The 115,343-nt window shown below is 60.9% G+C and carries 98 protein-coding genes, 2 tRNA genes and 1 pseudogene (1 of these 101 cut by a window edge); 49 read left to right on the top strand and 52 right to left on the bottom strand.

Translation table 11 applies throughout. The features are described 5' to 3' along the window. The 3 genes from MF6394_RS06820 to MF6394_RS06810 form a co-directional block, all read right to left on the bottom strand. Positions 1-253, bottom strand: the beginning of a protein-coding gene (locus MF6394_RS06820; protein ID WP_032895423.1) for a GntR family transcriptional regulator. 494 nt of this gene lie to the left of the window's left edge; only the first 253 of its 747 coding nucleotides appear in the window; it begins with the start codon at positions 251-253; the stop codon falls past the left edge of the window. Positions 254-515: 262 nt separating this feature from the next. Beyond that, positions 516-1,019: a L,D-transpeptidase family protein gene (locus tag MF6394_RS06815; RefSeq protein WP_047711705.1), complete on the bottom strand. Its 504-nt coding sequence runs from the start codon at positions 1,017-1,019 to the stop codon at positions 516-518. 36 nt (positions 1,020-1,055) lie between these two features. Next, complete coding sequence (locus tag MF6394_RS06810; protein ID WP_047711704.1) at positions 1,056-1,604, bottom strand: NUDIX hydrolase; 549 nt, start codon at positions 1,602-1,604, stop codon at positions 1,056-1,058. A gap of 147 nt (positions 1,605-1,751) precedes the next feature. Between MF6394_RS06810 and MF6394_RS06805 the strand changes: the two genes are divergently transcribed. The 5 genes from MF6394_RS06805 to purT all read left to right on the top strand — a co-directional run bounded on the left by MF6394_RS06805 (position 1,752) and on the right by purT (position 4,993). Further along, a complete protein-coding gene (locus MF6394_RS06805) occupies positions 1,752-2,354 on the top strand; it encodes a CoA pyrophosphatase (protein WP_032895425.1) in 603 nt (200 codons plus the stop codon). Between the two features lie 35 nt (positions 2,355-2,389). Beyond that, the gene (locus MF6394_RS06800) at positions 2,390-2,914 is read left to right on the top strand and encodes a gamma carbonic anhydrase family protein (protein ID WP_044272404.1); all 525 of its coding nucleotides are present in this window, start codon (positions 2,390-2,392) and stop codon (positions 2,912-2,914) included. Beyond that, the gene (locus tag MF6394_RS06795) at positions 2,911-3,126 is read left to right on the top strand and encodes a DUF1289 domain-containing protein (protein WP_003193973.1); all 216 of its coding nucleotides are present in this window, start codon (positions 2,911-2,913) and stop codon (positions 3,124-3,126) included. Before MF6394_RS06800 ends, MF6394_RS06795 begins: the two co-directional genes overlap by 4 nt. A gap of 147 nt (positions 3,127-3,273) precedes the next feature. Then, positions 3,274-3,741: a preQ0 transporter gene (locus tag MF6394_RS06790; protein WP_003193971.1), complete on the top strand. Its 468-nt coding sequence runs from the start codon at positions 3,274-3,276 to the stop codon at positions 3,739-3,741. Positions 3,742-3,811: 70 nt separating this feature from the next. Next, positions 3,812-4,993, top strand: coding sequence for a formate-dependent phosphoribosylglycinamide formyltransferase (gene purT, locus MF6394_RS06785; RefSeq protein ID WP_017139720.1), 1,182 nt, complete (start codon positions 3,812-3,814; stop codon positions 4,991-4,993). A gap of 105 nt (positions 4,994-5,098) precedes the next feature. Here the strand turns inward: purT and MF6394_RS06780 are convergent, their stop codons facing one another. The 3 genes from MF6394_RS06780 to MF6394_RS06770 form a co-directional block, all read right to left on the bottom strand. Continuing rightward, the gene (locus MF6394_RS06780; protein WP_078466367.1) at positions 5,099-6,409 is read right to left on the bottom strand and encodes an MFS transporter; all 1,311 of its coding nucleotides are present in this window, start codon (positions 6,407-6,409) and stop codon (positions 5,099-5,101) included. A 345-nt stretch (positions 6,410-6,754) separates the two neighbouring features. Then, complete coding sequence (locus tag MF6394_RS06775; protein ID WP_078466366.1) at positions 6,755-7,993, bottom strand: transporter associated domain-containing protein; 1,239 nt, start codon at positions 7,991-7,993, stop codon at positions 6,755-6,757. A gap of 12 nt (positions 7,994-8,005) precedes the next feature. Then, positions 8,006-8,818 carry a cytochrome C assembly family protein gene (locus tag MF6394_RS06770; RefSeq protein ID WP_034115853.1) on the bottom strand — a complete coding sequence of 271 codons (813 nt, stop codon included), beginning with the start codon at positions 8,816-8,818 and terminating at the stop codon, positions 8,006-8,008. 232 nt (positions 8,819-9,050) lie between these two features. Between MF6394_RS06770 and ffh the strand changes: the two genes are divergently transcribed. The 6 genes from ffh to MF6394_RS06740 all read left to right on the top strand — a co-directional run bounded on the left by ffh (position 9,051) and on the right by MF6394_RS06740 (position 13,119). Further along, positions 9,051-10,427 (top strand): signal recognition particle protein, encoded by a 1,377-nt coding sequence (ffh, locus tag MF6394_RS06765; RefSeq protein WP_003193965.1) that lies wholly within the window; start codon positions 9,051-9,053, stop codon positions 10,425-10,427. Between the two features lie 251 nt (positions 10,428-10,678). After that, positions 10,679-10,930 (top strand): 30S ribosomal protein S16, encoded by a 252-nt coding sequence (rpsP, locus tag MF6394_RS06760; RefSeq protein WP_003175899.1) that lies wholly within the window; start codon positions 10,679-10,681, stop codon positions 10,928-10,930. A 5-nt stretch (positions 10,931-10,935) separates the two neighbouring features. Further along, a complete protein-coding gene (rimM, locus tag MF6394_RS06755) occupies positions 10,936-11,472 on the top strand; it encodes a ribosome maturation factor RimM (RefSeq protein WP_003175898.1) in 537 nt (178 codons plus the stop codon). Next, positions 11,454-12,227, top strand: a complete 774-nt coding sequence (trmD, locus tag MF6394_RS06750) for a tRNA (guanosine(37)-N1)-methyltransferase TrmD (RefSeq protein WP_153475158.1) — start codon at positions 11,454-11,456, stop codon at positions 12,225-12,227. Before rimM ends, trmD begins: the two co-directional genes overlap by 19 nt. A 45-nt stretch (positions 12,228-12,272) precedes the next feature. After that, entirely contained in the window at positions 12,273-12,623 is a 351-nt protein-coding gene (gene rplS, locus MF6394_RS06745; protein ID WP_003175895.1) for a 50S ribosomal protein L19, read from the top strand. A gap of 82 nt (positions 12,624-12,705) precedes the next feature. After that, positions 12,706-13,119: an acyl-CoA thioesterase gene (locus MF6394_RS06740; RefSeq protein ID WP_078466365.1), complete on the top strand. Its 414-nt coding sequence runs from the start codon at positions 12,706-12,708 to the stop codon at positions 13,117-13,119. Here MF6394_RS06740 and MF6394_RS06735 read toward each other — a convergent pair whose 3' ends face one another. After that, on the bottom strand, positions 13,120-14,928 hold the full coding sequence (locus MF6394_RS06735; RefSeq protein WP_047711701.1) for a cation:proton antiporter: 1,809 nt from the start codon (positions 14,926-14,928) through the stop codon (positions 13,120-13,122). 107 nt (positions 14,929-15,035) lie between these two features. Between MF6394_RS06735 and xerD the strand changes: the two genes are divergently transcribed. The 6 genes from xerD to MF6394_RS06705 all read left to right on the top strand — a co-directional run bounded on the left by xerD (position 15,036) and on the right by MF6394_RS06705 (position 25,428). Next, positions 15,036-15,932 carry a site-specific tyrosine recombinase XerD gene (xerD, locus tag MF6394_RS06730; RefSeq protein ID WP_047711700.1) on the top strand — a complete coding sequence of 299 codons (897 nt, stop codon included), beginning with the start codon at positions 15,036-15,038 and terminating at the stop codon, positions 15,930-15,932. 148 nt (positions 15,933-16,080) lie between these two features. Then, the gene (locus MF6394_RS06725; protein ID WP_003193960.1) at positions 16,081-16,812 is read left to right on the top strand and encodes a thioredoxin fold domain-containing protein; all 732 of its coding nucleotides are present in this window, start codon (positions 16,081-16,083) and stop codon (positions 16,810-16,812) included. Positions 16,813-16,940: 128 nt separating this feature from the next. Beyond that, positions 16,941-18,245 carry a homoserine dehydrogenase gene (locus tag MF6394_RS06720; protein ID WP_032895431.1) on the top strand — a complete coding sequence of 435 codons (1,305 nt, stop codon included), beginning with the start codon at positions 16,941-16,943 and terminating at the stop codon, positions 18,243-18,245. 67 nt (positions 18,246-18,312) lie between these two features. Continuing rightward, on the top strand, positions 18,313-19,722 hold the full coding sequence (thrC, locus tag MF6394_RS06715) for a threonine synthase (protein WP_003193958.1): 1,410 nt from the start codon (positions 18,313-18,315) through the stop codon (positions 19,720-19,722). 286 nt (positions 19,723-20,008) lie between these two features. Continuing rightward, the gene (locus MF6394_RS06710) at positions 20,009-23,581 is read left to right on the top strand and encodes an ATP-binding protein (RefSeq protein ID WP_078466399.1); all 3,573 of its coding nucleotides are present in this window, start codon (positions 20,009-20,011) and stop codon (positions 23,579-23,581) included. Positions 23,582-24,183: 602 nt separating this feature from the next. Then, positions 24,184-25,428 carry an EAL domain-containing response regulator gene (locus tag MF6394_RS06705; protein ID WP_078466364.1) on the top strand — a complete coding sequence of 415 codons (1,245 nt, stop codon included), beginning with the start codon at positions 24,184-24,186 and terminating at the stop codon, positions 25,426-25,428. On the opposite strand, the gene MF6394_RS06700 is transcribed toward MF6394_RS06705, so the two are convergent. Beyond that, entirely contained in the window at positions 25,397-26,059 is a 663-nt protein-coding gene (locus MF6394_RS06700; RefSeq protein ID WP_032895434.1) for a response regulator transcription factor, read from the bottom strand. The two genes, MF6394_RS06705 and MF6394_RS06700, sit on opposite strands and share 32 nt — an antisense overlap. 207 nt (positions 26,060-26,266) lie before the next feature. On the opposite strand from MF6394_RS06700, the gene MF6394_RS06695 reads away from it, so the two are divergent. Next, positions 26,267-26,551 (top strand): DUF3509 domain-containing protein, encoded by a 285-nt coding sequence (locus tag MF6394_RS06695; RefSeq protein ID WP_020301357.1) that lies wholly within the window; start codon positions 26,267-26,269, stop codon positions 26,549-26,551. Positions 26,552-26,721: 170 nt separating this feature from the next. Here MF6394_RS06695 and MF6394_RS06690 read toward each other — a convergent pair whose 3' ends face one another. Continuing rightward, on the bottom strand, positions 26,722-27,921 hold the full coding sequence (locus MF6394_RS06690; protein ID WP_047711698.1) for a CaiB/BaiF CoA transferase family protein: 1,200 nt from the start codon (positions 27,919-27,921) through the stop codon (positions 26,722-26,724). 137 nt (positions 27,922-28,058) lie between these two features. Between MF6394_RS06690 and MF6394_RS06685 the strand changes: the two genes are divergently transcribed. Further along, on the top strand, positions 28,059-28,601 hold the full coding sequence (locus tag MF6394_RS06685) for a YaeQ family protein (protein ID WP_003193952.1): 543 nt from the start codon (positions 28,059-28,061) through the stop codon (positions 28,599-28,601). 138 nt (positions 28,602-28,739) lie between these two features. Then, positions 28,740-30,449, top strand: a complete 1,710-nt coding sequence (gene recJ, locus MF6394_RS06680) for a single-stranded-DNA-specific exonuclease RecJ (protein WP_078466363.1) — start codon at positions 28,740-28,742, stop codon at positions 30,447-30,449. 139 nt (positions 30,450-30,588) lie between these two features. Here the strand turns inward: recJ and MF6394_RS06675 are convergent, their stop codons facing one another. The 4 genes from MF6394_RS06675 to MF6394_RS06660 form a co-directional block, all read right to left on the bottom strand. Continuing rightward, the gene (locus MF6394_RS06675; RefSeq protein WP_020301355.1) at positions 30,589-31,869 is read right to left on the bottom strand and encodes a virulence factor family protein; all 1,281 of its coding nucleotides are present in this window, start codon (positions 31,867-31,869) and stop codon (positions 30,589-30,591) included. After that, positions 31,869-34,511, bottom strand: coding sequence for a bifunctional lysylphosphatidylglycerol flippase/synthetase MprF (gene mprF, locus MF6394_RS06670; RefSeq protein ID WP_078466362.1), 2,643 nt, complete (start codon positions 34,509-34,511; stop codon positions 31,869-31,871). Before mprF ends, MF6394_RS06675 begins: the two co-directional genes overlap by 1 nt. A 280-nt stretch (positions 34,512-34,791) precedes the next feature. After that, a tRNA-Met gene (locus MF6394_RS06665) sits at positions 34,792-34,868 on the bottom strand. Positions 34,869-35,034: 166 nt separating this feature from the next. Then, positions 35,035-35,111, bottom strand: a tRNA-Met gene (locus tag MF6394_RS06660). 278 nt (positions 35,112-35,389) lie between these two features. Between MF6394_RS06660 and dinB the strand changes: the two genes are divergently transcribed. Beyond that, complete coding sequence (gene dinB / locus MF6394_RS06655; RefSeq protein WP_078466361.1) at positions 35,390-36,448, top strand: DNA polymerase IV; 1,059 nt, start codon at positions 35,390-35,392, stop codon at positions 36,446-36,448. A 519-nt stretch (positions 36,449-36,967) separates the two neighbouring features. On the opposite strand, the gene MF6394_RS06645 is transcribed toward dinB, so the two are convergent. The 4 genes from MF6394_RS06645 to MF6394_RS06630 form a co-directional block, all read right to left on the bottom strand. After that, the gene (locus MF6394_RS06645) at positions 36,968-37,921 is read right to left on the bottom strand and encodes a hypothetical protein (RefSeq protein ID WP_078466360.1); all 954 of its coding nucleotides are present in this window, start codon (positions 37,919-37,921) and stop codon (positions 36,968-36,970) included. A 20-nt stretch (positions 37,922-37,941) separates the two neighbouring features. Further along, the gene (locus MF6394_RS06640) at positions 37,942-39,657 is read right to left on the bottom strand and encodes a proline--tRNA ligase (RefSeq protein WP_078466359.1); all 1,716 of its coding nucleotides are present in this window, start codon (positions 39,655-39,657) and stop codon (positions 37,942-37,944) included. Between the two features lie 185 nt (positions 39,658-39,842). Then, a complete protein-coding gene (locus tag MF6394_RS06635) occupies positions 39,843-41,375 on the bottom strand; it encodes an AmpG family muropeptide MFS transporter (RefSeq protein ID WP_078466358.1) in 1,533 nt (510 codons plus the stop codon). 43 nt (positions 41,376-41,418) lie between these two features. Further along, positions 41,419-41,781, bottom strand: a complete 363-nt coding sequence (locus MF6394_RS06630) for an MGMT family protein (protein WP_047711696.1) — start codon at positions 41,779-41,781, stop codon at positions 41,419-41,421. Positions 41,782-41,926: 145 nt separating this feature from the next. Between MF6394_RS06630 and MF6394_RS06625 the strand changes: the two genes are divergently transcribed. The 5 genes from MF6394_RS06625 to groL all read left to right on the top strand — a co-directional run bounded on the left by MF6394_RS06625 (position 41,927) and on the right by groL (position 46,549). Next, the gene (locus MF6394_RS06625) at positions 41,927-42,934 is read left to right on the top strand and encodes a DUF481 domain-containing protein (RefSeq protein WP_044270899.1); all 1,008 of its coding nucleotides are present in this window, start codon (positions 41,927-41,929) and stop codon (positions 42,932-42,934) included. A 102-nt stretch (positions 42,935-43,036) separates the two neighbouring features. Continuing rightward, on the top strand, positions 43,037-43,768 hold the full coding sequence (locus tag MF6394_RS06620) for a HugZ family pyridoxamine 5'-phosphate oxidase (RefSeq protein WP_078466357.1): 732 nt from the start codon (positions 43,037-43,039) through the stop codon (positions 43,766-43,768). Between the two features lie 66 nt (positions 43,769-43,834). After that, a complete protein-coding gene (locus tag MF6394_RS06615) occupies positions 43,835-44,311 on the top strand; it encodes an FxsA family protein (RefSeq protein ID WP_047711694.1) in 477 nt (158 codons plus the stop codon). Between the two features lie 247 nt (positions 44,312-44,558). After that, positions 44,559-44,852 carry a co-chaperone GroES gene (locus tag MF6394_RS06610; RefSeq protein WP_003193940.1) on the top strand — a complete coding sequence of 98 codons (294 nt, stop codon included), beginning with the start codon at positions 44,559-44,561 and terminating at the stop codon, positions 44,850-44,852. 50 nt (positions 44,853-44,902) lie between these two features. Further along, complete coding sequence (gene groL / locus MF6394_RS06605; protein ID WP_044270906.1) at positions 44,903-46,549, top strand: chaperonin GroEL; 1,647 nt, start codon at positions 44,903-44,905, stop codon at positions 46,547-46,549. Between the two features lie 730 nt (positions 46,550-47,279). Here the strand turns inward: groL and MF6394_RS06590 are convergent. Both MF6394_RS06590 and MF6394_RS06585 read right to left on the bottom strand, forming a co-directional pair. Continuing rightward, positions 47,280-47,993: a phosphatase PAP2 family protein gene (locus MF6394_RS06590; RefSeq protein WP_034134540.1), complete on the bottom strand. Its 714-nt coding sequence runs from the start codon at positions 47,991-47,993 to the stop codon at positions 47,280-47,282. 48 nt (positions 47,994-48,041) lie between these two features. After that, positions 48,042-49,991, bottom strand: coding sequence for an LTA synthase family protein (locus tag MF6394_RS06585; RefSeq protein WP_078466355.1), 1,950 nt, complete (start codon positions 49,989-49,991; stop codon positions 48,042-48,044). A gap of 201 nt (positions 49,992-50,192) precedes the next feature. Between MF6394_RS06585 and colR the strand changes: the two genes are divergently transcribed. The 5 genes from colR to MF6394_RS06560 all read left to right on the top strand — a co-directional run bounded on the left by colR (position 50,193) and on the right by MF6394_RS06560 (position 53,963). After that, the gene (colR, locus tag MF6394_RS06580) at positions 50,193-50,876 is read left to right on the top strand and encodes a two-component system response regulator ColR (protein WP_003193936.1); all 684 of its coding nucleotides are present in this window, start codon (positions 50,193-50,195) and stop codon (positions 50,874-50,876) included. Further along, positions 50,866-52,146, top strand: a complete 1,281-nt coding sequence (locus MF6394_RS06575; RefSeq protein ID WP_069558523.1) for a sensor histidine kinase — start codon at positions 50,866-50,868, stop codon at positions 52,144-52,146. The genes colR and MF6394_RS06575 overlap by 11 nt, the downstream gene beginning before the upstream one ends. Positions 52,147-52,334: 188 nt before the next feature. After that, positions 52,335-53,015, top strand: coding sequence for a class I SAM-dependent methyltransferase (locus MF6394_RS06570; protein WP_003193934.1), 681 nt, complete (start codon positions 52,335-52,337; stop codon positions 53,013-53,015). Between the two features lie 4 nt (positions 53,016-53,019). Further along, on the top strand, positions 53,020-53,739 hold the full coding sequence (locus tag MF6394_RS06565; RefSeq protein WP_019817333.1) for a lipopolysaccharide kinase InaA family protein: 720 nt from the start codon (positions 53,020-53,022) through the stop codon (positions 53,737-53,739). Next, a complete protein-coding gene (locus MF6394_RS06560; protein WP_003193932.1) occupies positions 53,736-53,963 on the top strand; it encodes a hypothetical protein in 228 nt (75 codons plus the stop codon). Before MF6394_RS06565 ends, MF6394_RS06560 begins: the two co-directional genes overlap by 4 nt. A gap of 175 nt (positions 53,964-54,138) precedes the next feature. Here MF6394_RS06560 and MF6394_RS06555 read toward each other — a convergent pair whose 3' ends face one another. Genes MF6394_RS06555 through MF6394_RS06545 form a run of 3 tightly spaced genes read right to left on the bottom strand, consistent with a single transcriptional unit; the run spans position 54,139 to position 57,774 of the window. Further along, the gene (locus tag MF6394_RS06555; RefSeq protein WP_032902721.1) at positions 54,139-55,236 is read right to left on the bottom strand and encodes a DUF1513 domain-containing protein; all 1,098 of its coding nucleotides are present in this window, start codon (positions 55,234-55,236) and stop codon (positions 54,139-54,141) included. 2 nt (positions 55,237-55,238) lie between these two features. Then, positions 55,239-56,303 (bottom strand): imelysin family protein, encoded by a 1,065-nt coding sequence (locus tag MF6394_RS06550; protein WP_032895451.1) that lies wholly within the window; start codon positions 56,301-56,303, stop codon positions 55,239-55,241. 31 nt (positions 56,304-56,334) lie between these two features. Further along, the gene (locus MF6394_RS06545) at positions 56,335-57,774 is read right to left on the bottom strand and encodes a di-heme oxidoreductase family protein (protein WP_078466354.1); all 1,440 of its coding nucleotides are present in this window, start codon (positions 57,772-57,774) and stop codon (positions 56,335-56,337) included. 140 nt (positions 57,775-57,914) lie between these two features. Here MF6394_RS06545 and MF6394_RS06540 point away from each other — a divergent pair, with 140 nt between their 5' ends. After that, positions 57,915-58,478, top strand: coding sequence for an NAD(P)H nitroreductase (locus MF6394_RS06540; protein WP_003193928.1), 564 nt, complete (start codon positions 57,915-57,917; stop codon positions 58,476-58,478). 145 nt (positions 58,479-58,623) lie between these two features. Here the strand turns inward: MF6394_RS06540 and MF6394_RS06535 are convergent, their stop codons facing one another. The 7 genes from MF6394_RS06535 to gap all read right to left on the bottom strand — a co-directional run bounded on the left by MF6394_RS06535 (position 58,624) and on the right by gap (position 67,672). After that, the gene (locus MF6394_RS06535) at positions 58,624-60,762 is read right to left on the bottom strand and encodes a methyl-accepting chemotaxis protein (protein WP_032895453.1); all 2,139 of its coding nucleotides are present in this window, start codon (positions 60,760-60,762) and stop codon (positions 58,624-58,626) included. Between the two features lie 138 nt (positions 60,763-60,900). Continuing rightward, positions 60,901-61,302 (bottom strand): YbaN family protein, encoded by a 402-nt coding sequence (locus MF6394_RS06530; protein ID WP_044270915.1) that lies wholly within the window; start codon positions 61,300-61,302, stop codon positions 60,901-60,903. 156 nt (positions 61,303-61,458) lie between these two features. Next, a complete protein-coding gene (locus MF6394_RS06525) occupies positions 61,459-62,067 on the bottom strand; it encodes a biliverdin-producing heme oxygenase (RefSeq protein ID WP_047711689.1) in 609 nt (202 codons plus the stop codon). Positions 62,068-62,205: 138 nt separating this feature from the next. Further along, entirely contained in the window at positions 62,206-64,770 is a 2,565-nt protein-coding gene (locus MF6394_RS06520) for a TonB-dependent receptor (protein WP_078466353.1), read from the bottom strand. A 115-nt stretch (positions 64,771-64,885) separates the two neighbouring features. After that, positions 64,886-65,854 (bottom strand): FecR family protein, encoded by a 969-nt coding sequence (locus tag MF6394_RS06515; protein ID WP_078466352.1) that lies wholly within the window; start codon positions 65,852-65,854, stop codon positions 64,886-64,888. A 74-nt stretch (positions 65,855-65,928) separates the two neighbouring features. Next, positions 65,929-66,447, bottom strand: a complete 519-nt coding sequence (locus tag MF6394_RS06510) for an RNA polymerase sigma factor (RefSeq protein ID WP_003193922.1) — start codon at positions 66,445-66,447, stop codon at positions 65,929-65,931. A gap of 223 nt (positions 66,448-66,670) precedes the next feature. Next, positions 66,671-67,672: a type I glyceraldehyde-3-phosphate dehydrogenase gene (gene gap, locus MF6394_RS06500; RefSeq protein ID WP_003193921.1), complete on the bottom strand. Its 1,002-nt coding sequence runs from the start codon at positions 67,670-67,672 to the stop codon at positions 66,671-66,673. Positions 67,673-67,893: 221 nt separating this feature from the next. Here gap and edd point away from each other — a divergent pair, with 221 nt between their 5' ends. The 4 genes from edd (at position 67,894) to MF6394_RS06480 (ending at position 73,010) form a co-directional block, all read left to right on the top strand. Then, positions 67,894-69,720 (top strand): phosphogluconate dehydratase, encoded by a 1,827-nt coding sequence (gene edd, locus MF6394_RS06495; protein ID WP_014719752.1) that lies wholly within the window; start codon positions 67,894-67,896, stop codon positions 69,718-69,720. Next, positions 69,717-70,673, top strand: coding sequence for a glucokinase (locus tag MF6394_RS06490; protein ID WP_044270924.1), 957 nt, complete (start codon positions 69,717-69,719; stop codon positions 70,671-70,673). Before edd ends, MF6394_RS06490 begins: the two co-directional genes overlap by 4 nt. A 143-nt stretch (positions 70,674-70,816) precedes the next feature. Next, positions 70,817-71,551 carry a response regulator gene (locus MF6394_RS06485; protein WP_003193918.1) on the top strand — a complete coding sequence of 245 codons (735 nt, stop codon included), beginning with the start codon at positions 70,817-70,819 and terminating at the stop codon, positions 71,549-71,551. Further along, complete coding sequence (locus MF6394_RS06480; protein WP_044270926.1) at positions 71,541-73,010, top strand: ATP-binding protein; 1,470 nt, start codon at positions 71,541-71,543, stop codon at positions 73,008-73,010. Before MF6394_RS06485 ends, MF6394_RS06480 begins: the two co-directional genes overlap by 11 nt. Before the next feature lie 542 nt (positions 73,011-73,552). On the opposite strand, the gene MF6394_RS06475 is transcribed toward MF6394_RS06480, so the two are convergent. Beyond that, positions 73,553-74,482, bottom strand: coding sequence for an AraC family transcriptional regulator (locus tag MF6394_RS06475; RefSeq protein ID WP_003193916.1), 930 nt, complete (start codon positions 74,480-74,482; stop codon positions 73,553-73,555). A gap of 327 nt (positions 74,483-74,809) precedes the next feature. Between MF6394_RS06475 and MF6394_RS06470 the strand changes: the two genes are divergently transcribed. Both MF6394_RS06470 and MF6394_RS06465 read left to right on the top strand, forming a co-directional pair. Next, on the top strand, positions 74,810-75,151 hold the full coding sequence (locus MF6394_RS06470) for an antibiotic biosynthesis monooxygenase family protein (protein WP_044268011.1): 342 nt from the start codon (positions 74,810-74,812) through the stop codon (positions 75,149-75,151). A gap of 41 nt (positions 75,152-75,192) precedes the next feature. Then, positions 75,193-75,438, top strand: a complete 246-nt coding sequence (locus MF6394_RS06465; RefSeq protein WP_044268008.1) for a hypothetical protein — start codon at positions 75,193-75,195, stop codon at positions 75,436-75,438. Between the two features lie 99 nt (positions 75,439-75,537). Here the strand turns inward: MF6394_RS06465 and MF6394_RS06460 are convergent, their stop codons facing one another. Next, positions 75,538-76,158 (bottom strand): flavin reductase family protein, encoded by a 621-nt coding sequence (locus MF6394_RS06460; protein WP_044268006.1) that lies wholly within the window; start codon positions 76,156-76,158, stop codon positions 75,538-75,540. 177 nt (positions 76,159-76,335) lie between these two features. Between MF6394_RS06460 and MF6394_RS06455 the strand changes: the two genes are divergently transcribed. Then, complete coding sequence (locus tag MF6394_RS06455) at positions 76,336-77,091, top strand: COG4705 family protein (protein ID WP_032895467.1); 756 nt, start codon at positions 76,336-76,338, stop codon at positions 77,089-77,091. A gap of 99 nt (positions 77,092-77,190) precedes the next feature. Here MF6394_RS06455 and MF6394_RS06450 read toward each other — a convergent pair whose 3' ends face one another. From MF6394_RS06450 to MF6394_RS06435, 4 genes are all read right to left on the bottom strand, one after another. Next, complete coding sequence (locus MF6394_RS06450; protein WP_032895468.1) at positions 77,191-78,510, bottom strand: MFS transporter; 1,320 nt, start codon at positions 78,508-78,510, stop codon at positions 77,191-77,193. Positions 78,511-78,789: 279 nt separating this feature from the next. Continuing rightward, the gene (locus MF6394_RS06445; protein ID WP_069558990.1) at positions 78,790-80,115 is read right to left on the bottom strand and encodes a sigma-54-dependent transcriptional regulator; all 1,326 of its coding nucleotides are present in this window, start codon (positions 80,113-80,115) and stop codon (positions 78,790-78,792) included. Continuing rightward, positions 80,109-81,875 carry an ATP-binding protein gene (locus tag MF6394_RS06440; protein ID WP_047711683.1) on the bottom strand — a complete coding sequence of 589 codons (1,767 nt, stop codon included), beginning with the start codon at positions 81,873-81,875 and terminating at the stop codon, positions 80,109-80,111. Before MF6394_RS06440 ends, MF6394_RS06445 begins: the two co-directional genes overlap by 7 nt. Before the next feature lie 413 nt (positions 81,876-82,288). After that, positions 82,289-83,812 carry a fumarate hydratase gene (locus MF6394_RS06435; protein ID WP_003193907.1) on the bottom strand — a complete coding sequence of 508 codons (1,524 nt, stop codon included), beginning with the start codon at positions 83,810-83,812 and terminating at the stop codon, positions 82,289-82,291. 303 nt (positions 83,813-84,115) lie between these two features. Here MF6394_RS06435 and MF6394_RS06430 point away from each other — a divergent pair, with 303 nt between their 5' ends. After that, positions 84,116-85,057, top strand: a complete 942-nt coding sequence (locus tag MF6394_RS06430) for an iron-sulfur-binding ferredoxin reductase (RefSeq protein ID WP_069559012.1) — start codon at positions 84,116-84,118, stop codon at positions 85,055-85,057. Positions 85,058-85,629: 572 nt separating this feature from the next. On the opposite strand, the gene pyk is transcribed toward MF6394_RS06430, so the two are convergent. Then, positions 85,630-87,081 carry a pyruvate kinase gene (pyk, locus tag MF6394_RS06420; protein ID WP_003193904.1) on the bottom strand — a complete coding sequence of 484 codons (1,452 nt, stop codon included), beginning with the start codon at positions 87,079-87,081 and terminating at the stop codon, positions 85,630-85,632. Between the two features lie 173 nt (positions 87,082-87,254). On the opposite strand from pyk, the gene MF6394_RS06415 reads away from it, so the two are divergent. Beyond that, positions 87,255-87,629, top strand: coding sequence for a tetratricopeptide repeat protein (locus tag MF6394_RS06415; protein ID WP_003193903.1), 375 nt, complete (start codon positions 87,255-87,257; stop codon positions 87,627-87,629). 222 nt (positions 87,630-87,851) lie between these two features. After that, positions 87,852-88,211 (top strand): PilZ domain-containing protein, encoded by a 360-nt coding sequence (locus MF6394_RS06410; protein ID WP_044267885.1) that lies wholly within the window; start codon positions 87,852-87,854, stop codon positions 88,209-88,211. 52 nt (positions 88,212-88,263) lie between these two features. Here MF6394_RS06410 and MF6394_RS06405 read toward each other — a convergent pair whose 3' ends face one another. From MF6394_RS06405 to MF6394_RS06380, 6 genes are read right to left on the bottom strand one after another with little or no spacing between them, the layout of a single operon-like run. Next, entirely contained in the window at positions 88,264-89,595 is a 1,332-nt protein-coding gene (locus MF6394_RS06405) for a DUF58 domain-containing protein (RefSeq protein WP_044267882.1), read from the bottom strand. A gap of 7 nt (positions 89,596-89,602) precedes the next feature. Continuing rightward, positions 89,603-90,598 carry an AAA family ATPase gene (locus MF6394_RS06400; RefSeq protein ID WP_044267880.1) on the bottom strand — a complete coding sequence of 332 codons (996 nt, stop codon included), beginning with the start codon at positions 90,596-90,598 and terminating at the stop codon, positions 89,603-89,605. Continuing rightward, positions 90,595-91,752 carry a DUF4350 domain-containing protein gene (locus MF6394_RS06395; protein ID WP_078466349.1) on the bottom strand — a complete coding sequence of 386 codons (1,158 nt, stop codon included), beginning with the start codon at positions 91,750-91,752 and terminating at the stop codon, positions 90,595-90,597. Before MF6394_RS06395 ends, MF6394_RS06400 begins: the two co-directional genes overlap by 4 nt. Next, positions 91,749-93,278: a DUF4129 domain-containing protein gene (locus MF6394_RS06390; RefSeq protein ID WP_078466348.1), complete on the bottom strand. Its 1,530-nt coding sequence runs from the start codon at positions 93,276-93,278 to the stop codon at positions 91,749-91,751. The genes MF6394_RS06395 and MF6394_RS06390 overlap by 4 nt, the downstream gene beginning before the upstream one ends. Next, entirely contained in the window at positions 93,265-94,245 is a 981-nt protein-coding gene (locus tag MF6394_RS06385) for a stage II sporulation protein M (protein ID WP_078466347.1), read from the bottom strand. Before MF6394_RS06385 ends, MF6394_RS06390 begins: the two co-directional genes overlap by 14 nt. Continuing rightward, the gene (locus tag MF6394_RS06380) at positions 94,242-94,934 is read right to left on the bottom strand and encodes an RDD family protein (protein WP_078466346.1); all 693 of its coding nucleotides are present in this window, start codon (positions 94,932-94,934) and stop codon (positions 94,242-94,244) included. Before MF6394_RS06380 ends, MF6394_RS06385 begins: the two co-directional genes overlap by 4 nt. 166 nt (positions 94,935-95,100) lie before the next feature. On the opposite strand from MF6394_RS06380, the gene sbcB reads away from it, so the two are divergent. Further along, the gene (gene sbcB / locus MF6394_RS06375; RefSeq protein WP_032895484.1) at positions 95,101-96,528 is read left to right on the top strand and encodes an exodeoxyribonuclease I; all 1,428 of its coding nucleotides are present in this window, start codon (positions 95,101-95,103) and stop codon (positions 96,526-96,528) included. Between the two features lie 90 nt (positions 96,529-96,618). Here the strand turns inward: sbcB and mvaT are convergent, their stop codons facing one another. Continuing rightward, positions 96,619-96,993, bottom strand: a complete 375-nt coding sequence (gene mvaT / locus MF6394_RS06370) for a histone-like nucleoid-structuring protein MvaT (protein WP_019821235.1) — start codon at positions 96,991-96,993, stop codon at positions 96,619-96,621. Between the two features lie 351 nt (positions 96,994-97,344). On the opposite strand from mvaT, the gene purU reads away from it, so the two are divergent. Further along, entirely contained in the window at positions 97,345-98,193 is an 849-nt protein-coding gene (purU, locus tag MF6394_RS06365; RefSeq protein WP_003193893.1) for a formyltetrahydrofolate deformylase, read from the top strand. 123 nt (positions 98,194-98,316) lie between these two features. Here the strand turns inward: purU and MF6394_RS06360 are convergent, their stop codons facing one another. The 5 genes and pseudogenes from MF6394_RS06360 to MF6394_RS35140 form a co-directional block, all read right to left on the bottom strand. Further along, complete coding sequence (locus MF6394_RS06360) at positions 98,317-99,426, bottom strand: lysylphosphatidylglycerol synthase transmembrane domain-containing protein (RefSeq protein WP_078466345.1); 1,110 nt, start codon at positions 99,424-99,426, stop codon at positions 98,317-98,319. Continuing rightward, a complete protein-coding gene (locus MF6394_RS06355) occupies positions 99,414-100,166 on the bottom strand; it encodes a DUF2334 domain-containing protein (protein ID WP_069558297.1) in 753 nt (250 codons plus the stop codon). Before MF6394_RS06355 ends, MF6394_RS06360 begins: the two co-directional genes overlap by 13 nt. Further along, positions 100,159-101,280, bottom strand: coding sequence for a glycosyltransferase family 4 protein (locus MF6394_RS06350; RefSeq protein WP_044267860.1), 1,122 nt, complete (start codon positions 101,278-101,280; stop codon positions 100,159-100,161). The genes MF6394_RS06355 and MF6394_RS06350 overlap by 8 nt, the downstream gene beginning before the upstream one ends. Positions 101,281-101,487: 207 nt before the next feature. Next, complete coding sequence (locus tag MF6394_RS35145; RefSeq protein WP_370694806.1) at positions 101,488-102,252, bottom strand: methyl-accepting chemotaxis protein; 765 nt, start codon at positions 102,250-102,252, stop codon at positions 101,488-101,490. Between the two features lie 93 nt (positions 102,253-102,345). Beyond that, a pseudogene (locus MF6394_RS35140) lies at positions 102,346-103,377 on the bottom strand (HAMP domain-containing protein); the annotation flags it as partial. A 205-nt stretch (positions 103,378-103,582) separates the two neighbouring features. Here MF6394_RS35140 and MF6394_RS06340 point away from each other — a divergent pair. After that, complete coding sequence (locus MF6394_RS06340) at positions 103,583-105,061, top strand: helicase HerA-like domain-containing protein (protein ID WP_047711675.1); 1,479 nt, start codon at positions 103,583-103,585, stop codon at positions 105,059-105,061. A gap of 4 nt (positions 105,062-105,065) precedes the next feature. Here the strand turns inward: MF6394_RS06340 and MF6394_RS06335 are convergent, their stop codons facing one another. After that, positions 105,066-105,521, bottom strand: coding sequence for a DUF721 domain-containing protein (locus MF6394_RS06335; RefSeq protein ID WP_003193887.1), 456 nt, complete (start codon positions 105,519-105,521; stop codon positions 105,066-105,068). Between the two features lie 306 nt (positions 105,522-105,827). Here MF6394_RS06335 and secA point away from each other — a divergent pair, with 306 nt between their 5' ends. From secA to MF6394_RS06320, 3 genes are all read left to right on the top strand, one after another. Continuing rightward, positions 105,828-108,563, top strand: coding sequence for a preprotein translocase subunit SecA (gene secA, locus MF6394_RS06330; protein ID WP_003193886.1), 2,736 nt, complete (start codon positions 105,828-105,830; stop codon positions 108,561-108,563). 124 nt (positions 108,564-108,687) lie between these two features. Next, positions 108,688-109,905, top strand: a complete 1,218-nt coding sequence (argJ, locus tag MF6394_RS06325; RefSeq protein ID WP_032895495.1) for a bifunctional glutamate N-acetyltransferase/amino-acid acetyltransferase ArgJ — start codon at positions 108,688-108,690, stop codon at positions 109,903-109,905. 143 nt (positions 109,906-110,048) lie between these two features. Next, positions 110,049-110,993 carry a Nudix family hydrolase gene (locus tag MF6394_RS06320; RefSeq protein ID WP_047711674.1) on the top strand — a complete coding sequence of 315 codons (945 nt, stop codon included), beginning with the start codon at positions 110,049-110,051 and terminating at the stop codon, positions 110,991-110,993. Between the two features lie 126 nt (positions 110,994-111,119). Here the strand turns inward: MF6394_RS06320 and MF6394_RS06315 are convergent, their stop codons facing one another. From MF6394_RS06315 to MF6394_RS06305, 3 genes are read right to left on the bottom strand one after another with little or no spacing between them, the layout of a single operon-like run. Continuing rightward, positions 111,120-111,698, bottom strand: coding sequence for a cob(I)yrinic acid a,c-diamide adenosyltransferase (locus MF6394_RS06315; RefSeq protein WP_078466344.1), 579 nt, complete (start codon positions 111,696-111,698; stop codon positions 111,120-111,122). Between the two features lie 2 nt (positions 111,699-111,700). Further along, a complete protein-coding gene (locus tag MF6394_RS06310) occupies positions 111,701-113,737 on the bottom strand; it encodes a sensor histidine kinase (RefSeq protein WP_078466343.1) in 2,037 nt (678 codons plus the stop codon). Positions 113,738-113,783: 46 nt separating this feature from the next. Then, positions 113,784-114,701, bottom strand: coding sequence for a putative 2-dehydropantoate 2-reductase (locus MF6394_RS06305; protein WP_069558292.1), 918 nt, complete (start codon positions 114,699-114,701; stop codon positions 113,784-113,786). A 123-nt stretch (positions 114,702-114,824) separates the two neighbouring features. On the opposite strand from MF6394_RS06305, the gene MF6394_RS06300 reads away from it, so the two are divergent. Further along, the gene (locus MF6394_RS06300; RefSeq protein ID WP_003193880.1) at positions 114,825-115,310 is read left to right on the top strand and encodes a YajQ family cyclic di-GMP-binding protein; all 486 of its coding nucleotides are present in this window, start codon (positions 114,825-114,827) and stop codon (positions 115,308-115,310) included. The last annotated feature ends 33 nt before the right edge of the window (positions 115,311-115,343 follow it).

Here is a 115,343-nt window from a genome sequence, read left to right as displayed (position 1 = left end):
CCAGGCGCGGCGTGATAAAGGTGCCGGAGCCTTGGCTGCGACGGATCAGGCCTTGAGCCAGCAACACTTCCAGCGCTTTACGAGCGGTGACCCGCGAGATGCTCAACTGCTCGCTGAGGGCGCGTTCCGAAGGCAGGGCCTGTTCGGATTTCCACTGGCCGGCATGGATCGCTGCTTCAAGGCTGCGGGCCAGTTGCAGGTACAGCGGCGTGGATTGCTTGTCGTCGGGGCGCAGGGCCAGGATGGGGTTCATCTGTCAGGTTTCCGATGCGTTATTGGAGTGTTGTCGCCCGGTAATGGCCGAAAACTAATACCACTTAAATACCATGTCAATGCTACCAAAACGGTGCGAATCCCGGTTTCAGGGCACTTTAATGGGGCTTGATATCAAGTGGTATTAGAGAGGTCTTTGTGGCGCGCACAAGTGCAGGGTCCCGCGCGGTGAACTGGTATTCACCGGCAGGCGCTGCCTGGGGCAGGAATTATTTTCGAATTATTTTACGAACGGCGTGGGATTACGGCCGAATCTCGATGAGGGTGCCGTCTTTGACCAGGTTCCACACTTCGCGCATATCTACGTTGCGCATGCCGATGCAGCCGTCAGTCCAGTCCAGGGTGTGGAACCACTGTTCCGGGTAGTCTTCGGTGTCGGGGGTGCCGTGGATCATGATCATGCTGCCCGGCTTCACGCCTTCGCGGCGGGCGCGGGCGGCGTCGCTGATGTTGGGGTAGGAAATGTGCATGGCCAGGTTGAAGCGGTCGCTGGTCTTGCGCCAGTCGAGCCAGTAGAGGCCTTCGGGTGTGCGGCGGTCGCCTTCGATCAGCTTGTGGCCCTTGGGGTTCTTGCCCAGGGAAATGCGATAGGTCTTGAACGGCTTGCCGTCGTTGATCAGCTGCAGCTGGTGGGCGGACTTGAGGACCAGGACTTTCTCGACCGTTTTACCGTCAAGGGTTTGTACCGTGGAGGCCGGGGACAGCGTGGCGAACGATAGGCAGATCAGAGCAAGCAACCAACGCATTGAAACGGTATCCCTTTGGCGACATTGGCCGGCTTGTTATTGGGCGGGCTTGGACAGCGGTGGCACAGACTCGCTGCGCACCGGGTAGGCCTGTTGGCGACGGTCAGCGAAGAAGCATTCTAAGGTACGCCCGACCGTGCGGAAAGCCAGCTCGGACCAAGGGATGTCGGCTTCGTCGAACAGCTTCACTTCCAGGCTTTCCTGGCCTGCGGCGAAGTCCAGGTCGATCAGTTCAGCGCGGTAGAAGATATGCACCTGGCTGATGTGCGGCACATTGATCAAGGTATAGAGGCTCAGGTTGCGCACGCGAGCGCAGGCTTCTTCCAGGGTTTCACGCATGGCCGCCTGTTCGACGGTCTCGCCATTTTCCATAAAGCCTGCGGGCAGGGTCCAGTAACCCAGGCGTGGCTCGATGGCGCGGCGGCACAGCAGCACTTGGTCGCCCCATACCGGCACCGTACCGGCGACGATGTTGGGGTTCTGGTAATGAATGGTCGAGCAGTGGTCGCATACATAACGCAGGCGTGCGTCGCCTTCGGGAATGCGTTGGGTCACCGGTTTGCCGCACTGGCTGCAGAAATTCATGCTGGGGTTCCTGGACAATGGGCACATCTTGGCTCGGTGCCGGGCGTTCCTGCAAGTTGTCGTTTCGCGACAGCCCTGCGGTTTTGGGGTTGGGCGCTCGCACGCTTTGGTGCATGATGCAAGGTAGCCAACAGACCGAGATGACTCATGCTGGACGAGCTACTTCGCCGGGTAAGCAATCACACCCCCCATACCCTGGAAACCGACGGGCGTTTCCCCGAGGCGGCGGTGCTGGTGCCGATTACCCGCAGTGACGAACCCGAGCTGATCCTGACCCTGCGCGCCAGCGGCCTGTCGACCCACGGTGGCGAAGTGGCCTTTCCCGGCGGGCGCCGCGACCCCGAAGACCCAGACCTGATCTTTACCGCCTTGCGCGAAGCCGAAGAAGAAATCGGCCTGCCGCCGGGGCTGGTTGAAGTCATCGGCCCGTTGAGCCCGCTCATTTCCCTGCACGGCATCCGCGTAACCCCCTATGTGGGCGTGATCCCCGATTACGTCGAATACCTGGCCAACGACGCCGAGATTGCCGCGGTTTTCAGCGTGCCTTTGGACTTTTTCCGACAGGACCCACGCGAACATACCCACCGTATTGATTACCAGGGCCGCAGTTGGTATGTGCCCAGCTACCGGTTCGGCGAATACAAAATCTGGGGGCTGACGGCGATCATGATCGTCGAGCTGATCAACCTGCTCTATGACGATGCCAAGATCAGCCTGCACCAGCCGCCCAAGAGCTTCATCAATCTATAAGCCATCGCTTAAATGGCATGCCGTGAGGAAAAACCATGAAATACCGCCTGGGCGACGCCCGCGTCGAGACGCACCCCCACAGTTGGGTGGCACCCAATGCCACCTTGGTGGGCAAGGTCAAGCTGGAGGAGGGCGCCAACGTCTGGTTCAACGCGGTATTGCGTGGCGATAACGAACTGATCCTGATCGGCAAGAACAGCAACGTGCAGGACGGCAGCGTGATGCACACCGACATGGGCTACCCGCTGACCCTCGGCACCGGCGTGACCATCGGTCATAACGCCATGCTGCACGGCTGCACGGTCGATGACTACAGCCTGATCGGCATCAACGCGGTGATCCTCAATGGCGCCAAGATCGGCAAGCACTGCATCATCGGCGCCAACTCGCTGATCGGTGAGGGCAAGGAAATCCCTGACGGCTCGCTGGTCATGGGCTCGCCGGGCAAAGTGGTGCGTGAGCTGACCGAGGCGCAAAAGCGCATGCTCGAAGCCAGCGCCGCGCACTATGTGCATAACGCGCAGCGTTATGCCCGTGATCTGGCTGAGCAGCAGGAATGAGCACAATTGAACGACCGGTCGCCTCGCCCTGCGTGAGCATTTGCGCGCTGGATGATGACGATATCTGCACTGGCTGCCAGCGCAATGTGGATGAGATCACGCGCTGGAGCCGCATGGACAACGCCGAGCGCCGGGTGGTGCTGGGGTTGTGCCATGAACGGGCGGTGGCGAGTGGGATGATGTGGATGACCCCTGGGAAATCTGGCGCCTGACAGGCCGCCATCGCAGGCAAGCCAGCTCCCACCCTTGATGTGTGAATACCCTCAAATGTGGGAGCTGGCTTGCCTGCGATGAGGCCCTGCCAGACGACATCCTTGTAATTGTGTACCCTGTGCGGCATTACCCACAGGTCCATCCCCATGTTTTTCCTGATCGCCTACATCAGCAGCGTCGTGCTGATCAACTTCGCCTTCTCCACCGCCCCGCACCTGGACGTTATCTGGTCCGCTTGGGGTGGCCTGGTATTTATCCTGCGCGACATGGTGCAAACCCGCTTCGGCCATGGCGCAATCATCGCCATGCTGGCGGCGCTGGTGCTGTCCTATATCACCTCCGACCCGTCCATCGCCCTGGCCAGTGCCACGGCGTTTGCGGTGTCCGAGTGCATTGACTGGCTGGTATTCAGCATCACCAAGCGCCCGCTGCATGACCGCCTGTGGATAAGTTCGGCGCTGAGCATTCCCCTCGATACCTTTATCTTTTTCGGCCTGATCGGCGCACTGACGCCGGCGGTGGCGGGCACTGCACTGGTGTCCAAATTCGCCGGGGTCACCGTGGTCTGGCTGATCATGGCCTGGCGCATCCGCCGGCGGGCCGTCGCCAACTGAGGCCAATTTTTACAGTTCATGTAAAATGCCGGCCTTTCTCCCCCATGATCCGCTCCCCTGAGGACCTGAGATGACCCGAATCGGAACTCCATTGTCGCCAACCGCGACCCGCGTTTTGCTGTGTGGCTGCGGTGAGCTGGGCAAGGAAGTGGTAATCGAACTGCAACGCCTGGGCGTTGAAGTGATTGCCGTGGATCGCTACGCCAACGCGCCGGCCATGCAGGTGGCGCACCGTAGCCATGTGATCAACATGCTCGACGGCGCCGCGTTGCGTGCGGTGATCGAGGCGGAGAAGCCGCACTTCATCGTGCCAGAAATCGAAGCCATCGCCACCGCGACATTGGTTGAGCTGGAGGCCGAAGGTTTCACCGTGATTCCCACCGCCCGCGCCACGTCGCTGACCATGAACCGTGAAGGCATCCGTCGCCTGGCCGCCGAAGAGCTGGACCTGCCGACCTCGCCGTACCACTTCGCCGATACCTTCGAAGACTACAGCAAGGCCGTCCAGGACCTGGGCTTCCCGTGCGTGGTCAAGCCGGTGATGAGTTCGTCGGGCAAGGGCCAGAGCCTGTTGCGCAGCGCCGACGACGTGCAGAAAGCCTGGGACTACGCCCAAGAGGGCGGGCGTGCCGGCAAGGGCCGGGTGATCATCGAAGGTTTTATCGACTTCGACTACGAAATCACCCTGCTGACCGTGCGTCACATCGGCGGCACCACTTTCTGCGCGCCGGTGGGCCATCGTCAGGAGAAGGGCGATTATCAGGAATCCTGGCAGCCGCAGGCCATGAGCCCGATTGCCTTGGCGGAATCCGAGCGCGTTGCCAAGGCGGTAACCGAAGCCTTGGGTGGTCGTGGTCTGTTTGGTGTGGAATTGTTCATCAAGGGCGACCAGGTGTGGTTCAGCGAAGTGTCGCCGCGCCCCCATGACACTGGCCTGGTGACCCTGATTTCCCAAGACCTGTCGCAGTTCGCCTTGCACGCTCGCGCCATCCTGGGTCTGCCGATCCCGTTGATCCGTCAGTTCGGCCCTTCGGCGTCGGCGGTGATTCTGGTGGAAGGGCAGTCCACCCAGACCGCATTCGCCAACCTTGGCGCCGCGCTGAGCGAGCCGGATACAGCGTTGCGTCTGTTTGGCAAACCTGAAGTGAACGGCCAGCGCCGCATGGGCGTGGCGTTGGCGCGGGATGAGTCGATTGAAGCGGCTCGGGCTAAAGCGACCCGTGCTTCCAAGGCTGTTGTTGTAGAACTCTAAAGCGGTCCCTGTAGGAGCGAGCTTGCTCGCGAAGGTATTTCAGGCACATTGCGGTGTCGGATGTACCTTTTTCGCGAGCAAGCTCGCTCCTACAGTTTTTGGCTTTCAGGCGACCTTGTTCAAGTCGTTATCCCGCGTCTCTTTCAGGCACAGCACCGCAATCAAACTCAGCAACGCTGCCGCCGACACATACCCACCGACATAACTCAGCCCGCCCATCGCCACCAGCTTGGTCGCGAAGAACGGCGCCGCCGAGGCCCCCACGATCCCACCCAAGTTATAGGCGGCTGATGCGCCGGTATAACGCACACGCGTCGGGAACAATTCCGGCAGCAGGGCACCCATCGGTGCGAACGTCACGCCCATCAAAAACAGCTCCAGCGCCAGAAACAGCGCCACGGCCCAGGTCGAGCCATGGGTCAGCAGCGGCTCCATGGTAAAGCCCGACAGAATCGCCAGGACCGCACCGACGATCAACACCGGCTTGCGCCCGTAGCGATCACTGGCCAGGGCGGCCAATGGCGTTGCCAGCCCCATGAACAACACCGCGAAACACAGCAGGGCGAGGAAGGTTTCACGGCTGTAGCCCAAGGTGGAAACACCGTAGCTCAACGAAAACGCCGTGGTGATATAGAACAGCGCATAGCACACCACCATCGACGCGGCGCCCAGCAGTACCGGCAGCCAATGCTGGCTGAACAGTTCCACCAATGGCACTTTCACCGGTTTTTCCTTAGCCACGGCATTGGCGAATACCGGCGTCTCATGCAGCTTGAGGCGCGCATACAGGCCCACCATCACCAGCGCGGCGCTGAGGATGAACGGAATGCGCCAGCCCCAGCTGCGGAACTGCTCGTCATTCAGGCTCATGGCCAAAATCAGAAACAAACCGTTGGCTGCCAGGAAGCCAATCGACGGGCCCAGTTGCGGGAACATGCCGAACCAGGCGCGCTTGCCCTTGGGCGCGTTCTCGGTTGCCAGCAAGGCCGCACCGCCCCATTCCCCGCCCAGGCCCAAGCCTTGGCCGAAGCGCAAAACACACAAGAGGATCGGGGCCCAGGCGCCGATGCTGTCGTAGCCCGGCAGCAAGCCGATCAAGGTGGTACACACGCCCATCAGCAGCAGCGAAGCCACCAGGGTGGATTTACGGCCGATACGGTCACCGAAGTGGCCGAATAACGCCGACCCCAACGGGCGGGCGATAAAGGCGATGCCGAAGGTCAGGAACGACGCCAGCATCTGCGCGGTGCCGGAGGTCTGGGGGAAGAACACCGGGCCGATCACCAGGGCGGCGGCCGTGGCGTAGATGTAGAAGTCGTAGAACTCGATGGCGGTGCCGACGATGCTCGCGGTGGCGACGCGGGCGGTCGAGTTGGCTGGGGCGGCGCTCGCGGCCTCTTGGTAGGTGGTGCTCATGACGTTATCCCTGACGGTTATTGCGCGTTTGGACGCGGATTATTATTGGTCGAACACCCATGGATCAGGGTTGTGCGCGGGGCGGCTCGGGATGGGAGCAAACACCGGTCGGACATGGTAAGGCGGTGCCAGGACACGCTGGGTGCGGGTAGCACGCGGTCGGGCGGGGCTTGGGTAAGCCGCAGGGATTATAGGAAGGGGTTTGTGGGTTTGGGAACCCACAGCAGATCAAGTGTGGGAGCGGGCTTGCTCGCGAATGCGGTGTATCAGTGGCAGATGTTCTGACTGAACCACCGCATTCGCGAGCAAGCCCGCTCCCACATGGGAACGTGTGTGTCCAGATGCTTATGCAGCGACTGGCACGTGGCTGGTATGCCAGATCAACACCTTGCTCACCCGGTTGTCCTCGGTCTCGAGGATTTCCAGGCGATAGCGGCCGACTTTCAGGCACACCGCGCAATCGGGAATGGTCTCCAGCGCCTCGGTGACCAGGCCGTTGAGGGTCTTGGGGCCGTCGCTGGGCAGGTGCCAGCCCAGGCTTTTGTTCAGTTCACGGATCGAGGCGGCGCCGTCGATGATGTAGCGACCATCGGGCTGGGCTTCGATATGCGGGTTATCCACAGCCTGATCGCTTTCGAATTCGCCGACGATCTCTTCCAGAATATCTTCCAGGGTGACAATGCCCAGCACTTCACCGTACTCGTCCACTACCATGCCCAGGCGCCGCTGCTGTTTGTGGAAGTTCAGCAGTTGCAGCTGCAACGGCGTGCTTTCCGGCACGAAGTAAGGTTCGTGGCAGGCGGCGAGCAGGGCCTCTTTGGTCAGGCTGGCGTCGGGCAGCAGGTGTTGGACCTGCCGGGTATTGAGCACGGCCTGCACCTGGTTGATGTCGCTGTGGAACACCGGCAATCGGGTGCGTGGCGAGGTACGCAACTGTTCGATGATGTCTTCTATCGGCTCATCGAGGTTGATGCCGTCCACTTCGCTGCGCGGCACCAGGATGTCGTTGACCGTGATGTTGTCCAGGGCATGGATACCGGGCAGGCCAGGCGTGCGGTCGGCGTCGGTGTCGGGTTCTGTGTCGTCGTCATGGTCGGGCACGGGCTCGTCGCTGTTTTTGACCATGCCGGATTTGCGTGCAAACGGGCGCAATAACAGCAGGCTGATGCCATTGAGCAGCCAGGCCAGGGGGTAGAGGATTTTCAGCGGCACGCCCAGCAATGTATTGCCAAAGCCCAGCACTGCTTGCGGGTGACGGGTGGCCAGGGTGCGGGGCAGGTAGTCGGCCAGCACCAGCAGCCCTGCGCAGGAAATCAGCCAGCCCAGCCAGGGCCCGTTCTCTGCCCAGGCATAGATTGCCAGCAGGGTGCAAAGAATCACCACGGCGGCGCGGCACAGGCTGTTGCACAGGATCAGGCTATGGCGCGGGAAACTCAGGCGCGCAGCCGCCTTGTCGCCCTGGCGTGTGCCTGGGCGCAGGGCCAGCAGGTGTTGTTGTGCGGCTTCTATGGCAGTAAACAGCGCCGCCCACAGAATCAGCAGGGCAATTACGGCGAGCATCGGCCCTAAGGGCAAGTTGTCCATGATCACTGCCCGTCAGATATGCAGGATGTATTCGCGAACCAGCTTGCTGCCGAAATAGGCCAGCATCAACAGGCAGAAACCGGCCAGGGTCCAGCGGATGGCCTTGTGCCCGCGCCAGCCGAGGCGGTTGCGCCCCCACAACAGCACGCTGAACACCACCCACGCCAGGCACGCCAGCAAGGTTTTATGCACCAGGTGCTGGGCAAACAGGTTTTCGACGAACAGCCAGCCGGAGATCAGCGACAGCGACAGCAGGGTCCAGCCGGCCCACAGGAACCCGAACAGCAGGCTTTCCATGGTTTGCAGGGGCGGGAAGTTCTTGATCAGCCCCGACGGGTGCTTGTGCTTGAGCTGGTGATCCTGCAGCAGCAGGAGCAGGGCCTGGAACACCGCGATGGTGAACATGCCGTAGGCGAGGATCGACAGCAGGATGTGGGCGAGGATGCCCGGCTCCTCGTCGATCACCTGTACGGTGCCGGTGGGGGTGAACTGCGCCAGCAGCACCGTCAGCATTCCCAGGGGGAATAGCAGCACCAGCAGGTTCTCCACCGGAATCCGGTAGCAGGCCAGCAGCGTCAGCGCGATGACGGCCGCGGCGATCAGGCTGGCGGCGCTGAAAAAGTCCAGGCCCAGGCCAACCGGGGTCATCAGGTGGGTGAACAGGCTGGCGGCATGGGCCAGCAGGGCCAGCACGCCAAGGCCGACGAGCAGACGTTTGTCCGCTTTGGTGCCTTGGGCCAGACGAGTGCCCTGATAGAGGGTCGCAGCGGCATACAAAATGGCGGCGGCGAGGCTGGGTAGCAAACTGGGTGACAAGGGGAGCATAAATCCTGGTAGGCAAGCCCGAAAGGCGTTGAGTTTGGCACACACCTGCGTTGCACGAAAGACTCCCGCGCCAGACAGCGGGTGTGCATGGGCGCAGTCTTCGCTATAATCCGCGACCTGCCCACGCCGCAGGCTCGGCGAACGCTGTTTTTAATAGCGATTTCCCCCAGCCTGGGCCGCCATTACCTCGGTCTACCTGCATTTCGATGAATAGGGCCTGAAAGGATCGCGCATGTTTGAAAACTTGACTGACCGTCTCTCGCAGACGCTGCGCCACGTTACCGGCAAGGCCAAGCTGACCGAGGACAATATTAAAGACACCCTGCGTGAAGTGCGCATGGCGTTGCTGGAAGCCGACGTGGCTTTGCCGGTGGTGAAGGACTTCGTCAACTCGGTCAAGGAACGTGCGGTCGGCACCGAAGTGTCCCGCAGCCTGACTCCGGGCCAGGCCTTCGTGAAGATCGTCCAGGCCGAACTCGAAAGCCTGATGGGCGCGGCCAACGAAGACCTGAACCTCAGCGCCGTGCCGCCAGCCGTCGTGCTGATGGCGGGTTTGCAGGGTGCGGGTAAAACCACCACAGCCGGCAAACTGGCGCGCTTCCTTAAAGAGCGCAAGAAGAAATCCGTGATGGTGGTGTCGGCCGACGTATACCGTCCGGCGGCCATCAAACAGTTGGAAATGCTCGCGGGCGAAGTGGGCGTGACCTTCTTCCCGTCCGACCTGAGCCAGAAGCCGGTCGACATCGCCAACGCCGCTATTAAAGAAGCCAAGCTCAAGTTCATCGACGTGGTCATCGTCGATACCGCCGGTCGCCTGCACATCGACGAAGAGATGATGGGCGAGATCAAGGCGCTGCATGCCGCGATCAACCCGGTCGAGACCCTGTTCGTGGTCGACGCGATGACCGGCCAGGATGCGGCCAACACCGCCAAGGCCTTTGGTGACGCACTGCCGCTGACCGGGGTGATCCTCACCAAGGTCGACGGCGACGCCCGTGGCGGTGCCGCGCTGTCGGTACGTGCCATCACTGGCAAGCCGATCAAGTTCATCGGTATGGGCGAGAAGAGCGAAGCGCTCGAGCCGTTCCACCCTGAGCGTATCGCCTCGCGCATCCTCGGCATGGGTGACGTACTCAGCCTGATCGAGCAGGCCGAAGCCACGCTCGACAAGGACAAGGCCGACAAACTGGCCAAGAAGCTGAAGAAGGGCAAGGGCTTCGACCTCGAAGACTTCCGCGACCAGCTGCAACAGATGAAGAACATGGGCGGCCTCGGCGGCCTGATGGACAAGCTGCCCAACATCGGCGGTGTGAACCTGGCGCAAATGGGCAACGCCCAGGGCGCGGCAGAGAAGCAGTTCAAGCAGATGGAAGCCATCATCAACTCCATGACCCCGGCCGAGCGCCGCGACCCTGAGCTGATCAGCGGTTCGCGCAAGCGCCGGATCGCCATGGGTTCCGGCACCCAGGTGCAGGACATCGGTCGCTTGATCAAGCAGCACAAGCAGATGCAGAAGATGATGAAGAAATTCTCCGCCAAGGGCGGTATGGCCAAGATGATGCGCGGCATGGGCGGTATGTTGCCCGGCGGCGGCATGCCTAAAATGTAAAGTATTCGAGCGTAAGCCTTGCTTGCGCTCCGCCCCACAAGGATGTGGGATCTCCAGCAAACCCGCCGTTGGCGGGCGCTGACTCGCCGTTTTAACCGACGGCTCTATAGCAGATCTGAATGGCACGCTGATAGGCGCCAGAAAAAGACATTTGCAAAAGTCCGGATATTCCTTAGAATATGCGGCCTTTCGGGCACCTATGCCCGCTGTGCATTTAGATTTGCAGCACCGACTACAGGAACGATGTTCACATGCTAACAATCCGTCTTGCCCTTGGCGGCTCCAAAAAGCGCCCGTTTTACCACTTGACCGTAACCGACAGCCGCAACCCGCGTGACGGTTCGCACAAGGAACAGGTTGGTTTCTTCAACCCTGTTGCTCGTGGTCAAGAAGTTCGTCTGTCCGTGAACCAAGAGCGCGTAGCCTACTGGCTGAGCGTTGGCGCACAGCCATCCGAGCGCGTTGCAAAACTGTTGAAGGACTCGGCTAAGGCCGCAGCCTGAGCAATATGAACGCGACGCCAGCTGTTGCTGATGATTTGATCGTTATCGGCAAGATTTACTCTGTTCATGGCGTTCGCGGCGAAGTGAAGGTGTATTCCTTTACTGATCCGACTGAAAACCTGTTGCAGTACAAGACCTGGACGCTCAAGCGCGAAGGGAGTGTGAAACAGGTAGAGCTGGTCAGTGGACGCGGGAGCGACAAGTTCCTGGTCGCAAAGCTCAAGGGTCTTGATGACCGTGAAGAAGCTCGTCTTCTGGCCGGTTATGAGATCTGCGTGCCGCGCAACCTGTTCCCTGAATTGACCGACGGCGAGTACTACTGGTACCAGCTGGAAGGTCTGAAGGTTATTGATCAACTCGGGCAATTGCTGGGGAAAATCGATCATCTTCTGGAAACCGGCGCCAATGATGTAATGGTGGTCAAGCCTTGCGCTGGCAGCCTGGATGACCGTGAACGCCTGTTGCCCTATACCGAGCAATGCGTGTTGGCCGTCGACCTGGCAGCGGGCGAGATGAAGGTGGAATGGGACGCGGACTTCTAAGCGTGGCTAATTTGCGCATTGAAGTGATCAGTTTGTTTCCCGAGATGTTCTCCGCCATCAGCGAGTACGGCATCACCAGTCGGGCGGTGAAACAGGGGCTATTGCAGCTCACCTGTTGGAACCCGCGAGACTACACGACGGATCGACATCACACTGTGGACGATCGCCCATTTGGCGGTGGCCCGGGCATGGTGATGAAGATCAAGCCCCTGGAAGATGCGTTGGTTCAGGCCAAGGCAGCCGCCGGGGAGAAGGCGAAGGTAATTTACCTGTCCCCTCAAGGCCGTCAGCTGAAACAGGCGGCGGTACGCGAACTGGCGAATGAGGAAAGTTTGATCCTGATTGCCGGTCGCTATGAAGGCATTGACGAGCGTTTTATTGAAGCTCATGTCGATGAAGAGTGGTCGATTGGGGACTATGTCCTGTCTGGCGGCGAGCTGCCGGCGATGGTCCTGATAGATGCGGTTACACGACTGCTGCCCGGAGCTTTAGGGCATGCGGACTCCGCGGAGGAAGATTCCTTCACGGATGGTTTGCTGGATTGCCCGCACTACACCCGTCCGGAGGTGTATGTGGATCAGCGTGTTCCCGACGTATTGCTAAGTGGCAATCACGCACACATCCGGCGTTGGCGTTTACAGCAGTCCCTTGGTCGGACCTATGAACGACGCGCCGATCTTCTGGAAAGCCGCTCGCTTTCTGGAGAAGAGAAGAAGCTGCTCGAGGAATACATCCTCGCGCGGGACGATAGTTAACAACGTATCGATGGTAGGTCCATTGACTTACCTTAGGAGCACAGCATGACTAACAAAATCATCCTTGCACTCGAAGCAGAGCAGATGACCAAAGAGATCCCTACCTTTGCCCCGGGCGACACTATTGTCGTTCAGGTGAAAGTGAAGGAAGGCGACCGTTCGCGTCTGCAAGCGTTCGAAGGCGTGGTAATCGCCAAGCGTAACCGTGGTGTGAACAGTGCTTTCACTGTTCGTAAAATCTCCAACGGTGTTGGCGTAGAGCGTACTTTCCAGACCTACAGCCCGCAAATCGACAGCATGGCCGTCAAGCGTCGCGGTGACGTACGTAAAGCCAAGCTGTACTACCTGCGTGACCTGTCCGGTAAAGCAGCTCGCATCAAGGAAAAACTGGCTTAAGTCCAGCTTCCCGATGCAGAAAAAAGCAGCCTACGGGCTGCTTTTTTGTGCCTGAAATTTGCCTATCTACCGGTATTGACCCATGACCACCCGCCTCGAAAAAATCCAGCGCCGCACCGACCTGTCGGTCACCCACGTGACCAAGGCCGTGTTCCCGCCCACCACCAACCACCACAACACCCTGTTCGGCGGCACTGCCTTGGCATGGATGGACGAAGTGTCGTTCATCACCGCCACGCGTTTCTGCCGCTTGCCTTTGGTGACGGTCTCCACCGACCGTATCGACTTCAACCACGCGATCCCGGCCGGCTCTATCGTTGAGCTGATCGGCCGGGTGATCAAGGTCGGCAACACCAGCCTCAAGGTCGAAGTGGAAGTGTTCGTGGAGAGCATGAGCGCGGATGGCCGTGAAAAGGCGATCCAGGGCGTGTTCAGCTTCGTCGCGATTGACGCAGATAAACGCCCTGTCCCGGTATTGCCTGGGTTTGTTGACTGATTACTCGGCGGTGCTGGCCTGCGGTTGAATCACTGCCAGCAAGGTCCAGCCCGCTACAGGCTTCAAGTGGCTCTCGGGCGAGACCACGTGCACCCAGCCGCTGGTATCCCGAGCAAACAGCAAGGTAGCGCGCTCCCCGTGCAGCGCCTGGTATTGCTCCCAGCCAAAGCCGTCGGTGAGGCTGGTGCTGTACAGTTCGGCGCCTTGGCCCAGCAGGCTGGCCAATTTGGTGTAGCTCAAGGGTTGGCTGCCCAGCAAGTGGCCACGGTGTTCATGGCTGGCTTTGTGCTTGTCGGTGCGGCGGCTTTCCTGGCTGCTGGCCAGGGCGAACAGGCGATGGCCGAAATCATGGCGAAAACGCATGGTGGCCAAGGCATTCAGTTCGCCGGAAGGCGAGAGCGCAAGCAGATGACCCAGGCCGACCAGGTCCAGATGGGACTCGGCATGCTGGGAGGCCGGGTTGCCGAAGTAGGTGGGCAAGCCTTCCATACGACTGGCGCGGATGTTTTCCCAGCTTGAGTCGGTCAGCAGTACGCGGCTGCCCAACTGCTGCAACGCCTTGCCGAGCGCCCGCGCCGGGCCGTTCGCACCCACGATCAGGAAGCCGCTGGGCGCCGGCTCAGCGACTTTGAGCAGGCGGGCCAAGGGGCGTGCCGTGGCGCTTTGCAGCACGACGGTGCCGATGATCACCGCGAAGGTCAGCGGCACCAGCAACAACGCGCCTTCGTGGCCGGCCTCATCCAGGCGGATCGCAAAGATCGCTGACACCGCCGCCGCCACGATACCCCGTGGGGCGATCCAGGCCAACAGCGCGCGCTCGCGCCAGTTCAGCCCGGAGCCAAAGGTCGAAAGCGCCACGTTCAATGGGCGTGCAATGAATTGGATGATCAACAGCAGGATCAACACGAACGGGCCCAGGGCGATCATGGCGTTCAGGTCCAGGCGTGCCGCCAGCAGGATAAACAGCCCGGAAATCAGCAACACGCTGAGGTTTTCCTTGAAGTGCAGGATGTGCCGTACATCCACGCCTTTCATGTTCGCCATCCACATGCCCATCAGCGTGACCGCCAGCAGGCCGGACTCATGCATCACCTGGTTGGAGGCAATGAAGATGCCCAGCACGCCCGCCAGTGTCGCCAGGTTATGCAGGTATTCCGGCAACCACTGGCGGCGCATGATCTGCCCCAGTACCCAGCCACCGGCGATGCCGAACAGGCTGCCGCAAAGGATAACGCCGCCGAAGGTCAGCAGGCTGTGGCTCAAACCGTCGCCCGATGCACTGGCGATGATAAAGCTATACACCACTACCGCGAGCAGCGCGCCAATCGGGTCGATGACGATGCCTTCCCAGCGCAGGATGTTGGCGATGGAGGCTTTGGGGCGTACCACGCGCAGCATGGGCACGATCACGGTTGGGCCGGTGACCAGTGTCAGGGTGCCGAACAGCAGCGCCAGCATCCAGTCAAAACCCAGCAGCCAGTGGGTGGCCAGGGTGATCACTGCCCAGGTCGAGAGTGCGCCGACGGTGACCAGTCGGTGGACGACGCTGCCGATTTCCTTCCATTCCGACAGGTGCAGGGTCAGGCTGCCTTCAAACAGAATCAGCGCCACCGCCAACGACACCAACGGCATCAACAGTGGGCCGAACATTTCCTGCGGGTCGAGCCATCCGAGTATCGGCCCTGCCAGAATCCCGCTCAGCAGAAGAAACAGAATCGCCGGCAGTTTCAGGCGCCAGGCCAGCCACTGGCAGCCGAGTGCGGCCACGCCAATGCCGCCAAAAGCCAACAAAATCTGTTGTTCGTTCATTAAAGCTTCCTGTTCCTTGAATTAGCGGGCTATGAAAGACTAATGGCTCTTGCCACAGTTCACTAAATAATTCGCGTATTGCCTTGTGCTGCGTTGCTTGAGTGCCCATGCCTGCCATAGACCATCCCCTGATCGACCGCTTCCTCGACGCCCTCTGGTTAGAAAAAGGCCTGTCGGACAACACACGCCAGGCGTACCGCAGTGACCTGGCGCTGTTCAACGGCTGGCTGCAGGAGAAAAACCTAGAACTGATCAATGCCGGGCGCGAGCTGATCCTCGATCACCTGGCCTGGCGCCTGGAGCAGAACTACAAACCGCGCTCCACCGCGCGATTTCTCTCCGGTGTACGTGGCTTTTATCGCTACCTGCTGCGGGAAAAACTCATTGCCGTCGACCCGACCCTGCAAATCGACATGCCGCAACTCGGCAGGCCGTTGCCCAAGTCCTTGTCGGAAGCCGACGTCGAGGCCTTGCTCGCGGCCCCGGACCTGAGCGAGGCCATCGGCCAGCGCGACCGCGCCATGCTGGAGGTGCTGTATGCCTGCGGCCTGCGCGTGACCGAACTGATCAGCCTGACGCTGGAACAGGTCAACCTGCGCCAGGGCGTGTTGCGCGTGATGGGCAAGGGCAGCAAGGAGCGGCTGGTGCCCATGGGCGAGGAGGCGATTGTGTGGGTCGAGCGCTACATGCGCGATGCGCGCCACGAACTGCTCGGCGGGCGCCCCAGCGACGTGCTGTTTCCCAGCCAGCGCGGCGAGCAGATGACCCGCCAGACCTTCTGGCACCGCATCAAGCACCAGGCCAAAGTGGCCGGGATCGGCAAGGCGCTGTCGCCCCACACCCTGCGCCATGCGTTCGCCACCCACTTGCTCAACCACGGCGCGGATTTGCGCGTGGTGCAAATGCTGCTGGGGCACAGCGACTTATCCACAACCCAGATCTACACCCATGTGGCACGCGCACGTTTGCAGGACATGCACGCCAAGCATCACCCACGCGGATAAAACCGTCAGAAATGGCCCATTTTACCTGTCGCGGGCTGCCCTCCCGCCCAACTGTGGTAGGCTTTGCCGGTTCGCAAAGGGGACGGCATCCATTGTGGTCCAGATCAGTATTCTGCTCCCGTCCCTGCCTCTGCCTTCAGGAGTTCCCATGCGCTTGACCCAGATTATTGCCGCCGCAGCCATTGCGTTGGTTTCCACCTTTGCGCTCGCCGATGATGCGGCCGAGCAGACCATCCGCAAGAGCTTGGCGAACCTGGCGCTCGACACGCCTATCGAAAGCATCAGCGCCAGCCCCATGGCCGGCCTGTACGAAGTCAAACTCAAGGGCAGCCGCGTGCTGTACGCCAGTGCCGATGGCCAGTACATCGTCCAGGGCTACCTGTTCCAGCTCAAGGACGGCAAGCCGGTCAACCTGACCGAGAAGGCCGAGCGCCTGGGCGTGTCCAAGCTGATCAACGGCATCCCGGTGGCTGAAACCGTGGTTTACCCCGCCATTGGTGAAACCAAGACCCACATCACCGTGTTCACTGACACCACGTGCCCGTACTGCCACAAGCTGCACGCTGAAATCCCGGCGCTGAACAAGCTGGGTGTGGAAGTGCGCTATGTCGCCTTCCCGCGCCAGGGCCTGGGTTCGCCGGGTGACGAGCAGTTGCAGGCAGTGTGGTGCTCGGCCGACAAGAAAGCGGCCATGGACAAGATGGTCGATGGCAAGGAAATCAAGTCGGCCAAATGCGCCAACCCGGTTTCCAAGCAGTTCGCCCTGGGCCAGTCCATTGGTGTGAACGGTACACCGGCCATCGTTTTGGCCGACGGCCAGGTGATTCCGGGCTACCAGCCGGCGCCGCAAGTTGCCAAACTGGCACTGGGTGCCAAGTAAGCATTTATCGTTGAGCCTTTGACGATCATGGCCCGCCGAACCGTCGGCGGGTCATTAATTGAGAGCCGCAGTTGTGCGGCTGTTTTCACGGCCGACCTAGCGTCGGCCGTTTCATGGGGAGTTCTTCAGTGAAACCGGTCAAAGTAGGCATCTGTGGGTTAGGGACCGTCGGTGGCGGTACCTTCAACGTACTTCAGCGTAACGCTGAAGAAATTTCCCGCCGCGCAGGTCGCGGGATTGAAGTGGCGCAGATTGCCACGCGTTCGCCAAAGCCTCAGTTCGAAACGACCGGTATTGCGATTACCAACGATGTGTTCGCCGTGGCCACCAACCCTGAGATCGATATCGTCATCGAGCTGGTGGGCGGCTACACCGTGGCCCGCGAGCTGGTGCTCAAGGCCATCGAGAACGGTAAGCACGTGGTCACCGCCAACAAGGCGCTGATCGCCGTGCACGGCAACGAGATCTTCGCCAAGGCCCGCGAGAAGGGCGTGATCGTGGCGTTCGAAGCCGCGGTGGCCGGTGGTATCCCGGTGATCAAGGCGATCCGTGAAGGCCTGTCCGCCAACCGCATCAACTGGGTGGCCGGCATCATCAACGGCACCGGTAACTTCATCCTCACCGAAATGCGCGAGAAGGGCCGTACCTTCGAAGACGTGCTGGCCGAAGCCCAGGCCCTGGGTTACGCCGAAGCCGACCCGACCTTCGACGTGGAAGGCATCGACGCGGCCCACAAGCTGACCATCCTGGCGTCCATCGCCTTTGGTATCCCGCTGCAGTTTGACAAGGCCTACACCGAAGGCATCACCAAGTTGACCACCGCCGACGTCAACTACGCCGAAGCCCTGGGCTACCGCATCAAGCACCTGGGCGTGGCGCGCAGCACCGCGGCGGGCATCGAGTTGCGTGTGCACCCGACGCTGATCCCGGCCGACCGCCTGATCGCCAACGTCAACGGCGTGATGAACGCGGTGATGGTCAACGGCGACGCCGCCGGTTCCACCCTGTTCTACGGCGCCGGTGCCGGCATGGAGCCGACCGCGTCGTCGGTGATCGCCGACCTGGTGGACGTGGTTCGCGCCATGACCAGCGACCCGGAAAACCGCGTGCCGCACCTGGCCTTCCAGCCGGACTCGCTGTCGGCCCATCCGATCCTGCCGATCGAAGCCTGCGAAAGTGCCTACTACCTGCGCATCCAGGCCCAGGACCATCCAGGCGTGTTGGCCCAGGTGGCCAGCATCCTGTCGGAGCGCGGTATCAACATCGAGTCGATCATGCAGAAGGAAGTCGAGGAGCAAAACGGCCAGGTTCCGATGATCCTGCTGACCCACCGCGTGCTCGAACAGCACATCAACGATGCCATCCACGCCCTGGAAGCCTTGCAAGGCGTAGTGGGCCCGGTGGTGCGGATTCGCGTTGAACACTTGAACTAACCGATTTGTTCCAGGGGCCCCGTCCATTCGGCGGCCCCTGTTCGAGAATGTTTTAGAGGAGCCAGTCATGCGTTATATCAGCACCCGCGGCCAGGCACCGGCCCTGAATTTCGAAGACGTTCTGCTGGCAGGCCTTGCCACCGACGGCGGCCTGTATGTGCCGGAAAACCTGCCACGCTTCACCCAGGAAGAAATCGCTTCCTGGGCCGGCCTGCCGTATCACGAGCTGGCTTTCCGTGTGATGCGCCCGTTCGTGACCGGTAGCATTCCGGATGCGGACTTCAAGAAGATTCTGGAAGAAACCTACGGCGTGTTTTCCCACAACGCCATCGCGCCCCTGCGCCAATTGAACGGCAATGAGTGGGTGCTGGAGCTGTTCCACGGCCCGACCCTGGCGTTCAAGGACTTCGCCCTGCAACTGCTGGGTCGCCTGCTCGACTACGTGCTGGAAAAGCGCGGCGAGCGCGTGGTGATCATCGGCGCCACCTCCGGCGATACCGGTTCGGCGGCCATCGAAGGGTGCAAGCACTGCGAGAACGTCGACATCTTCATCCTGCACCCGCACAAGCGTGTGTCCGAAGTGCAGCGTCGCCAGATGACCACCATCTTCGGTGAGAACATCCACAACATCGCCATCGAAGGCAACTTCGATGACTGCCAGGAAATGGTCAAGAACAGCTTCGCTGACCAGAGCTTCCTCAAGGGCACGCGCCTGGTGGCGGTGAACTCGATCAACTGGGCGCGGATCATGGCCCAGATCGTCTACTACTTCCACGCCTCGCTGCAGTTGGGTGGCCCGGCGCGTTCGGTGTCGTTCTCGGTGCCGACCGGTAACTTCGGCGACATTTTTGCCGGTTACCTGGCGCGCAACATGGGCCTGCCGATCAACCAGTTGATCGTCGCCACCAACCGCAACGACATCCTGCATCGCTTCATGAGCGGCAACCAGTACGTGAAGGAAACCCTGCACGCCACGCTGTCGCCGTCCATGGACATCATGGTGTCGTCGAACTTCGAACGCCTGCTGTTCGACATGCACGGTCGCAACGGCGCAGCCTTGGCCGAGCTGATGAACAGCTTCAAGCAAGGTGGCGGCTTCAGCGTCGAACAAGAGCGCTGGACCGAAACCCGCAAGCTGTTCGATTCCCTGGCCGTGGACGACGCTCAGACCTGCGAAACCATCGCGCAAGTCTATGCCGAGACCGGCGAAGTGCTCGACCCGCACACGGCCATCGGCGTGAAAGCCGCCCGCGAATGCCGCCGCAGCCTGGATATTCCAATGGTGATCCTCGGTACCGCGCACCCGGTCAAGTTCCCGGAAGCGGTGGAGAAGGCCGGCATTGGCAAGGCGCTGGAACTGCCGGAGCATTTGACCGACCTGTTCGAGCGCGAAGAGCGCTGCACCGTGTTGGCCAACGACCTGAAGGCGGTGCAGGCGTTTGTCAGCCAGCATGGCAATCGGGGCAAGCCGCTCTGATCGACAGGGCTGCCTGACGGCCGAGGGGCGTCTTTGTGCTGCCCATCGATCCAAAATGTGGGAGCGGGCTTGCTCGCGAATGAGATGGATCAGTCACACATTCAGTGACTGACACAGCGCTTTCGCGAGCAAGCCCGCTCCCACATTCGAGACGGTTTCATCCACCCAAGACATGGTGGGGCAACAGTCAGCTTTTTTTGCAGTCGGCCAAGCCCGTCCTCGTGACGGGCTTTTTCATTCTGGCGAGCCATACTTGCCCATTCGCCCAATCAAGGAAACCCAACCGGTGCAGGTGTTGATCCAATGGACGTTGAAGCTGGTGTGCCTGTTGTGGCTCACCCAGGTACCCATGAGCCTGGCCGCTGTCAGCCTGCCGTTCAAACTGGTGCCGGCGTTTATCGCGCTTGAACCTATGCCCCTGGCACCGACCGAGCAGCAGTGGTTGGCGGCACATCGGACATTGAAGGTGGGCATCTCGATAGATGACTACCAGCCCATCGACATCACCCGCGACCGCAATCGCTACCAGGGCATCAGCGCCGATTACTTGAGCCTCGTCGGCGCGCGGCTGGGTGTGCCCATGCAAGTGCTCGGCTTCTCCGAGCGCGCCCAGGCGGTCGAAGCGCTGCGCAACGGCACCATCGATATTCTCACCAGTGCCAATGGTTACGAGCGTGACGTACCCGGCCTGCAGTTCACCCCGGACTACATGCCCGACCGTTCAGTGGTGGTGCTGCGCCGCGACGATACCCAAGGCGACGACCTGGCCGGCAAAAAGCTGGTGTTGCTCGACGGCTACGCCAACGTGCAGAAGGTTCACGCGGCGTATCCGGACAGCCACATCATGCTCGCGCCCAACCTCTACAGCGGCCTCGAAGCCTTGAAGCAGGGCGACGTCGATGCGTTTATCGGCAATGAAGTGATCGTGCGCGCCTATAAATCGCTGCGGCCTTACCTGGGGTTGCAGATCAAGGAGCAAAGCCGGCTGGCGCCCATCGGATTTGCCTTCGCCACCCGCCAGGCAGATCCGTTGTTGGGGGCCATGATGAATCGCGCGCTGGCAAGCCTCGACGAGTCGGTGCAGCGCGAAATCCTCGCGCGCTGGACCACCGGGCTCGGTGTCGGCATCAGTGGTGAGCGCATTGCGTTGTCGACATCGGAACGGGCCTGGGTGCGCGAGCATCCCCATGTCGTGGTAGTGGCCCAGCAAATGTCGCCTTATATCTTCAGGGACAAGGACGGCCGCTGGGTTGGCTTGAATGTCGACCTGTTGAACCGCATCTCGCGCATGACCGGTTTGCAGTTCATTTATGAAGAGGTGGGTTCTACCGCGCAAACCCTGGAATGGCTAGAAACCGGCCGGGCGCAGATGAACACCACCCTGGCGGTGAATCAGGAGCGCAATGCGCTGCTCAACTTCAGCCATGGTTTTGGCGGCTCCGGCTGGGTGTTTATCGAACGTGCCGATGCCGCGCCCCTGATGGGCTTGAACCAGTTGGACGGCAAGGTGCTGGCATTGCCGGCGCGCCACGTCATGGAGAGCCAGATTCGCCATGACCACCCGCGCATCAAGTTGCGCCTGGTAGACAATTACACCCAGGCCCGTGAGCTGGTACGACGGGGCGAGGCCGCCGCCACGATACAGACTGAAGTGGAAGTGCAGAGTTACGCGCAGGACGGCTTGCGTATGGGCCGCAGTGTCGACGGCCAGTGGTCGTCCAACTGCCTGTCGGTACGCAAGGACCAGCCTGAATTGCTGAACATTCTGAACAAAGCCCTGGAGGCGTTGCCGGTGGCTGAGTTGAGTGCCTTGCGCCTGCGCTGGATCGGTGCCGTGACGATTCCCCCGCCCGTCTGGCAGCGTGTACCGCCCTGGGCTTATTGGACGATGGCCACGGCGCTGCTGTTCGTGTTGGTGTCGTTGGTGTGGAACAGCCGGCTCAAGCGCCAGATCCGCCAACGGCTGGAGGCCGAGCAACGGCTCAATGACCAACTGGCGTTCAAGCGTGCATTGCTCGACGGTATGCCCAACCCGCTGTTCGTCCGCGACCTGGACGGGCGTCTGGTGACCTGCAATAAAAGTTATGAACAGCAATTGGCGACCCGGCTGGAGCTGATCCAGGGCCTGACGCTGATGGAAAGCAAGGTGGTGCCCGACGCCACGGCGGCGCGCCTGCACGAAGGGCACATGGAGCAATTGGCCACGCAGCAGCCGTTGTTTGTCGACCGGCAATTGGAGCTCAATGGCGGCACTTATCACGTCTATCAGTGGACCGTGCCCTTTTTCGACGCTCAGGGCCGCTTGCAGGGGTTGTTGGGCGGCTGGATCGATATCAACGAACGCAAAGACCTGGAGCGCCAGCTGATGGACGCCCGCCAGGCCGCCGATGAGGCGAACTACGCAAAAAGTGCATTTCTCTCCGCCTTGAGCCATGAGATTCGCACCCCCATGACCGCCATCATTGGCTTGCTCGAACTGGAGCAAGAGCGTTGCCTGGCAAGCGGCCAACCGGTTTCCGAGGCGCTGCAAGTGGCCCATCGTTCGGCGCGCGAGCTGATTGCGTTGATGGGCGACAGCCTGGACTTGGCCAAGATCGAGGCCGGCCACCTGCAACTGGCGCCACAGACCACTGAACTCAAGGGTTTTTTCGAGGGTATCCAGAGCCTGTTCGAAGCCACCGCGCAACAGAAGGGCCTGCATCTGACCCTGGCGTTTGATCCGGCTGCTCAGGGCTATTACTGGTTCGACCCGCTGCGGTTACGCCAGGTGATGCACAACCTGTTGGGCAATGCGCTCAAGTTCACCGAGCGGGGCGGGGTTCACCTCAGCGTGACCTGCCAGCGGGATGAACGCGATAGCGAATACCTGCACTTGTGCGTCAAGGACAGTGGCCCGGGCATCAGCGCCGAGCAACAGCCGCGGGTATTCAAGCCGTTTACCCAGGTAAGCGCCTTGACCGCCGCGCAGCATGGCGGCACCGGGCTGGGCCTGAGTATCTGCAAGCAACTGGTGGAATTGATGGGCGGGAGCATTCACCTCGACAGCGCGGTGGGCGAGGGGACGGTGGTGTGCATTGACCTGCGCCTGGACCGGGTCAGCACCGATGATGTGCCGGCAACGCCCACCGCGACGTTGTCACCGGCGGGGCGTAGCCTGTCGGTGCTGGTGGTGGATGATTTGGCGGCCAACCGCCTGGTGCTGGCGCAGCAGTTGCAGTTCCTCGGTCACCAGGTGGTCGCCCTGGAGTCGGCCGAGGCCGCGTTGCAACGCTGGCGTGAGCAGCGTTTTGACGTGCTGGTCACCGATTGCCAGATGCCCGGCATGTCCGGCTATGCCTTGAGCGCGGCGATCCGGCGCCTCGAAGCCGAGGAGCAACGGCCTCGTAGCGCGCTGGTGGGTTGCACCGCGAACGCCATGAAAGATGAACAACGCCGCTGCGAGGACGCCGGTATGGATGAACTGCTGGTCAAGCCCGTGACTTTGGAACACTGGACCCAAGTGCTGGCCCGCGTGGCGCCCCTGCGTTCGTTCGATATCCAGGCCCTGCGCACCATGACCCAGGCCGACGGCCCGGTGCTGCAGAGCATGTTGCAGGAACTGGCTAAGAGCCTGGACCACGAACACGAGGTATTGGCGGGCGCCCTGGCCGAGCGTGACATGGCACGCTTGAACGCATCGCTGCATCGGCTCAAGGGCATTTGCTCCTTGGTGGACGCACTGCCACTCGCCAAGGCCTGTGTCGCCCTCGAGCAGTGCGCCCGTGAGCAGCGCGGCGCCGAGCTTGAAGCACCCTGGTTGCGCTTGTCCGAGGTGCTCAAGGCGTTTCGTCGCGACCTGCAACCCTATCTGGATGCCTGACACCCTAATGCCGGTCAGCTAAGCGAGCGCACCGCTCAACGCAACGACGATCAAGTGTGGGAGCTGGCTTGCCTGCGATAGCCGTAGGTATCTACACAACTTTTTAGGCTGTAACAGCAGACGGTAACCACGATGCGAAGCGAGCCGCTCTTGATCTTGATCTGCTCTTGATCTTAGGCGCCCCGTCAAACCACGCTGGCCGGAATTCGACAGTGATTTGGGGGGTAAACCGGCAGGGATGCCGGTTTAGCCGCCCCGCGCCATGGATGGCGCGTGGCGGCGGCCCCCCAAATCACTGGCGGATTACGGGCACACCGAGCCTAAGCGAGGTGCCGAGTGGTGGGGCAAGAGCGTTTTGCTTACTTTTGCGCTGTTCAAAAGTGAGCCGCCGTCAGGGCGGAACCCTAAGTGGCCGTTACCTAAATAACGGATATGTACCCGGTCCAACGGTGTTGCTTGTCAGGCCGTCTTCGCAGGCAACCAGCTCCCACAGGGGATCTGCCCTTCCCACATTTAAGGACGCTTTTAGGACACGTCCTATGGGGCACACCGCAGCATATGGCTACTGTGCAAGACTTTCCCTGTACCGACACCACTTACCCATGCGATCCCAGAACGTCCTGATCCTCGAAGACAACCCGTTTCAACTGATGGCCCTGCACCAGATGCTCAATGCCAACGGCGTGTTCAATGTACGCGCCGCGGAAACGGTCGAAATCGCCCGCCAATCCCTGGACAGCAAAGGCCCGGTGGATATCGCCATCTGCGATCTGTACCTGGAGCAGGGCGATGGCCTGGCGTTGATCCGTGAATTGGCCGAGCGCCGCCTGGCCCAGGTGTTGATCCTGCTCAGCAACGCCGAGCCCGACGTGCTGGAAGGCGTGGCGAACATGGCCCGCCAATTAGGGCTCAAGGTCTTGGCGTGCTTGCCCAAGCCGGCCTCGGCCAAGCTGATCGGGCAAGTACTGAGCGATTGTCAGGAGCACTTGCGTCCAGGGCCTGCGGTGCTGTCCTGGGAGCGCGTCCGTCAACTGCTGAGCTTGAGCGAGCGGGAACAACTGCCGCCCTCGGCGGATGTCAGCCAGGTCACTATCGCGGCGTGTGGCAGGGTCTGGTACCAGCCCATCGTCAGTCAGGCCGGGGTGTTGCAAGGGGTGGAGGCGCTGGCGCGTTGGCAGTTGCAGGACGGTGAGCTATTGCTGCCTGACGAGTTCCTGCCGGTGCTGGAGTTTGCCGGCATGGAAGAGGCGTTTACCTGGCATGTGCTGGAGCAGGCGCTTGGCTTGGCGAACCAGGTGATGGGCGAAAGCGGCCAGGTGCTGCCGGTAGCGGTGAACATCCCCGGGCGCATGCTGGAGCGCGAGCACTTCCCCCAGGTGCTGCAAGGTTTGCTGCAACTTCATGGTGTGCCCGCCCATAGCCTGACCCTGGAGTTGGTGGAAACCTCCACATTGAAAACCGACAGCGCCCATGTCACCGGGTTGCTGCGCTTGCGCATGTTGGGTTGCCAGTTGTCCATCGGCGACTTCGGCATGGGCGGCACCAGCCTGCAGCATTTGCTGGAGCTACCTTTTACCGAACTGAAAATCCCCCCGGCGTTTGCCTGTGGGATGGCCAATGATGATCGCAAGGCCGCGGTGGTGGCGGGCGCCATGAGCATGGCGGCGCGCCTGGGCGTTGCCGTGGTGGTCACCGGCGTGGAAACCGCCGCCGACTATCACGCTGTGGGCGAACTGGGCGCGGCGTGGCTGCAAGGCTGCTTTATCGCGCGGCCGATGGAGGCCACGGCGCTCAAGCAATGGATCGCGTTCCAGGCTAGGCCAGCCCGTGTTCCTGCACGTAAATAAACAGGGCGGCATCATTGACCAGCCCGAGCTTGCGCATGGCGCTGACTTTTTGCGCGCTGACGGTCTGCTTGCTGCGGTGCAGGTGCGCGGCGATCTCGCCCACCGTCATGCCACCGGCCAACAGGCGAATCACCTCCAGCTCCCGGGGTGACAGGTGCTCCTGGGAATGCAGGCGATCAGCGCCGACTTCCCCGGCCAGGCTCAGCGCCTGGCGGATGGTCTGGGCCACGTAGGTGCGTTGCTGGCGCACCTGGCGGATCGCCTGGGGCAGCTCATCGGCCAGGCTGGCCTTGCTCAGCAAACCCATCACACCCAATGCCAGGATGGAATGAAACAAACCGGCATTGTTGAGCATGGTCACCACCACAATGGGCAGGTGCGGATAGTGCCGGCGCAGTTGCTCGATCAAGCGCAGCCCGTCGGCCTGAGGCTCGACGGGCATCATGAAGTCCGTCACCACCACATCGCAGGCACAGTGTTGCAACACTGCACTGAGAGCCTGAGGGGAATTGGCCTCGCCGACGATGCTGATCTGCGGGTCCCGTTCGAGCACGGCGCGCAGGCCGATCAGGAAAATCGGGTGATCGTCGGCAATCACGATACGCAAAGGCGGTTCAGACGCAGCTCTCAAGTCAGGCTCCCGGGATAATCCAGGGATTCTAGCCTGTGCGCCGTTGTTTTTTCTCTGTCATCTTTTCCGTGCATGCTCGTTTTCCTCAAGCAGTGGATTACACAAAAGGTAGAACTTTCTGCTTTGAGCACGGGTCACTTGAATGTCAGCCTCTTCGTGACATTTTTGTTTTTCGAACCTTTTTCGAATGATTGAGTGGTGATCGAGATGGAAAGTATCAACCTATTGCTCAGCCAAGCACTGAGCCCTTATCAGGTTACGCTGACCTCTGCCGGTATGCGCGACGACTGCCTGGTAACCGTGAAGAACCCCGGTGGCGCCATCGTGGTTGAACGTGAAGTCGATCGTGCGCAATTGAGCGACAAGCGCGCGCTGGTGGATGTGGTGGATTGCCTGCTTCGCGACCTGAAAATTGCCGAAGGCCGCCTGGAACCTTCAGTCATCGCCGCCTTGCGCAACGCCTCCCAGACCCGTGGCGGCGCCCTGGCGTGAAACATTATTTTTCTTCGGAACCTTCCTACAAGGTGTTCAGTCAGAGTTTGTAACAGCAAGAGCAGGCATTGTGCTCCGGTGTCTGTAGCTTGCTGTACTGGTCTTTGTAGGCCACGTTTAACCCCGAGTTGTCTCCCCACTGCTCGGGGTTTCTTTTTGCCTGCAATTTGTCAGATCGCCCCGTCCTCGCGCAGGCGGGTGATAGCTGCGGCGTCGTAGCCCAGGGCATTGAGCACCAGGCTGTTGTGTTCACCCAATTGCGGGCCAACCCATTCGCAACTGCCCGGAGTGTCCGAGAGCTTGGGCACGATGCCGGGCATCTTGAAGTCCTTGCCGCCTGGCAACTGCGCCTTGAGGAACATTTCCCGGGCCAGGAATTGCGGGTCGCCCAGCATGTCTTCGGCGCTGTAGATACGGCTGGCGGGCACCTCGGCTTTATTCAGTTGCTCAATCACCTGGTCGAGCGACAGCGAATTGACCCAGCGATCAATCACGCCGTACAGCTCGTCGCGGCGAGTGTCACGCCCGTCATTGCTGGCCAGTGCTGGGTCGTTCGCCAAGTCCTCACGGCCGATCACCTGCATGAAGCGCTTGAAGATCGCATCGCCATTGGCGCCGATCTGCACATGCTTGCCGTCTGCGGTGGTGTGGATCGAGGACGGGGTGATGCCGGGCATGATGTTGCCGGTGCGCTCACGGATAAACCCGAACACATCGAACTCGGGGATCATGCTTTCCATCATGGCGAAGATGGCTTCGTACAGCGCCACATCCACCACTTGGCCCAGACCGCCATTGACCTCGCGGTGACGCAGTGCCATCAGCGCGCCGATCACCGCCCACAACGCGGCGATCGAGTCGCCGATGGAAATGCCGGTGCGCACTGGCGGGCGGTCCTCGAAGCCGGTGATATAGCGCAAGCCGCCCATGGACTCGCCCACCGCGCCAAACCCCGGTTGGTCCTTCATCGGCCCGGTCTGGCCGAAGCCCGAGAGGCGCACCATCACCAGCTTGGGGTTGAGGGCGTGCAGGGTTTCCCAGCTCAGGCCGAGTTTCTCCAGCACGCCTGGGCGGAAGTTTTCGATCAGGATGTCGGCGTCGGCCAACAGTTGCTTGAGGATCGCCAGCCCCTCAGGGTGCTTGAGGTTGAGGGTCAGGGACTGCTTGTTGCGCGCCTGTACGAACCACCACAGCGAAGTGCCTTCATACAGCTTGCGCCATTTGCGCAGCGGGTCGCCGCCGTCCGGGGATTCGACCTTGATCACCTCGGCGCCGAATTCGGCGCAGATGCGTGAGGCAAACGGGCCGGCGATCAGAGTGCCCAGTTCGATGACTTTCAGGCCGGCAAGTGGTTTGGCATTGAGCGACATGGGGATCCTTACAAGCGCGGGACGATGATGTACTGCTTTTTAACATAGGCGAGCTGCGTGGATGCAGCGCAGTATTCGTTCAATGCCCTCGCCATCGGTTAGACTGGCCGCCTTTCCTTGTCTTTAGAAGCCCGTTCATGGCCCAGCCGTCCACGACCTACAAATTCGAACTCAACCTCACCGACCTCGACCGCTCGGTGTATGAGAGCGTCAAACAGACCATCGCCCGCCACCCTTCGGAAACCGAAGAGCGCATGACCGTGCGCCTGCTGGCCTACGCCCTCTGGTACAACGAGCAATTGGCGTTCGGGCGTGGCCTGTCGGATGTGGACGAACCGGCCCTTTGGGAAAAGAGCCTGGATGATCGGGTTTTGCACTGGATCGAAGTCGGCCAGCCGGATGCCGACCGCCTGACCTGGTGCTCGCGCCGCACCGAACGCACCAGCCTGCTGGCCTATGGCAGCCTGCGCGTGTGGGAAGGCAAAGTAGTGCCGGTGGCCAACAACCTGAAAAACGTGCACATCGCTGCCGTGCCCCAGGAAGTGTTGGAGACCCTGGCCAAGGATATGCCCCGCGTCATCAAGTGGGACGTGATGATCAGCGAAGGCACGATCTTTGTGACCGATGACCGTGGCCAGCATGAAGTGCAACTGCAATGGCTGGTCGGCGAGCGCGGTTGAGCAGGGCTCCCTGTAGGAGCGAGCTTGCTCGCGAAAAACTCCAGGGCACCGCGATCACCCAGGCACACGCGTCATCGTTAACCACCTTCGCGAGCAAGCTCGCTCCTACAATGATCAAAGAGAAGTTATCACCACCGTATGCGTATCGATCCCCGCCCACTGCCCGCCGTCCTGCCTTTTCTCGGTGAACTGCCGCCGTTGTTGACCCGCCTTTACGCCGCACGCGGGGTGCAATCGGAAGCCGAGCTGGACAAGAGCCTGGCGCGGTTGATTCCCTATCAGCAGCTCAAGGGCATCGACGCGGCGGTGGACTTGCTGGTGACGGCCCTGGAGCAGCGCCAGCGCATCCTGATCGTTGGTGACTTCGACGCCGATGGCGCCACGGCGAGCACCGTGGGCACCCTGGGCTTGCGTTTGCTCGGCGCGGCCCATGTCGACTACCTGGTGCCCAACCGCTTCGAATACGGCTATGGCCTGACCCCGGAAATCGTCGCGGTGGCCCTGCAGCGCGAGCCGCAGTTGCTGATCACCGTGGACAACGGCATCTCCAGCGTCGAAGGCGTGGCGGCGGCGAAGGCGGCGGGGTTGCAGGTGCTGGTCACCGACCACCACTTGCCCGGTGATGAACTGCCGGCCGCCGACGCCATCGTCAATCCGAACCAGCCGGGCTGCACGTTTCCCAGCAAGGCCCTGGCCGGGGTCGGCGTGATCTTTTACGTGCTGATGGCCCTGCGCGCGCGCTTGCGCAGCCTGGGTTGGTATGACAGCAAGCCCCAGCCGAACATCGGTGAACTGCTTGACCTCGTGGCCCTGGGCAGCGTCGCTGACGTGGTGCCGCTGGACGCCAACAACCGCATCCTCGTGCACCAGGGCCTGGAGCGTATTCGGGCCGGTCGGGCACGGCCGGGGATCAAGGCGATTCTGGAAGTGGCCAAGCGTGATCATGCGCGTATCACCTCCACCGACCTGGGTTTTATCCTCGGCCCGCGCCTGAATGCCGCCGGACGCCTGGACGATATGAGCCTGGGCATCGAATGCCTGCTCACCACCGACTTCGCCGCTGCACGGGAAATGGCCGCGCAACTGGACGGCATGAACCAGGACCGTAAATCCATCGAACAAGGCATGCAGCGCGAGGCCCTGGCCCAGCTCAAGGACTTGCCGGTGGAGTCGATGCCGTACGGCTTATGCCTGTTCGACCCGGAGTGGCACCAAGGGGTGATCGGCATCCTCGCGTCGCGTATGAAGGAACGGTACTTTCGCCCGACCATCGCCTTTGCCGATGCCGGCGATGGCCTGCTCAAGGGCTCTGGACGCTCGGTGCAAGGCTTTCATATCCGCGATGCGCTGGCGGTCGTCGCCAGCCAGCATCCCAACCTGATCACCAAATACGGCGGCCACGCCATGGCGGCGGGGCTGACCTTGCCTGAAGCCAACTTCCCGTTGTTCGCCGAAGCCTTTGATGCCGAAGTGCGTCGGCAACTGCGCGAAGAAGACCTCACCGGCCGCCTGCTTTCAGACGGTACCCTGGCGGTGGAAGAGTTTCACCTGGAACTGGCCCGCGCCCTGCGCCATGCCGGCCCGTGGGGGCAGCACTTTCCCGAGCCGTTGTTTCACGGGGTATTTCAGTTGGTGGAGCAGCGGGTGGTGGGTGAGCGGCATTTGAAAGTGGGGCTCAAGAGCGAATGCGGGTCGGTGAAGCTCGATGGCATTGCCTTTGGCGTGGACCGCGAAGTGTGGCCGAACCCGACCGTGCGGTGGGTGGAGTTGGCGTACAAGCTGGATGTGAATGAATTTCGTGGCAATGAGACGGTGCAGTTGATGATTGCCCACATCGAACCGCGCTGATTATTAGCAACATCACACATCAAAAATGTGGGAGCGGGCTTGCTCGCGAATGCGGAGTGTCAGTCAATACTGCTGTGACTGATCCACCGCTTTCGCGAGCAAGCCCGCTCCCACATTTTGTTTTGTGTATGGCTCGGGATTACTCGGCTTTGGCCTGATGCTTGACGATAATATCCACCAAGCGCTTGGCCAGCGCCGGGTAGTTCTCATCGAAGTGGTGCCCGCCCGGCAACTTCATGGCTTCGCCCACGGCGGTTTTGTCGGTGCAGCCGCTCTCGTCGACTTCTTCGGCGCCGTAGATGCACACGACTTTTTCAGGCGGCAGCTTGGCCATTTCCGGGCCGGTGGCGGCTTCTTTGCCGGCGTTGCCCAGCCAGCCTTCCACTTCGATTTCAAAGCTGCCGGTGCGGGCGAAGGCCAGCAGGATGATCGCGTCTACCCGTTGCTGTTCGTTCTCTGGCATACGGTTGTAGATCGCCGGCAATACGTCGGCGCCGAACGAGTAACCGGTCAACACGAAGCGCTTGGTGCCCCACTTTTGCCGGTAGTGTTGCATCAGCTCGGTGAGGTCCTTGGCGCTTTGCTCAGGCGTCTTGTGCTGCCAGTAGTAGCGCAGGGTGTCGATGCCCACCACCGGGTAGCCGATCTTCGCCATCTCGCCCGCCACGTCGCGATCCAGGTCGCGCCAGCCGCCGTCACCGGAGAGGAACAGGGTCACGGTGTCCTTGGCTTGGCCGGCGGGTACTTCCACCACCGGAATCGCCAGGCCGCCGTTGTCCGAACCGACCAGTTGCTTGCGCAGTTCGTTGTTCAGCACCTGTGGGTAATGAATGTCGTAGTCGCTGATGCTGGTCGTAGCGCGCGGTGTGTCACGTACGAAACTGGCGCTCTCATCGTCGGGGTTATCGTTCCACGCCACCAGCCAGTTGCCATGGGCGGCGGTTTTCGGCAGCGGGTCGTTGCAGCCTTCCTGTTTCAGGGCGAAGCCCACAGAGATGGCGTTGGCCTTGTCGTCGTTCTGGGTGGCCAGCCAGCGCCAGGCGAGTGCGGCGCCAGGGCCGATGCCGCTGACCAGGGTCGCCGGGCCTTTGAGCTGGGCCAGGGCGCCTTGCAGGGCTTTTTCCTGCAATGCGCAGTCATCTTTGGGCAGCACCACCTGAACCAGTTGCGCAGCACCGCCCTGGCTCAGGGCCATCAGTTGGCTGTCGGTCAAGGTTTCGTCGGCCATCACCGCCACGGCCACGCGGGCTTTTGCGTTGCTGGCCGGGGTCACGCGGGTCATTACCGAACCGTCGGCCTGGGGCAAATGCTCCAGGGTCGGCTGCGGGGCAGGGCGGTTCCAGTACCAGAAGCCACCCGCCGCGATCAGCGCAAGCAGCACCACTAAAGCCAATACATACCGCCAGGAGCGTCGAATCATCAGCGTTTCACCAATCCAGTCAAGCCGCCCGCGATCAGGGCGGCGGTATCGGCCAATGCCACCAGCGGATCCAGTCCTGCGGGCACGGCCATGTAACGGGGTTCCCAGTCTGGCTGGAACTTGTCTTTGAAGCGGCGCAAACCTTGGAAGTTATACAGTTGCTCGCCACGGCGGAACACCATCGAACCCAGGCGTTGGGTCAGCGGTGCGCCACGGCGCGGTTGCAAGCCCGACAACGGCACCATGCCGAGGCTGAAGCGTGCGTAGTCGTGGCTCTTATAATGTTGAATCAGGCCCACCATCATGAATTCCATGGTCAACTTGGGCGCGTCCGGGTGGGCACGCATCAGGTCGAGGCTGGCCAGGTCATGGTTGTAGGTTTCGAGCAAGTTGGCGAAGGCCACCGGGCGCCCTTCGAAGCGAATGATCGCGATACGAAAGTGCTTGAGGTAATCATCGCTGAAACGGCCCAGGGAGAAGCCCTTTTCCCGCACATTCTTACCTGTAAGCCAGGCATCGGAGATGACTTTTAATTCATCCATCGGCGCCTTGCCCGGTTCGCAGATCTCCAGGGACAGGCCGTCCCGGGTGCCACGGTTCCAGGTGTAGCGCAAATCCTTCATTTCTTTGCCCTTGGCTTCCAGGTCAAAGCGTTTCAGATCGACGCGGGCTTCTTCACCCAGCTTGATCGCGGTGAGGCCGATGTCCATGTAATACGGCAGGTTCTCGGCGCGTACCTGGTAGAACACCGGGCGGGCGTGGTGGATGTCGCACAGGTCGCGGAACTGCCAGATCATCTCGGCGCGCTGTTGGGTCGGGCCGATCGGGTCGTACAGGGCCACCAGGCTACGCCCGCGACGGGCATACATCAGGAAGGCTTCGTCGTTGGGGTGAAACAGCAGCGCCTTGTCGCCAGTGAGCGCCAGGCCGCCGTCGGGTTGGGACGAGGCCATCAGGATCTTGCTGGCGCGCTCCAGTTCTTCCGGGGTCGGCAGGTGAATGACCGGGCGTGCCGTGCGCAGCAGCCAGGTCAGCGACACGATCACCAGCAACACGGCGGCGCCGAGCAGCGAACGCAAGCCACGCGGGGCGTTGGCATCGAGGGTGAACTGCCACCAGAGTTGATGGCTGTAGGGCACGTCCTGATAGGCAAACAGCAGCAGCCAGATCGAGGCACCGAGCACACAGACACTGGCCACCAGGTACAGCGGCGAAAACGGCAACTCGGTCAGGCGACTGGCGCGGTAGAAGGAGCGGCGGAAGATGGCCAGCAGCACTGCGGTCATGGTCATCAGGCTGGCTTCTTCCCAGTCGAAGCCTTTAAGCAGCGAGAGCAGGGCGCCGACCAGCAGCAGCACCATGGTCAGCATCCAGGCGGCCGACAAGCGCCGACGCAGGCCCTGGGCGAGCAACAGGCACAACACGCCGATCAGGCTGGCACCGAAGTGCGACGCGTCAATCAGACGATGGGGGATCAGGAAACCGATGTTTTCCAGGCGTGAGTCGATCTCTGGCGTGGCGCCGGAAAACAGCAGGACCACGCCGGACAAAAAAACCAGGACGGCCAATACTGGCGCTGCCAGCCCTGATGCCACCCGCAGGCTTTGCTGGGTCTGAAACAGGCGCTGGGCCTCGTTGACCAGCAGGAATACACAGGCGATCAGCAGCGGCAGCACCACGTAGATCATGCGGTACAGCAACAAGGCAGCAGCCAGGGGCGCGGCACCGAGTTTGTCGGCAAAGGCCGCCAGCAGGATCGCTTCGAATACACCCACGCCACCCGGCACATGGCTGAGCACACCAGCGGCCAGGGCCAGCAGGTACACCAGCAGGAACGGGCCGAAGGGCGGCGCTTCCGGCAACAGCAGATACAGCACGGTAGCGGCTGCGGCGACGTCCAGTGCGGTGATGATCAGTTGCAGGAACGTCAGGCGTCGGCCTGGCAGGCGCAGGGTACGGCGCCCGGCCTTGACCAGCAGGTTGTCAGGGTAGGGCTGTTCCGGCAGTCGGCGGCGATAGATGCCGATGCACAGCAGCACCGACAACAGCAGCACGGCGCCGGCAATGCCACCGAGCAGGCTTTGCGATAAATGCAGGTAAGTGGAAGCGGCCGGCAAGTTGCTCAACGTGGCCAGCGCGGCCAGCGGCGGCAGGGCACAGCCCAGGGCCAGGCTGGCGAATACGGTCATGTGCGCCACTTCCGAGGCGCCGATGCCATGGCGTGCATATAAACGGTAGCGCACCGAACCGCCCGAGAGCATCGACAAACCAATGGCGTTGCCGATGGCAAAGGCGGTGAAACCACCCAGGGCCAGGGTTTTGGCGGGCAATTGCACGCCAGCATACCGCGCGCCGGAGAACTCATAACCGAGCAGGATAATGAAGCCGCCAACCGCTGCCGCAAAGGCACCCAACAAGGCGGGCTTGGGCACTTCCAGGATCGAATCGTGCAGGGCGTAGAGGTCCAGCTCCAGCAACAGGTGTCGGCAGGCGATCAGGGCGATTGCAAACAGCAGGAGCGTCACGGCCAGGCCGATGGGCTGGCGATACTTGCTCAACAGGTCCAGCCACCGCAAACGGGTGGGAGTGATCGGTTGTTCTGCTGTGACGGTGTCTTGTGGTTCAGACGAGTTGGCGCGCATCAATCACCTCGTGGATTGTGCGCGACAGGATGGAGGTATCCAGCCAAGTTACCAATCCCTATGGACAAAATAATTACAAATATTAACGCGGATCACCGGGCGCGGCGACTGCGGCCATTGGTCGTAGAGGGGTAGCGCTTGAGCAGTGAGCCTAGCGTGCAATGAGATGGACTCTGCAAACCGTCTACGGTTTCATGAAAGATGCCATGCCATTGTTTCAGAAGAACTTTTTCGCCAGATACAAAAAAGGCCACTCTTTCGAGTAGCCTTTTTTGATGTTTGGTTGCGGGAGCCGGATTTGAACCGACGACCTTCGGGTTATGAGCCCGACGAGCTACCAGACTGCTCCATCCCGCGTCTGTGGGCGGCATTCTACAGCCCAACGGCAGGGTGTCAACCGTTAATGAGCCAATCGCTGAAATAAGCGCTAATTATTCTGAAATCAAGGTGTTGGGCGCTTTGTGCAAGGGAAAACAAGCGCGCACAAAAAAGGCCACTCTTTCGAGTAGCCTTTTTTGATGTTTGGTTGCGGGAGCCGGATTTGAACCGACGACCTTCGGGTTATGAGCCCGACGAGCTACCAGACTGCTCCATCCCGCGTCTGTGTGTCGGCATTCTACAGAGGAACGCGAGTGTGTCAACCCGTAAACTGAAGAAAAGCGCTTGTGCTTCAATCGGTTAGCGCTTCAGAGGTCGGTTCGTGAGGGTTCCAGGCCAGGCAGGACAAGGCTTTCAGCTCTATTGGGATGCTAGATTCGATTGAGAAAATATATTCATCTACGAAATTTCCTACCGCTCAGGCGGAAGATTCAAACTACTGGTGCTATATACAGGGGTGAGTGCGATACTGGCCACCCGTTGGTTAACACCCCGTTTATATGACGCAGCGCAAAATCATCCACGTCGACTGTGATTGCTTCTACGCCGCCATCGAGATGCGCGACGACCCGAGCCTGGCGCAAAAGCCCTTGGCCGTCGGTGGCTCGGCAGATCGGCGCGGGGTGATCGCCACCTGCAACTACGAAGCGCGGGCGTATGGGGTACGTTCGGCGATGTCGTCACGTCATGCCTTGAAACTGTGCCCGGACTTGACCATCGTCAAGCCGCGCATGGACGCCTATAAAGAAGCATCGAAAGAAATCCAGCTGATTTTCCGTGACTACACCGACTTGATCGAGCCGTTGTCGCTGGATGAGGCCTACCTCGACGTGTCTGACAGTCCGCATTTTGGCGGCAGCGCCACGCGTATTGCCCAGGACATTCGGCGCCGGGTCTCCAACCAGTTGCATATCACCGTGTCTGCCGGCGTGGCGCCCAACAAGTTTTTGGCCAAGATCGCCAGCGACTGGAAAAAACCCAACGGCCTGTTCGTGATCACGCCGGACCAAGTCGAAGACTTTGTCTCGCAGTTGCGTGTCAGCAAGCTGCATGGCGTGGGCAAGGTCACCGCCGACAAGCTGGCGCGCCTGGGCATCGAAGACTGCCTGCAATTGCGCGACTGGAACAAACTGGCGCTGGTGCGCGAATTCGGTAGTTTCGGCGAACGCCTGTGGAGCTTGGCCCGTGGGATTGATGACCGCGTGGTGCAAAACGACAGCCGGCGGCAGTCCATCAGTGTGGAAAATACCTTCGACGTGGACCTGCCAGACCTTCCGAGTTGCCTGGCGAAACTGCCGCAACTGATGGAAACCCTGGCCGGGCGCATGGCGCGTATCGACAGCAGCTACCGGGCGGGTAAGCCGTTCGTCAAAGTGAAGTTTCATGACTTTACCCAGACGACGCTGGAACAGGCCGGGGCAGGGCGGGATCTGGAGAGTTATGAACAGTTGATGACCCAGGCGTTCAATCGCGGCGGCAAGCCGGTGCGGTTGCTGGGGATAGGCGTACGGTTGCTGGACCTGAGTGGCGGCAACGAACAGCTCGAGTTTTCCTGGTAAAAACCACGAAACAAATGTGGGAGCTGGCTTGCCTGCGATGGCGGAGTGTCAGTCACGAATGTTGTAACTGATACACCGCTATCGCAGCATAGGTATCTACACAATTTTGGGGGCTGTAGCAGCAGACGGTAACCACGATGCGAAGCGAGTCGCTCTTGATCTTGCTTTTGATCTTAGGCGCCCCGTTAAACCACGCTGGCCGGAATTCGACAGTGATTTGGGGGGTAAACCGGCAGGGATGCCGGTTTAGCCGCCCCGCGCCATGGATGGCGCGTGGCGGCGGCCCCCCAAATCACTGGCGGATTACGGGCACACCGAGCCTAAGCGAGGTGCCGAGTGGTGGGGCAAGAGCGTTTTGCTTACTTTTGCGCTTTTCAAAAGTGAGCCGCTGTCAGAGCGGAACCCTAAGTGGCCGTTACCTAAATAACGGATATGTACCCGGTCCAACTGTATTGCCTGTCAGGCCGTCTTCGCAGGCAAGCCAGCTCCCACCGTTTGATCTTCACAAGCATCGAGCGATCAGCGTGCGCCAGGGTCTGCCACCAACCGCCCCGCATCCTTGGTCAACGCCTGCACAAACTCCTGCTGCAACTCCGGGTCATTGCGCGTCAGTTCGATCAGGCTTTGTTCCAGCTCGCTGGCTTCTTCTTCCAGGCCCAACTCCGACAGGCGTTTGACCCGGTGCACCCACTGGTTCACCTCGTCATCTTCCAGATCGTCGTAGATCAGGGCATGGGCTTCGAGCAACTTGCTGCGCAGCGTGTTGCTGACCGCCAGGGTCGAGTCGGTATGCACGTCGTCCTGGCCATCTTGCACACTGATCTTCAAGGTGGTGACGCGGTTCAGGTCCTGCTCGGCAAACGGGCTGTCCAACAGGTTCAGGCGCAGTATGCCGTTGCGGTCGGTGGTCAGTTCGTGGGTCTGCTTGCCGGCGGTGACTTGTACCGGGCGCTCGCTCCAGGGCAGGCTCGAATACTCCAGGCGCTTGTCACGCTGGACTTCATCGATAGCCGCCAGGTTCTGTTGCGCACGGCCGTGGGATTGCACGTTCATGAACGGGTTGATGCCGTCCACGCCATAGCTCAACCAGTCATGGGTCACACTCGTGGGCAGGTTGCCGAGGGCGAAGATATTCACCACGTTGGCACCCACGCCCGCCACCAGCGCCACGGCACCCAAGGGCATCTCATAGAGTTTGCGCCAGGGCTGGTAGGGCGTGTAGCGGTCGTAACGACGGGTGACTTCGAATTCGGTGACCTCGAAGGTCTTCTGCTCATGAATGCGAACCCGGCGTTGCGGCAGCTCCAGCACTTTAGGCTCGCCTACGTCGATCTGCAGGCTGTGGCCGAGCAACTTACGCTCGACCCGCTCCTCGTGCTCACTGCGTTGCGACATCTGATTGGCGCAGCCGCTGACCAGCAGGGCGCCGCACAAGGCGGCGCCCCCCAGGGCTCTGGTGTTTCGCTTGAACATGACTTCTCTTGATCTGGTTTTCAGCGACGAATACGCGCCTGAAGGAAAGACAGCACGTCAGCCACCGGCAACGGTTGGGCTTCGGCTTCGGTCCGGCTCTTGTATTCCAGATTGCCATCAGCCAGGCCGCGGTCGCTGACCACGATCCGGTGCGGGATGCCAATCAGTTCCATGTCGGCGAACTTGATGCCCGGGCTGGTTTTCTTGTCCCGATCATCGAGCAGCACTTCAAAACCGGCAGCGGTGAGTTCCGCGTACAGTTTGTCGGTGGCTTCGCGTACTTGCTCGGTTTCATAGCGCAGCGGCACCAGGGCCACCTGGAACGGCGCCAGGGCGTCACTCCAGATAATGCCTTTCTCGTCGTTGTTCTGCTCGATGGCAGCGGCAACCACGCGGGACACGCCGATGCCGTAGCAGCCCATGTCCAGGGTGATCGGCTTGCCGTTCTCGCCGAGTACTTCGCACTTCATCGCCTTGCTGTACTTGTTGCCCAGCTGGAAGATGTGCCCGACTTCGATGCCGCGCTTGATCTCCAGGGTGCCCTTGCCATCCGGGCTCGGGTCGCCGGCCACGACGTTGCGCAGGTCGGCCACGGTCGGAACCGGCAGGTCACGCTCCCAGTTCACCCCGAAGTAGTGCTTGTCGTCGATGTTGGCGCCGATACCGAAGTCGCTCATCAGCTCCACCGAGCGGTCGATGATGATCGGCAGCGGCATGTTCAGCGGGCCCAGGGAGCCCGCACCGGCGCCAATGGCGTCGCGCAGTTCGGCATCGGTGGCCATGACCAGCGGGCTGGCTACGCCAGGCTGGTTGGCGGCCTTGATTTCGTTGAGCTCGTGGTCGCCACGGATCACCAGGGCGATCAGCTTGCCTTCTTCTTCGGCGCGCACGATCAGGGTCTTGATGGTCTTTTCAATCGGCAGATTGAATTTCTCCACCAGGGCCGCGATGGTCTTGGTGTCTGGCGTGTCGACCAGGCGCAGCTCCTCCGTGGGAGCAGGGCGCGAGGTTTCACGTGGTATGGCTTCGGCCTTCTCGATGTTCGCCGCGTAGTCGGAACCGTTGCTGAACACGATATCGTCTTCGCCGGACTCGGCCAGCACGTGGAATTCGTGAGAGCCGGCACCGCCGATGGAGCCGTTATCCGCTTCAACCGGACGGAACTTCAGGCCCAGGCGCGTGAACACGTTGCAGTAGGCCTGGTGCATGCGATCGTAGGTCGCTTGCAGGGAAGCCTGGTCGGCGTGGAACGAATAGGCGTCCTTCATGATGAATTCGCGGCCACGCATCAAGCCGAAGCGTGGGCGGATTTCATCACGGAACTTGGTCTGGATCTGATACAGGTTCAGCGGCAACTGCTTATAGCTGCTCAGCTCGTTGCGCATCAGGTCGGTGATGACTTCTTCGTGGGTCGGGCCGGCGCAGAAGTCGCGGCCATGACGGTCTTTAAAACGCAGCAACTCAGGGCCGTACTCTTCCCAGCGCCCGGATTCCTGCCACAACTCCGCCGGTTGGGTGCTCGGCATCAACACTTCCAGAGAGCCGGCAGCGTTCATTTCTTCACGAACGATGGCTTCGACCTTGCGCATCACCTTCAAGCCCATGGGCAACCAGGTGTAAAGGCCCGAGGCCAGTTTGCGGATCATACCGGCGCGCAGCATCAGCTGATGGCTGATCACAACCGCGTCGGAAGGCGTTTCTTTCTGTGTGGCGAGCAAATATTGACTGGTACGCATGGTAGGCCGTTGTCGGTTGCTTGGACTTGAAATGACTTGGGATTGTACGGGCGCTTAGTGCTGGAGTACAGGCATCAGAATGCAGAGGGGTCTGTGGGAGCGGGCTTGCTCGCGAATGCGGTGGGTCAGCCCAAGACTCGGAGGCTGACACGCCGCATTCGCGAGCAAGCCCGCTCCCACATGTGTCAGTCTTCCTGCGGGGGATTCAGCCGGGCGCGGCGGTTCTCCTGGAACCAATGCAGCGCAATCAGGAACAGCGTCGGCACACCCATCAGGCAGGTGATCATAAAGAAGTTGTGATACCCGAACTTCTCCACCATCACCCCCGAATACCCACCGATCAAACGTGGCAGCAACAGCATGATCGAGCTGAGCAACGCATATTGGGTGGCGGAGAACTTGAGGTTGGTGAGGCTCGACAGGTAAGCCACGAACGCTGAAGTGGCCATGCCCGAACTGAAGTTGTCCAGGGAGATGGTGACAATCAACATCTGCAGGTCGGGGCCCATGTCGGCGAGCATCACGAACAGCAGGTTGGTGCCGGCCGAGGCTACGCCGCCGATGAGCAGGATCGGCAATATCCCGAACCGCACGATCAACAGCCCGCCCATGCCGGCACCGAGCAGGGTCATGATCAGGCCGAAGATCTTGCTCACCCCGGCGATCTGGTCCTTGGTGAAACCCTGGTCGATATAAAACACATTGGCCATGACGCCCATCACGGTGTCGGACATGCGATAGGTCGCAATCAGCCCGAGCAGTAGCAGCGCCTGCCAGCGGTAGCGCAGGATAAAGTCGTTGACCGGCGTCAGCACCGGCGCCAGGCCCCGGCGGCCCATGGCCGAAAGGCACAGCGCAGTGAGGGTGATATAGAGGATGGCACGCAGGAAGGCACGGTCTTCCATCAGCAGTTCCCACAGGCTCACGCCCTGGAACAGTACGCTGGCAAAGTCGGTGTTATACAGCTGGGTAAACATCGCCGGCACCGAGACCAACAGCACGATCAGTACAAACACCGACACCAACTGGTGCGCGAAGCTGTAGCGCCCGGCCTGCAGTTGGGTGCGCAGTGGCACATCGGGCTCACGCATAAACAATGTGGTGAGCAGCGCCGGCACCATCAACACGCCGAACAGCACATAGGTGCCTGTCCAGGCCGAGTGTTTATAGTTGAAGCCGGTGGAGCCGAAGCCTTCGGCAAAGAACAGCGCACCGGCCGTGGCCAGCAGGGCGGCGATGCGATAACCAGACATGTAGCTTGCCGCCAGGGCGGCCTGACGGCTGTCGTCGGCGATTTCTAGGCGGTAGGCATCCACAGCGATGTCTTGGGTGGCCGACGCGAAGGCGACGACCACCGCAATGGCGATCAACCAGGACAGGTGTTTTTGCGGGTCGCAAAAACCCATGCCGATCAATCCGAGGATCACCAGCGATTGGGCCAGCACCAGCCACGAGCGACGGCGCCCCAGTTTCCCCAGCAACGGCAGGCGCCATTGGTCGAGCAGCGGCGACCAGACCCATTTGAAGGCGTAGGCCAGACCGATCAGGCTCGCATAGCCAATGGTCTCGCGGGCCACACCGGCTTCACGCAGCCACACTGAAAGCGTCGAAAACACCAACATGTAAGGCATGCCGGCGGCGAAACCGAGCAACAACAGCACTAACGTCGAAGGGCTGGCATAGGCGGCGAGCGCGGCGCGCCAGGTTTTACGGGGCATGGGCTGGAGTCTGCCTCAGATTTGCGGAAACAAAGCGCGCACTCTAACCGCTGTGCTCTACCGGACGCCAGCCATGACGCTGAATATCAACACGATTGTTCAGGATAGTGACGCCTTCGCTACGTAAACGCGCACGTTGTTCGTCACCCGAGGCACTGCCCACCGGCAGACTTATCCGACCACCGGCGCCCAGCACACGATGCCAGGGCAGTCGCGTGTCCTGCGGCAACTGACTCAGGGTGCGCCCGACCCAACGGGCAGCACGCCCCAAACCTGCCAGGTGTGCCAGTTCGCCGTAACTGACCACGCAGCCTTCGGGCACCTGCGACAGCGTCAGGTACAGGGCAGTGCGGCGTATCTCGGCGGGGCTTTGTGGCGTATCGGCAGGTGGAATCACTGTGGGCATATCCGTTGAGATCGTCGTTGTTTTGTCAGAAACGTCTGTAAACATGACGATGAGTATTGAACTCAATATAAATCCTTGAGTCAGTTCTAGCCATGTAACACTATAACGCCCCTTTTTTCGCCTACCCTGAGCCCCGTACTTGCTTATGTTGTCCAGAACCCTGTTGTGCCTTGCTGTTTTCAGTGCTTCCACGCCCTTGCTCGCCGATACCGTCTGGTTGAAAAACGGTGACCGGCTCACCGGCAAGATCAAAGTCTTCGACGGTGGCAAGTTGCTGATCCAAACCTCCTACGCAGGCTCCATCCCGGTGGACTGGAAGCAGGTCAAAACCCTGGAAAGCGACCAGGAACTGCTGGTCAAGCAGGACGCCTACACCGGTGAAAAGGCCAAGTCCTTGCAGGCAGCCGATGATGGCAAGGTGGTGCTGGCTAATGGCGAGGCGCCCAAGACGGTGGAACTGGCAAGTATCCAACAGATCATGAAGCCCAAGCCTGTTATCGAAGACCTGGTGTGGAAGGGCAACGTCGACCTGGCGCTGGACTACAAGCGCGCGGACAAAGACACCAACGACTACGACATCGACTTCAAGACCTCGGCCCGTCACGGCCAGTGGCGCCATACGGGCAAGGGCGAGTACAACCGCGAGTTCCAGGACGACGTCACCACCACCGACAACTGGGCCCTGGAATACGACCTGGACCGCTTTATCACCGAGCATTGGTTCTGGCAGGGGCGCCTGACCTACAAGCGCGACAAGGTCGAAGACCTGGCGCGCCAGCGCACCGTGGGTACCGGCCCGGGCTACCAGTTCTGGGACGATGAGTTGGGCGCGTTCTCCCTCGGCTCGCTGGTCAACCGCACCGATTACGAATATGCCGACGGCGGCAAGGACAACTTCTACTCCCTGGCCATGAAGTGGAACTACAACCGCTACCTGGTGGGCAAGACCGTGGAGTTCTTCACCAATGGCGAACTGGGCAAGCCCCTGGACGGCCCGGCCGATTACTCGCTGGATGCCGAGATGGGCCTGCGCTACAAAGTCACCGAATGGGCATCGCTCAACCTCAAGGCCGAGCGTGACGTCATCAGCGGCGACTCCGACAGCAGCTTGAGCAAGACCCGCTACACCGCAGGCTTTGGCGTGGCCTGGTAAACCGGCGTCGGCCCCTCTGGCAACCTGCGCAGATATTGATTACCTTGTGTTGAGATCCATTCCCATATGCCATGGGTCGCGGAACATCCGAGGAATCCTATATTGAGCACGCAGGTTGCCAAGAACGCCCGAGAGCTGTTGCTCAAGGAATACCGTGGGGCGCTCGCCACACAGTCCAAAGCCATGCCCGGTTTTCCCTTCGGCTCGGTGGTGCCCTACTGCCTGGACGAGCAGGGCCGCCCGCTGATCCTGATCAGCCGCATTGCCCAGCACACCCATAACCTGCAAAAAGACCCCAAGTGTTCGCTGCTGGTGGGTGAGCGCGAGGCCGATGATGTGCAAGCCGTCGGGCGCCTGACCTACCTGGCCGAAGCCGAGAAGCTGGAAGACGCCGCCGCCATCGAAGCAGCTGCCGAGCGCTACTACCGCTACTTCCCTGATTCGGCCAACTACCACAAGGCCCATGATTTCGATTTCTGGGTGCTCAAGCCGGTGCGCCACCGTTATATCGGTGGGTTTGGCGCGATCCATTGGGTCGACCAATTGACCTTGGCCAACCCGTTTGCGGGCAAGGCCGAGCGCAGCATGATCGAGCACATGAACAGCGATCACACCAAAGCCATTGCCCATTACGTCGAGCTGGGCGGTTTGCCAGCCACCGAGCCTGCGCAGTTGGTCGGTATCGACAGCGAAGGCATGCACCTGCGCATTGGCCAATCGTTGCATTGGCTAGGGTTTGCCGAGCCCTGCAATACGCCGACACAAGTACGCGAAGCCCTGGTTTCATTGGCGCACGCCGAGGTCTGGCCGAAAAAAACCGTGGCTACTGCTTGAATTCACGCAATGGCGACGTCATCTAAGGTGAACTGGCAAGGCATTCTTGCGTTGAGGAACCATTTGATGCGCCCTTTTTTATTGCTCTTTCTGCTGTTTCCGGTGTTGGAGCTGTTCGTATTCGTTAAAGTCAGCGGTGCGATCGGTTTCTTCCCGGCGCTGCTGCTGATCATCGCTGGCTCCATGCTTGGCGTGCTGGTGCTGCGTGTCGCCGGCCTGGCGACTGCGCTGCGTGCCCGTGAAAGCCTGAACCGCGGCGAACTGCCGGCCCAGACCATGCTTGAGGGCCTGATGATGGCCCTGGCCGGTGGCCTGCTGATCCTGCCAGGCTTTATCAGCGATGTGCTCGGCCTGGTGCTGTTGCTGCCGTTCACCCGCAAGCTGCTGGCCGGCAAGATGCGCCAGCGTGCCGAAGAGGCCGCGATGCGCCAGCGTGCGTTCGCCGACGACCTGCAACCCCGTGGCGGCCCGGCTCCGCGCCAACCCCTGGGGCGTGAAGGTGATGTGATCGAAGGCGAATTCGAACACCGCGACAACAAATAACCGCTTCACCGGCACGGCACCTTCGGGTGCCGTGTTGCATTTACCCTTGAGCCGACACAAAAAATTTCATCCCCGGCCCCTTGTAATAAGCCTGGGCGCCCTTATGTAACGGTCACCGCAAGGTTTCTGGTGGTGACACTAGACAGACTTCCGCGTCTCGCCCAGCGAGCCGCGACCGGCACCGCCGGAATTTAACCCGCCGGAATTGATACCGGCCGATGAAAAACACAATTAGGAGAGATCGACAATGAAGCTTCGTCCTCTGCACGACCGCGTCGTAATCCGTCGCAGCGAAGAAGAAAAGAAAACCGCTGGCGGGATCGTTCTGCCAGGTTCGGCTGCTGAAAAAGCCAACCACGGTGTGATCGTCGCTGCTGGTCCAGGCAAAACCCTGGAGAACGGTGATGTACGCGCACTGGCCGTGAAAGTGGGTGACAAGGTTGTTTTCGGCCCTTACTCCGGCAGCAACACTGTGAAAGTAGACGGCGAAGACCTGCTGGTAATGGCTGAGAACGAAATTCTCGCCGTTCTGGAAGACTGATTTCCTCGCTCATTTTCCCGTTACTACAAAGTATTTAAGGAATATCGATCATGGCTGCTAAAGAAGTTCTGTTTGGCGATTCCGCCCGTAAAAAAATGCTCAAAGGCGTTAACGTCCTGGCTGACGCGGTAAAAGCGACCCTGGGCCCGAAAGGCCGTAACGTGATCATCGAGAAGAGCTTCGGCGCTCCGACCATCACCAAGGACGGCGTTTCCGTCGCCAAAGAAATCGAACTGAAAGACCGTTTCGAGAACATGGGCGCGCAGCTGGTCAAAGACGTTGCCTCCCGTGCCAACGATGACGCAGGCGACGGCACCACCACTGCTACCGTACTGGCTCAGGCGATCGTCAACGAGGGCTACAAGGCCGTTGCTGCCGGCATGAACCCTATGGACCTCAAGCGTGGCATCGACAAGGCGACCATCGCCATCGTTGCCGAGCTGAAAAACCTGTCCAAGCCGTGCGCCGACACCAAGGCCATCGCTCAGGTAGGCACCATCTCCGCCAACTCCGACAGCTCCATCGGCGACATCATTGCCGAAGCCATGGAAAAAGTCGGTAAAGAAGGCGTGATCACCGTTGAAGAAGGCTCGGGCCTGGAAAACGAACTGTCGGTTGTAGAAGGCATGCAGTTCGACCGTGGCTACCTGTCTCCTTACTTCGTCAACAAGCCAGAGACCATGGTTGCCGAACTGGACAACCCGCTGATCCTGCTGGTCGACAAGAAGATCTCCAACATCCGCGAAATGCTGCCAGTACTGGAAGCCGTTGCCAAAGCCGGCCGCCCATTGCTGATCGTTTCCGAAGACGTTGAAGGCGAAGCCCTGGCGACTCTGGTTGTGAACAACATGCGTGGCATCGTCAAGGTTGCAGCCGTCAAGGCTCCAGGCTTCGGCGACCGTCGCAAGGCCATGCTGCAGGACATCGCCGTATTGACCGGCGGTACCGTTATCTCCGAAGAGATCGGCCTGAGCCTGGAAAGCGCCACCCTGGAAAACCTGGGTAGCGCCAAGCGCGTGACCATCTCCAAGGAAAACACCATCATCGTTGACGGTGCTGGCGTTGAAGGCGACATCGAGTCCCGTATCGCGCAGATCCGTGCACAGGTTGCCGAAACTTCCTCGGATTACGACCGTGAAAAACTGCAAGAGCGCCTGGCCAAGCTGTCCGGCGGCGTTGCAGTGATCAAGGTTGGCGCTGGTTCTGAAGTTGAAATGAAAGAGAAGAAGGCCCGCGTTGAAGACGCCCTGCACGCAACCCGTGCAGCCGTTGAAGAAGGCGTGGTACCTGGCGGTGGCGTTGCGCTGATCCGTGCTCTGGAAGCGCTGACTAACCTGACCGGCGAAAACGCCGACCAGAACGTCGGTATCGCTGTGCTGCGTCGTGCTGTTGAAGCACCGCTGCGCCAGATCGCTGCCAACTCCGGCGACGAGCCAAGCGTTGTGGTCAATGAAGTCAAGAACGGCAAAGGTAACTACGGTTACAACGCTGCGACTGGCGTCTACGGCGACATGATCGAAATGGGCATTCTGGACCCTACCAAGGTGACTCGTTCCGCGCTGCAGGCAGCAGCCTCCATCGGTGGCCTGATCCTGACCACTGAAGCTGCAATCGCTGACGAGCCGAAGGCCGAAGGCGCAGCTGGCGGCGGTATGCCAGACATGGGCGGCATGGGTGGCATGGGCGGCATGATGTAAGCCAGCCTTACCCGGCGCTATAAAAAGCCCCGCCTGCAGTGATGCAGGCGGGGCTTTTTTATGCACGGTTGCATGCTGGACCTGTGGCGAGAGAGCTTGCTCCCGTGACTGGCGCAGATCTCCCAGACACCCCCGCGATCCAACTGTGGGAGCTGGCTTGCCTGCGATGACGCCCTGCCAGCCGACGGCAATCTCCCTGACACCCCGCGATCCCAATGTGGGAGCGGGCTTGCTCGCGAAGGCGGCCTGACAGTCAACACAGTTGGACCGGGTACATATCCGTTATTTAGGTAACGGCCACTTAGGGTTCCGCCTGACGGCGTCTTACTTTTGAAAAGCGCAAAAGTAAGCAAAACGCTCTTGCCCCACCACTCGGCACCTCGCCTAGGCTCGGTGTGCCCGTAATCCGCCAGTGATTTGGGGGGCCGCCGCCACGCGCCATCCATGGCGCGGGGCGGCTAAACCGGCATCCCTGCCGGTTTACCCCCCAAATCCCTGTCGAATTCCGGCCAGCGTGGTTTGACGGGGCGCCTGAGATCAAGATCAAAAGCAGATCAAGAGCAAGAGCGGCTCGCTTCGCATCGTGGTTACCGTTGGCTTTCGCAGGCAGCCCTAATGGCTTTTTTGTAGGAGCGAGCTTGCTCGCGAAAAACTCAAAGGCGCCGCGTTCATTCAGCAAGCACGCGTTATCGTCGAAGTTTTTCGCGAGCAAGCTCGCGCCTACAGAAAGCTATGACCGTTGCCGCGCAGGCCGGTACAGCAACAAGCAGTACAGCCCCAGGCAAATCAACCAGCAAAAAATCGCTGTCCACACGTTGTGGGAAAAAAAGTGCGCCCCTTGCAGCATACGGCTGACGGAGAACACGCTGCCCAGGCTGACAGCAAAGATGAACGCGTAGCGCGCCAGTCGTGGCCGTCGATCCCGCAGGGCGAAGAACCAGGCGAACAAGGCAAACCCGGTGGCGGCATGCCCGCCGGGCCAGCAGCGGCCGGGTTTATCGGTAGGCGGGCGCGGGCTGAGCAGTTCGCTGTAGGTTTCCTGGCCGCCGAACTCCTTGAGACTCCAGGGGCATTGCACGGCGGTGATGGTTTTCAATGGCGACACGAACGCCGTCGCCATGCCCAGCGATAGCACCAGGCACACCAGTTCACGGCGGTACGGTTTGAGCCGCTGCAGGATGAAACTGCCGACCAGGCCGAGAATCGCCAGTACCGAAAACAGGATCACCAGTTGCTTGGCACGGTCATGCAGGATGTCTTCAAGAAAGAAGCTATAGCGGCCAATGAAGCCGCCCGCCTCTGCGCTGTAGAAATGCCTGGCCAGGTCCATGTCCAGGGACGTCAGTTCCAGCAACAGCAAGGCCACTGCAGCGCTGGCAGGCAGGCCCAGGCACAGCCAAAAATTAAGCGGTTTGGAAACCGGTAAAGAAGAAGGGGATTTCATCACGAACCTTGGTGAAAAGCCCCGTGCTACCTGCACGGGGCTTTTTGATTAGCGTTTGCTTAAGACTGGAGCCTCTTCCTTGGGCGCTTTCCAGCTCAGCAGTTGCTGTTTGTAGTCGTAACTGGCGGCCTGGTAGTAGGTGATCGCCCGTTGAATCAAGGGGTCATCGCTACCAACGCGCAGCTCCTGGCTCTCGCCCAGGGCCTGGTCGTGGCGACGCAAGCCTTGGCGCGGGCTGAGGATTGCCAGGTCCTTGCCATCAAACAGACCCAGGTGCTGGTAATTGCCCACCACCACCCGTGGAGGCAGTGGGTTGTCTTGCAGCAGGTTGCGGCCAAAGAATGTCGATTCGTAGCTCAGGTTGAGCAGGCCCAACAAGGTTGGCGCCAGGTCGATCTGGCTGGCCAGTTGGGCGGATTCTCTTGCGTCGATCAGCTTGGGCGCGTAGATAAACAGCGGGATCTGGTAGTTGGTGATAGGCAGGTCTTCCTTGCCCGCGCTGCCGGCGGTGTGGTCGGCGACGAACACGAAGATCGTATTATCGAACCAGGGCTTCTGGCGTGCAGCTTCGAGGAACTGGCCGATGGCGTAGTCAGTGTATTTCACCGCGCCGTCGCGGCCCTTGCCGGACTTGATGTCGATACGCCCGTCCGGGTAGGTGTAGGGGCGATGGTTGGAGGTGGTCATCAGTTGCAGCAAGAACGGCTGTTGCTTGGCGTAGTCGGCGTCAGCCAGTTTCAAGGTCTGTTTGAACAGGTCTTCGTCGGCCATGCCCCAGGCGTTTTTGAATGAGATTTCTGCTTCGGGCACGCTGCTCTGGTCCACCACCCGATAACCGTTGCCGCTGAAGAACGCGTTCATGTTGTCGAAGTAACCGCGCCCGCCGTAGACAAACACGCTGTCATAACCGATGGCCGAGAGCTGTTGACCCAGGCTGGCGAACCCGCTTTCGCGGCCGATGCGCTTGACGATCGAACGGCCCGGCGTCGGCGGGATTGCCAGGGTAATGGCTTCCAGGCCTCGGTCGGTGCGCGTACCGGTGGCGTAGAAGTTATTGAAGTACAGGCTCTGTTGGCGCAACGCATCCAGATTGGGCGTGAGGTTGCGCGCATCGCCATTACTGCCCATGTACTTGGCGCTGAAGCTCTCGATGGTCACCAGTACGATGTTGGGTTTGCGCAGTGTGCCGGGGTTGGTGATGGCACGGCGAATATCCAGCGGGTCCTGGTCGATAAAGCGGGCGTTGGGTTCACTCAGTTCGGCGCGCAACTGCTTGGCGACGACGTCGGTCGGCAGGCTTTTGTAAAACTGGGTGTAGTCCAGTTCGTTGTTACGGAACGCGGCAAAGAACTGATAGGGGCCATTGCTGGCCAATTCGTTGTTGTACGCATTGCCGCCTTGGGTGCGCGGGCTGTCCTGGCTGACCAGTTGCAGGCTGAGGCCGGCGAGCACCAACAGGCCCAGGGCGTTGATCACACGGCCACGCAGTGGAGGCAATGGCGCCGCCATGGCGGCATTGAAGGGTTTGCGCAGAGCCACGCTCAGAATCAGTGCCAGCATTGCCAGCAGGCTCAGCAGCTTGCCGATCGGGTAAGACTCCAGCAGGTTGTTCAGTACCTCATCGGAGTACACCAGGTAATCGACGGCGATAAAGTTGAAGCGCACGCCAAACTCATCCCAGAACAACCATTCGGCCACCGAGGTGAACAGCATGGCGAACAGGCTGACGGTCAGTACCGCTTGCAGGAACCAGCGATGGCCACGGCGGCGCCACAGGGCTGGCGGGCAGAGCAGCAGATACAGGCCAAGCGGCAAGGCTGCATAGGCCAGGAAGCCCAAGTCGTAGAGCAAACCCACGCCAAACAACGGCAACAGGTTGCCACCGACTTCATCCAGGTGAGTGATGAGCAGCACACTGCGGGTAAGCAGGAAAACCAGTAACCAGGTACCGGTAATCAACAGCAGGTAGCGCATTGGTGCAGTTTTGATAAACCCCATGTCTATGTTCCTTAGATCAATGGGGGGCGATCTTCTTCCTGAGGCTGTAGTCAGTTTGTGAAGCTATAGTGAAAAACTTGTTCGGTTCTACAAACAGTTGAAAACCTTTATCGGCGGGGCTCTGCGCTCTATCCCTGAGCCTCGCTTGGCCTTAAGCTGCGCGAGCCAACACGGCCGTTACCGCGTACGGAGACACTGCCCATGCGAATTCTATTGGTTGAAGACAACCGCGATATCCTCGCCAACCTGGCCGACTACCTGGGGCTCAAAGGCTACACAGTGGACTGTGCGCAGGACGGTTTGTCGGGCCTGCACCTGGCAGCCACCGAGCATTACGACCTGATCGTGCTCGACATCATGCTGCCCGGCATCGATGGCTACACCTTGTGCAAACGCCTGCGTGAAGACGCGCGCCGTGATACGCCGGTGATCATGCTCACCGCGCGCGACCAACTGGATGACCGGCTGCAGGGCTTCAAGTCCGGCGCCGATGATTACCTGCTCAAGCCGTTCGCCTTGTCGGAACTGGCCGCGCGTATCGAAGCGGTGTTGCGCCGTGCCCAAGGCGGCGGGCGTCGTGCCCTGCAAGTGGGTGACCTGAACTACGACCTCGATACGCTGGAAGTCACCCGCGAAGGGCGCCTGCTCAAGCTCAACCCGGTGGGCCTGAAACTGCTCGCCGTGCTGATGCAAAAAAGCCCGCACGTGCTGCGCCGGGAAGTTCTCGAAGAAGCCCTGTGGGGCGACGACTGCCCGGACAGCGACAGCCTGCGCAGCCATGTTCACCAATTGCGCCAAGTGATCGACAAACCCTTCGCCAAGCCATTGCTTCAAACGGTGCACGGTGTGGGTTATCGCCTGGCCGAGGGTCGTGATGGAGTTTAAGCAAAGCCTTGCCCAACGCATCATCATCGCCTTCGCCTTGATGAGTGCGTTGGTGGCGGGGGCCTTCGCCATCGGCATCATCGCGACGGTACACCTGGTGGAGGAGAAGTTGATCTCGGCGGGCTTGGGCGGTGACCTGCAGCGCCTGTTGCTGATGGACAGCGTCGAAGACTGGAGCCACCGGCCGGAGCCGGACCAGCTGTTTTATTTCAGCGGCGGGCGTGGCGATTTTGAACTACCCAAGGACCTGCGCCATCTGGACCCGGGGTTCCATGAGGTGTTTCGCGAGGCGCTGTCGTACCACGCCATGGTTGAAGTGGTCGATGGTCGGCGTTATGTGTTGTTGCAAGACCAGAGCGATTTCGAAGAGCGTGAGCGCGTGCTGTTTGCGGTGGTGTTGGTGGGGTTCGTACTCAGCCTGGCGCTGGCTGCGTTCCTCGGCTGGGTGCTGGCCCGCAAGGTGATGGCGCCGGTGGTACGCCTGGCCCGCCAGGTCCGTCATCGTGACCAACTGTTGGGCCTGGCACCGCCCCTGGCGCCGGATTACGCCGCCGATGAAGTGGGCGAACTGGCGGTGGCGTTCGACGCCACCTTGGGTCGTTTACGCCAGGCGCTGTCACGTGAGCAATTGTTTACCAGCGATGTGAGCCATGAGTTGCGCACGCCCTTGATGGTTCTGGCCAGCTCCTGCGAACTGTTGCGCGAAAACCCGGCCATCGATCAGCGCGGTCGCAATCAGGTAGAACGAATTGCCCGTGCCTGTGAAGAAATGCGCGAACTGGTGCAAACCTTCCTGATGCTGGCCCGCGCCAAACACGACGACGCCGCCAGTTCGCCCCAAGGCAACCTCACCCAGGTGGCCGAAGACCTGCTCGGTATCTGGCGCGAGCCCATCGAGAAAAAAGGCCTGGCGTTGATCTACCTGCCGGGCAACCCCCTGGACACCCGCTACAACACCACCTTCTTGCATGCGGTGATGGGCAACTTGCTGCGCAATGCCCTGCATTACACCGAACACGGGTTTATCCGCCTGACGCTGGAGCCCAGTGGCTTCGTGGTGGAGGACTCCGGTGTCGGCATCCCCGAAGAGAAGCGCGAAGCGATGTTCGAGCCGTTCGTGCGCGGTAGCGAGAAACGTGGCGAGGGCCTTGGCCTTGGCCTGTCGCTGGTGCAACGGATCTGCGAAAGCCAGGGCTGGAGCGTAAGCCTGAGCACCATGGAGCCCAATGGCTGCCGTTTTCATGTGGAGCTCAACCCAGTCAAAACCTGACCCTTCAGTCTGTCGTTTTGCTGATGCAGACTGCCTGCTTTTCGGCGAAGATGGCCCGGTGCTACTGAATGTTTCTGTAAAGTCTTGAAATGTATGCAGTTGGACAGGACAAGATTTTCACAACGAGTTGACCTGTTGATCACAGTTCGCTGCTTAAGGTCGTAGGCATCAGTTACTGGAGACGTAAGATGCCTTCCCCGATCAAGCTGGAATTTTCTGACAAGTACGACGATCAACACGCGCAGAAATATTTGCTCAAGCATCAGGACAATCTGGCTCGCCGGTTGTCCCACAAACGCGACGAGCAGTTGGCGCGCGGCGCATTGGCCATGGCCGGTGAGCCGGGCCTGGTGTTGGACCTGCCGTGTGGCGCTGGACGCTTCTGGCCGTTACTGGCCGAAAAACCCAACCGTGTGATTATCGGAGCTGACAATTCGGCGTCGATGTTGAAGATCGCCACCGCTGCCCAACCGGCAGAGGTGGTGAAACGGGTACGCCCTTTGCAGACGTCTGCCTTTGATATCGATTTGCCAGATAATTCCGTCGACAGTATTTTCTGCATGCGCTTGATGCACCACATTGGTGAGCCGGAGCACAGGCTGACAATACTGCGCGAGTTTCAACGTGTTACCCGCGACAGCGTGATTATTTCGCTGTGGGTAGACGGCAATTTCAAGGCCTGGAAGCGCAAGCGCAGCGAAGTGCGTCGTCGCAAAAAAGGTGAGCAGGAAGGTTACCAAAACCGGTTTGTGTTACCGGCTGCTACTGTCGAGGCAGAATTCGAGCAGGCCGGTTTCCGTGTTCAGGAATCCCTGGACTTCATACCGCTCTACGCCATGTGGCGAGTGTATGTATTGCGCAAGAGGTAACAGGATGGCAGTTGAGTGCGTAGTAGGCAGTCATGTAGCTCCCGAAGAACGATTTGATTTTTTCTGGCGTCAGCAAGGTGAATGGGTGGAAGAACCCAACCGGCGCCGTGGTGGTGAAAGTGGCGTGCAACGGGTGATCAGCCCTAACGGCCGCTTGCTCTATTGCAAGCGCCAGACCGGCCACATTTACCGCAGCTGGCTGCACCCCTTTGGGCGTCCGACCGTGCTGCGTGAGCGTGATGCCCTCAAAGGCCTGCGTTTGCTGGATGTGCGTGTGCCGGAACTGGTGTTTTGCGAAGCACGTCGCGACCCGGAGCACCAATGGAAAGCCCTGTTGGTGACCGCATCCCTGGACGGTTTCGACGAGATTGAAAACTGGTACGCCGCCGGTGGCCGCGAACAGTATGGCGAGGCGGTCCACGAGCGCCTGCTGCAAGAGTTGGCCGGCACCTTGGCCCGTATGCACAAAGGCCGCTGGCAACACGGTTGCCTGTATATCAAGCACATTTTCGTGCGGGTGACCGGTGAGCCTGATGCGGCGACAGTGGAAGTGGCCCTGCTGGACTTTGAGAAATGCCGCCAGCGCCTGACCGCTTATCGGGCCGCGTCCCACGACATGCTGCAATTGCGCCGCCATTCGTCGTGGAATGATACCGACTGGAAAAAACTCAGCTACTTTTACGAGACGGCGTTTGGCAGCGCTATCAAGGGTTTAACCAGATGAAGCTAGAAATAGCACGAGGTTTGTTTCTGGTCGGGGCATTGGGTGTTGCAGCCCTGGCCCTGGCGGTATGGGAACAACCTCGTACACAAGTGTTGAGTGCGGTAGACGGTGGCGGGCAATGCCTGCTGCCACGCATTGCCAAGACGAGTGTGGCGGCCAAGCCCGACCATGAATTGCTGTTATTCATGTTCGGCATGTCTCAAGCGATGAGGCCGCAAAGTTGAAACGATTGACCCCAAAAGGGCCTTGCGATGCAAGGCCCTTTTTTGTGTCTGACACCTCAACTGTTGTAGGAGCGAGCTTGCTCGCGAAAAGCCCACAGACGATACGTTCATTCAGGATGGTCGCGTTATCGTTGGCGATCTTCGCGAGCAAGCTCGCTCCTACAGAAGGGTAATTTCAGACCAGGTGCAGGTGGTTATCCCAGAACCCCGCCGGCAATTCCAGTGGTGTTGCCAGTAACTTTTCCTGGCGGCAATCATAGAAGCGGCAACGCCCCTGGCCGGATGTCACCACAAACCCATCCGCCACCGCGCCCACCCCCGCACAGTCCGGCAAGGGCCCATCCAGGCGCAGTTCGGCGGTGTCCATGTCCCAGATAAAAAAGCGGTTGCCCCGCGGTGCCGTCAACGCCACCAGGCGCAGTTCGCTGTGCACCGCCACGCTGGCGGTGTAATGCCCCATCGCCTGCAACTGCTCATCGGCCACTGGGAACGCCACGAACGGCTGCCCCGGGCGCTTGATCGCCAGCAACTCGGAACGCTCCTGGGACGGGCCCATGAACTGCTGCCCGGTGAGGATGGTGCCATCGCTGGCAATGCCCATGTGCCGCACGCTGTTCATCTGCTGGGCCAGGGTTTCCTTGCTGATCAGGCTGCCGTCGCGGCGCATCAGCACCAGGCTCGGCTCCATGGCATTAAGGTTCATCTCTACCCGGCTTTCGGCTTCGGTGCGAATGCCGCCGTTGGCCACGATCAGCGTCTCGCCGTCGGGCATCCACGAGACTTGATGCGGGCCGATGCCGTGAGTGGATATCTCGCCGCTGTGCACCAGCCGCTCACCTTCGAACTTATACACACCCAACAGGCCACGGCCGGGGTCGGAGGTGTCGTTCTCGGTGGCGTACAGCCAGTCGCCGCTCTTGTGGATCACCGCATGCCCATAGAAGTGGCGGTTGGCGTTCGAGGTGATGGTTTGCAGCAGCCTGCCGTCGCGCAGGTCGATCAGGTAGCTCTCGGTGCCTGGGCGACGGGCGACGAACAGTGCAATCGGCAAGGTCGGGTGGTTGATGATGTCATGGCAGCGCTGGCCGACCTGGGTGGCAAATACCGGCTTGCCGTCCAGGCGATAGCCGACAGCGTAGTGCTTGCCGTCGGCATCATCGCGCGCCGACAGCAGCAGCGGGCCTTTGTCTTTGTGCTTGAACAGCGTCCAGCCACCCAAGGTGATAGCGCTGAGCAGCACGCTGCCCACCGCCAAAGCCTGTCGCCTGAGCATCATCAGTCACCGTCGTTGGCGTTAAAGCCCAGTTGTACGCCCAGCGCCTTGGCCAGTTCGCCTTCATGCAGGCGGTGGACCACGTTGAGGCTGTCGTAAATGTCGTTGAGTTGCTGGCGCCCGGCGTCGTCGTTCAACAGTTCGTTGAGGGTGCGCTGGTTGCTGGCGAACAGTTTCAGGGACGCTGCGTAGGCGGCGTCGATTTTCTCGGCCAGTGGCTTCTGGTCCGCCGGCAGCAGGCCACGCAGGCCTTTGTTGTCGACGCCTACCCATACGGTTTGAGCGGCGGCAAGGCTGGCTTCCAGGCTTTGCAGGGACGACTGGCTGCGCCAGGCATCGGCCTGGAACGGTTGTGGGATGCCCTTGGTCTGGCGGCCCATCGGGGTGCCGAGTTTTTTCTTCAGGGTGTCCAGGGCGGTCACTTGCACGCGCAGCAGGTCGGCGATGGCTTCGTGGGAATCAGCGTAGCGCTGGTTCGGAAACTTGGTCATCTGCGCGAGCATGCCGTCGGTGCTGTTCCAACTCGCCAGGATCTCTTCGGCCAGGACTTTCTGGCGTTCACCGATCGCCATCAGCAGCGGGCAATAGCGCGCTTTCTGGGCGGCGTCGGCGACGTCGGGCTTGGCGTCGTAGAGAATGTATTCGTAGGCGGACAGGCCTTGCACCACCACGCTGGATTTCGCCAGGGCCGCGGCGTCGATCTGCGGCTGGGCGCTGACCAGTTGCTCGACCTGACGGCCTACCAGGTTCTTCTTGTCTGGCCAGAATTGCACCTGCCACGCCCGGTTGCCTTCGGCCAAAGGGCCGATCAGCAGCGGTTGCAACTCGGCCCAGGCTTTTTGTGCGTGCAGGAAGTCGGCGCGGGCGGTGTCCAGGCTTTCCTTGCCTTGGCAGTAGGCCAGGGCGCTGACTGCCAGTTGACGGTCGGCCTCAACCCAGCGGCTGTAGGTTGGCAGGATCACTTGCTTGGCGATGGCCGCCGAGGTCACCGCTTGCGGGTCTTGGGGCGAGCAAGCGCCCAAGGCCAGGGCGGCGAGGCTGGTGAACAACAACTTGGGACGAAACATGTCGAGCTCCCTTCTGTAAGTGGGGCAAAGCTTATAAAGAATTCAGGAACGCCAGCAACGCGGCACGCTGCTCGGCATTGAACGACAACACATGTTGCTGCGCCGCTTGGGCTTCACCGCCATGCCACAGCACGGCTTCAAGCAGGTTGCGGGCGCGGCCGTCATGCAGGAACTGGGTGTGGCCACTCACGGTTTGCGTCAGGCCGATGCCCCACAGCGGCGGAGTGCGCCAGTCGCGGCCGGTGGCTTTGAATTCGCTACGGTTGTCGGCCAGGCCTTCGCCCATATCGTGCAGCAGCAGGTCGCTGTAAGGGCGGATCAACTGGTTGGCCAGTTCAGGTTCGGCGGCGTTGGCGGCCGTGGTGAACGTGGGCTTGTGACAGCCCTGGCAACCGGCCTGGTAGAACAGGTTCTTGCCGGCCAGCACTTGCGGCGTATCAACGTCCCGACGTGCGGGCACTGCGAGGTTGCGGGTGTAGAACAGCACCAGGCGCAGGATGTTATCGCTGACTTCCGGCTCACCCTCGGGGCCATTGCCGTTGGGCGCCTGTTTGCAGGCCACTTGGGCGTCGGTGCAGTCATCGAAGGGTCTCAGGGACGTGGTGAGGCCCATATCACCAGAAAATGCGTGAACGTTTTGTTGATTGAGGTTGGGCTGTCCGGCTTTCCAGCCAAAACGCCCGAGGACAGTTTTGTTCTGGGCGTCATCCCAGACCCAATTGGCGCGGCCCACGATGGCGTCTTCGTCGGCGGTCTTGGGGTTAGTGTTGCGCAGGATATCGGCATCGCTGATCGCTTCGAGCAGGCCCAGGCCGATCATCGGCGGGGCGATACGCGCCGAGAAGCGTGTGTCGGGGTGCATCGGGCCGTAGCCCAGTTGGGTGATTTGCAGGTCGGGCTTGCGCAACTCGACCAGCGTGCCGTCCTTGAACCTGACGTTGACCGGTGTGTAGTCAACCCGCACCTTGCCTTCCGGCGCGACGCCGGGCACGGCCATGTCCTGGAGTTGCCCGCCGTAGACCGGCTCGGGCACCACGCCGATCTGTTCGATGAGCTTGGCGTAGGCTGGCTGCTCTGCAATAGAGGGATGGATGGACAGGCGCACCAGCATCGACACGGCATTGGGCGCGTCAGGCAGTGGCGGGTGGCCACGGCCATCCTTGATATGGCAGTTCTGGCAGGCGTTGGTATTGAACAGCGGGCCCAGGCCATCGCGCGCCGTGGTGGTGGAGGGCGCAATCACCCACGGGTTGCGAAAGAAACTGTTGCCGACGCTGAAGTCCAGGCGCCGCGTGGGCGCCAGGTTGGCCGAGGGCAGGGAAAAGGCGTTCTGGTCGCGCTTGTTTACCGTCGCCGCGCCACCGGCCCGCGGTTCACCCGGCTCTGCTTTGGTGAAGCGAGGGGCGTCATCGCACGCAGTCAGGCTTAAAGCCATCAACGCTGCTGGCAGGTATAAAAGCGCACGGAACATCGAGATTCCTGGACGAGGGCAGAAAATTAAGGCGCAAAGTCTAACAGGGCAGGGCAGATTGAATAAGAGCAATTATCGTTTGGTGGCATCCCGATTCTTTCCCGTTAGAATGACCGCACATTTTTCTATGGAGGTGGCCAATGCAGGCTCTCGACGCTTTGCTCAACCGTGTTTCCGTGCCGCGTTTGCTCGACCCGGCACCGACCCAAGAGCAGCGCGACCTGCTGTTCGCCGCCGCCATGCGCGCGCCCGATCACGGCCAACTGCGCCCGTGGCGTTTCCTTACCGTGGAAGGTGCAGCGCGTGAACAGATGGGCACGCTGTTGGCCGAAGCCGCCCGCCTGCAGGACGCCGACGCACCGCAAGCCGCCATCGATAAAGCCCAGAACGGCCCGCTGCGTGCGCCGCTGGTGGTGGTGGTGATTGCACGCTTGCAAGAGCATTTCAAAGTGCCCAAGTCCGAGCAATTGCTGGCCGCCGCCTGTGCGGCCCACGGCATTCTGCTGGCGGCGTATGCCCAGGGTATTGGCGCGGTGTGGCGTACCGGCGAATTGTCCTACTCGGCTCACGTTGCCAAAGGCCTGGGGCTGGCGGCGAATGAAGAAGTGATTGGCTTTCTGTACCTGGGCACGCCGCAGAACCCACCGCGCACGGCGCCGAAGGAAGACTTGACGCCGTTCGTCCAGGCCTGGCCCGGCCGGTAATTCACCACTGTCCTGCTCTATATGTAGGAGCGAGCTTGCTCGCGAAGAACTCAAAGGCGCCGCGTTTATTCAGATAGCACGCGTTATCGTTGATGTTTTTCGCGAGCAAGCTCGCTCCTACAGGGGGCAATGTTTCAGGACCGAATCAGACCCTGAACTGATCCATCAACTTCATTTGCTGGCTGGCCAGGGCATTGAGCTGGCTGCTGATCGCCGCTGACTCGGTAGCCTGGCCGGTGAGGGTTTCAGTCACAGTACGAATCGCCGAGACGTTGCGGTTGACCTCTTCGGCCACCGCGCTCTGCTGTTCGGCCGCGCTGGCGATTTGCAGGTTCATGTCGCTGATCACCGTGACCGCGTCGCTGATCTTGCCCAGGGCTTGCACGGCTTGATGGATCTGCCCGGCATTGCTCTGGGCCTGATGCTGGCTGGAGTGCATGGTCGCCACTACGCCACGGGTGCCGCTCTGGATACGTTCGATTACCAGGCGGATTTCCTCGACTGAATCCTGGGTGCGTTTGGCCAGGTTGCGCACTTCGTCGGCCACCACCGCAAAACCACGCCCGCTTTCCCCGGCGCGTGCCGCTTCAATCGCTGCGTTCAACGCCAGCAGGTTGGTCTGTTCGGCAATGCTGCGGATCACCTCCAACACTGAACCGATTTGCTCGCTATTGACCGCCAGGGCTTCGACTTCGCCCACGGCTTTGCTGACTTCGTCGGCCAGAGTGGTGATATCACGGGTGCTCTGCTCGATGATCGACATGCCTTCGCGTGCCGACTGGTCGGCGCCGCGTGCCGCGCTGGCGGCGTTGGAGGCGCTGTTGGCCACGTCGTGGGCGGTGGCGCTCATTTCGTTCGACGCGGTGGCGACCTGGTCGATTTCACGGAACTGCACTTGCATGCCTTCGCTGGTCTGGCGCGCAATGGCGGACGACTGATCGGCCGTCCCGCGGGCTTCGGTGATGCTTTGTTTGATCTGCGCAATGGTCGGCTGCAGCTTGTCGAGGAAGCGGTTGAACCAATTCACCAACTCGCCCAGTTCGTCTTTCTTGGCATAGGCCAGGCGCTGGGTGAGGTCGCCGTCACCGCTGGCGATGTCCTTGAGCATGGCGGCCACGCTATTGATAGGGCGGGTCACGCCCGTAGCGGTCAGCCAGATCAGCAGTAAGCCCAGCAGGCCGGCGGCGGCGGCCACCAGCAGGGCTTTGAGCGTGCCCGTGGCCTGGGCCTCGTCGAGCACGGCTTGGAGTTTTTCGTTGTCGGCCAACATCACCGCTTTGGGCAGCTTGATCACCACGCCCCAGGATTTGGCACCGGCAATCGGCTTGAGCGGGTACACGGCACGAATGGTGTCTTCCTGTTCGCGGATAACCGGCCGGTCATTGGCCAGCAGTTGCACGATCTCCTTGCCTTCGGCGCCGATGCTGTCGATCAGGTTCTTGCCGACTTTGCCTGGTTCACCGCTGTAGGCGGCGATCAGGCCGGTGCTGGACAGAATCTCCAGGTGGGCGGCACCGTTGAACAGGTCTTTTTGCGCCGCATCGGTGGTCGCTTGCAGGGCGGTGAGGGCGATGTCCACGCCGATCACACCGATGACTTTGCCGTCGACGATCAGCGGCAAGGAAATGGTGGTCATCAGTACCGGTTTGCCGGCCACCGTGTCTTCGTACGGGTCCAGCAGGCAAGTGCTGCGCGTGTCCCGTGGGCAGGTGTACCAGATGTTGTAGGGCGTACCGCTAAGGTTGAGGGTGGTCTTGGTCAGGTCATCTTCGACCATGATGGTGTTCTGGCCTTCGCCGCCAGCCCGGCTCCAGTAGCTGGAAAACCGACCTTTTTCATTGGAGACGCGCGCCTTGTCGTCGATGAATTCGCTGTCCTTGCCATCCAGCCCGTTGGGTTCGAACGACAACCAGATGCCCAGCACCTTGGTGTTGCGCTCGAACGCGGTTTTAACGCTGCGGTTGAGTTCTTCACGCAGGGCTCCAGCTTCCAGGGAACGCTGGGTGCCCAACTGACGCAGGTCTTTGATCTGGTCGGCAAGGGCGGTGATTACCAGCAGGTTTTCGCCGAAGGTCTTCTGCAGTTGCGTGGCCTGTTCGGCCGCTTTGGATTGCAGCAGTTGCTCCACGCTGGCGGTGAGCATTCGTGAGCTTGAATCGCTGACCAGTCGATCGTTCTGGTTGGTGTTGTAGATATTGATGCCGACCACCAGTGCAATCACACCCAGCAGACACAGGCCGGACAGCAACACGATTTTCAAGCGGATGGAGAGGGTGTCGAACATAGGTTCACTCACGAATGGACTTGTTGGAATGCACGCAAACGCGCCAAGTCCCTTCGGCGTCATGCCTGAAACATCGGCGTCACAAATCAATTCATGAGGAAGAGGCGATGAGCGGTAGGAAAACGCCTACAGGCCGCCTTAGACGGGACGTGCCAGCTGTTCGGGGCGGGACCAGATCCACAGGTTGCCCAGGCTCATCCCGGCAATCGCCAGGTACACCGGCCAGCCGTGATCGAGCATCACCAGCATCAACGCGGCGCACAGCAACATGCTCACCGTGGCGCTGACCTTGGCGCGTCGGGCGATGATCTTGCCATTGCGCCAGTTGGACAGGATCGGCCCGAACAGGCGGTGGTTTTCCAGCCAGGCGCTGAGGCGCGGGGAGCTTTTGGTGGCGGCCCAGGCGGCTAGCAGGATGAATTCGGTGGTGGGCAACCCCGGTATCACAATCGCCACCAAGCCGATCCCCAGGCTGACGTAGGCCAGCAGGCCAAAAAGGACTTGGGCGATTTTGGAGGAGGATTGGGGTTTGCCGGTCATGGGTAGGGAGATCGCAGAAAATCAATTTGAAATGAGGGCTAAATGTGGGAGCGGGCTTGCTCGCGAATGCGGTGTATCAGTCGCCTGATCTATTGGCTGAACTACTGCATTCGCGAGCAAGCCCGCTCCCACATTTGATTGCATTTCAATCCAGGGTTACGCCAGTTCTGGGGCGCTAGCGTACGCCTGTTCCAGCAACACGGTGAAGCGCACAAACGCATCAATCGCGCCTTTTTCCACCGCAGCTTCTTCCTCGGCGCTGAATGTCAGGCCGTCGAGGGTGCGGGTGAAGCTCTTCCAGCCCTCGGCGCGACCGCCGGCCGGCTCGCCCAGGTGGCGCGCACCGAAGGTTTCACTCAGGCCCAGGCCCACGGCGCGCTTGATCAGGAACGCCGCGCCCAGCTTGGAGCCTTCGGAGACGAACAGCCAGCCCAAAGCTTCAGCTTTGCTGGGGTTGTTCACCGCGCCGGCAACCGGGGCCGGGATTTCGGTGTCCAGGTCTGCCAGGTCGAGCTTGGCCGCTTCGGCGCGGCAGCGGGCGGCCAGGTCAGGGATGATCTGGTTCAGCTCGGCATCGTTGTACAGGGCCACCAGTTCCGATTGGAACAGGTACTGGGCCACGACGAAGCGGGCGAAGTTGGCCTGGGTTTCGAACGGCGCGTGAGCCTTCACCAATGCGTCGAGCTTGGTGTGCGGCTCGTTGGTGATTTGGTTCAGGCGTTGGGAGCGCAGGCTTGGGCGTTCTGCGGTGGAAGAAGCGGTCATGAAAAAAGTCCTTGAGAAGAGAAGCGCCTGGGTGCCCTTAAAGAGAGCTGTTATCAACTAGACGAACAAGAAGACGCGGCACAGTAAAAAATCCTCACCTCGCCGCAGATGCATGGGCGGCGAGGTGGGGCGCATGGGTCAGATGTCCCAGATCACGTTGATCGCGAAGTTGCGACCGGGCTGGGTCAGGCGGTCGAGGTTGGCCGGGCCGGTGACACCGGCTTCGCCGACGCTGTCATAGCTGCGCACGTCATCCCAGTTCCAGTACTTCTTGTCGGTGAGGTTGTAGAGGCCACCGTTGACGGTCACGTCTTTGCTCACCTTGTAGTAAGCGGTCAGGTCGAGGATGCCGAAGCCCGGGGTTTTGAACGGGCCATCGGTGCCGCCGTCGGGCGCGTGGAAGGTCGTGCTGTCGACGCGGTTCTGTTTCTTCACCAAGGTCCAGCTCAGCAGGCCACCGTAGTTGTCCTGGTCGTAGCCCAGGCCAAACACGCCTTTGAGCGGGTTGACGCTGTTCAGCGGTTCGCCATTGTCGTCGTTGCGACCGTAGGTGTAGGCAACCGAGCCCTGGGTATACAGGCCCTTCGGCGCGCCGAAGGTATCCAGGTTCAGGCGGCCCTTGGCTTCCACGCCCTTGATGGTGGCGCGTTTGATGTTGACCGCCTGGAACTGTTCCACGGTGCCGCCGACCACGGCGTTGTCTTCGTCGATAAAGTCACGGTACTTGTTGTAGTACACCGCAATATCGAAGGAGCCTTCGTCGAACTTGCCGCGAATCCCGGTTTCGATGCCTTTGCTGGTTTCCGGCTTGAGGTCGGGGTTGGGTTCGACGGTGTAACCGATGTTGAGGTTTTCGAAGCGACCGTACAGGGCCTTGGCGGACGGCGTGCGGAAGCCCTCGGCGTATTGGCCGAACCAGGTGTAGTTGTCGGTCAGGGCGTAGGTGAGGCCGAACTTGGGCGTGACGCGGTTCCAGGTTTTGTCTTTGCCGTCGACGGCATACTCGCCGGTCGGGTTGACGGTGTTGAGGAACTCCTGGGTCAGCTTGGGCTTGAGCCGGGTGTAGTCATAACGCACGGCGGGCAGGAAGGTCCATTTGTCCCAGGTGATCTGGTCCTGGGCGAACAGTGAGTAGGTGTTGATGGTCGGGTCGGGGAAGTCGCTGGCCTTCTTCACGCTGTCGCCGGCTGACGGGCTGGGCCCGCCAATGGCGGTGCAGCCGGCGCCAATGGCCAGGCACGAGGCCGAGCCTTCGCGGGAACCGGTGACTTTCTGCTGCTTGAGGGTGGTGCCGTAGGTGACCTGGTGCTCGGTTTCACCCAGGCTGAAGGCCTTGTCTAACTGAGCGTCGAAGACCCACTGTTTTTCTTCGTAAAGCGTGTCGCGGGTGCGCAGCACGCGACGGCCGGCCTGGTAGATTTCCGCCGTGGTCTGGTCGGTCTTGGCGATCTGGTAGTTGAGGCTGGTCTTGATGCGGTCGGCAATCGGCGACTCCAGGGCGAAGGTGTTTTCCAGGCCGAAGCGCTCGCGGGTGATGGTGTCGTTACCGCGACGGTCGCGGTACAGGTTCATGCCCCGGCCACCGATGAACGGGCCGCCCACTGCGTTTTTCAGATTGACGTCGCGGTCATCCTTGAACTTCTCGTAGGTCAGGCCCAAGCGGTTGTCATCGCCATAGTTCCAGCCCAGCTTGGCCAGCACGTTGGTGGTGCGCGCATCTTCCGGGTTGGCGCCGGTGCGGGCCAGGCCGGTGGCGTTATTGCCGTCGTAGGACTCGGTTTCATGGCCGTTGCGCTGGCTCAGGTGCAGCAAGCCGTCGAAGTCCTGCACACGCCCGGCGAAGGTGCCGGAGGTCAGCCAGCTCTCGTCGGCGGAGCTGTAGCCGGTCTTCAGGCGGGCGCCGACGTCCTGGCCTGGCTTGATGATGTCGTCCGGGTCGAGGGTGAAATAACTCACCGCGCCGCCGATGGCGCTGCTGCCATACAGGGCCGAGGCCGGGCCGCGCAGGATCTCCACGCGCTTGACGATTTCCGGGTCGACGTAGTTGCGGCGGGTCTTGGCGTAGGGGCCGTTGAAGAAGTTGTCGGGCACTTCGACGCCATCCACCTGGGTGAGGACGCGGTCGCCGTCGATACCGCGAATGTTGTAGCCGGCGTTACCCGAGCGGGTACCGGCGCCGCCGACGGAGACGCCGGGTTCGTAGCGCACCAGTTCACGGATGTTGTTGACGTTCTGGCGGTCCAGCTCTTCGCGATCATGCACGCTGACGGTGCTCGGTACGCTGTTCACATCCTGTTCGTTACGGGTGGCGCTGATGGTCACCTGTTGCAGGGCGAGGGCGCTGCCGGCGCTACGTTTTTCCAGCACGATATTGTTGCTGCCCAGTTTGCGATAGCTCAGGTTGGTCCCCACCAACAGCCGCTCCAGGGCTTTTTCCGCTGGCAGCGGGCCGCGCACGCCCGGGGACGAAACGCCCTGGCCCAGTTCGGCCGGCAGGCCGACTTGCCAGCCGGTCACGGCGGTAAAGGCATTAAGCGCCGACACCAGTGGCTGCTGTTCAATGCTGAAGGTGTAATTGGCGTGGCTGCGAGCGGCAGGTTCGGCGGCGGTGGCGCTCATGACGGGCGCGCCAGCCAGCAGGATCGCGGCGGTCAGCAAGGACAAAACGGGCGAAGCAGACCGGCGGTTGAAACGAGAGGACATCGAGAGCGCTCCGGGATACGAATCTTATAGTTGCGAACCGAACCAAATAGGAATCAGTTGCATTGGCTATAACGAGACGTATCGCCGGTTAACATCGAGTAAAAATAATTCTCATTTAGTTCAGGATCACCAGCGCCGGGTATTCCGACAGCTTGGCCGAGGTGATGTGAGCCAGGGAGCGCACCACGTCCAGGGGGTGGTCCAGGCGGTAGTTGCCGGTGACGGCGACGCTGGCCAGTTGCTCGTTGTTGTTGACGATCCAGCCTGGGTAATAGCGGCGCAGTTCAGCCAGTACTTCGCTCAGCGGGCAATTTTCGAACACCAACCGGCCCTGCACCCAGGCCAGGTCTTTGCTGGCATCGAGCTTGGCCGGTTGGCCGAAACCCTTGGGGCCGATGCGGATGCTTTCACCGGCGCTCAGGCGCACACGGGCATCGTCGAACGTGTTGCTCAGGTCGACATCGCCGCGCTGCACCTGGACCTGGGCTTCGCCATTGAGGTAGCGCACGGCAAAGGCGGTGTCACGCACGCTGGCGCGCACCGGGCCGGCGTCGATCTCCAGGGGCAGGCCACGGCTGGGTGCTATCTCAAAGAACGCTTCGCCCTGGTACAGGCGGGCAATGCGCTGATGGTCCTTGATGCTGCTGGAAAAGGCCGAGTTGGTGTTCAGCAGCACCTTGGAGCCATCGTCCAGCTGCAGGCGCTGGCGCTCGCCCACCACCGTCAGATGGTCGGCCTGCAAGCGCACCGGCAGGTTGCTGAAACTGAACAGGCCGACCAGCAACACGGCGGCGGTGGCCAGGGGTTTCCAGTGCGGTTTGATCCGGCGCCAACCGCTGGGCTTGCGCGGTGCGGCGAGGGCCACGGCGGCGCTGTGTACCGGTGCGTCACCCCAGGCGGCCTGGGCCTTGCTAAAGGCGTGGACATGGGCCGGGTCCTGGGCCAGCCAGGCGTCGAACGCGGCCTGCTGCCCAGGTTGCGGGCACTGCAAGGCGATCAGCCAATCGAGGGCTTGGTCCATGGCCGCGTCTTGCAACACCTCATGAGCCAACGCATGGGGGCGCAGTTTATTCGGGTCCGTCACGGTGTTCCTCGGGTCTTCGCCACGTTCTATTCATTTTTCCTACAGCTTGGATCGACACCTCTGTCGGGTGAAGCTTAAGGCTGATCCAGCCGTTCGGCCACACCCACACAGATGGCCATGATCAATTTGAGTTCCTTTTGCACTGTGCTCAAGGACACACCCAACTGATCGGCAATCTCCTGATAGCTGCAACCGTGTAGGCGGCTGAGGATGAAAATCCGCTGCTGGCGGGCGCTCAACTGGCCGAGGCTCACACTCAGGTGCTCCAGCAGTTGCTCGGCCTGGGTGGCTTCTTCCGGCGTGCTGGCCGGCGCGGCGACGCTTTGCAGGACATCCAGTGGGACATCCTCCTGCAGGGTACGCGCCTGAATCCTGCGCGAGCGCAAATGATCCAGCGCCAGGTTACGGGCTGTCTGGTAGACAAAAGGTTCAAGGTGGTCGATTGGCCGCTCGCTCAGGGCCCGAGTCACGCGCAGGTAGGTTTCCTGCAACAGGTCCTCGGCAGTGCTGTGGTTATGCACCATGCGTTGCAGAGTTCGTAGCAGGATCACCCGTTGGGTGAGGAAGACGTGGTTGAAGCGAGATTGGCTCACAGTGATACCAGACCGATTTGCAGTGAATGATAATGCTTATCATCAACTGAAATGGCAAGTGGCTATTTCGCTGGGCCAGCGCAGGTGCAAGGAGATGCACTAAACCCATGTGGGAGCGGGCTTGCTCGCGAAAGCGGTGTGTCAGTCAACGAATAGGCCAACTGAGCCACCGCATTCGCGAGCAAGCCCGCTCCCACACGCGCCCGGCTCCCTCAAGAGGGGCTTATTCGGCGTTACACAGCGCCAGGCAGTTATCCAGCATACGGTTGGAGAAACCCCACTCGTTGTCATACCACGCCAGCACTTTGAGCAATTTGCCGCTGACCTTGGTGTGATTGGCGTCGAAGATCGACGACAGCGGGTTATGGTTGAAGTCGCTGGAAACCAGCGGCAGGGTGTTGTAGCCGAGGATCTTCGAATGCTGGCTGGCGTGTTTGAGCAAGGCATTGACCTCATCGGCCGTGGCTTCTTTTTTCAGTTGCACGGTGAGGTCCACCAGGGACACGTTAATCACCGGTACACGCACCGCCATGCCGGTCAGCTTGCCTGCCAGTTCCGGCAGCACCAGGCCCACTGCTTCAGCGGCGCCGGTCTTGCTCGGGATCATGTTCTGGGTGGCCGAGCGCGCGCGGTACGGGTCGGTGTGGTACACGTCGGTGAGGTTCTGGTCGTTGGTGTAGGCGTGGATGGTGGTCATCAGCCCGCTTTCGATGCCTAGCTCGCGATGCAGCACCTGGGCCACCGGCGCCAGGCAGTTGGTGGTGCACGATGCGTTGGAAATGATCTGGTGGGATTGACGCAAAATGTCATGGTTTACCCCGTAGACCACCGTGGCGTCCGCGCCTTTGGCCGGGGCGGAGATGATCACCTTGCGCGCGCCGGCGCTAATATGGGCGGCAGCCTTGTCACGGTCGGTGAACAGGCCGGTGCATTCGAACACCACGTCAATCTTGTGCGCAGCCCACGGCAGGTCGGCGGGGTTGCGAATGGCACTCACGGCAATCCGGTCACCATTGACGGTCAGGCTTTCCTGATCGTGGGCGACCTCTGCGTCGAAAGTGCCGTGTACGGTGTCGTACTTGAGCAGGTGGGCATTGATCGAGCTGTCGCCCAAATCGTTGATGGCGACGATCTGCAAATCCTGGCGATAGCCTTGGGTATACAGTGCGCGCAGGACATTACGGCCGATACGGCCAAAACCATTGATTGCGATTCGAAGAGTCATCGGAAAGTGCCTGTCGTCGATTTGTTGTAAGAATTACAAGATTATTCGCATAAAAATAGAAAACAAGCCTTTTTAGTGGCAATATTTTGTTCAATCTACAACGAGTGACCTGAATCAACTGGTCCGATGATCCAAACGACCCCCTGCCATCCCATGAGCCGTGGGCGTTTGATCAGCATAGACTCTCAGGTCGCCACATCCGTTAGCCTGGAGTTCTATACATGCATCCCCGCGTTCTTGAGGTCACCGAACGGCTTATCGCCCGCAGCCGCGCCACCCGCGAGGCTTACCTTGCGCTCATTCGCGGCGCAGCCAGCGACGGTCCGATGCGCGGCAAGCTGCAATGCGCCAACTTCGCCCATGGCGTGGCCGGTTGCGGTACCGAAGACAAAAACAGCCTGCGCATGATGAATGCCGCCAACGTGGCAATTGTTTCTTCTTATAACGACATGCTCTCGGCGCATCAGCCCTACGAGCATTTCCCCGAACAAATCAAAAAGGCCCTGCGCGAAGTCGGCTCGGTCGGCCAGTTCGCCGGCGGCACCCCCGCCATGTGCGACGGCGTGACCCAGGGCGAGCCGGGCATGGAGCTGAGCCTGCTCAGCCGTGAAGTCATCGCCATGTCTACGGCGGTAGCGCTGTCCCACAACATGTTCGACGCCGCGCTGATGCTGGGCATCTGCGACAAGATCGTCCCTGGCCTGATGATGGGTGCGCTGCGCTACGGCCACCTGCCGATGATCTTCGTGCCGGGCGGGCCGATGCCGTCGGGCATCTCCAACAAGCAGAAGGCCGATGTGCGTCAGCGCTACGCCGAGGGCAAGGCCAGCCGCGAAGAACTGCTGGAATCGGAGATGAAGTCCTACCACAGCCCCGGCACCTGCACCTTCTACGGCACCGCCAACACCAACCAGTTGCTGATGGAAGTCATGGGCCTGCACTTGCCCGGCGCTTCGTTCGTCAACCCGTACACGCCGCTGCGCGATGCGTTGACCCGCGAAGCCGCGCACCAAGTCACGCGCTTGACCAAGGCCAATGGCAACTTCACGCCGATTGGCGAGATTGTCGACGAGAAGTCCATCGTCAACTCCATCGTTGCGCTCAATGCCACCGGCGGTTCCACCAACCACACCCTGCACATGCCGGCCATCGCCATGTCGGCAGGCATCATCCTGACCTGGCAGGACATGGCCGACCTCTCCGAGGTGGTGCCGACCCTGTCCCATGTGTATCCAAACGGCAAGGCTGACATCAACCACTTCCAGGCGGCGGGCGGTATGTCGTTCCTGATCCGCGAACTGCTGGAAGCCGGCCTGCTCCACGAAGACGTCAACACCGTGGCCGGCAAGGGCCTGAGCCGCTATATCCAGGAACCTTTCCTGGTCGACGGCGAACTGGTCTGGCGCGACGGCCCGATCGAAAGCCTCGACGAAACCATCCTGCGCCCGGTGGCCCGTGCGTTCTCGCCCGAAGGCGGCTTGCGCGTAATGGAAGGCAACCTTGGCCGTGGCGTGATGAAGGTTTCGGCAGTAGCGCCGGAGCATCAGGTGGTCGAAGCGCCGGCGGTGGTGTTCCAGGACCAGCAGGACCTGGCCGATGCCTTCAAGGCCGGCCTGTTGGAAAAAGACTTCGTCGCGGTGATGCGCTTCCAGGGGCCGCGCTCCAATGGCATGCCCGAATTGCATAAGATGACCCCGTTCCTGGGCGTGTTGCAGGACCGTGGTTTCAAAGTGGCACTGGTGACAGATGGGCGAATGTCCGGCGCGTCGGGTAAGATCCCCGCCGCGATCCACGTCAACCCCGAAGCCCAGAGCGGCGGGCCGCTGGCGCGGGTCCAGGATGGCGATATCATCCGTGTGGATGGCGTTACCGGCACCCTGGAGCTTAAGGTGGACGCCGAAGTATTTGCAGCGCGCACGCCTGCCACGGGCCTGTTGGGCAATAACGTGGGAGCCGGTCGCGAGCTGTTTGCATTCATGCGCTTGGCCGCAAGCTCCGCAGAGCAGGGCGCCAGCGCCTTTACCTCTGCCTTGGAGACGCTTAAGTGAAGCTTGCGCTGGTCGGTGACATCGGGGGGACTAACGCCCGTTTTGCGTTATGGCGGGATCAGGAACTGCATTCGATCCGCGTGCATGCCACGGCGGATCACGGCAGCCCTGAAGAGGCGATCAAGCTCTACCTCAAAGAAGAGGGCCTGCAAATCGGCGACATCGGTGCGGTGTGCCTGTCGGTGGCCGGGCCGGTGAGCGGCGATGAATTCAAGTTCACCAACAACCACTGGCGCCTGAGCAAAACCGCGTTTTGCCAGGCCCTGCAGGTGGATGAACTGTTGCTGGTCAACGATTTCTCGGCCATGGCCCTGGGCATGACCCGGCTCAAGCCCGACGAATTCCGCGTGGTCTGCGAAGGCACGCCGGAACCCTTGCGCCCGGCCGTGGTGATCGGCCCGGGCACCGGCCTTGGCGTCGGCACCTTGCTGGACCTCGGCGCAGGCCGCTGGGCAGCATTGCCGGGTGAGGGTGGGCATGTCGACCTGCCCCTGAGCAGCCCACGGGAAACCCAATTGTGGCAACACATCTACAGCGAGATCGGGCATGTCAGCGCCGAAACCGCGTTGAGCGGTGGCGGCTTGCCACGGCTGTACCGGGCGATTTGTGCGGTGGATGGGCATGAGCCGGTGCTGGACACCCCCGAAGCCATCACGGCGGCGGGCCTGGCCGGTGACCCGGTGGCCATGGAAGTTTTGGACCAGTTCAGCATCTGGCTGGGCCGGGTGGCGGGCAATAACGTCTTGACCACCGGTGGGCGCGGTGGCGTGTACATCGTGGGTGGGGTGATACCGAGGTTTGCCGACTTCTTTATCAACAGCGGTTTCGCCAAAAGCTTTGCGGATAAAGGCTGCATGAGCGACTACTTCAAAGGTATTCCGGTGTGGCTGGTAACGGCGCCGTATTCCGGGCTGACTGGGGCGGGTGTGGCTTTGGAGCAGGCTTTTGCATAGGCGCTGATGGCCTCTTCGCGAGCAAGCCCGCTCCCACATTTTGATTTGTGAATACATTCAAATGTGGGAGCGGGCTTGCTCGCGAAAGCGGCCTCAAGGGCAACAAATGACTTAAGCTAGGCCATAACAACAAGGAGGCCCCCGTGAGCGTAATCAGTAAATCCATTCTCCTCGTCGACGACGACCAGGAAATCCGCGAATTGCTGCAAACCTACCTCAGTCGCGCCGGCTTCCAGGTCCGTGGCGTGTCCGATGGCGCGGGGTTCCGCCAGGCGATGAACGAGGCACCGTGCGACCTGGTCATCCTCGATGTGATGTTGCCAGACGAAGACGGCTTCAGCCTGTGCCGCTGGATCCGCCAGCACCCGCGCCAGGCGCAGGTGCCGATCATCATGCTCACCGCCAGTTCCGACGAAGCCGACCGCGTGATCGGCCTGGAGCTGGGCGCCGATGACTATATCGGCAAGCCGTTCAGCCCCCGCGAGCTGCAGGCGCGCATCAAGGCACTGCTGCGCCGCTGCCAATTCGGCCAGGAGCGCAGCAGCGGCGGCGATGTGTGGGTGTTCGATGAATGGCGCCTGGATATGATCAGCCACCGCTTGTTTCATGTGGACGGCGAAGAGGTGATTCTCTCCGGTGCCGACTTTGCCTTGCTCAAGTTGTTTCTCGACCACCCGCAGCAGATCCTCGACCGCGACACCATCGGCAACGCCACCCGTGGCCGTGACCTGATGCCCTTGGACCGTATCGTCGATATGGCCGTCAGCCGCCTGCGCCAGCGCCTGCGCGACACCGAGAAACCCCCGCGGCTGATCCGCACCGTGCGTGGCAGCGGCTATCAACTGGCAGCCAGCGTGGTTGCCGGCAATGCCCACTGAACCGCTGAACGAACGTCGCCGCCGCTTCCCGGTACCCCGCTCGCTGCTGGGGCGCATGTTATTGCTGACCTTGCTGGCGGTGTTGTTCGCCCAGGCGCTGTCCAGCGTGATCTGGGTGTCGCAATTGCGCGCTACCCAGCTTGAGGGCCTGGTGACCAGCGCCCGCAGCCTCGCGCACTCAATGACCGCCAGCGTGAGTTACTTCCGGTCGCTGCCGGTGGCCTATCGCCCGTTGGTACTGGACCAATTGCGCAGCATGGGCGGCACGCGTTTTGTAGTGACCCTCAACGATCGCCCGCTGGACATGCAAATACTGCCCGAAACCCCGCGCAAGCAAGCGGTGCTGGTGGCGGTGGATGAAGTGCTGCGCCAGACCCTGGGTGCCGACGTGCATATCTCGGTAGAGTTCGTCAGCGCCGAAGACCTGCGCATCTTCAATGCCGGCCTGAAGCTCGACGAACTGCCACGCTCCTGGGCCCATTACGCGCTAACCCTGGAGCCGGTGAACCCGCCGGTGCTGGTCACCCAGATTCAACTGGCGCCCGGCGAATGGCTGTACATCGCCTCGCTGTTGCCCGAGCCCTACACCAGCCTGGAAGAACAAGGCCTGCCGTCCCAGCAGGTGTGGTTCATCGTGCTCACCAGCGGTTTTCTACTGCTGTTCATCGGCCTGCTGGTGCACTGGCAAAGCCGGCCGCTCAAGCGCCTGGCACGAGCGGCGCGGGACATGTCCCTGGGCGCCGATGTGGAGCCGGTGGCGGAAGGCGGCGGCAGTGAAGTGGTGGAAGTGGGCCGTGCATTCAATGCCATGCGTGAACGCATCAGCCGTTACCTGACCGAGCGCAGCCAGTTGTTCAGCGCGATTTCCCATGACCTGCGTACGCCCATCACTCGCCTGCGCCTGCGCGTGGAATTGCTGGAAGACGAGAACCTGCAAAACAAATTCGGCCGTGATCTGGATGAGCTGGAGTTGCTGGTCAAAGGCGCACTGCAATGCGTGAAAGACACCGACATCCACGAAAACATCCAGCCGGTGGACCTCAACCACGTCCTCGAATGCCTGGTGGAGCCGTACCTGGCACCCCATGGCAATGGCCGAGTGACCCTCGATGGGGCGGCGCTGTCAGCCTACCCAGGCAAGCCGCTGGCGCTCAAGCGTTGCATCGGCAACCTGATCGACAACGCGCTCAAGTACGGGCAGAACGCGCATTTGCATATCGAAGACGATGGCGTGCAGTTCATCCTGCACGTGGATGATGAAGGCCCAGGCGTGCCGCAGCAGCGACTGGAGCAAGTGTTTGAACCGCACTTTCGCCTGGCCGGCCAGCAGCAGGGTTACGGGTTGGGGTTGGGGATTGCGCGCAACATTGCCCACAGCCATGGGGGCGAAGTGAGTTTGCAGAACCTGCGTGAAGGCGGCCTGCGCGTCACTTTGCAGCTCCCCCGCGGATTAGACTGAATATACGCAGACCTACTGTGGGAGCTGGCTTGCCTGCGATAGCCATAGGTATCTACACAACTTTGCAGCCTGTAGTAGCCGACGGTAACCACGATGCGAAGCGAGCCGCTCTTGATCTTGATCTGCTTTTGATCTCAGGCGCCCCGTCAAACCACGCTGGCCGGAATTCGCCAGGGATTTGGGGGGTAAACCGGCAGGGATGCCGGTTTAGCCGCCCCGCGCCATGGATGGGGCGTGGCGGCGGCCCCCCAAATCACTGGCGAATTACGGGCACACCGAGCCTAAGCGAGGTGCCGAGTGGTGGGGCAAGAGCGTTTTGCTTACTTTTGCGCTTTTCAAAAGTGAGCCGCCGTCAGGGCGGAACCCTAAGTAGCCGTTACCGCAGCAATGGATATATACCCAATCCAACTGTGTCGCCTGCTAGGCCGCCTTCGCGAGCAAGCCCGCTCCCACAGTTGGATCGTGGGGCATCAGGTAGATAAGTGTCGGCTGCCAGGCCGCCATCGCAGGCAAGCCAGCTCCCACATTTTGCTACGCACGCATCAGATGCTTTGGCGCAACCGGGCCAAGTCGCGCAGCGGCGGCGCACCAAACAACCGGCTGTACTCCCGGCTGAACTGCGACGGGCTTTCATACCCCACCCGATACCCCGCCGCCGAAGCCTCCAGCCCTTCGGCGATCATCAGCCGCCGCGCTTCCTGCAAGCGCAGTTGCTTCTGGTATTGCAGCGGGCTCATGGCGGTGATCGCTTTGAACCGGTGGTGCAAGGTCGAGACGCTCAGGTTCACTTCCTTGGCCAGGTCGTCGATACGCAGCGGCTGTTCGTAGTTACCGTTCAACCAGGTGATTGCCTGGCTCACCCGATGGCTCTGGCTGTTAGCCACAGCAATTTCATACAGGCGATAACCCTGCGGGCCACGCAGCAAACGGTAGAGGATTTCACGGTTGATCAGCGGCGCGAGCATCGCGATGTCTTTAGGCGTGTCCAGCAAGCGGGTCAGGCGCAGCACCGCATCGAGCAGTGCGTGATCGATGCGGTCGACGTACATGCCTCGCGAGGTCGGGCGCGAGGGCACGCCCATCGGCCCGGCCTCTGCGATCAGCGCGGTGAGCTGCGCCGGGTCGATGTTGATGCGCACCGAGAGGTTCGGGTCCTCGGCGGTGGCGTCGATGATGCGGCCGGCCACCGGCATTGCCACCGAGAACACCAGGTAGTTGAGCGGGTCGTAGGCAAAGATCTCGTCGGCCAGGCGCACTTCCTTGCTGCCACTGGCGAGGATGCACAGCGCAGGTTCCACCAACACCGGCATGAAATCCCGGGGCGCGTTGTGGCGGTTCAAGTACAGCGAGGTGATCGCCGTGCCGTAGGAGCCGTCCTCCCAGGTATGGCGGTGCACGATACTGGCCAGCTCGGCGCGTTGTTTCTCCATCTCGGCATCAAGGGGAACGGGCTTGGATTCGGGCGACGGCATGGGGTGTCCTCTACACGCGGCTTTGATGGGCTCAGCTTAGCGGCGGCTGTTCAAATAGTGTTACGTCGATTCTGCAGCATCCTTGCCTGATCCTGCGAGATAGCGTGAATCAGGCAAGTGCGCAGCCTGTCATCTGCCTGAAACATGGGGCCTGGGCCTGGAATAAATCTTGGGGTCGGACGTCCTCCCTACGCTTCTCGCAGGATTGTGCAATAAGCCTGCAGGAATTGACTAACCGCGCTTACCGCCGCGCCGCTATCTTTGATCCTGTGGCAACACGCCCTCATTGTGCTTGCCGAGCATCACTTCTCAACGGGAGAGTCGAACATGTCCACCCCCATTCCCGCGAGCCATATGGCCTTTATCCGTGCCCGTAGCGGGTGCAGCACCGAACTCGGTGCACGCTTGAGCAGTTTGATTGAACCGGGTCGCCAGGCCCAGGGTTGCCTGCAATTCTCGTTGCAGCACTCCCAGGTCGACCCCGATGTGTGGCTGGTGTCCGGGTTCTGGAGCAGCGAGCAGGCCATGAGCGCCTACTTCAGCTCTCCGGCCCTGATGATCTTCACCGAGCTGTTGAACGACATGGTCGTGCGCAGTATGGACTTCCAGACTTTTACCGACGCATCGGCCGCACAGGCGTACGGCGAGTACCTGCAACTGGCCGGTTAGCGGTTAGAATGGCCGACTTTCCATTGGCCAGGACCTGCAACATGGCACGTAAACAATTTGCCCACCACGAAGCCGTTTCCGCCGTAGTACCGGGCGAAGGTGGCTACAGCGCCGCCGTCGCCGTCAAGGCACTGGATGGCATGGGCGCACCCAGGTTTCACAAGATCCTTGATGGGCAGACGTTCAAGACGGCTTCGGATGCTGATGATGCGGCGACGCTGCAACTTGAGCGTCTGGTCGATGTGGATGCAGAAGGCCAACTGACCTGGGCTCCCGCCGCACTGTAGGAGCGAGCTTGCTCGCGAAAAACTCAAGAGCACCGCGTTCAGCCTGGTGCCCCGCGTTCTCGTTGACGATCTTCGCGAGCAAGCTCGCTCCTACAGGGGCTATTGAGGTCTGTACATCTTGAACAGTGCTTCCGGCCCCAGCTGGAAATAATCCGCCGGGCCACCCCCACGCAAAATCGGCTCGGCGGCAGCAGTGTCGTAGATCCCATCCTTGAGCAACCACTTGGCGATGTGCACCGCAACCACCTCGCCCAGCACCAGCCAGCTTGGCACCAACTGTTGGTCGGCACGTTGCAGTTGGATGATCTGCGTCACCTTGCACTCGAACGACACCGGGCTCTCGCCCACCCGTGGTACGCCGACGATTTTCGAAGCCACCGGCGTCAGCCCGGAGAGTTCGAATTCATTCACCTCGGGCGATACCGGCGCGCAGCTCTGGTTCATCTGCTCGGCCAGCGGGCGGGTGGCCAGGTTCCAGACGAACTCGCCGGTCTGTTCGATATTGTTCAGGCTGTCTTTGCGCCCGACACTGGAAAACCCAATGATCGGCGGAATGTAGTTGAACGCATTGAAGAAGCTGTAGGGCGCCAGGTTCAGGCGGCCTTCGCGGTCGTGGGAGGAGATCCAGCCAATCGGGCGTGGGCCGACGATGGCATTGAACGGGTCGTGAGGCAGGCCGTGGCCGTTGGCGGGTTCGTAAAAGTGGATATCGTCAGGCATGGCCGGGGTTCCTGCTACGCGGTTTGAGAGGCCGTCATAGTGCAATTCATGGCGGTGAATTTCCACGGTGCCCATGGATTTTTCATACATAGGCCACCTATTTTTCACAGCTTTCCCTTCAGTCTGCGCCCAAGGTCAATACCCCCTATAAGACTGAGCCTTGGAGCCATCTACTGCATGAACAAACTTCCTCAGATCACCTTGGCGTTCTGGGTCATGAAAATCTGCGCAACCACCTTGGGCGAAACCGCCGGGGATTTGCTGTCGATGACCTTGAACGTTGGTTACGCCATCAGCTCCATGATCCTCATCAGCGTGTTCCTGGTGACCCTGGTGACGCAACTCTGGTCGAAAACCTACAACCCGGTGCTGTACTGGATCGTGATTCTGTCCACCAGCACGGCGGGTACCACGATGTCCGACTTCATGGACCGCACGCTGGGGCTGGGCTACGCCACGGGGTCGATGATCCTGATCGTGATCTTGATGATCATCTTTGCGGTGTGGCACCTCAGTGGTGACTCGCTGAATGTAAACAAGGTGCAGACCTTCCGGGGCGAGCTGTTTTACTGGATGGCGATCCTGTTTTCCAACACCTTGGGCACCGCATTGGGCGATTTTCTCGCGGACGATTCGGGGTTGGGCTTCGCCGGTGGCGCATTGCTGATCGGTTCGACCATCGCCGCGGTGGTGGCGCTCAAGTACTTCACACGCATCTCGTCGGTGCTGTTGTTCTGGGTGGCGTTTGTACTGACACGGCCGTTTGGCGCGACCTTGGGGGACTTCCTGACCAAACCCCATGAAAAGGGCGGCCTGGATTTTGGCACCGTCGGTTCATCGGCGGTGTTGGCGGCGGTGCTGCTGGTGATGATTGTCGGCGCGTCGTATGCACAGCGGCGTTATGGACGGAGTGAGGCCGCAGAGTTGTCCTAAGACTAAATGTGGGAGCGGGCTTGCCCGCGATTGCGGTGGGTCAGTTGATACAACTTTGACTGATCCTCCGCTATCGCGGGCAAGCCCGCTCCCACATTTTTAGTCGGTGGTGATCCGCGAGTGTTTACGCGTGTCCTTCATGGTCACGTACACCATCAACGACACCGCGATACACGCCGTCACGTACCAGTAGTAGCCAGTTTCCATACCGATGCTCTTGAACCACAGCGCGATGTATTCAGCGGTGCCGCCGAAGATCGACACGGTCAGGGCATACGGCAGGCCCACGCCCAGCGCACGGATTTCGGTCGGGAACAGCTCGGCCTTCACCACGGCGTTGATCGAGGTGTAGCCGCTGACGATGATCAGCGCTGCCATGATCAGGAAGAACGCGCCCCACCAGCTTTGGATGGTGTGCAGGGTAGTGAGGATCGGCACGGTGAACAGGGTGCCAAGCACGCCGAAAGCGATCAGGATCGGGCGGCGGCCGATTTTATCCGACAGCCCGCCGATGATCGGTTGCAGGCACATGAACAGAAACAGCGTCGCCGCCGAGATGGTGGTGGAGTCGGAGATGCTCATGCCGACGGTGTTCACCAGGTATTTCTGCATGTAGGTGGTGTAGGTGTAGAACGCCAGGGTGCCGCCCATGGTCAGGCCGACCACGGTCAGCAGTTCCTTGGGGTGGCGCATCAAGGTGCGCATTGCGCTTTCCTTGGCTTTTTCTTTCTTGGTGAACGACTCGGTTTCTTCCATGCCACGACGCAGGTACAGCGCGACCACTGCACACAGCGCGCCGATGGCGAACGGGATGCGCCAGCCCCAGGCGTACAACTGCTCGGTGGTGAGTACCTGTTGCAGCACAATCAGCACCGCCAGCGCGATGAGCTGGCCGGAGATCAGGGTCACGTACTGGAAGCTGGAGTAGAAACCGCGACGTTCCTTGGTGGCCATTTCACTGAGGTAAGTGGCAGAGGTGCCGTATTCGCCGCCGACCGACAGGCCCTGCAGCAGGCGGGCAAACACCAGCAGGATCGGCGCACCGATACCAATGACTTCATAGCCTGGGCTCAGGGCAATCAGCAGCGAGCCGAAGCACATCAGGTACACCGAGGCCATCAAGGCTTTTTTACGCCCGACTTTGTCGGCGTACAGGCCCATCAGCCAGCCACCGATCGGGCGCATCAGGAAGCCCACGGCGAAGATAGCGGCAGTGTTGAGCAGTTGGGCAGTGGTGTCGCCCTTGGGGAAGAAGGCTTTGGCAAAATACAGCGAGAAGGCGGCGTAGACGTACCAGTCGTACCATTCGACCATGTTGCCGACTGATCCGCTGAAAATCGACTTGATGCGGCTGGAGGTGGTGCGCTCCTGCGCTTTTGCGGCCGTCGATCCCAGAGGCACGGTGTTGGAGTTATCCATTGAAGGATCCTTCATCTAGTTGTTTTTATGGAGCGGCGCGTGCGCAGCCTGTTCGGGCTATAGCAGGAGCTGTGCCAGGTAGAGGAAGGCCCGGAATAGAAGGGTTGTGGGATTTTTTTGAGCGGAAAGTCGCTGATGGTTTTGGGGTGGTGAGCGGAAATCCGCTTATGGCTAATGGCCTCTTCGCGAGCAAGCCCGCTCCCACAGGTTGAAATGCATTTCAAATGTGGGAGCGGGCTTGCTCGCGAAGACGTCCTTACAATCGATACAGAAGCGGGATCAGAGAAACATCTCCCTTACCAACCCATGCCGCTGCATCTTCTCATTGAAGGTACGGCGCGGCAGTTGCAACTCGGCCAGCACCGCCTTGATATCGCCCTTGTGACGCGTCAACGCGGCCTTCAGGCAGTGTGCCTCGAACGCCTCCTGCTGCGCTGCCAACGACTGCCCGGCTTCGATCCCTTGCGGTTCCGGCTCGTCCAGCCCCAGCACCTGGCGCTCGGCGACGTTGGCCAGTTCGCGCACATTGCCCGGCCAGTCATGGCTGAGCAGGCGCCCCAGCTGTGGCCCACTCAAGGGCTCGACCTGGCGGCCCAGACGCTCGGCGGCGCTTTGCGCAAAATGCTCGTACAACAGCGGAATATCTTCGCGACGTTCACGCAAGGGCGGCAGGCGCAGTTGGGCGACGTTGAGCCGATAGGCCAAGTCTTCGCGAAATCGCCCGGCACGGGCTTCTTCCAGCAGGTCGGGCTTGGTGGCGGCGATGATGCGCAGGTCCACATGGATACTCTGGTTAGAGCCCAGCCGCTCCAGCTTCTGCTCTTGCAACACACGCAGCAATTTCACCTGTTGAGCCAGGGGCATGCTTTCTATTTCATCCAGAAACAAGCTGCCGCCGTGGGCATATTCCAGCTTGCCGATACGTTTGCCCTGGGCGCCGGTGAAGGCGCCGCTTTCATGCCCGAACAGCTCGGCTTCGAACAACTGCTCGGGGATCGCCGCGCAATTGAGGGCCACGAAGGGCTTCTTGGCGCGTGGGCCGAAGTCATGCAGGCAGCGGGCGACCAGCTCCTTACCGCTGCCGGTCTCGCCACGAATCAGCACATTGACCGGTAAACTCGCCAGGTCCAGCACTTGGCGGCGCAAACTTTGCAGGCCCTTGGACACGCCCAGCAGGCTGGACTCCAACTGCGCGCGATGATCGGCTTGTTGATGCAGGCGGCGGTTTTCCAGGATCAGGCCGCGCTTGTCCAGCGCCCGGCGCAGGCTGTTGAGCAAGGCGTCGGGGCTGAAGGGTTTTTCCAGGAAGTCGTAGGCCCCGTCGCGCATGGCTTCGACGGCCATCGGCACGTCGCCATGACCGGTGAGCAAAATCACCGGCAAATCGGCATCGCGGCGCTGCACCTCGGCCAACAACTCAAGACCGCTGAGCCCCGGCATGCGCACGTCGCTCAGAATCACCCCGGCAAAGTCCTTGGGCAGTTGCGCCAGGCACTCTTCGGCGCGGCTGAACAACTGCACGTCAAACCCCGACAGGCTCAGCCATTGCTCGACGGCCGTGCGAATACTCGCTTCGTCATCGACCACAATCACCGCGTTCAACATAGGTCTGGCGTCTCCAGGACGATAGGCAGGGTCAAGGTGAAGATTGCGCCATCGCCACGGTTAGCGGCACTCAGGCGGCCGCCCAGTTCATGCACGATAGCGTAGGACACCGCCAGCCCCAAGCCGAGCCCGTCGCCCACCGGTTTGGTGGTGAAAAATGGGTCGAACACACTGCCCAAGTGTTCTTCGGCAATCCCGCCACCGCTGTCGCAGACGCTCAACTGCCACAGCTGCTGATCGGCGTGCAGGCGAATTTCCAGGCGCTTGCGCGGTTTGTCGGCCATGGCGTCCAGAGCGTTGCGCAACAGGTTGATCAGCACCTGTTCGAGGCGGATCGCGTCGCCACGTACCCAGGCCGGGCGGGTGAGGTCCAGCACCACACCAATGGCTTCGTCCCGCAGGCGCGCATCGAGCAGGTGCAGGGATTGGTCGACTACCGTCGCCAGGTCCAGCTTTTCGCGCAGGCCACTGGGGCTCTTGCGCGCGAATGTCTTGAGGTGGCCGGTGAGCGCGGCCATGCGCGTGAGCATGTCATCCAGCGGTGTGAGGGCCTTGTAGGCATCGTCCACGCGACCATGGTCGAGCAACAGCCGCAGCGTCGCCAGTTGCATGCGCTGGGCGGTCAGTGGTTGGTTGATTTCATGGGCGAGGGCGGCCGACATCTGCCCCAATGCCGCCAGTTTAGCCGACTGCACCAGGCCATCCTGGGCGGTGCGCAACGCCTGGGTGCGTTCTTCGACCAATTGCTCCAGTTCTTCACGGCTGCGCTGACGCAAGCGGGCCAGGCGCCAGCGCTGGCTGAGGAACAGCACCAGAAACACCAGTGCCAGCCACGAACCCGCAGCGGCAAGGCCCGCGTTGCGTTGGTCTTCAAAGGCAAACTGGGGTTTGCGCAACAGGTGCAGGGTCCAGCCTTCGCGCTTGAGCGGCAGCGACTCCCAGATGTAATTGGCGTTGCCGTCGGGGCCGTTGACGCGGATCAAGTGGCTGTTTTCGTCAAAGCGTTGCAGGGGCTGGGTGTCCAGTGGCTGCAGTTGCTTCTTGTCGTATTGGCGGGTGGCCTTGAGTTCAGCCAGGTCATTTTCAGACAACGGCCGCAGGTTGCGATAACGCCAGCCCGGCTGGTTGGCGATAAACACGATGCCCCGCGCATCGCTGACCAACAGCAGGTCATTGCCCTGGGCCCATTCGCGTTCCAGCTCGGGGAACTCGAGCTTGACCACCATGGCGCCGAGGAATTGCTCGTGCTCATCCACGACCGCACTGGAAAGAAAGTAGCCCGGAATGCCCGTGGTCACCCCCACCGCATAAAAGCGCCCGGTGCCCTGGCTCAGGGTCTGGCTGAAATACGGCCTGAACGCGTAATTGTGGCCGACATAACTGCTGGGCAGGTTCCAGTTGCTGGCGGCCACGGCCAGGCCGGTGCGGTCCATCAGTTCGAGGGTCGAAGACTGCGCGGCGCCGTTGATACGCTCCAGCTTGCGGTTGAGCCGGTCTTGCGTGGCGGCGTCCAGCGGGCCCTTCAAGGCGCTGATCATTTCCGAGTCCAGCGCCAGCACGGCAGGCAGGGCACGGTAGCGTTCGATCAGGGTGTGCAGCGAGTTGGCGTACAGCGCGAGCTGCTGATTGGCACGGGCGGCGTCGTCCACCAGGGCCTGGCGTTCGGCATGGCGCGTGGCCAAGGCGGCGGCCAGCACCGCACCGGCGATGATCAACAGGGAGTAGAAGGTCAGGCGCAGGGGGCGAGGGATCACGATCATACGATGATGAACAGGCACGGTAAGGGGCGAGCACCATAGCATGGGCGGCACATATCTTGTGGCCAAGGAGCTTGCGTGGCTGGCTTGCCTGCGATGACGGCCTGCCAGCCGACGGCTATCTACCTGACACCCCACGATCCCAATGTGGGAGCGGGCTTGCTCGCGAAGGCGGCCTGGCAGGCGACACAGTTGGATTGGGTACATATCCATTGCTGCGGTAACGGCCGCTTAGGGTTCCGCCCTGACAGCGGCCGCCCAAATCACTGGCGGATTACGGCCAGCGTGGTTTAACGGGGCGCCTGAGATCAAGATCAAGAGCAGAGCAAGAGCAAGAGCCACTCCCTTGCTTCAGGCATAAAAAAGGCGACTGGGCCATGGGGCCGCAGTCGCCTTTATGCTTGTGGAGAAAGTGCTTACTGCACTTCTACCGCCAGGCTGTCACTGATCTTTTTCTGCCAGATGGCAGGACCGGTGATGTGGACGGACTCGCCTTTGCTGTCCACGGCAACGGTGACCGGCATGTCTTTGACGTCGAACTCGTAGATGGCTTCCATGCCGAGTTCGGCGAAGGCAACCACGCGCGACTTCTTGATGGCTTGGGCCACCAGGTAAGCGGCGCCGCCCACGGCCATCAGGTACACGGCCTTGTGGTCCTTGATCGCTTCGATGGCGGTCGGGCCGCGCTCGGATTTGCCGATCATGCCCAGCAGGCCGGTTTGCTCGAGGATCTGGCGGGTGAACTTGTCCATCCGCGTCGCGGTGGTCGGGCCCGCTGGGCCAACCACTTCTTCGCGCACCGGATCAACCGGGCCGACGTAGTAGATAAAGCGGCCCTTGAGGTCCACCGGCAAGGTTTCGCCCTTGTTCAGCATCTCGACCATGCGCTTGTGCGCCGCGTCGCGACCGGTGAGCATCTTGCCGTTGAGCAGTACGGTTTCGCCCGGCTTCCAGCTCTGCACTTCTTCCGGGGTCAGGGTGTCGAGGTTGACGCGACGGGCCGATGGGCCGGCTTCCCAGACGATTTCCGGGTAGGCGTCCAGCGGTGGCGCTTCCAGCGACGCCGGGCCCGAACCATCGAGCACGAAGTGCGCGTGACGGGTGGCGGCGCAGTTGGGGATCATGCACACCGGCAGGGAAGCGGCGTGGGTCGGGTAGTCCATGATCTTCACGTCGAGCACGGTGGTCAGGCCACCCAGGCCCTGGGCACCGATGCCCAGTTGGTTGACCTTCTCGAACAGCTCCAGGCGCATTTCTTCGATACGGTTCTGCGGGCCGCGCTTTTTCAGCTCGTGGATGTCGATGGACTCCATCAACACTTCCTTGGCCATTACTGCGGCTTTCTCGGCGGTGCCGCCGATGCCGATGCCGAGCATGCCCGGTGGGCACCAGCCGGCGCCCATGGTCGGAACGGTCTTTAGCACCCAGTCTACGATCGAGTCGGACGGGTTGAGCATGGCCATCTTCGACTTGTTCTCGGAACCGCCACCCTTGGCCGCCACGTCCACTTCCACGGTGTTACCCGGGACGATGGAGTAGTGGATGACCGCTGGGGTGTTGTCCTTGGTGTTCTTGCGAGCACCGGCCGGGTCGGCGAGGATCGAGGCGCGCAGGACGTTTTCCGGCAGGTTGTAGGCGCGACGCACGCCTTCGTTGATCATGTCGTCCAGGCCCATGGTGGCGCCGTCCCAACGCACGTCCATACCCACGCGCACGAACACGGTGACGATACCGGTGTCCTGGCAGATCGGGCGGTGGCCGGTGGCACACATGCGCGAGTTGATCAGGATCTGGGCGATGGAGTCACGGGCTGCCGGCGATTCTTCGCGCAGGTAGGCTTCGTGCATGGCCTGGATGAAGTCAACGGGGTGGTAGTAGGAAATGAATTGCAGGGCGTCGGCAACGCTCTGAATCAGGTCGTCTTGCTTGATCACGGTCATGAGTCGCGCTCCTCTATAAGGGAACATTCAATAAAGATGGCGTCAGTGTTGCATCGGTCGGCTGACGCCATCTTTCCAAGGCACGCCAGAATGGTGCAGGCGCGACGCTAAAAAGGCGCGGCAGTATAACCCGGCACGGTGGCCGATACACCCGACTATGGTCACGAATGCCCGGCCCGGTTATCTGTAGGAGCGAGCTTGCTCGCGAAAAGCGTGAATCTGGTGGGTTTCATCTGGTTGTCCGCGTTATCGTTAGCGATCTTCGCGAGCAAGCTCGCTCCTACCTAGAGAGGTAACGGCGTTATGCCTGAACTGTACGTCGGCGAACGCCACTGGTCGGTCACCTCCGGCAGCAACCTGCTGGATGCCTTGAATCAGGCGGGCGTGGCCGTGCCCTTCAGTTGCCGGGCCGGCAGTTGCCATGCGTGCCTGGTGCGTTGCGAGGGTGAGGTTGACGACCAGCAGCCCGACGCCCTGAGCCCGACGCAGCGCCAGCAAGGTTGGCGCCTGGCGTGCCAGTGCCGGGTGAGTGCAAACCTGAAGGTCGAAGCGTTTGACCCTCAGCGCGATGGCCTGCCCGCCCAGGTGGTGGGCGTCGATTGGCTGAGTTCGACGGTACTGCGTCTGCGCCTGCAACCGGAACGTGCCCTGCGGTACAGCGCCGGGCAGCATCTGGTGCTGTGGGCGGGGCAGGTGGCACGTCCGTATTCCCTGGCGAGCTTGCCCCAGGAAGAGCCGTACCTGGAGTTTCATATCGAGTGCCGCCAGCCTGGTGCATTCAGCGATGCCGCGCGACAGTTCAAGGTCGGTGAGCCTCTACGGCTGGGCGAACTGCGGGGTGGAGCGCTGCACTATGATCCTGACTGGCAATCGCGGCCATTGTGGCTGCTGGCTTCCGGTACCGGCCTGGGCCCCTTGTGGGGCGTGCTGCGCGAGGCTCTGCGCCAGGATCATCAAGGCGAGATTCGCGTGATTCACCTGGCCCATGAGGCCGAGGCTCATTATCTGGCCGAACCTCTGACGGCGCTTGCCGCGCAGCATGGGAACCTTGCCGTGGAGCTATGGACTACAGCGCAGTTGCAGCCGGCATTGGCACAACTGCGGCTTGTTTCCCGGCACACCCTGGCCTTGCTCTGCGGGCACCCCGCCAACGTCGAGGCTTTTTCCAAGCGCTTGTTCCTGGCAGGGCTGCCGCGTAATCAACGGCTGGCGGATGTGTTTCTGTCCCGCCCTTCCACTTTATGAAAAGCCAGCTCCCACAGTAGACCGAGTTGTCTGACTAGACACGGACACTGTGGGAGCTGGCTTGCCTGCGAAGGCGGCCTAACAGTCAACACAGTTGGACCGGGTACATATCCGTTGTTTAGGTAACGGCCACTTAGGGTTCCGCCCTGACGGCGGCTCACTTTTGAACAGCGCAAAAGTAAGCAAAACGCTCTTGCCCCACCACTCGGCACCTCGCTTAGGCTCGGTGTGCCCGTAATCCGCCAGTGATTTGGGGGGCCGCCGCCACGCGCCATCCATGGCGCGGGGCGGCTAAACCGGCATCCCTGCCGGTTTACCCCCCAAATCCCTGTCGAATTCCGGCCAGCGTGGTTTAACGGGGCGCCTGAGATCAAGATCACAAGCAGATCAAGATCACAGGCAGAGCAAGAGCAAGAGCGGCTCGCTTCGCATCGTGGTTAGCGTTGAGTGCTGCAGGGTTGTGTAGATATCTATGCTGCGATGAGGCACTGAAGTTCAACACATTGGCCTGCATTGAAATGCAAAAAGCCCCGCCATTCACATGGCGGGGCTTTTGTTTTTCAGCCTGTCACTCAGACCTGCGGGTCGCCTACATGCAGGATCTTCATGCCATTGGTGCCACCGGTGGTGTGGTAGCTGTCGCCCTTGGTCAGGATGACCCAGTCGCCTTTTTCCACGACGCCGCGTTTAACCAGCTCGTCGATCGCCTTCTGGCTGACTTCGTTCGGCGCCAGTGACGCCGGGTCGAACGGGATGGTGTACACGCCACGGAACATGGCCGCGCGGGCCTGGGCTTCGCGGTGTGGGGTGAACGCGTAGATCGGCACCGAGGAGCGGATGCGCGACATGATCAACGGCGTGTAGCCACTTTCGGTCAAGGCGATGATCGCCTTGACACCCGGGAAGTGGTTGGCGGTGTACATGGCAGCCAGGGCGATGCTCTGGTCGCAGCTTTCGAAGACCTTGCCGATGCGGTGGCTGGAGGTCTTGCTGGTGGGGTGCTTTTCGGCACCGACGCAGATACGCGCCATGGCCTGCACGGCCTCCAGCGGGTACGGGCCAGCGGCACTTTCAGCCGAGAGCATCACGGCGTCGGTGTAGTCGAGCACGGCGTTGGCCACGTCGGACACTTCGGCACGGGTCGGCATCGGGTTCTGGATCATCGACTCCATCATCTGGGTCGCAACGATCACCGCTTTGTTGTGACGGCGTGCGTGCAGGATGATCTTCTTCTGGATACCGATCAGCTCGGCGTCACCGATTTCCACGCCCAGGTCGCCACGGGCAACCATCACGGCATCGGAAGCCTTGATCAGGCCGTCGAGGGTTTCATCGTCGGCCACGGCTTCGGCGCGCTCGATCTTCGCCACCAGCCAGGCGGTACCGCCGGCTTCGTCGCGCAGTTTACGGGCGTATTCCATGTCGGCGGCGTCGCGTGGGAAGGACACGGCGAGGTAGTCCACTTCCATTTCGGCGGCGAGCTTGATGTCGGCCTTGTCTTTTTCAGTCAGGGCCGGCGCCGTCAGGCCACCACCGCGACGGTTGATGCCTTTGTGGTCGGACAGCGGGCCGCCGATGATCACGGTGCAGTTCAGTTCGGTCGGCGTGGCGGTGTCGACGCGCATCACCACACGGCCGTCGTCCAGCAGCAGTTCGTCACCGACGCCGCAGTCCTTGACCAGGTCCGGGTAGTCGATGCCCACCACGTCCTGGGTGCCTTCGGTCAGCGGGTGGCTGGTGGAGAAGGTGAATTTGTCACCAATCTTCAGCTCGATCCGCTTGTTGGTGAATTTGGCGATACGGATTTTCGGGCCTTGCAGGTCGCCCAAGAGTGCAACGAAGCGGCCATGCTTGGCGGCGAGGTCACGCACCAGCTTGGCGCGAGCCTTGTGCTCGTCCGGGGTGCCGTGGGAGAAGTTCAGACGGGCGACGTCCAAACCAGCCAGAATCAGCTGTTCGAGGACTTCCGGCGAGTTACTGGCCGGGCCAAGGGTGGCGACGATTTTGGTACGACGGACGGACATGCACGGACTCCTGAGTTCAAGCGCTGGGGAAGGCTACTATGCTCTTTCGTTGTAGTCATTGTTCGTTTGCACTACTTATCGACGATTGGCTTGTTTTGGCTGCGGTTGAATGGGCAAACGCCTTGAAGATTTTCGACCAGGGGTCGATACACTGCACAAGACAGGAGAACCCCATGCGAATTTTGCTCGTTGCTGCCCTGGCCGTCAGTGTTGTCGGCTGTACCCGCTGGTCGATGGACCACCATTTGAACAACGCTTACCGCGCCTATGGGGTCGGTGATTGCCAGCGTGTCACCCTGGAGTTGTCCCAGGTCGATCGCGAGAGCCGTACCCGCCGCTACGTGCAACCGGAGGTTTCGATGTTGCGCGGGCAGTGCCTGGAACGCCAGAAACTGTTTGTCGATGCCGCACAGACCTATCAGTTCATCATCGGCCACTACCCGTCGAGCGAGTACGCCTATCGAGCCCGCGCGCGGCTCGATACCTTGCAACAATTGGGGCATCTGCCGGCTGCAGGCCTGGCAAAACCACGGCCTGCGTCGCTGTAAGGGTATTTGTCGCTTCAGAGCTGGCCGGTCGCCAGTCTTGCGCTATTCTTTGAATGTCTGTTTGTGCAGTTTCCCATTCGAACGGATGCAAGGCCCGGATTCGGCAGCTGTTTGGTGACAAGCGGTACCTGTTGTCACACCGAGATCCAGGGAGAGCGAGCGATTGCTTGTTCCGAATCACTGGCACGGCCAGATTTTTGGCTATTGGATGGCGACTTCACCATGTTTACCGAACGACGGATCGAACGGCATCAACTGCCGTATTTTTTGCAGGTGTTCAATCGTATTACTGACAAGCCAATTGGCTTTCTTGGAAATGTGTCTGAAAACGGTCTGATGCTGATCAGCTCGTTACCCATGATGACCGAGGTAGATTTCGAGCTGCGCTTGAAAGTGCCGGTGGCTCAAGGCGAGTTCAAGGCGATTGACCTCACGGCAACCTGCTTGTGGAGCCACGAAGATGTCACCCCGCAGCATTACGACTCGGGGTTCCGCGTGCTTCAGGCGCCCGAAGAATACGGACACCTGATCAACGCGCTGTTGCAGTACTTCAGCTTTTATCCTTTGCAGGCCTCTGTCTGAATTATGCGTGGGGTCGTGGCTGTTTCCTGGCCATGACCCTGCGCAGTCATCCTCAGAATACCCCGGCCTTTTTCCATTCCAGATAGCGCGTGACCAGCCCGGCACCCAGCGCCGATGGCAAGGTATCCAGCACCGAGAGCCCATGGGCACTCAAGCGATCATGGCGTTGGTTGCGGGTATTGAGGTAATCGACCGTGCCGCAGTAAGCCAGCGCTTCGGGCAATGTTTGCACAGGGGCCTGGCGTAGTTGGTCGAGGACCTCCTCCCGTAGACTGGCCACCAGTACCCGGTGATGCCTACCGATACGCTGGACGGCGGCCATCAAGGCTTCATCCTCCTCATCCCGCAGGTTGGTAACGATGATCACCAGTGCCCGGCGTTTTTGCCGCGCCAGCAACTGGCTGGCGGCCATTTGGTAGTCGGCGGTTTTTCGCGTGGTCTGCAGGTCGTACACCGCATTGAGCAACAGATTCAATTGGCCACTGCCCTTGACCGGCTTCAGGTAGCGCGGCGGGTCGCTGGCGAACGTGCACAGCCCTACGGCATCGCCCTGGCGCAAGGCGACGTAGCTCAGCAGCAGGCATGCGTTGAGGGCGTGATCGAAATGGGACAGCTCATCATCCTGGCTGCGCATGTGCTGGCCGCAGTCGAGCATGAACACGATTTGCTGGTCGCGCTCATCCTGATATTCCCGGGCAATGGGCGTTCGTTGGCGGGCGGTGGCTTTCCAGTCGATCTGACGCAGGCTGTCGCCTTCACGAAACTCGCGCAGCTGGTGAAACTCCAGGCCCAATCCTCGCCGCTGATGTTGGCGCACGCCCAGTTGGCTCAGCCAGTTATCCACACCCCGCAACTGCGCGCCGTATAAGCGCGCGAAATCCGGGTAAACACGGGTGGCATCGTGGGTGTCGACCCAGCGTCGTGCCGACCACAGCCCCAATGGGCTGGGCAGCATCAGCTCGCAGCGACTGAAGTGGAAGTGCCCGCGCCGCAAGGGGCGCACGCGATAGCCCAGCTCAGCACGTTCACCGGGGCGTAGTTGAATGGATTGAGGCAGATTATCCACCGCCAGGCCATCGGGCACGTGATCGAACACCTGCACGGTCAGTGGCTGTGGATAGTCGTGCTCCAGGCACAGGCGTATTTCTTCCCAGCGCCCCAGCGCCAGGCTGCCAGGCAATGTTCTGTACACGCGGGCCGAAGGGCGGCGACGCAAGCGTGCAGCATCCAGCATCGCCAGCAGCAACAGGGCCAGCAGCAGGCCCCAGGCTACCGAATGCAAGGTGGCGGGCACTTTGAACTGCAACGCTGCCGAGGTGCCCAGCAAGATGTTCAAGCCGAGCAGAACGCCCAGCCAGGTCAGCAGCAGACGAGTCGGTTTCATGGCCGCGTCATTGCCTTGGTGCTGCAATCTGGTCGAGTAACTGCTGGAGCACCTGGTCGACTTCAAGGCCGTCGATGTCCAGTTCGGGTGCGATGCGTACCCGGTGACGCAGTACTGCCAGGGCGCAGCCCTTGATGTCATCGGGGGTGACGAATTCGCCACCGCGCAACAGCGCACGGGCACGGGCGCCGCGTACCAGGGCAATGGAGGCCCTGGGGCCGGCACCGATGGCCAGCCCCGGCCAACTGCGCGTGGCACGGGCCAGGCGCACGGCGTAGTCGAGCACCTGTTCATCCAGTGGCAGGTCACTGGCAATTTGCTGCATCGCTACTACGTCCTCGGCTTGCAGCACCGTACGCAACGGTTGTACCTCCAGCATGTCGGCCTTGGACGAGCGCGTCACTTCGCGGACCATATCCAGCTCTTGTAGAGCATCTGGGTAGTCCATTCGCACCTTGAGCATGAACCGGTCCAGCTCGGCCTCGGGCAGTGGGTAGGTGCCTTCCTGCTCGATGGGGTTCTGGGTCGCCAGCACCATGAAGGGTTGGCCGATGGGTAATGCCTCACCCTCAAGGGTCACTTGGCGTTCCTGCATGGCTTCGAGAAGCGCTGCCTGGGTTTTGGCCGGTGCACGGTTGATCTCGTCGGCCAGCAGCAGGTGGGTGAATAACGGCCCCTTGCGCAGTTTGAACTGTTCGGTCTGCAAGTCGTACACGGCGTGGCCGGTGACATCGCTGGGCATCAGGTCCGGGGTAAACTGGATACGGGCAAAATCACCGCCAAAGCAGCGGGCCAGGGCGCGTACCAGCAAGGTCTTGCCCAGGCCGGGCACGCCTTCCAGCAGAACGTGGCCGCCTGCGATCAGAGCGGTGAGCACGTCGTCAATCACAAGGTCCTGGCCAATCACGGCCTTGCGCAATTCCACGCGCAGCGCCTGGGCCTGCTGGCTGGCATGCTGAAGGTTCTCGGCGGTCAGGGCGGTGGCCAGTGGAGAGTCGCTCATAAGGCATTCCTGAGGGTTTGCAGGCTCGCCACCTGTCGGCTGAAGTCGGCGCTGGAAAGCCGCTTCAGCGCAACAGGCTCTAACGCCTGGCTGATGATATGAGGGGGTTGTCGCGTAAGGTGCTCCAGCACTTGGCGTTGCCCTGGCGCATCGAGGTGTTCAAACCCAGGATGGCGTCGCCGGGCTGCGCGCAGAATGTCGTGTTGCAAGGCTTGCAACAACGTGCCCTGGCCGCTGCGGCGCAACAGGAAATCCGCGCTGGCCTTCAAGTGTTCCTTCAACTGGCGACGAGCCTTGGGCGCCGGTGCCTGGACCGGGCCGTGGCGCATGCCTGCTTGCCACAGCCCCAGGGCAACCAGCGCAATCAGGGCGACGAGGGCCTGGGGGAAATAACGGAGCAACAGGGTAAACAGATCGTCCGTGTCGCTGTTGAACAGCAAGGTGGCGTCAGTGCCCTGGTTCAGATACCACAGCAACCAGGCGTTATCATGTTTGCCGATATCCGCGGTTTTCCACAGGTCGCTGTCGGTGATCACCGTGACGCGGCCTTGCCCCAGGTCAAGTTGCATCAGGTGGCTGGACTTGGCGCTGTTGGCGGAAAACTGCGCCAGGTGCTTGGGGTCGGTGAGGTTGAAGTCGGTGTCAAAACTGAAATAGGCCGGTGCCGTTTCGTTGTCGACATACAGCTTGGTCAGGTCCGGCTTGGTTTTTTTACGCGGTGGCGCGGGTTCGTCGAAGGTGTCGCTCAAGGTTTGGCGGACAGTGAGGCGATCAAGCAGCAAGTCACCGCTGGTGCCGGTTTCTTCATCCCATAATGCCTCGGCGACCAAGAGCAGGTGGCCGCCGGCTTTTGCCCAGCCCAGCAGTTGTTCGACCTGGCGTGGTGTCATGTTGCTGCGCTCCCCCAGCAGCAACAGGCTATGGCCTTTGGCGGGCAGTTCGGCGAGTCGTTCAAGGCCATTGGCATGCGCCACCACCACGCCTTGCTGGCGCAAAAAGTGCTCGGCGGCCAGGTAAGGGTTGGCGCGTGCCTCTGGTGACGGGCCGCGATTTACCACTTCCTCGTAGGGAATTACCTTGTGCCAGGCATATAGGCCGCCCGCACCCAACAGGCACGCCAGTAGCAGCGCTACCCACCATAACGCCCGGTTCATTGGCTCGCTCCGTCACTGAAAAGAGCACGCCAGTCGCTGCACAGTTTTTGTTGGGCTGAAGAGGGCGGTAGGCGGTGACCATAGGCCAGGTTTTGCCAGTGGCGTGTCAGTTCGTCGCTGAACGCCAGTAACTGCGGTTGTTGCAAATGATGAATACGCTCCAATACCTGCCCCTCGGTATCGGCGCTTGTCAGTGGCAGGTCGAACTCATGCAACAGCCGGCTGAGCAAACCGCGATACAGCAGGCCAAGAGCTTCCCGGGGCTGGGTGGGCCATAGTTGCTCGGCGGTACTGGCGATATCTTCGGGCAATGTCTCGGTGCCCAGCTCTAGCCCGAACAACTGAGCGGGAACGGGCGAGGGAGCGGCCGTGCGAGTGGGCCCAAGGCGGCTGACGAAGGTGCGCAACCATTCACGGTAACGCCAGCACACCAGGGCCAGGCCGCCGATCACGAGGCTCCAGAGCAGTATTTCCAAGGTTTTGGCGACGTATTTGAAGGTGTCGCTGTTGAAGTTGTCGAGCAGTGCCTGGAGCCAACCAGGTAATTTGCCGTCGCCCTTGGCCGTGTTTTTAACCGGCGCTTTTTCGTCACCAAACCGATAGCGTGTGACGGTTTCCGGGTTCTTGAAGGGCGGCTTTTCCAGCAATGCCTGGATGGATTGGCTGGCGGCCTGGGTGCTGAGGGGCTTATGGGCTGTAGCTTCATCTGCCATGGCGGGTGGGCTGACGTGTAGCAGCGCCAAGCCGACGACCAGCAACAACAGCGGTGCGACGTTGCTCAGGCGCTGGCGCAGGCGACGGAATACCAGCTCCAGGTCCCAGGCCTCCAGCACCGTGCGGCGGTTCAGGTACAGGCTGAAGCCACAGGCGACATAGATAGGTTCCCAGAACACCAGGACCAAGGCATAGAACGCATTGCTCAGGTGCTCCAGCCAAAGCACGTCCGAGCCTGACGCCAATATTAGTCGTTGCCAGTCCCAGTCCAGTTCGATCTGTTGCGGTATGAAGAGATAGAACAGGGCCATGGCGCCAAACCACAGGCCGATTTCCAGGTGCACGCCGATCGTTGTCAGCCAGCGTGCGGCGCCAGCGTTTCGTTGCAACAACACCCCAAGGCGTCGTTGACGTGCGTCACCGTCCAAGCCTTCCAGTTGGCTGACGGGTAGGGTGAAGCTGCGGCTCATGCTCAGCCGCCGCCAGGTCAGGCTGGCGAACAGCTGCCCTTTGAGCAACTGCGGCCAATGGCGAACGGCCTGTTTGAGGCTGGGGGGCTCACCAAACAGGGCCTTGGACAGAATGTACAACGGTAAGCGGTCGAAGGCCGGCTTGAGCCACCAGAACAGGAACATGGCCACAGACGGGTAATTCCAGAGCAGCACTGTCAACAGGCTGAATACCGGCAGGCTCACCAGCGCCCAACTGCCCATCAGCAGGGCGCGGTGTTCCCTGGCCATCAGCACCCCCAGGTCCATGGCTTCCCAGGAAGTGCGCGGGCGAATCACCACGCTGGCGTCAGTCAGGCGCATGGCGACTCCGCCCGGCGAGGGTCAGGTAAGCGGCCACCAGCAGCCAGAGCACGGCGCCTACCGCGTATTTGATCCAGGGCTCAATGCCAGTGGTTGAGGACCAGTAGGCTTCGATAAAGGCTGCGATCAACAGAAACACCATGACACCGCAGAGCATCCGTACGCTTTTGCGCGCGGCCAGGCGCAGGGCCTCGCTGCGCGCCAAGCGCCCGGGGGCGACCAGTGACCAGCCCAGTTGCAAGCCTGCGGCACCGGCCAGTGTGATGGCGGTCAACTCGAATGCGCCGTGACCCATGACAAACGACCAGAAGGTCTGGCCATAGCCGATGTCGGTAAGGTGCCCGGAGACCGCACCTATGACCAGACCGTTGAAAATCAGGAAGAACACACTGCCAAGGCCAAACAACAGGCCGGCGGCAAAGGTCTGGAAGGCGATGCCGATGTTGTGCATCACGTAATAGCCAAACATCATCCAGTCTTCGCTGGCGGCACGTTCGGCAGCGCGGCCCAAGCGGCTGGCGTCGGGGTTGTACATGCCCTGCATCTCGGCCACCTGCTGGGGGCTGATGATGCTGTAGACAAGGTCCGGGAACAGGTACACCAGCAGGGCTATCCCCACCAGGCTGCCAAAGAACAGCAGGCCGGCGATCAGCACAAAGCGCCACTGTTCGCGTACCAGGCGCGGGAAGCCGGCCAGAAGAAACGCCACTATGTTCGCCGTCAGTTGGCTGCGATGGCGATACAGTTGTTGATGGCCGCGCAGTGCAAGCTGTTGCAACGGGTCGACCAGGTAACTGCTATAGCCCCGCTGCTGAGCCAGGGCCAGGTGTTGGCACAGGCGTCGATATTGATGCGGGAAGTCGGCAACATCGGCGGCCTTGGCTTTACCTTGCTCCAGTTGCGTCAACTGCTCGGCGAAGGTTTGCCATTGGTGCTGGTGGCGGCTTTCAAAAAGGCTCTGTTTCATGTCGGCCCCAACAAGCCACGGGCTACACCGTTGAGTTGCTCCACGGCGCGCGGCGCAGACACTTGCAGGGGCCCTGCGAGGATGGCGGCCAGTTCATGCACCCGTTCGGCCGAGAGCTCGGCCTGGCGTTCGGCGAAACCGAGGATGGCTCGCTGTTCGCTCAACTCCAGGGCGAAGGGCAGGCGCAGGGCGGGTGCTTGAGGGATGCTTGGGCGTGCCAGCGGCAGTTCGCGGTACACCACCAGCGTACCGGCCGCCAGGTCGCCGAGCCGCTTGAAGTGCGGATGCTGCAGGCAACTGATCGCGCCGAGGAAATAACCGAAGGGCAGCATGTCGACAAAACGCAGCAGGTTGCGGATCAGCGATGCCGACCAGCCGATGGGCGTGCCGTCATCCTGTACCACGCGCAGGCCCATGACCCGCTTGCCCGGCGAGCAGCCCTGGTTGAGCACTTCGAACAACACCATGTACCACCAGCTCACCAGGAACAGCAGCAGCGAACCCAGCCCTACCCCTACATTGCCGAGCAACGCCAGCGGCACCAGCAGGATACCCATGATGATCCCGCGCACGCCCAGGTCGAATGCAAAGGCCAATGCCCGGGAGGGCAGGCCAGCAGGGCGCAGGGGCAGGTCGATGCCCTCCGGCGTTTCTATCTGATAGTGGGTATCCAAAGGCGTTGATGGCATTGCGATCCTTGGCAGTGCGAGGCGACTTAGAGACACGGATGCTAGCAGTGTCGAGGATGGAAGCAACCACCCGAGGTTTTTCTGGATATTTATACAGTAAGGTATCGCTGGCCCCAAACGCCTTGCAGCGCCTAGACTTTGTCGGTCTTCAGCACAGGAATAGCCCGTGACCTCGATTTTCTGGTACGACTATGAAACCACCGGCATCAACCCGCGCAACGATCGTCCGCTCCAGGTAGCCGGGATCCGCACCGACCTTGAGCTCAATGAGGTCGGTGCGCCGATCAATCTTTATTGCCAGCCCAGCGACGATATCCTGCCTCATCCAGCAGCGTGCGCGATCACGGGTATCACGCCGGGTATCCTCGCCGAGAAGGGCCTTGCCGAAGCCGATTTCATGACCCGGGTGCACGCCGAACTGGCCGCGCCAGGTACCTGCGGCGCCGGCTACAACACCCTGCGATTTGACGATGAAATGACGCGCTACAGTCTGTACCGCAATTTTTTCGACCCGTATGCGCGCGAGTGGCAGGGCGGCAACAGCCGCTGGGACTTGATCGATGTCATGCGCACCGCCTACGCCCTGCGGCCGGAGGGCATCAACTGGCCCGAGCAGGAAGGGCGTGTGACCCTCAAGCTCGAACGCTTGACCGAGGCCAACGGCATCGACCATGGCCAGGCTCATGATGCGTTGTCGGATGTGCGTGCAACCATCGCCCTGGCGCGGTTGGTCCGGGAGAAACAACCGAAGTTGTATGAGTGGTTGTTTCAACTGCGCAGCAAACAGCGGGTCATGGATCAGGTGCGGTTGCTGCAACCGATGGTGCATATCTCCGGACGTTTCTCTGCCGAGCGCCATTACCTGGGTGTAGTCTTGCCCCTGGCCTGGCACCCGCGCAATCGCAATGCCTTGATCGTCTGTGACCTGGGGCTCGATCCACAAGGGCTGTTGGACCTGGATGCGGCGACCCTGCGCCAGCGTCTTTACACGCGCCGCGATGAGTTGGCCGAAGGTGAGCTGCCGGTTCCGCTCAAGTTGCTGCATATCAACCGCTGCCCGGTGGTCGCGCCATTAAAGGTGCTGCGTCCGCAAGACCTGGAGCGCCTGCAATTGGATAAGGAGGCTTGCCTTGCACGGGCGCTGCGGCTAACTGACGCACAGGAAGTTTGGCGGGACAAGTTAGCAGCCATTTATGCCGAGGAAGACTTTGCGCCGAACGCGGACCCGGAGCAGCAGCTCTACGATGGTTTTATTGGTGACCGTGACCGTCGTTTATGTGAGCAAGTTCGCATGGCCGAGCCCGCGCAGTTGGCCCGTCAGCAGTGGCCGTTCGATGATCATCGTTTGCCGGAATTATTATTTCGCTACCGGGCGCGTAACTTTCCTGAAACCTTGAACAATGAGGAGCAACAACGCTGGAAACTTTTCTGTCAGCAACGTTTGTCGGATGCACAGTGGGGGGCGCCGAATACCCTGTTGGGGTTTAAGCAGGCGCGTGAGGAGTTGGCGGTTAGTGCTACATCGTTTCAGTGTCAGGTACTGGCGCAATGGCAGGACTATGTAGATTCCTTAGCGGCGCGCCTGAATCTGTAGGTGCATAACTACAGAATATTCCGACAATAAAAAACGCCAGCAAGCTGGCGTTTTTCATGTGTGACGTATCGGGTGAACGTCCGACCGGGCTTAGCCCAGCAGGGTTGCCCAACCTTCAACTACGTCACCGCCCCACTTGGCTTTCCACTCTTTCAGAGTTTTGTGGTTGCCACCTTTGGTTTCAATCACTTCGCCGTTGTGCGGGTTTTTGTACTGCTTGACCTTGCGAGCACGCTTGGTGCCGGTAGTTTTCACAGCGCCACGCGGTGCTTTAACTTTCGACTCTGGATCCAGCAGCGCGATGATGTCACGCAGGGATTTGGAGTATTCACCCATCAGGGTGCGCAATTTGCCTTCGAATTCGAGCTCGGTTTTCAGCTTGTCGTCTTCGGACAGGTTCTTCAAACGGGCTTGCAGCTCTTTGATAGCTTCTTCGGTGGCGCGGTATTCGTTGATCAGTGACATGTGGACTACCTTATGTAGAACGCTGATTGACAGGGTGAGTGGCCTAATAATAGTCAGGCAATTTCATCAAGTAAACATTTAAGACGTTATTCAGGTGAATGACATTGAATGTGTGTGAGAAAACCTGGCCGATGAGTTAATTAGTAAGCGTTATGCGCAAAGATAATCGCGTTAATTTTTTGCTACTGGCCTGAGCATACCGTTGTACCGTCATATAGCGGTGGTAAAACCTTACACGATTAAGGGGTGTTGCCACGGCGAGGGCTCAAGATCAGGTGCAAGGGAATACTGCAGTTTTTTTGCGTAATCGCTAGAATAGCCGCCTTTGTGAAGTTCTGGAGTTTCCCCCTAATGCGCACTTTTCGGCTGGTGATTGCTTGCCCGGACCGGGTTGGCATCGTTGCCAAGGTCAGTAACTTTCTGGCTTCCCATAATGGCTGGATCACCGAGGCGAGCCATCACTCGGACGATCTCAGTGGTTGGTTTTTCATGCGTCACGAAATCCGTGCCGATACGCTGCCCTTTGGCCTGGAAGCCTTCCGCGAGGCGTTTGCGCCGATTGCCGAAGAGTTTTCGATGACTTGGCACATCACCGACACCGAGCAGAAGAAACGCGTGGTGCTGATGGCCAGCCGCGAATCCCACTGCCTGGCAGACCTGCTGCACCGCTGGCACAGCGACGAACTCGATTGCGAGATTGCTTGCGTGATCTCCAACCACGACGACCTGCGCAGCATGGTCGAATGGCATGGCATCCCTTATTACCATGTGCCGGTCAACCCACAGGACAAGGAGCCGGCATTTGCCGAGGTGTCGCGCCTGGTCAAGCAGCACGACGCGGATGTGGTGGTGCTGGCGCGCTACATGCAGATCCTGCCGCCGCAGCTGTGCCGCGAATACGCGGGCAAAGTGATCAACATCCACCACAGCTTCTTGCCGTCGTTTGTCGGTGCCAAGCCGTATCACCAGGCTTCCCTGCGTGGCGTGAAGTTGATTGGTGCAACCTGCCACTACGTGACCGAAGAGCTGGACGCCGGCCCGATCATCGAGCAGGACGTGGTGCGCGTCAGCCACAGCGACAGTATTGAAGACATGGTGCGCTTCGGCCGTGACGTCGAGAAAATGGTGTTGGCGCGTGGCTTGCGCTACCACCTGGAAGATCGCGTGTTGGTGCACGGCAACAAGACCGTGGTTTTCTGACTCAGCGGTTTTGATTGAAAGACGCAGGGGCCTGGAGGTAAAACTCTCCAGGCCCTTTTTTATTTCTGTTTCAGGAGACTCCCATGAGCGACCCGCTCGATAAAGCCACCTCACGGGCGCCTGCTACCTTGGGCGAGGGCTGTTTGAGTCGTTACGACCCGGAGGCGCTGGATGCCGAGGATGGAACTGATTTTCCAGGCGCGGCGCGTTTATGGGAGCAGACACAGGCGCAGGACGAGCCGCCTGCCGCCCCTGAAAAAGACGCTTGAGCAGCGGTTTGCCGACCATCAATAAAAACACTGGCGCACCGGCCAGCAAATAGAAGTAATAGGTCACCGCTCGCCAGATCAGAATCGCCGCCGCTGCTGTGGATGTGCCCACCATAGGCGCCAGCAGTGCCGCGCACGTCAGCTCCGCTGCGCCGGCCCCGCCTGGCGCCAGGCTGAACTGCCCGGCAGTCAGCGACAGCATCTGGATCAGAAAACTCCAGGCCCACTGCACCTCACCGCCCAACCCGCGCAGCGCCAGGTACAGCACGCTGTAACGCAGCAGCCAATGCAGGCTGGTCAGCGCAAAGACCCCAAGCAAGGTACTCCGGGGGAGCTTGAGGGTGGCGCTGAACGCCGCCAGAAAACGCAGCAACCGGCGTGCCCAGCGTCGGCGGGTGGTAGCGCCGACCTTCATAGCCTTGAGTGCCAAACCCGCCAGGCGAATCAGCCGCCGGTGAAAATGCACCACGGCCCAGCCACTGATCACCCCACCCACCATCGACACGGCGCTGAGCCCCAGCAACCACTCCAAACGCGGGCTGAGGCTATGAAACAGCGCATACAGCAGGATCCCCACCAGTGCGCAGAGAAAAAACACCAAGTCGCTCAGTTGGTCCATGGCAAACACCGCACTGCCGTGGGCGGGGCGCACGCCGTTACGTGCCAGCAGCGCCATCAGGGTCAACGGTCCGCCGCTGCCGCCGGGTGTGGCGCACATGGCGAATTCGGTGGATATCACCACGCCCAGACTTTTAAGCGGCCCTAGCCGAGCGCAATGCTCGCCAAGCAACAGGCGGATGCGCAGGCTGTTGATCAGCCAGCAGCCGATGATCATGGCGAACATCCCCAGCAACTGGGGCAGCGGAAACTGGCGCAGGCGCGTAATGCTTTCGCCGCCGCCCAGCCATATCGGAATGGCCAGTGCCACCAGCAGGGCAAGCACCAGCCAGATCAGTCGGCCCATGGTTGCGTTGCCAGCCAGGCGGCCTTGGTTTGGGGGACGCGCCCCGCGTTGAGCAGGCGTTGCAGGGTGTGCAGCCAATAATCGCGGGAAAACCTGTAGCGCATGTCCACAGGGTGCAATCCCAGTCGGATCAGCGGGGCTGTCTGCCACCGCTGTTCCCGGCGGTCGCTGAGGACTTTGGACAATCCCCGGCGCCAGGCACTGCGCGCACTCCACACCAGGCCGGGGGCATTGATAGGCGTGAAGTCCGGCAGGCGATAAAGATGTTGTGGGTCGCTGGTGTAGCTCAGCGGCAACTGGCGCAATGCCTGCCGGGTGCCGTCGCTCATCAACCAGGCGGGTGCAACAAAGCCATGCAGCGGCCAGCTATTGCGCTGGAATACCTCAATGCCGGCGGTCAGCCGCCGCAACGCCTCGGCCTCGGACAGCTGGTAAAACTCGCCTTCATGGGTATAGATGCGTCGCATAAACCATTCTTTTGGCGTACGTGGCCGAGGTTGGTCGTCGCAATGGTAGTAACCATGCAAGGTGAGTTCATCGCCCTTGGCGACACGGCTATCGAGCAGGCGCCGAAAATCGCGGTGGGCGGCCAAGTCGTCATGGTGATGAAAGTCCGGCACCACCAACCAAGTGATGGGCACGTTGCCCAGTGCATCGACGGCCTCGACGAAGGGCCGGTAGTCGGCCCAGGTATGCGGTGCCACGTCGTGCAGTACCAGCATCAGCGCGCGCTCAGCCATGGGCGAGCATCGGTTCATGGCTGCCCAGCACGGCGTAGTAATGCCCCAACAGGCTGTCGACTACCGTGTCCCACGCATAACGCTGCTCGACATGGCGCCGAGCCTGGGCCCCCAGGCGTCGGCTGTCGGTACTGAACAGCTCGCGCACCGCATCGGCCATGGCCTTGGGGTTGTTCGGCGTACACAGCAGGCCACAACGCTCATCGACAATCTCGGTAAAGGCCCCGGCCGCCACGGCGACCACCGGAATACCGCAGGCCATGGCTTCCAGAATCACCAGGCCGAAGGTCTCCTGGTCGCCGCCATGCAGTAAGGCGTCGGCGCTGGCCATCAGCCGCGCAACATGCTGGGCGGGCCGGAATCCATCGACCACGGTGACATTGTCCGGCACGCTGGCCGGCATGCCGGAGCCCACCAGCAGCAAGTGGTAGCCATCCCCCAGGCGCTTCATGCAGTTGAGCAGCACCGGCAGGTTTTTCTCCTTGGAGCCGCGCCCGGCGAAGATCAATAGCCGAGTGTCTTCGCCAATCCCCAGTTCGGCGCGCAGGCCGGGGTCACGTACCTCAGGGGTGAAGGTTTGCAGGTCTACGCCCAGGGGTTGCACGAAGACATTTCTGACGCCAAGCCCGGTGAGCTTGTCGGCCATGACCTGGCTGGGGGCGAGCACTCGGTCAAAATTCCCATAGAGTTTGCGCACATAGGCTTCAACATTGGGGGTAAACCAAGGCCCCATGCGGTTACTCACCAGCAGTGGCAAGTCGGAGTGGTAGAAGCCGATGACCGGCACATCCAACTGGCGCCGTGCATCCAGGGCGGCCCAGGCGGTCAGGTAAGGGTCTCCCACTTCGATCAGATCGGGCTGTAAATCGTGCAGGACATTTCGCCATGGCGCCAAGCGAACGGGGAAACGGTAGCCTTTGCCGAAGGGCAGGGCGGGCGCCGGTACTTTGAAGATGCCGTCCTGTTCGCTCAAATGTGCGCCGGGGATCAACAGGCTGTGGCGAATGCCCGGCTTGAGCGCCAGACGCCGGTGCTTGGCGTCAAGGTAAGTGCGTACGCCACCGCTGGCCGGGGCGTAGAACATGGTTATGTCAGCGATATGCACGATGAACATCCCTCCGATCCATTGCTCTCCCTAGATGGACCTGAGGTAAGGATAGATGTTCGATTGGGATTGGTGTGTTTGCCGGTCGGTTAAACGCAGGTCCCCTGTGGGAGCGGGCTTGCTCGCGAAAGCGGTGAATCAGTCAGTACATCTTCAACTGACAGACTGCTTTCGCGAGCAAGCCCGCTCCCACATTGGATCGCATTGCGTTGCCCATCAGATCCGGAAGCTGCCCACCAATTGCTTCAAACGCGAGGCCTGTTGTTCCAGGTCCGAGCAGGCGCGCAGGGTCGATTGCAGGTTTTCCACCCCTTCCTGGTTGAGGGTGTTGATCTCGGTGATGTCCATATTGATCGACTCCACCACCGAGGTCTGTTCTTCAGTGGCGGTGGCGACCGACTGGTTCATGCCGTCGATCTCGCCAATGCGCTGGGTCACGCTGTTCAGGCGCTCGCCGGCCAGGTTGGCGATTTCCACGCTGTCCAGGCTGTGGCGTTGGCTTTCGCTCATGGTCGTCACCGAGTCCCGGGCGCCCACCTGTAGCTCTTCGATCATCGTCTGCACCTGTTGCGCCGACTCCTGGGTGCGATGGGCCAAGTTGCGCACTTCATCGGCTACCACCGCAAAGCCACGCCCGGCTTCCCCGGCGCGCGCCGCTTCGATCGCCGCGTTGAGCGCCAGCAGGTTGGTTTGCTGGGAAATGCTGGTGATCACCTCAAGGATCTGGCCGATATTCACCGTTTTGCTGTTAAGTGCTTCGATATTGGTACTTGAGGTGCTGATCATGCTGGATAACTGCGTCATCGCCTTGATATTGCGTTCAACCACCTGCTGGCCGTCCTCGGCCAGGTGCCGTGCATCGCTGGCCTGACTGGAGGCTTGGGCGGCGTTGCGTGCGATCTCCTGGGCCGCGGCCCCCAGTTGGTTGATGGCGGCGGCGACGCTGTTAGTGCGGTTGGCCTGTTCGTCGGAGTTGACCATCGATGAGTTGGAGGCACTGACCACCCGCAGGGCCACTTCATTGACGTGCTCGGTGGCGGAAGACACTTCGCGAATCGAGGTATGAATGCGCTCCACGAAGCGGTTGAACGCATTGCCCAGGGTGCCGAACTCATCATTGTTCTGGATGGTCAGGCGGCGGGTCAGGTCGCCTTCACCGTCGGCAATGTCCTGCATGGCGCGGGTCATCAGGTGCAGAGGTTGCAGCAAGACGCGGATGAGCATGCCGAGCAGGGCGATGATGATCACCACCGCGATGATCGTGGCGATCACCGCCGAGGTGCGAAACTCACTGAGCATGGCGAAAGACTTGTCTTTATCCACCGAAACGCCCAGGTACCAGTTCACCGAGGGCAGGCCCTTGATCGGTGTGAACGTCACGATATTGGTCTTGCCATTGGCTTGCACTTCGCTGAAGTCGCCGCTGATCTTCGGCGTGTCTTTTGGATACACATCCGCCAGGGTTTTCATCACCAGGGCTTTATCGGGGTGCACCAGCACCTTGCCGTCAGCGCTGACCAGGAACGCATAGCCCATGCCGCCAAAATCCAGCGCGCCGATGTTATCCACCAGGGTCTGCAGGCTCAGGTCGCCGCCGACCACGCCGATGCTCTGGCCACCCTTGGCGCTGGGCGTGGCGACAGAAATGATCAGTTGCCCGGTCGCCGCGTCGATATAGGGTTCGGTCAGGGTCGAGCCATTACTGGCCTGGGCGCCTTTGTACCAGGGGCGAACACGCGGGTCGAAGCCGTCGGGCATCTTGGTGTCAGGGCGGATGGTGAATGTGCCCTGGCTGTCACCGACGTAGGTGGCCATGAATGACGAGGTCAGCGCTTTCTGCTCCAGCAGGCTGGCGACCACGCTTTTTTCAGGGTTGATGGCGATGTTCTGTGCGGCGTTTTCCACCAGGGCGATACGCCCGGTGAGCCAGGTCTGGATGTTGCTGGCGGTGACGTCGCCCATCTCATGCAGGTAGTTATTGAGGTCGTCACGAATCGCGTTGCGCTGCAGGTAGTCGTTGTAGAGGGTAAACAACGCAAAGGCGGCGATGACGATAAGGGAGGCTGCAAGCAGGATCTTGTGGCTGAAGCGCAGATTTTTGTTCATGGCTTGAAGGGTCCGCTAAGGTCTTAATATCCGAGGCGCATCCTATGCGGGAGGCGCAAAATGGCAGCGTCAAAAAAGGTGTGGTATTTCTGGTGATAGCTCCGTTGGTCCGTATCGGAATTATCTGACCGTTTTTTAGTCTTTGTCGGGCTTACATCTGTCTATATCGACCTCGCGGCACTAAAGATTAACCATAGGTGACGAAATGCCTGACTCCACACAACTGCTTATCGGTGCTGGCCTTGACGGCCAGCCCATCGCCCAGTCCATGCGCCTGGCCAACCGTCATGGGTTGATCGCTGGCGCCACGGGCACGGGCAAGACCGTCACCTTGCAGCGCCTGGCAGAAGCCTTCAGTGATGCGGGCGTGGCGGTGTTCGCTGCCGACATCAAGGGCGATCTCTGCGGCCTGGGCGCCGCCGCCAACCCCCAGGGCAAAGTGGCCGAGCGTATTGCCGGCATGCCCTTCCTTAATTACACCGCCCAGGCGTACCCGGTCACCCTGTGGGATATCCACGGCCAATCCGGTCACCCACTGCGCACCACCATCAGTGAAATGGGCCCGCTGTTGCTCGGCAGCCTGTTGGAACTCACCGACAGCCAGCAATCGGCGCTCTATGCGGCGTTCAAGGTGGCCGACCGCGAAGGCCTGTTGCTGCTGGACCTCAAGGACCTCAAGGCACTGCTCAATCACCTGCGCTATCACCCGGAACTGCTGGGCGAAGACGCCGCCTTGATGACCACCGGTTCCAGCCAGGCCTTGTTGCGGCGCCTGGCAGTGCTGGAGCAGCAGGGCGCCGAAGCCTTGTTTGGCGAGCCGGCCCTGCAACTCGAAGATATTTTGCAGCCCGCCAGCGATGGGCGTGGGCGCATCCACCTGCTGGACGCCAGCCGCTTGGTGCATGAAGCGCCGAAGGTCTACGCGACCTTCCTGCTGTGGCTGCTGGCAGAGTTGTTCGAACAATTGCCGGAACGCGGCGATGCCGACAAACCGTTGTTGGCATTGTTTTTCGATGAGGCGCACTTGTTGTTCGCCGATACACCAAAGGCCTTGCAGGAACGCCTGGAGCAGGTGGTGCGCCTGATTCGTTCCAAAGGCGTCGGCGTGTATTTCGTCACCCAATCGCCGGGCGACTTGCCGGATACGGTACTGGCGCAACTGGGCCTGCGCATCCAGCACGGTTTGCGTGCGTTCACCGCCAAAGAACAGAAGTCCCTGCGGGCGGTGGCGGATGGTTTTCGTCCCAACCCGACGTTCGATACCTTGTCAGTGCTCACAGAGTTGGGCACCGGTGAGGCATTGGTGGGAACCTTGCAGGAAAAGGGCACGCCGGAAGTCGTCCAGCGCGTACTGGTTGCTCCCCCGCAATCGCGGATCGGGCCGCTCACCGAAGCTGAACGCAAAGCGTTGATCGCCAGTTCGCCGCTGTTGGGGCGCTATGACAAGCCGGTGGATCGTGAGTCTGCCTATGAAGTGCTGATGGCCCGCAAGGAACTTGGGCCTGCCGAGCAGGCCGCGCCGGCCGCCGAAGAGCCGAGCTTCACCGACAAGGCCGGTGCCTTCCTGGGCACCACGGCGGGCAAGGCGTTGAAATCAGCCATGCAGCAGGCCGCCAATCAGATGGGGCGCCAGTTGGTGCGGGGGCTGCTCGGTTCGTTATTGGGCGGCAGCAAACGTAAGTAGCGTTTCAGGCTTTGGGCCGGGCATGGGCGGCCAGCCGTTCCAGGGCGGCGCGCAAGCCCGGGTCGTTGATCCCTTCGGCGGTGGCCTGAAGGGTTTCAGCGGCCGTTTCCGACAGGTCCAGGGTATGCCCCACTGCGCCTTGCGGCACGGTGGGCGGCTGCACCTTGAACTGAATGCGCGTCAAACCGGCGAACTCTTCAAACACCATCAACTGGCGCTGCAAGCGTTTTTGCTGATAACGCAAGCGGGTGGCCCAATGACCATCGGTGACAATCAATAACAGATTGCCTTCACGCCAGGACGCCACATGACAGTGCTCACGTGCGGCCGGTTGCAGCTGGCTTTCAAGCAGGCGTTGCAAATGGCCCAGGCGCTTGGCATGGCCAAAGATGGCTTTCAACGGCTTGGCTTCGCGAAGCAACACGCCGGGAGCGCGGGCTGTGAGAGGGCGAAATGCCATGTTTAGACACCTTAGGTAACAGAGCGGCTATCTTAGCAGAAAGCGCCTGCACACCCCGAGGCTCTGCGTCGGCTGGGCTTTGCCCATGAAATCAATAAGTAACTTCTGCACTCCATGGGTTGAAGTTCGCGCAAAAGCCCTTATTTTAAACAAGCCCTCTCACAGCGCCGTGCCTGCCTCGGGGAACAACGCCACTTTCCTCACCCACGATTCCGGGTAGAATGCGCGTTCGCAATGCGGCCGTGAGGGCTGCTCGGGCCACTCACGGTGCGCCCTCCATCCCTATGTGTGGAAGAACCTGCCGATATGTTTGCGCCTTTGTTAAAGAAACTTTTTGGAAGCAAGAATGAGCGCGAAGTCAAACGCATGCTCAAGACGGTGCAGCTGGTCAATGCCTTCGAAGAGCAGATGGTTGCTCTGTCGGACGAGCAATTGCGCGCCAAGACCCAAGAGTTCAAGGCCCGCATAGCCAAAGGTGAAACCCTCGATAAGCTGCTGCCCGAAGCCTTCGCGGTCGCCCGTGAAGCCGGTAAGCGCGTCATGGGCATGCGCCACTTCGACGTCCAGTTGATCGGCGGCATGACCTTGCATGAAGGCATGATTGCCGAAATGCGCACCGGTGAAGGCAAGACCCTGGTGGCAACCCTGGGCGTCTACCTCAACGCACTGTCCGGCAAGGGCGTGCACGTTGTGACGGTGAACGACTACCTGGCTCGCCGGGACGCCAACTGGATGCGCCCGCTGTATGAATTCCTCGGCCTGACCGTCGGCGTGGTAACGCCGTTCCAGCCGCCGGAAGAGAAGCGCGCTGCGTACGCCTGCGACATCACCTACGGCACCAACAACGAATTCGGTTTCGACTACCTGCGCGACAACATGGCGTTCAGCATGGATGAAAAATTCCAGCGTGAACTCAACTTTGCCGTGATCGACGAAGTCGACTCCATCCTCATCGACGAAGCCCGTACTCCGCTGATCATCTCCGGCCAGGCCGAAGACAGCTCGCGCCTGTACACCGAGATCAACAAGTTGATCCCGCGCCTGGAGCAGCACATCGAGGAAGTGGAAGGCGTGGTGACCAAAGAAGGTCATTTCACCATCGACGAGAAGACCCGCCAGGTCGAACTCAACGAAGCCGGTCACCAGTTTGTCGAAGAGATGCTCACCCAGATCGGCGAGCTGGCCGAAGGTGAAAGCCTGTACTCGGCACACAACCTGGGCCTGTTGACCCACGTGTATGCCGGCCTGCGCGCCCACAAGCTGTTCCATCGCAACGTCGAATACATCGTGCAGGAAGGCCAGGTGGTTCTGGTCGACGAGCACACCGGTCGTACCATGCCCGGTCGTCGCCTGTCCGAAGGCCTGCACCAGGCCATCGAAGCCAAGGAACACCTCAACATCCAGGCCGAAAGCCAGACGTTGGCGTCCACCACCTTCCAGAACTACTTCCGTCTGTACAACAAGCTGTCCGGCATGACCGGTACGGCCGACACCGAAGCGTTCGAATTCCACCAGATCTACAACCTGGCCGTGATGGTCATCCCGCCGAACAAGCCGTTGGCGCGTAAAGACTACAACGACCTGGTGTTCCTGACCGCCGAAGAGAAATACGCGGCGATTATCAATGACATCAAGGACGGCATGGCCAAGGGCCGCCCGATCCTGGTGGGTACCGCCACCATCGAGACTTCCGAGCACGTGTCCAACCTGCTCAACAAGGAAGGTATCGAGCACAAGGTACTGAACGCCAAGTTCCACGAAAAAGAAGCCGAGATCATCGCCCAGGCCGGTCGCCCAGGCGCACTGACCATCGCCACCAACATGGCCGGTCGTGGTACCGACATCCTGTTGGGCGGCAACTGGGAAGTGGAAGTGGCTTCGCTCGACAATCCGACGCCTGAGCAGATCGCCCAGATCAAGGCCGACTGGCAGAAGCGCCACCAGGCCGTGCTGGAATCCGGTGGCTTGCAGGTGATCGCGTCCGAGCGTCACGAATCGCGTCGTATCGACAACCAGCTGCGTGGCCGTGCCGGTCGCCAGGGTGACGCCGGTTCCAGCCGTTTCTACCTGTCGCTGGAAGACAGCCTGATGCGTATCTTCGCGTCGGACCGGGTGAAGAACTTCATGAAAGCCCTGGGCATGCAGTCCGGTGAAGCGATCGAGCACCGCATGGTGACCAACGCCATTGAGAAGGCCCAGCGCAAAGTAGAAGGCCGTAACTTCGACATTCGTAAGCAACTGCTCGAGTTCGACGACGTCAACAACGAACAGCGTAAAGTGATCTATCACATGCGTAACACGTTGCTGGCCGCCGACAACATTGGCGAAACCATCGCTGATTTCCGTCAGGACGTGCTCAACGCCACTGTCAGCGCCCATATCCCGCCACAATCGCTGCCTGAGCAGTGGGATGTTGCCGGCCTGGAAGCGGCATTGAAGAGCGACTTCGGTGTGGACTTGCCGGTTCAGCAATGGCTGGACGAAGACGACCACCTGTACGAAGAAACCCTGCGCGAAAAACTGATGGCCGAGCTGCTGGCGGCGTACAACGAGAAAGAAGAGCAAGCGAGTGCCGAAGCACTGCGCACCTTCGAGAAACAGATCGTATTGCGCGTGCTGGATGACCTGTGGAAAGACCACCTGTCGACCATGGACCACCTGCGCCACGGTATCCACCTGCGTGGCTACGCCCAGAAGAACCCGAAGCAGGAGTACAAGCGCGAGTCGTTCACGCTGTTCTCTGAACTGCTGGATTCGATCAAGCGCGACTCGATCCGCGTGCTGTCCCACGTTCAGGTGCGTCGCGAAGACCCGATCGAGGAAGAAGCACGCCTGCGTCAGGAAGCCGAGGCCCTGGCGGCGCGCATGCAGTTCCAGCACGACGAAGCGCCGGGCCTGGACGAGCCTGAGGCCTTGGGTGAAGAGGTCGATGTGGCCTTGGCCCAGACGCCGGTTCGCAATGATCAGAAGCTGGGTCGCAACGAGCTGTGCTACTGCGGTTCGGGCAAGAAATTCAAACACTGCCACGGCCAGATCGAATAAGATTTTCGCCTGACGCTGCAACACCCCGCGCCGCGACCGGCCTTTGCCGTCGCGGCGTTTTGCCATTAATTCCCACCGTCGATAGCGACGGCACAGACATCACCTATTTTTAAGGAGCGCATTCATGGCTGTTGGTCTTGGTCCTTTGCCCACGTTGCACCCAGTTGCCGGTTTTGAACTCGGTATCGCTTCGGCCGGCATCAAGCGCCCGGGGCGCAAGGATGTGGTGGTGATGCGTTGTGCTGAAGGCTCGACCGTGGCGGGTGTGTTCACCCTCAACGCCTTCTGCGCCGCACCGGTGATTCTGGCCAAGCAGCGCGTGGCCGGGTCGATTCGCTACCTGCTGACCAACACCGGCAATGCCAACGCCGGCACCGGCGAGCCGGGCCTGGTCGCGGCGGCGCGCACCTGCGCCAAGCTGGCCCAGCTGACCGGCGTCGATGCCAGCCAGGTGCTGCCGTACTCCACCGGTGTGATCGGTGAACCGCTGCCGGTGGAAAAAATCGAAGGCGCCCTGCAAGCCGCGCTCGATGACCTGTCTGTGGATAACTGGGCGGCTGCCGCTACCGGCATCATGACCACCGACACCTTGCCAAAAGGCGCGAGCCGCCAGTTCGTGCATGACGGCGTGACCATTACTGTTACCGGTATCAGCAAAGGCGCAGGCATGATCCGCCCGAACATGGCCACCATGCTCGGCTATATCGCCACCGACGCCAAAGTCTCCCGCGATGTGCTGCAACGCCTGATGCTGGACGGCGCCAACAAGTCGTTCAACCGCATCACCATCGACGGTGATACCTCCACCAACGACTGCTGCATGCTGATCGCCACCGGCCAGGCCAACCTGCCGGAAATCACTTCCACCGAAGGCCCGTTGTTCGCGGCGTTGAAACAGGCGGTGTTTGAAGTGTGCATGGACGTGGCCCAGGCCATCGTGCGTGACGGCGAGGGCGCGACCAAGTTCGTCACGGTTGAAGTCAACGGCGGCGGCAACCATCAGGAATGCCTGGATGTGGGCTACACCGTGGCGCACTCGCCGCTGATCAAGACCGCGCTGTTTGCATCGGACCCGAACTGGGGGCGTATCCTGGCTGCCGTTGGCCGTGCCGGCGTGCCGGACCTGGACGTGAGCAAGATCGACGTGTTCCTGGGCGATGTGTGCATCGCCAGCCGTGGCGCCCGCGCCGAAACCTACACCGAAGCCCAAGGCTCGGCGGTGATGCAGCAGGAAGAAATCACCATCCGTATCGAGCTGGGTCGCGGCGAGTGCAGCGAAACCATCTGGACCACCGACCTGTCCCACGAGTACGTGAAGATCAACGCGGAATACCGTACCTGAAAATGACCCTCCCCCTGTAGGAGCGAGCTTGCTCGCGAAAAACTCAAGGCCACCGCGTTTATCCAGGATGCACGCGTGATCGTTGACGTTCTTCGCGAGCAAGCTCGCTCCTACAAAGGGCTACGACGAGAGGAAGCAGTGGCGTGAAACGAGTGCATGTAGCAGCAGCGGTGATCCGCGGTGTCGATGGCAGGATCCTGCTGGCGCGCCGTGCCGATACTCAGCATCAAGGCGGCCTCTGGGAGTTTCCCGGCGGCAAGGTGGAGGCCGATGAGTCGGTTGCCACGGCCTTGTCCCGTGAATTGCAGGAAGAGCTGGGCATCCAGGTCACCACGGCGCGGCCGCTGATCAAGGTGCAACATGACTACCCGGACAAACAGGTATTGCTGGATGTGTGGGAAGTCTCGGCCTTTACCGGCGAGCCCCATGGCGCCGAAGGGCAGCCGTTGGCGTGGGTGGCACCGCGTGACCTGGTCAACTATGAATTTCCGGCGGCGAATGCGCCGATTGTCGCTGCGGCACGCTTGCCCGCCGAGTACCTGATCACCCCTGGCGAGCTCGAAACCCCGACGCTGTTGCGCGGTATCCAGAAGGCTATCGCCGGTGGCATCAAGCTGGTTCAACTGCGTGCGCCCAACGGCTATGACCCCAAATACCGCGACTTGGCAGTAGATGCGGTGGGCCTGTGTGCCGGCAAGGCGCAACTGATGCTCAAGGGGCCGTTCGAGTGGCTGGGGGATTTCCCCGCTGCCGGCTGGCACATGACCTCGGCGCAGTTGCGCAAATACGCGAGCAAGGGCCGCCCGCTGCCCAAAGACCGTTGGCTGGCCGCCTCGTGCCATAACGCTGAAGAGCTGGCGCTGGCAGAAATGATGGACGTGGATTTTGTCACCTTGTCGCCGGTGCAGCCGACCCAGACTCATCCGGATGCCCAGCCGTTGGGTTGGGAGCAGGCGCAGCAGTTGATCGCTGGGTTCAGCAAGCCGGTGTTTCTGTTGGGCGGGGTTGGGCCGGCGCAGCGGGAGCAGGCGTGGGAGGCTGGTGCGCAAGGTGTGGCAGGTATTCGAGCGTTCTGGCCGCAGGTGTGATGGTGCTCTGACTGACCTCTTCGCGAGCGAGCCCGCTCCCACATTTGACCGAGTTCTACCATTGGAATGCGATCAAATGTGGGAGCGGGCTTGCTCGCGAAAGCGCCCGATCAAACACCGCAATGCTCAGTGTGGCTTGGCCGCTGCCTGCCACAACACTTCCGCAATACCTTGGCGCTTGGCAATCACCCTGGCCGCCACAAACAGCAAATCCGACAACCGATTGATATACGCCAGCCCCACACCCTCCAATGGCTCCACCGCATTCAGGTGCTGACAGCGGCGTTCGGCGCTGCGCGCCAGGCTGCGGCACACATGGGCCTGGGCGATCAAGGCTGAGCCGCCGGGCAGAATGAAGTTCTCCAGCGGTCCAACCTCTTCATTCCAACGATCAATCGCTGCTTCCAGTCGATCCACTTCCGCCGCATTCAGCGCCTTGTACACCGGCATGGCCAGTTCACCGCCCAAGTCAAACAGACGGTGCTGGCAAGGGGTGAGCACTTCAATCACATCCTTCAACCCCGGGTGCTTGCCGCTTTGTTCTTCAAGGTTGGCCAGCAGCAGGCCGAGTTGGCTGTTCAGCGTATCCACCTCGCCAATTGCTTCCACGCGTGGATGGTCCTTGGGCACGCGGCGGCCGTCGCCGAGGCCGGTCTCGCCTTTGTCGCCGGTACGGGTGTAGATCTTCGACAGGCGAAAGCCCATGGTCAGTGCTCCAGTTGGGTAAGTTCAGTGGGGGGCAATTGGCTGCCGGCCAAGGGCAGGCGCAAGGTAAAGCAGGTGCCCTGGCCCAGGGTGGAATGCACTTCCATCTGGCCCTTGTGGTTGTTGGTGATGATAAAATACGACACGGACAGGCCTAGCCCGGTGCCCTGGCCGATTTCCTTGGTGGTAAAGAACGGTTCGAACGTGCGTTTGCGCACGTTTTCGCTCATGCCGATGCCGTTGTCTTCCACCTGGATTTCCGCCCACGGCGGGTTGAGGCGGGTGCGCAGGATGATGCGCCCCGGCTCGCTGTCGTCCTCGCGCAGGTGAATCGCCTGGGCAGCGTTTTTCAGCAAGTTGAGCAGCACTTGCTCCAGCTCGTTGGCGGTGCCGGGCACCGGGCCCAGTTGCGGATCGAACTGGCGGATGATCGCCTGGCCCTTGAAATCGAAACCGATGGTCAGGTCAAAGTCGTTACCGGCGATGTCCACGGCCTGGTCGATCAGCGCTGGCAAATCACAGGGCGCCATCTGGCGATTGCTGCGGCGGCTGAAGCTGAGCATGTGGGTAACGATTTTCGCGGCACGCGCCCCGGCCTGCTGAATGCCGTCGAGCAGTTGCGGGACTTCGCGGCCTTGCAGGTATCGGTTGACCGTCTCCAGCTCGATGCCCACCTGTTCGGCAAGTTCAAGGTTCTTGGGCAGCTCGGGGGACAGGCGCCGCCGAATGTTCTGCACGTTATGCAGGATCGCGCCCAACGGGTTGTTGATCTCATGGGCCATACCTGCGGCCAGGCCGCCCACGGAGAGCATTTTTTCCGATTGCACCATCATTTCTTCCAGGGACAGGCGCTGGGTGATGTCGTCGATTCGGATCACCACACCGCGCCCGGCGCCGCCCATCAAGGGGTAGAACGTCAGCGCGTAATGCTTGGGCTCGTCGTCCTTGATCCAGGTGACCCGCTCGATCCGTTCCACGGTGTGTTGCTCCACGGTGGCCTTGATCTGTGGCAGGTACGGCTTGAGCGGCTGGAAGGCCAGGAACACCGGCTGGTTCAAGGCTTCGTCCAGGCGCGTGCCGGAGAGGGCGGTGGCTTCCTGGTTCCACTGGGTGACGTAAAGTTGTTCGTCCAGGGCGATCAGCGCCGAGGGCATCGAGTCGATGATGCTGTTCAGGTAGTTCTGGAAACCCGTGAGCTTTTTCTCGATCTTGCTGCGCACCTGGACTTCCAGTTCCAGCTTGCGGTTGGTATGCCGGGTTTCTTCGGCCAAACCCTGGGCCTGGTCAAAGGCGGCCTGGGAGTCGTCGCGCGCGCGTTTAAGTTGCTGCTCACGGGCTTCGATACGCGACAGCATGGTGTTGAACGCTTCGGCCAGGCTGCCGATTTCGTCACGGTTGCCACGCCCGGCGCGTAACGCGTAGTTTTCCTCGCGGGTCACCTGGCGGGACAGTTCTTCAAGTTCATGAATCGGCCGTGTGATCAGGCGTTTGATCTGCCGGGCGATGACCAGCCACAGCAATACACTGAAAATCAGGATACCCAGGCTCGCGGTAAGCGTGCCGGTATAGAACGCCACCGGCAGCTCACTGCTGGCCACCAGCAACAAATGCCCTGAAGGCTGGTTGCCGCGGGGCAGGGTGATGACCTGGTTGCTGCGAAATTCAGTGAGGCGCCACGCTTCGATATGGCGGTAGTGGTCCGGCAGGTGCAGGCGGTCGCCGTGCTGCATCTGCGCCAGGCGGTTGCCTTCGCCGTCGTACAGCGCGGCGGCGCGCAACGGTGAATAGCTGGTCAGCTCATTGAGCAGCGCCTCGGCCTTGGTCGGAGACTCAAGGGCCTCGGCGGCGAGCGCGGGGTTGGACACCAGTCGACCGATGGACTGCAAGGCCTGGGGGGCCATGCTTTCCTGGGAGATCCAGTAGGCGGCGCTGATAAACGTCAGGTTGGCCACCAGCAATACGGTGGTCAACAACACCAGCAGGGCTGCCAGCAGTTTCTGCCCTACTGGTAGATTTTCAAGACGCTGGCGCAGTGGCATCAGGGTTTTCCCAGGTGATAGACAGGTAGGCAGGGTAGCGCGTGCCTCAGTCGCTGGCCAATCCGCGTGCGCGCAAATGCTCGACCAGGCGCGCTTGCAACTGTTGCAGGTGCGGCAACACCAATTGATGGCGGGCGGCCGCCTGGCAGGCGTAGCCCAACAGGTAGCTGATCTCGGTACGCCGTGCGTTGGCCACGTCCTGGTACATGGACGAGTAATTGGTCGCCGTGGCCTGGATCACCCGCTGTACTTCGCTGTGCAGGTCCTGTGCGGCGGCGGGTTGGCCGCAGCATTCGAGCAGCTCGGCCAGTTCCGCGCACAAGGTCGCCACTTCACACGCGTGGGCTTGCAAGCCGCCGTTGCGGCATTCGTAAAGCACGGTCAGGGGATTGATGGCGCAATTGAGCGCCAGCTTGCGCCACAGGCGCGTGAGAATATCGCTGGCCCAATCGTGGGGAATGCCGGCTGCTTGCAGGTCGTCCAGCCACAGCGGTGGCGTGGGGTGGCTCGCATCCCCCAGCCAGGTGAAACCATGGCCGGCAAATACCACTCGCCAGTCGCCTTCGCGAAAGGCGCCTTCGGTACTGGAGGCATAGATGCAGCGGGCCGACGGTACTTGTGCAGCCACTGCGTCCTGGCTGCCGAGGCCGTTTTGCAGCAGGATCAGTTCGGCGTCGGGCGCCAGTCGAGGTTGCAGCTGGGCAATGGCGCTTTGGGCGTCGTAGGCTTTGCACGCCACCAGCAAGCGATGAATCGGCTCTGGGCTGTCAGGCGTTTCACCGACTACCGGGTAAGTCTGTTCTACACCCTGCTCGAACAGGGTCAGCCCCTGGCCGGCTCGATAGTCGGCCAGGCGCGCCTCATTGCGCAGGATCAGCCTGACGGGCACGCCCGCGCGCGCCAGCCGTGCGGCCCAGAGGGTGCCCAGGCTGCCGGCGCCAAGAATATGCCAGGGGGTCGACATCAGTGTGTACTCCATAAGCTCGCCAGCGGTGAACGGCGCGAAAGAACCGCTATAATGCCCCGGCATTTTAGCTCGGGCGCGCTCCATCTCTACTGAGCCCGCCCCTTATATTGGAGAAATCACATGCCTTCGTTCGACGTGGTATCTGAACTGGACAAACACGAAGTCACCAACGCCGTCGAGAACGCCGTCAAGGAACTGGACCGTCGCTACGACTTGAAAGGCAAGGGCAGCTTCGAATTCAAGGAAAAGGAACTGACCGTCAACCTGACCGCTGAAGCCGATTTCCAGCTGGAAGCGATGATCGAGATCCTCAAGCTGGCCCTGGTCAAGCGCAAGATCGACGTGCAATGCCTGGAAGTCAAGGATGCCTACGCTTCCGGCAAGCTGATGAAGCAGGAAGCCGTGCTCAAGGAAGGCATCGACAAAGAGCTGGCCAAGAAGATCGTGGCGCACATCAAGGACGCCAAGCTCAAAGTCCAGGCCGCCATCCAGGGCGAGCAGGTTCGCGTTACCGGCAAGAAGCGTGACGACCTGCAAGAGGCCATCGCGGCCCTGCGCGCCAAGACGTTTGATATGCCGCTGCAGTTCAATAACTTCCGCGACTGATGGCACTTTGGGGAACCTGTGGGCACTTTTGAC

The sequence above is a fragment of the Pseudomonas sp. MF6394 genome (genome assembly GCF_002018845.1).
Classification (GTDB): Bacteria; Pseudomonadota; Gammaproteobacteria; order Pseudomonadales; family Pseudomonadaceae; genus Aquipseudomonas; species Aquipseudomonas lactis.
This window is presented reverse-complemented; position numbering and strand designations above follow the sequence as displayed.

Coding starts and splice junctions, on each gene's coding strand:
- MF6394_RS06445 (WP_069558990.1), bottom strand. CDS start 80,115: ATGTTGAACGCGGTGATTGTGGTCGATGACGAAGCGAGTATTCGCACG.
- MF6394_RS06645 (WP_078466360.1), bottom strand. CDS start 37,921: ATGTTCAAGCGAAACACCAGAGCCCTGGGGGGCGCCGCCTTGTGCGGC.
- dinB (WP_078466361.1), top strand. CDS start 35,390: ATGACGCAGCGCAAAATCATCCACGTCGACTGTGATTGCTTCTACGCC.
- MF6394_RS06315 (WP_078466344.1), bottom strand. CDS start 111,698: ATGGGCTTTCGCCTGTCGAAGATCTACACCCGTACCGGCGACAAAGGC.
- MF6394_RS06800 (WP_044272404.1), top strand. CDS start 2,390: ATGAAATACCGCCTGGGCGACGCCCGCGTCGAGACGCACCCCCACAGT.
- rimM (WP_003175898.1), top strand. CDS start 10,936: ATGAACGCGACGCCAGCTGTTGCTGATGATTTGATCGTTATCGGCAAG.
- MF6394_RS06480 (WP_044270926.1), top strand. CDS start 71,541: ATGCCCACTGAACCGCTGAACGAACGTCGCCGCCGCTTCCCGGTACCC.
- ffh (WP_003193965.1), top strand. CDS start 9,051: ATGTTTGAAAACTTGACTGACCGTCTCTCGCAGACGCTGCGCCACGTT.
- MF6394_RS06300 (WP_003193880.1), top strand. CDS start 114,825: ATGCCTTCGTTCGACGTGGTATCTGAACTGGACAAACACGAAGTCACC.
- MF6394_RS06465 (WP_044268008.1), top strand. CDS start 75,193: ATGGCACGTAAACAATTTGCCCACCACGAAGCCGTTTCCGCCGTAGTA.
- MF6394_RS06725 (WP_003193960.1), top strand. CDS start 16,081: ATGCGCTTGACCCAGATTATTGCCGCCGCAGCCATTGCGTTGGTTTCC.
- MF6394_RS06390 (WP_078466348.1), bottom strand. CDS start 93,278: ATGCGCCTGACTGACGCCAGCGTGGTGATTCGCCCGCGCACTTCCTGG.
- MF6394_RS06340 (WP_047711675.1), top strand. CDS start 103,583: ATGCCTGACTCCACACAACTGCTTATCGGTGCTGGCCTTGACGGCCAG.
- MF6394_RS06430 (WP_069559012.1), top strand. CDS start 84,116: ATGCCTGAACTGTACGTCGGCGAACGCCACTGGTCGGTCACCTCCGGC.
- MF6394_RS06355 (WP_069558297.1), bottom strand. CDS start 100,166: ATGGCTGAGCGCGCGCTGATGCTGGTACTGCACGACGTGGCACCGCAT.
- MF6394_RS06615 (WP_047711694.1), top strand. CDS start 43,835: ATGCGCCCTTTTTTATTGCTCTTTCTGCTGTTTCCGGTGTTGGAGCTG.
- MF6394_RS06455 (WP_032895467.1), top strand. CDS start 76,336: ATGAACAAACTTCCTCAGATCACCTTGGCGTTCTGGGTCATGAAAATC.
- MF6394_RS06305 (WP_069558292.1), bottom strand. CDS start 114,701: ATGTCGACCCCCTGGCATATTCTTGGCGCCGGCAGCCTGGGCACCCTC.
- MF6394_RS06400 (WP_044267880.1), bottom strand. CDS start 90,598: ATGAGCGACTCTCCACTGGCCACCGCCCTGACCGCCGAGAACCTTCAG.
- MF6394_RS06555 (WP_032902721.1), bottom strand. CDS start 55,236: ATGCTCAGGCGACAGGCTTTGGCGGTGGGCAGCGTGCTGCTCAGCGCT.
- MF6394_RS06675 (WP_020301355.1), bottom strand. CDS start 31,869: ATGATTCGACGCTCCTGGCGGTATGTATTGGCTTTAGTGGTGCTGCTT.
- secA (WP_003193886.1), top strand. CDS start 105,828: ATGTTTGCGCCTTTGTTAAAGAAACTTTTTGGAAGCAAGAATGAGCGC.
- mvaT (WP_019821235.1), bottom strand. CDS start 96,993: ATGTCACTGATCAACGAATACCGCGCCACCGAAGAAGCTATCAAAGAG.
- MF6394_RS06625 (WP_044270899.1), top strand. CDS start 41,927: ATGTTGTCCAGAACCCTGTTGTGCCTTGCTGTTTTCAGTGCTTCCACG.
- colR (WP_003193936.1), top strand. CDS start 50,193: ATGCGAATTCTATTGGTTGAAGACAACCGCGATATCCTCGCCAACCTG.
- xerD (WP_047711700.1), top strand. CDS start 15,036: ATGCCTGCCATAGACCATCCCCTGATCGACCGCTTCCTCGACGCCCTC.
- MF6394_RS06395 (WP_078466349.1), bottom strand. CDS start 91,752: ATGAACCGGGCGTTATGGTGGGTAGCGCTGCTACTGGCGTGCCTGTTG.
- MF6394_RS06385 (WP_078466347.1), bottom strand. CDS start 94,245: ATGAAACAGAGCCTTTTTGAAAGCCGCCACCAGCACCAATGGCAAACC.
- MF6394_RS06630 (WP_047711696.1), bottom strand. CDS start 41,781: ATGCCCACAGTGATTCCACCTGCCGATACGCCACAAAGCCCCGCCGAG.
- MF6394_RS06795 (WP_003193973.1), top strand. CDS start 2,911: ATGAGCACAATTGAACGACCGGTCGCCTCGCCCTGCGTGAGCATTTGC.
- MF6394_RS06545 (WP_078466354.1), bottom strand. CDS start 57,774: ATGTTCCGTGCGCTTTTATACCTGCCAGCAGCGTTGATGGCTTTAAGC.
- MF6394_RS06470 (WP_044268011.1), top strand. CDS start 74,810: ATGTCCACCCCCATTCCCGCGAGCCATATGGCCTTTATCCGTGCCCGT.
- MF6394_RS06815 (WP_047711705.1), bottom strand. CDS start 1,019: ATGCGTTGGTTGCTTGCTCTGATCTGCCTATCGTTCGCCACGCTGTCC.
- MF6394_RS06640 (WP_078466359.1), bottom strand. CDS start 39,657: ATGCGTACCAGTCAATATTTGCTCGCCACACAGAAAGAAACGCCTTCC.
- MF6394_RS06810 (WP_047711704.1), bottom strand. CDS start 1,604: ATGAATTTCTGCAGCCAGTGCGGCAAACCGGTGACCCAACGCATTCCC.
- MF6394_RS06475 (WP_003193916.1), bottom strand. CDS start 74,482: ATGCCGTCGCCCGAATCCAAGCCCGTTCCCCTTGATGCCGAGATGGAG.
- MF6394_RS06535 (WP_032895453.1), bottom strand. CDS start 60,762: ATGTTCGACACCCTCTCCATCCGCTTGAAAATCGTGTTGCTGTCCGGC.
- MF6394_RS06460 (WP_044268006.1), bottom strand. CDS start 76,158: ATGCCTGACGATATCCACTTTTACGAACCCGCCAACGGCCACGGCCTG.
- MF6394_RS06405 (WP_044267882.1), bottom strand. CDS start 89,595: ATGAAACCGACTCGTCTGCTGCTGACCTGGCTGGGCGTTCTGCTCGGC.
- MF6394_RS06780 (WP_078466367.1), bottom strand. CDS start 6,409: ATGAGCACCACCTACCAAGAGGCCGCGAGCGCCGCCCCAGCCAACTCG.
- MF6394_RS06775 (WP_078466366.1), bottom strand. CDS start 7,993: ATGGACAACTTGCCCTTAGGGCCGATGCTCGCCGTAATTGCCCTGCTG.
- MF6394_RS35145 (WP_370694806.1), bottom strand. CDS start 102,252: ATGGTCAACTCCGACGAACAGGCCAACCGCACTAACAGCGTCGCCGCC.
- MF6394_RS06705 (WP_078466364.1), top strand. CDS start 24,184: ATGCGATCCCAGAACGTCCTGATCCTCGAAGACAACCCGTTTCAACTG.
- MF6394_RS06805 (WP_032895425.1), top strand. CDS start 1,752: ATGCTGGACGAGCTACTTCGCCGGGTAAGCAATCACACCCCCCATACC.
- purU (WP_003193893.1), top strand. CDS start 97,345: ATGCGCACTTTTCGGCTGGTGATTGCTTGCCCGGACCGGGTTGGCATC.
- MF6394_RS06520 (WP_078466353.1), bottom strand. CDS start 64,770: ATGTCCTCTCGTTTCAACCGCCGGTCTGCTTCGCCCGTTTTGTCCTTG.
- mprF (WP_078466362.1), bottom strand. CDS start 34,511: ATGCGCGCCAACTCGTCTGAACCACAAGACACCGTCACAGCAGAACAA.
- rplS (WP_003175895.1), top strand. CDS start 12,273: ATGACTAACAAAATCATCCTTGCACTCGAAGCAGAGCAGATGACCAAA.
- MF6394_RS06415 (WP_003193903.1), top strand. CDS start 87,255: ATGCGAATTTTGCTCGTTGCTGCCCTGGCCGTCAGTGTTGTCGGCTGT.
- MF6394_RS06350 (WP_044267860.1), bottom strand. CDS start 101,280: ATGTTCATCGTGCATATCGCTGACATAACCATGTTCTACGCCCCGGCC.
- MF6394_RS06550 (WP_032895451.1), bottom strand. CDS start 56,303: ATGTTTCGTCCCAAGTTGTTGTTCACCAGCCTCGCCGCCCTGGCCTTG.
- MF6394_RS06440 (WP_047711683.1), bottom strand. CDS start 81,875: ATGATCGTGATCCCTCGCCCCCTGCGCCTGACCTTCTACTCCCTGTTG.
- argJ (WP_032895495.1), top strand. CDS start 108,688: ATGGCTGTTGGTCTTGGTCCTTTGCCCACGTTGCACCCAGTTGCCGGT.
- thrC (WP_003193958.1), top strand. CDS start 18,313: ATGCGTTATATCAGCACCCGCGGCCAGGCACCGGCCCTGAATTTCGAA.
- edd (WP_014719752.1), top strand. CDS start 67,894: ATGCATCCCCGCGTTCTTGAGGTCACCGAACGGCTTATCGCCCGCAGC.
- MF6394_RS06530 (WP_044270915.1), bottom strand. CDS start 61,302: ATGACCGGCAAACCCCAATCCTCCTCCAAAATCGCCCAAGTCCTTTTT.
- MF6394_RS06635 (WP_078466358.1), bottom strand. CDS start 41,375: ATGCCCCGTAAAACCTGGCGCGCCGCGCTCGCCGCCTATGCCAGCCCT.
- MF6394_RS06310 (WP_078466343.1), bottom strand. CDS start 113,737: ATGCCACTGCGCCAGCGTCTTGAAAATCTACCAGTAGGGCAGAAACTG.
- groL (WP_044270906.1), top strand. CDS start 44,903: ATGGCTGCTAAAGAAGTTCTGTTTGGCGATTCCGCCCGTAAAAAAATG.
- recJ (WP_078466363.1), top strand. CDS start 28,740: ATGCGTATCGATCCCCGCCCACTGCCCGCCGTCCTGCCTTTTCTCGGT.
- MF6394_RS06525 (WP_047711689.1), bottom strand. CDS start 62,067: ATGACCGCTTCTTCCACCGCAGAACGCCCAAGCCTGCGCTCCCAACGC.
- MF6394_RS06770 (WP_034115853.1), bottom strand. CDS start 8,818: ATGCTCCCCTTGTCACCCAGTTTGCTACCCAGCCTCGCCGCCGCCATT.
- rpsP (WP_003175899.1), top strand. CDS start 10,679: ATGCTAACAATCCGTCTTGCCCTTGGCGGCTCCAAAAAGCGCCCGTTT.
- MF6394_RS06695 (WP_020301357.1), top strand. CDS start 26,267: ATGGAAAGTATCAACCTATTGCTCAGCCAAGCACTGAGCCCTTATCAG.
- MF6394_RS06435 (WP_003193907.1), bottom strand. CDS start 83,812: ATGACCGTGATCAAGCAAGACGACCTGATTCAGAGCGTTGCCGACGCC.
- MF6394_RS06410 (WP_044267885.1), top strand. CDS start 87,852: ATGTTTACCGAACGACGGATCGAACGGCATCAACTGCCGTATTTTTTG.
- pyk (WP_003193904.1), bottom strand. CDS start 87,081: ATGTCCGTCCGTCGTACCAAAATCGTCGCCACCCTTGGCCCGGCCAGT.
- purT (WP_017139720.1), top strand. CDS start 3,812: ATGACCCGAATCGGAACTCCATTGTCGCCAACCGCGACCCGCGTTTTG.
- MF6394_RS06790 (WP_003193971.1), top strand. CDS start 3,274: ATGTTTTTCCTGATCGCCTACATCAGCAGCGTCGTGCTGATCAACTTC.
- trmD (WP_153475158.1), top strand. CDS start 11,454: ATGGGACGCGGACTTCTAAGCGTGGCTAATTTGCGCATTGAAGTGATC.
- MF6394_RS06690 (WP_047711698.1), bottom strand. CDS start 27,921: ATGTCGCTCAATGCCAAACCACTTGCCGGCCTGAAAGTCATCGAACTG.
- MF6394_RS06560 (WP_003193932.1), top strand. CDS start 53,736: ATGAAGCTAGAAATAGCACGAGGTTTGTTTCTGGTCGGGGCATTGGGT.
- MF6394_RS06575 (WP_069558523.1), top strand. CDS start 50,866: ATGGAGTTTAAGCAAAGCCTTGCCCAACGCATCATCATCGCCTTCGCC.
- MF6394_RS06540 (WP_003193928.1), top strand. CDS start 57,915: ATGCAGGCTCTCGACGCTTTGCTCAACCGTGTTTCCGTGCCGCGTTTG.
- MF6394_RS06685 (WP_003193952.1), top strand. CDS start 28,059: ATGGCCCAGCCGTCCACGACCTACAAATTCGAACTCAACCTCACCGAC.
- MF6394_RS06735 (WP_047711701.1), bottom strand. CDS start 14,928: ATGAACGAACAACAGATTTTGTTGGCTTTTGGCGGCATTGGCGTGGCC.
- MF6394_RS06585 (WP_078466355.1), bottom strand. CDS start 49,991: ATGGGGTTTATCAAAACTGCACCAATGCGCTACCTGCTGTTGATTACC.
- gap (WP_003193921.1), bottom strand. CDS start 67,672: ATGACTCTTCGAATCGCAATCAATGGTTTTGGCCGTATCGGCCGTAAT.
- MF6394_RS06570 (WP_003193934.1), top strand. CDS start 52,335: ATGCCTTCCCCGATCAAGCTGGAATTTTCTGACAAGTACGACGATCAA.
- MF6394_RS06565 (WP_019817333.1), top strand. CDS start 53,020: ATGGCAGTTGAGTGCGTAGTAGGCAGTCATGTAGCTCCCGAAGAACGA.
- MF6394_RS06335 (WP_003193887.1), bottom strand. CDS start 105,521: ATGGCATTTCGCCCTCTCACAGCCCGCGCTCCCGGCGTGTTGCTTCGC.
- MF6394_RS06380 (WP_078466346.1), bottom strand. CDS start 94,934: ATGCCATCAACGCCTTTGGATACCCACTATCAGATAGAAACGCCGGAG.
- MF6394_RS06590 (WP_034134540.1), bottom strand. CDS start 47,993: ATGAAATCCCCTTCTTCTTTACCGGTTTCCAAACCGCTTAATTTTTGG.
- MF6394_RS06740 (WP_078466365.1), top strand. CDS start 12,706: ATGACCACCCGCCTCGAAAAAATCCAGCGCCGCACCGACCTGTCGGTC.
- MF6394_RS06450 (WP_032895468.1), bottom strand. CDS start 78,510: ATGGATAACTCCAACACCGTGCCTCTGGGATCGACGGCCGCAAAAGCG.
- MF6394_RS06610 (WP_003193940.1), top strand. CDS start 44,559: ATGAAGCTTCGTCCTCTGCACGACCGCGTCGTAATCCGTCGCAGCGAA.
- MF6394_RS06360 (WP_078466345.1), bottom strand. CDS start 99,426: ATGGGCCGACTGATCTGGCTGGTGCTTGCCCTGCTGGTGGCACTGGCC.